The organism is Synechococcus sp. CCAP 1479/9 (assembly GCF_019038535.1).
Classification (GTDB): Bacteria; Cyanobacteriota; Cyanobacteriia; order PCC-6307; family Cyanobiaceae; genus Cyanobium.
The window spans coordinates 221,853-331,888 of the sequence record NZ_JAFKRK010000024.1 but is presented as its reverse complement, the minus strand read 5'-3'; the positions used below and the strand labels follow the sequence as shown (position 1 = coordinate 331,888).

At 70.2% G+C, this 110,036-nt stretch carries 108 protein-coding genes, 2 tRNA genes, 1 other RNA gene and 1 pseudogene (2 of these 112 cut by a window edge); 53 read left to right on the top strand and 59 right to left on the bottom strand.

Annotated features, from left to right (window positions below):
* A pseudogene (locus tag KUG38_RS17155) lies at window positions 1–98 on the bottom strand (hypothetical protein); its annotated part reaches 301 nt to the left of the window's first position; the annotation flags it as partial.
* Between the two features lie 203 nt (window positions 99–301).
* Between KUG38_RS17155 and KUG38_RS11235 the strand changes: the two are divergent.
* From KUG38_RS11235 to KUG38_RS11185, 11 genes are all read left to right on the top strand, one after another.
* On the top strand, window positions 302–643 hold the full coding sequence (locus KUG38_RS11235; RefSeq protein WP_216921474.1) for a TMEM165/GDT1 family protein: 342 nt from the start codon (window positions 302–304) through the stop codon (window positions 641–643).
* A gap of 19 nt (window positions 644–662) precedes the next feature.
* Window positions 663–1,004 (top strand): TMEM165/GDT1 family protein, encoded by a 342-nt coding sequence (locus KUG38_RS11230; protein ID WP_216921472.1) that lies wholly within the window; start codon window positions 663–665, stop codon window positions 1,002–1,004.
* Between the two features lie 143 nt (window positions 1,005–1,147).
* A complete protein-coding gene (locus tag KUG38_RS11225) occupies window positions 1,148–3,454 on the top strand; it encodes an RNB domain-containing ribonuclease (protein ID WP_216921777.1) in 2,307 nt (768 codons plus the stop codon).
* 7 nt (window positions 3,455–3,461) lie between these two features.
* Complete coding sequence (locus KUG38_RS11220; RefSeq protein ID WP_216921470.1) at window positions 3,462–4,112, top strand: flavin prenyltransferase UbiX; 651 nt, start codon at window positions 3,462–3,464, stop codon at window positions 4,110–4,112.
* A gap of 11 nt (window positions 4,113–4,123) precedes the next feature.
* Window positions 4,124–4,666 (top strand): hypothetical protein, encoded by a 543-nt coding sequence (locus KUG38_RS11215; RefSeq protein ID WP_216921468.1) that lies wholly within the window; start codon window positions 4,124–4,126, stop codon window positions 4,664–4,666.
* Between the two features lie 77 nt (window positions 4,667–4,743).
* Entirely contained in the window at window positions 4,744–5,187 is a 444-nt protein-coding gene (locus KUG38_RS11210) for a DUF2996 domain-containing protein (protein WP_216921466.1), read from the top strand.
* 100 nt (window positions 5,188–5,287) lie between these two features.
* Window positions 5,288–6,379 carry a magnesium-protoporphyrin IX monomethyl ester (oxidative) cyclase gene (gene acsF / locus KUG38_RS11205; protein WP_216921463.1) on the top strand — a complete coding sequence of 364 codons (1,092 nt, stop codon included), beginning with the start codon at window positions 5,288–5,290 and terminating at the stop codon, window positions 6,377–6,379.
* An 87-nt stretch (window positions 6,380–6,466) separates the two neighbouring features.
* Complete coding sequence (locus tag KUG38_RS11200; RefSeq protein ID WP_216921775.1) at window positions 6,467–7,864, top strand: TldD/PmbA family protein; 1,398 nt, start codon at window positions 6,467–6,469, stop codon at window positions 7,862–7,864.
* A 2-nt stretch (window positions 7,865–7,866) separates the two neighbouring features.
* Window positions 7,867–9,261 carry a TldD/PmbA family protein gene (locus KUG38_RS11195; protein ID WP_216921460.1) on the top strand — a complete coding sequence of 465 codons (1,395 nt, stop codon included), beginning with the start codon at window positions 7,867–7,869 and terminating at the stop codon, window positions 9,259–9,261.
* On the top strand, window positions 9,258–10,331 hold the full coding sequence (gene fmt, locus KUG38_RS11190) for a methionyl-tRNA formyltransferase (RefSeq protein WP_216921457.1): 1,074 nt from the start codon (window positions 9,258–9,260) through the stop codon (window positions 10,329–10,331). The genes KUG38_RS11195 and fmt overlap by 4 nt, the downstream gene beginning before the upstream one ends.
* Window positions 10,332–10,439: 108 nt before the next feature.
* Window positions 10,440–10,637 (top strand): hypothetical protein, encoded by a 198-nt coding sequence (locus KUG38_RS11185; protein WP_216921455.1) that lies wholly within the window; start codon window positions 10,440–10,442, stop codon window positions 10,635–10,637.
* Between the two features lie 31 nt (window positions 10,638–10,668).
* On the opposite strand, the gene KUG38_RS11180 is transcribed toward KUG38_RS11185, so the two are convergent.
* The 4 genes from KUG38_RS11180 to KUG38_RS11165 form a co-directional block, all read right to left on the bottom strand.
* Window positions 10,669–10,866: a hypothetical protein gene (locus tag KUG38_RS11180; protein WP_216921452.1), complete on the bottom strand. Its 198-nt coding sequence runs from the start codon at window positions 10,864–10,866 to the stop codon at window positions 10,669–10,671.
* Window positions 10,867–10,951: 85 nt separating this feature from the next.
* A complete protein-coding gene (locus tag KUG38_RS11175) occupies window positions 10,952–12,214 on the bottom strand; it encodes a DEAD/DEAH box helicase (protein ID WP_216921773.1) in 1,263 nt (420 codons plus the stop codon).
* Window positions 12,215–12,431: 217 nt separating this feature from the next.
* On the bottom strand, window positions 12,432–12,779 hold the full coding sequence (locus KUG38_RS11170; RefSeq protein WP_216921449.1) for a DUF6464 family protein: 348 nt from the start codon (window positions 12,777–12,779) through the stop codon (window positions 12,432–12,434).
* A gap of 13 nt (window positions 12,780–12,792) precedes the next feature.
* A complete protein-coding gene (locus KUG38_RS11165; protein ID WP_216921446.1) occupies window positions 12,793–13,596 on the bottom strand; it encodes a TerC family protein in 804 nt (267 codons plus the stop codon).
* A 72-nt stretch (window positions 13,597–13,668) separates the two neighbouring features.
* Between KUG38_RS11165 and KUG38_RS11160 the strand changes: the two genes are divergently transcribed.
* Window positions 13,669–14,532: a hypothetical protein gene (locus KUG38_RS11160; RefSeq protein WP_216921444.1), complete on the top strand. Its 864-nt coding sequence runs from the start codon at window positions 13,669–13,671 to the stop codon at window positions 14,530–14,532.
* 6 nt (window positions 14,533–14,538) lie between these two features.
* On the opposite strand, the gene KUG38_RS11155 is transcribed toward KUG38_RS11160, so the two are convergent.
* The gene (locus KUG38_RS11155; protein WP_216921440.1) at window positions 14,539–15,405 is read right to left on the bottom strand and encodes a hypothetical protein; all 867 of its coding nucleotides are present in this window, start codon (window positions 15,403–15,405) and stop codon (window positions 14,539–14,541) included.
* 315 nt (window positions 15,406–15,720) lie between these two features.
* Here KUG38_RS11155 and KUG38_RS11150 point away from each other — a divergent pair, with 315 nt between their 5' ends.
* A complete protein-coding gene (locus KUG38_RS11150; protein WP_216921437.1) occupies window positions 15,721–16,878 on the top strand; it encodes a hypothetical protein in 1,158 nt (385 codons plus the stop codon).
* 30 nt (window positions 16,879–16,908) lie between these two features.
* On the top strand, window positions 16,909–17,904 hold the full coding sequence (gap, locus tag KUG38_RS11145; RefSeq protein ID WP_216921435.1) for a type I glyceraldehyde-3-phosphate dehydrogenase: 996 nt from the start codon (window positions 16,909–16,911) through the stop codon (window positions 17,902–17,904).
* Window positions 17,905–17,938: 34 nt separating this feature from the next.
* Here the strand turns inward: gap and KUG38_RS11140 are convergent, their stop codons facing one another.
* The gene (locus tag KUG38_RS11140) at window positions 17,939–18,820 is read right to left on the bottom strand and encodes a hypothetical protein (protein ID WP_216921431.1); all 882 of its coding nucleotides are present in this window, start codon (window positions 18,818–18,820) and stop codon (window positions 17,939–17,941) included.
* A 102-nt stretch (window positions 18,821–18,922) separates the two neighbouring features.
* Between KUG38_RS11140 and mfd the strand changes: the two genes are divergently transcribed.
* From mfd to KUG38_RS11120, 4 genes are all read left to right on the top strand, one after another.
* Window positions 18,923–22,510, top strand: coding sequence for a transcription-repair coupling factor (gene mfd / locus KUG38_RS11135; protein ID WP_216921428.1), 3,588 nt, complete (start codon window positions 18,923–18,925; stop codon window positions 22,508–22,510).
* On the top strand, window positions 22,507–23,853 hold the full coding sequence (locus tag KUG38_RS11130) for a glycosyltransferase family 2 protein (RefSeq protein WP_216921425.1): 1,347 nt from the start codon (window positions 22,507–22,509) through the stop codon (window positions 23,851–23,853). Before mfd ends, KUG38_RS11130 begins: the two co-directional genes overlap by 4 nt.
* A 1,097-nt stretch (window positions 23,854–24,950) precedes the next feature.
* Window positions 24,951–26,192: a hypothetical protein gene (locus KUG38_RS11125; RefSeq protein ID WP_216921422.1), complete on the top strand. Its 1,242-nt coding sequence runs from the start codon at window positions 24,951–24,953 to the stop codon at window positions 26,190–26,192.
* A gap of 58 nt (window positions 26,193–26,250) precedes the next feature.
* The gene (locus KUG38_RS11120; RefSeq protein WP_190609555.1) at window positions 26,251–26,418 is read left to right on the top strand and encodes a hypothetical protein; all 168 of its coding nucleotides are present in this window, start codon (window positions 26,251–26,253) and stop codon (window positions 26,416–26,418) included.
* Window positions 26,419–26,442: 24 nt separating this feature from the next.
* Here the strand turns inward: KUG38_RS11120 and KUG38_RS11115 are convergent, their stop codons facing one another.
* The 4 genes from KUG38_RS11115 to KUG38_RS11100 all read right to left on the bottom strand — a co-directional run bounded on the left by KUG38_RS11115 (window position 26,443) and on the right by KUG38_RS11100 (window position 30,040).
* Window positions 26,443–26,655 (bottom strand): DUF6737 family protein, encoded by a 213-nt coding sequence (locus KUG38_RS11115; protein ID WP_216921419.1) that lies wholly within the window; start codon window positions 26,653–26,655, stop codon window positions 26,443–26,445.
* Between the two features lie 22 nt (window positions 26,656–26,677).
* Entirely contained in the window at window positions 26,678–28,009 is a 1,332-nt protein-coding gene (locus KUG38_RS11110; RefSeq protein ID WP_216921416.1) for a S41 family peptidase, read from the bottom strand.
* 69 nt (window positions 28,010–28,078) lie between these two features.
* On the bottom strand, window positions 28,079–29,332 hold the full coding sequence (gene ispG, locus KUG38_RS11105; RefSeq protein WP_286195891.1) for a (E)-4-hydroxy-3-methylbut-2-enyl-diphosphate synthase: 1,254 nt from the start codon (window positions 29,330–29,332) through the stop codon (window positions 28,079–28,081).
* A gap of 30 nt (window positions 29,333–29,362) precedes the next feature.
* Window positions 29,363–30,040 (bottom strand): uracil-DNA glycosylase, encoded by a 678-nt coding sequence (locus KUG38_RS11100; protein ID WP_286195890.1) that lies wholly within the window; start codon window positions 30,038–30,040, stop codon window positions 29,363–29,365.
* Between the two features lie 83 nt (window positions 30,041–30,123).
* Here KUG38_RS11100 and KUG38_RS11095 point away from each other — a divergent pair, with 83 nt between their 5' ends.
* The 3 genes from KUG38_RS11095 to KUG38_RS11085 all read left to right on the top strand — a co-directional run bounded on the left by KUG38_RS11095 (window position 30,124) and on the right by KUG38_RS11085 (window position 33,151).
* Window positions 30,124–31,302, top strand: coding sequence for a pyridoxal phosphate-dependent aminotransferase (locus KUG38_RS11095; protein ID WP_216921410.1), 1,179 nt, complete (start codon window positions 30,124–30,126; stop codon window positions 31,300–31,302).
* An 11-nt stretch (window positions 31,303–31,313) separates the two neighbouring features.
* The gene (locus KUG38_RS11090; protein ID WP_216921407.1) at window positions 31,314–31,985 is read left to right on the top strand and encodes a GDSL-type esterase/lipase family protein; all 672 of its coding nucleotides are present in this window, start codon (window positions 31,314–31,316) and stop codon (window positions 31,983–31,985) included.
* A 170-nt stretch (window positions 31,986–32,155) separates the two neighbouring features.
* Complete coding sequence (locus tag KUG38_RS11085) at window positions 32,156–33,151, top strand: sigma-70 family RNA polymerase sigma factor (RefSeq protein WP_216921405.1); 996 nt, start codon at window positions 32,156–32,158, stop codon at window positions 33,149–33,151.
* Here the strand turns inward: KUG38_RS11085 and KUG38_RS11080 are convergent.
* Window positions 33,075–33,836 (bottom strand): DUF92 domain-containing protein, encoded by a 762-nt coding sequence (locus tag KUG38_RS11080; RefSeq protein WP_216921401.1) that lies wholly within the window; start codon window positions 33,834–33,836, stop codon window positions 33,075–33,077. The genes KUG38_RS11085 and KUG38_RS11080 overlap by 77 nt on opposite strands.
* Window positions 33,837–33,927: 91 nt before the next feature.
* Here KUG38_RS11080 and KUG38_RS11075 point away from each other — a divergent pair, with 91 nt between their 5' ends.
* Entirely contained in the window at window positions 33,928–34,308 is a 381-nt protein-coding gene (locus tag KUG38_RS11075) for a hypothetical protein (RefSeq protein WP_216921398.1), read from the top strand.
* Here the strand turns inward: KUG38_RS11075 and KUG38_RS11070 are convergent.
* Both KUG38_RS11070 and KUG38_RS11065 read right to left on the bottom strand, forming a co-directional pair.
* The gene (locus tag KUG38_RS11070; RefSeq protein ID WP_216921396.1) at window positions 34,274–35,089 is read right to left on the bottom strand and encodes a 16S rRNA (uracil(1498)-N(3))-methyltransferase; all 816 of its coding nucleotides are present in this window, start codon (window positions 35,087–35,089) and stop codon (window positions 34,274–34,276) included. The genes KUG38_RS11075 and KUG38_RS11070 overlap by 35 nt on opposite strands.
* Window positions 35,089–35,535, bottom strand: a complete 447-nt coding sequence (locus tag KUG38_RS11065) for a DUF3531 family protein (RefSeq protein ID WP_190609543.1) — start codon at window positions 35,533–35,535, stop codon at window positions 35,089–35,091. Before KUG38_RS11065 ends, KUG38_RS11070 begins: the two co-directional genes overlap by 1 nt.
* A gap of 85 nt (window positions 35,536–35,620) precedes the next feature.
* Here KUG38_RS11065 and KUG38_RS11060 point away from each other — a divergent pair, with 85 nt between their 5' ends.
* Window positions 35,621–36,274 (top strand): ABC transporter ATP-binding protein, encoded by a 654-nt coding sequence (locus KUG38_RS11060; RefSeq protein WP_216921392.1) that lies wholly within the window; start codon window positions 35,621–35,623, stop codon window positions 36,272–36,274.
* 55 nt (window positions 36,275–36,329) lie between these two features.
* On the top strand, window positions 36,330–37,247 hold the full coding sequence (gene hslO / locus KUG38_RS11055) for an Hsp33 family molecular chaperone HslO (RefSeq protein WP_216921769.1): 918 nt from the start codon (window positions 36,330–36,332) through the stop codon (window positions 37,245–37,247).
* 16 nt (window positions 37,248–37,263) lie between these two features.
* Here hslO and KUG38_RS11050 read toward each other — a convergent pair whose 3' ends face one another.
* The 4 genes from KUG38_RS11050 to KUG38_RS11035 all read right to left on the bottom strand — a co-directional run bounded on the left by KUG38_RS11050 (window position 37,264) and on the right by KUG38_RS11035 (window position 40,703).
* Window positions 37,264–37,950, bottom strand: a complete 687-nt coding sequence (locus KUG38_RS11050; protein WP_216921389.1) for a CPP1-like family protein — start codon at window positions 37,948–37,950, stop codon at window positions 37,264–37,266.
* A 24-nt stretch (window positions 37,951–37,974) separates the two neighbouring features.
* The gene (locus tag KUG38_RS11045) at window positions 37,975–38,214 is read right to left on the bottom strand and encodes a hypothetical protein (RefSeq protein ID WP_094584680.1); all 240 of its coding nucleotides are present in this window, start codon (window positions 38,212–38,214) and stop codon (window positions 37,975–37,977) included.
* Window positions 38,215–38,325: 111 nt separating this feature from the next.
* Window positions 38,326–39,978 (bottom strand): peptide chain release factor 3, encoded by a 1,653-nt coding sequence (locus KUG38_RS11040; RefSeq protein WP_216921387.1) that lies wholly within the window; start codon window positions 39,976–39,978, stop codon window positions 38,326–38,328.
* Window positions 39,975–40,703: a class I SAM-dependent methyltransferase gene (locus KUG38_RS11035; protein WP_353617786.1), complete on the bottom strand. Its 729-nt coding sequence runs from the start codon at window positions 40,701–40,703 to the stop codon at window positions 39,975–39,977. Before KUG38_RS11035 ends, KUG38_RS11040 begins: the two co-directional genes overlap by 4 nt.
* A gap of 77 nt (window positions 40,704–40,780) precedes the next feature.
* On the opposite strand from KUG38_RS11035, the gene nrdJ reads away from it, so the two are divergent.
* Window positions 40,781–43,138 (top strand): ribonucleoside-triphosphate reductase, adenosylcobalamin-dependent, encoded by a 2,358-nt coding sequence (gene nrdJ / locus KUG38_RS11030; protein ID WP_216921384.1) that lies wholly within the window; start codon window positions 40,781–40,783, stop codon window positions 43,136–43,138.
* Window positions 43,139–43,273: 135 nt separating this feature from the next.
* On the opposite strand, the gene siaD is transcribed toward nrdJ, so the two are convergent.
* From siaD to KUG38_RS11010, 4 genes are all read right to left on the bottom strand, one after another.
* Window positions 43,274–44,131, bottom strand: coding sequence for a biofilm regulation diguanylate cyclase SiaD (gene siaD / locus KUG38_RS11025; RefSeq protein ID WP_286195887.1), 858 nt, complete (start codon window positions 44,129–44,131; stop codon window positions 43,274–43,276).
* A 1-nt stretch (window position 44,132) separates the two neighbouring features.
* The gene (gene siaC / locus KUG38_RS11020) at window positions 44,133–44,528 is read right to left on the bottom strand and encodes a biofilm regulation phosphoprotein SiaC (RefSeq protein ID WP_198960068.1); all 396 of its coding nucleotides are present in this window, start codon (window positions 44,526–44,528) and stop codon (window positions 44,133–44,135) included.
* A gap of 4 nt (window positions 44,529–44,532) precedes the next feature.
* A complete protein-coding gene (gene siaB, locus KUG38_RS11015; protein WP_094584675.1) occupies window positions 44,533–45,081 on the bottom strand; it encodes a biofilm regulation protein kinase SiaB in 549 nt (182 codons plus the stop codon).
* A 91-nt stretch (window positions 45,082–45,172) separates the two neighbouring features.
* Window positions 45,173–46,417, bottom strand: coding sequence for a SpoIIE family protein phosphatase (locus KUG38_RS11010; RefSeq protein ID WP_286195886.1), 1,245 nt, complete (start codon window positions 46,415–46,417; stop codon window positions 45,173–45,175).
* Between the two features lie 224 nt (window positions 46,418–46,641).
* Here KUG38_RS11010 and cax point away from each other — a divergent pair, with 224 nt between their 5' ends.
* The 3 genes from cax (at window position 46,642) to KUG38_RS10995 (ending at window position 49,087) form a co-directional block, all read left to right on the top strand.
* Window positions 46,642–47,754, top strand: coding sequence for a calcium/proton exchanger (cax, locus tag KUG38_RS11005; protein ID WP_216921375.1), 1,113 nt, complete (start codon window positions 46,642–46,644; stop codon window positions 47,752–47,754).
* Window positions 47,751–48,941, top strand: a complete 1,191-nt coding sequence (locus KUG38_RS11000) for a pentapeptide repeat-containing protein (protein WP_216921372.1) — start codon at window positions 47,751–47,753, stop codon at window positions 48,939–48,941. Before cax ends, KUG38_RS11000 begins: the two co-directional genes overlap by 4 nt.
* A 61-nt stretch (window positions 48,942–49,002) precedes the next feature.
* Window positions 49,003–49,087, top strand: a tRNA-Ser gene (locus KUG38_RS10995).
* Between the two features lie 35 nt (window positions 49,088–49,122).
* Here KUG38_RS10995 and KUG38_RS10990 read toward each other — a convergent pair.
* On the bottom strand, window positions 49,123–51,633 hold the full coding sequence (locus KUG38_RS10990; RefSeq protein ID WP_216921370.1) for a ligase-associated DNA damage response DEXH box helicase: 2,511 nt from the start codon (window positions 51,631–51,633) through the stop codon (window positions 49,123–49,125).
* A gap of 22 nt (window positions 51,634–51,655) precedes the next feature.
* Complete coding sequence (locus KUG38_RS10985; protein WP_094584670.1) at window positions 51,656–51,865, bottom strand: DUF350 domain-containing protein; 210 nt, start codon at window positions 51,863–51,865, stop codon at window positions 51,656–51,658.
* 54 nt (window positions 51,866–51,919) lie between these two features.
* Here KUG38_RS10985 and KUG38_RS10980 point away from each other — a divergent pair, with 54 nt between their 5' ends.
* The 4 genes from KUG38_RS10980 to KUG38_RS10965 all read left to right on the top strand — a co-directional run bounded on the left by KUG38_RS10980 (window position 51,920) and on the right by KUG38_RS10965 (window position 55,408).
* Complete coding sequence (locus KUG38_RS10980) at window positions 51,920–52,954, top strand: hypothetical protein (protein WP_216921367.1); 1,035 nt, start codon at window positions 51,920–51,922, stop codon at window positions 52,952–52,954.
* A 1-nt stretch (window position 52,955) separates the two neighbouring features.
* Window positions 52,956–53,189: a hypothetical protein gene (locus tag KUG38_RS10975; protein ID WP_094584667.1), complete on the top strand. Its 234-nt coding sequence runs from the start codon at window positions 52,956–52,958 to the stop codon at window positions 53,187–53,189.
* Window positions 53,186–54,733, top strand: coding sequence for a polyamine aminopropyltransferase (locus tag KUG38_RS10970; RefSeq protein WP_216921364.1), 1,548 nt, complete (start codon window positions 53,186–53,188; stop codon window positions 54,731–54,733). The genes KUG38_RS10975 and KUG38_RS10970 overlap by 4 nt, the downstream gene beginning before the upstream one ends.
* Window positions 54,734–54,814: 81 nt before the next feature.
* Window positions 54,815–55,408, top strand: coding sequence for a DUF4178 domain-containing protein (locus KUG38_RS10965; protein WP_216921361.1), 594 nt, complete (start codon window positions 54,815–54,817; stop codon window positions 55,406–55,408).
* On the opposite strand, the gene KUG38_RS10960 is transcribed toward KUG38_RS10965, so the two are convergent.
* From KUG38_RS10960 to KUG38_RS10950, 3 genes are all read right to left on the bottom strand, one after another.
* A complete protein-coding gene (locus KUG38_RS10960) occupies window positions 55,399–57,060 on the bottom strand; it encodes an ATP-dependent DNA ligase (protein WP_216921358.1) in 1,662 nt (553 codons plus the stop codon). The two genes, KUG38_RS10965 and KUG38_RS10960, sit on opposite strands and share 10 nt — an antisense overlap.
* 16 nt (window positions 57,061–57,076) lie before the next feature.
* Window positions 57,077–60,616, bottom strand: a complete 3,540-nt coding sequence (locus tag KUG38_RS10955) for a bifunctional diguanylate cyclase/phosphodiesterase (RefSeq protein WP_216921355.1) — start codon at window positions 60,614–60,616, stop codon at window positions 57,077–57,079.
* A gap of 154 nt (window positions 60,617–60,770) precedes the next feature.
* On the bottom strand, window positions 60,771–61,811 hold the full coding sequence (locus tag KUG38_RS10950) for a ligase-associated DNA damage response exonuclease (RefSeq protein WP_216921336.1): 1,041 nt from the start codon (window positions 61,809–61,811) through the stop codon (window positions 60,771–60,773).
* 107 nt (window positions 61,812–61,918) lie between these two features.
* Here KUG38_RS10950 and KUG38_RS10945 point away from each other — a divergent pair, with 107 nt between their 5' ends.
* Window positions 61,919–63,004 (top strand): class I fructose-bisphosphate aldolase, encoded by a 1,086-nt coding sequence (locus KUG38_RS10945; protein ID WP_216921332.1) that lies wholly within the window; start codon window positions 61,919–61,921, stop codon window positions 63,002–63,004.
* A 34-nt stretch (window positions 63,005–63,038) separates the two neighbouring features.
* Here KUG38_RS10945 and nadA read toward each other — a convergent pair whose 3' ends face one another.
* Window positions 63,039–64,004 carry a quinolinate synthase NadA gene (gene nadA, locus KUG38_RS10940; protein ID WP_216921764.1) on the bottom strand — a complete coding sequence of 322 codons (966 nt, stop codon included), beginning with the start codon at window positions 64,002–64,004 and terminating at the stop codon, window positions 63,039–63,041.
* A gap of 68 nt (window positions 64,005–64,072) precedes the next feature.
* Between nadA and KUG38_RS10935 the strand changes: the two genes are divergently transcribed.
* The 3 genes from KUG38_RS10935 to KUG38_RS10925 all read left to right on the top strand — a co-directional run bounded on the left by KUG38_RS10935 (window position 64,073) and on the right by KUG38_RS10925 (window position 67,098).
* The gene (locus KUG38_RS10935) at window positions 64,073–64,948 is read left to right on the top strand and encodes a TIGR04168 family protein (protein ID WP_216921330.1); all 876 of its coding nucleotides are present in this window, start codon (window positions 64,073–64,075) and stop codon (window positions 64,946–64,948) included.
* Window positions 64,942–66,027, top strand: coding sequence for a hypothetical protein (locus KUG38_RS10930; RefSeq protein WP_216921328.1), 1,086 nt, complete (start codon window positions 64,942–64,944; stop codon window positions 66,025–66,027). Before KUG38_RS10935 ends, KUG38_RS10930 begins: the two co-directional genes overlap by 7 nt.
* Window positions 66,028–66,342: 315 nt before the next feature.
* Window positions 66,343–67,098 carry a glycoside hydrolase family 24 protein gene (locus tag KUG38_RS10925; RefSeq protein ID WP_216921326.1) on the top strand — a complete coding sequence of 252 codons (756 nt, stop codon included), beginning with the start codon at window positions 66,343–66,345 and terminating at the stop codon, window positions 67,096–67,098.
* A 4-nt stretch (window positions 67,099–67,102) separates the two neighbouring features.
* Here the strand turns inward: KUG38_RS10925 and KUG38_RS10920 are convergent, their stop codons facing one another.
* Window positions 67,103–68,029 carry a TPM domain-containing protein gene (locus tag KUG38_RS10920; protein ID WP_286195885.1) on the bottom strand — a complete coding sequence of 309 codons (927 nt, stop codon included), beginning with the start codon at window positions 68,027–68,029 and terminating at the stop codon, window positions 67,103–67,105.
* Between the two features lie 34 nt (window positions 68,030–68,063).
* On the opposite strand from KUG38_RS10920, the gene KUG38_RS10915 reads away from it, so the two are divergent.
* Together KUG38_RS10915 and KUG38_RS10910 are read left to right on the top strand one after the other, a co-directional pair.
* Window positions 68,064–69,242 carry a class I SAM-dependent methyltransferase gene (locus KUG38_RS10915; protein ID WP_216921324.1) on the top strand — a complete coding sequence of 393 codons (1,179 nt, stop codon included), beginning with the start codon at window positions 68,064–68,066 and terminating at the stop codon, window positions 69,240–69,242.
* A 180-nt stretch (window positions 69,243–69,422) separates the two neighbouring features.
* On the top strand, window positions 69,423–69,608 hold the full coding sequence (locus KUG38_RS10910) for a DUF8642 family protein (RefSeq protein WP_216921803.1): 186 nt from the start codon (window positions 69,423–69,425) through the stop codon (window positions 69,606–69,608).
* A gap of 6 nt (window positions 69,609–69,614) precedes the next feature.
* Here KUG38_RS10910 and KUG38_RS10905 read toward each other — a convergent pair whose 3' ends face one another.
* From KUG38_RS10905 to recQ, 3 genes are all read right to left on the bottom strand, one after another.
* Window positions 69,615–70,703: a DUF4912 domain-containing protein gene (locus tag KUG38_RS10905; protein WP_216921322.1), complete on the bottom strand. Its 1,089-nt coding sequence runs from the start codon at window positions 70,701–70,703 to the stop codon at window positions 69,615–69,617.
* A gap of 138 nt (window positions 70,704–70,841) precedes the next feature.
* Window positions 70,842–71,981: a 3-dehydroquinate synthase gene (aroB, locus tag KUG38_RS10900; RefSeq protein ID WP_216921320.1), complete on the bottom strand. Its 1,140-nt coding sequence runs from the start codon at window positions 71,979–71,981 to the stop codon at window positions 70,842–70,844.
* 27 nt (window positions 71,982–72,008) lie between these two features.
* The gene (recQ, locus tag KUG38_RS10895; protein WP_216921318.1) at window positions 72,009–73,838 is read right to left on the bottom strand and encodes a DNA helicase RecQ; all 1,830 of its coding nucleotides are present in this window, start codon (window positions 73,836–73,838) and stop codon (window positions 72,009–72,011) included.
* Window positions 73,839–73,920: 82 nt separating this feature from the next.
* Here recQ and KUG38_RS10890 point away from each other — a divergent pair, with 82 nt between their 5' ends.
* The 4 genes from KUG38_RS10890 (at window position 73,921) to KUG38_RS10875 (ending at window position 76,884) form a co-directional block, all read left to right on the top strand.
* Complete coding sequence (locus tag KUG38_RS10890) at window positions 73,921–74,817, top strand: carbohydrate ABC transporter permease (protein WP_216921315.1); 897 nt, start codon at window positions 73,921–73,923, stop codon at window positions 74,815–74,817.
* Window positions 74,818–74,860: 43 nt separating this feature from the next.
* Window positions 74,861–76,183 (top strand): ATP-grasp domain-containing protein, encoded by a 1,323-nt coding sequence (locus tag KUG38_RS10885; protein WP_216921312.1) that lies wholly within the window; start codon window positions 74,861–74,863, stop codon window positions 76,181–76,183.
* Window positions 76,184–76,189: 6 nt separating this feature from the next.
* Window positions 76,190–76,372, top strand: a non-coding RNA gene (gene ssrS / locus KUG38_RS10880) — 6S RNA.
* Window positions 76,373–76,434: 62 nt separating this feature from the next.
* Window positions 76,435–76,884, top strand: a complete 450-nt coding sequence (locus tag KUG38_RS10875) for a hypothetical protein (protein WP_216921309.1) — start codon at window positions 76,435–76,437, stop codon at window positions 76,882–76,884.
* Here the strand turns inward: KUG38_RS10875 and KUG38_RS10870 are convergent.
* Window positions 76,829–77,104, bottom strand: a complete 276-nt coding sequence (locus KUG38_RS10870; RefSeq protein ID WP_216921306.1) for a DUF2103 domain-containing protein — start codon at window positions 77,102–77,104, stop codon at window positions 76,829–76,831. The genes KUG38_RS10875 and KUG38_RS10870 overlap by 56 nt on opposite strands.
* A 9-nt stretch (window positions 77,105–77,113) precedes the next feature.
* Window positions 77,114–77,407: an ATP-dependent Clp protease adapter ClpS gene (gene clpS / locus KUG38_RS10865; RefSeq protein WP_094584641.1), complete on the bottom strand. Its 294-nt coding sequence runs from the start codon at window positions 77,405–77,407 to the stop codon at window positions 77,114–77,116.
* 63 nt (window positions 77,408–77,470) lie between these two features.
* Between clpS and petN the strand changes: the two genes are divergently transcribed.
* From petN to KUG38_RS10850, 3 genes are all read left to right on the top strand, one after another.
* Window positions 77,471–77,572, top strand: coding sequence for a cytochrome b6-f complex subunit PetN (gene petN / locus KUG38_RS10860; protein ID WP_094584640.1), 102 nt, complete (start codon window positions 77,471–77,473; stop codon window positions 77,570–77,572).
* Complete coding sequence (locus tag KUG38_RS10855) at window positions 77,550–77,714, top strand: hypothetical protein (RefSeq protein ID WP_015108282.1); 165 nt, start codon at window positions 77,550–77,552, stop codon at window positions 77,712–77,714. Before petN ends, KUG38_RS10855 begins: the two co-directional genes overlap by 23 nt.
* Before the next feature lie 126 nt (window positions 77,715–77,840).
* Window positions 77,841–79,241 carry a hypothetical protein gene (locus KUG38_RS10850; RefSeq protein ID WP_216921303.1) on the top strand — a complete coding sequence of 467 codons (1,401 nt, stop codon included), beginning with the start codon at window positions 77,841–77,843 and terminating at the stop codon, window positions 79,239–79,241.
* Here the strand turns inward: KUG38_RS10850 and psb29 are convergent.
* Window positions 79,204–79,899: a photosystem II biogenesis protein Psp29 gene (gene psb29, locus KUG38_RS10845; protein WP_216921300.1), complete on the bottom strand. Its 696-nt coding sequence runs from the start codon at window positions 79,897–79,899 to the stop codon at window positions 79,204–79,206. The two genes, KUG38_RS10850 and psb29, sit on opposite strands and share 38 nt — an antisense overlap.
* 95 nt (window positions 79,900–79,994) lie before the next feature.
* On the opposite strand from psb29, the gene clpP reads away from it, so the two are divergent.
* Window positions 79,995–80,585, top strand: a complete 591-nt coding sequence (gene clpP, locus KUG38_RS10840; RefSeq protein ID WP_094584637.1) for an ATP-dependent Clp endopeptidase proteolytic subunit ClpP — start codon at window positions 79,995–79,997, stop codon at window positions 80,583–80,585.
* Window positions 80,586–80,650: 65 nt separating this feature from the next.
* On the opposite strand, the gene ftsH is transcribed toward clpP, so the two are convergent.
* From ftsH to pyk, 4 genes are all read right to left on the bottom strand, one after another.
* A complete protein-coding gene (gene ftsH, locus KUG38_RS10835) occupies window positions 80,651–82,630 on the bottom strand; it encodes an ATP-dependent zinc metalloprotease FtsH (RefSeq protein ID WP_216921296.1) in 1,980 nt (659 codons plus the stop codon).
* A 75-nt stretch (window positions 82,631–82,705) separates the two neighbouring features.
* Window positions 82,706–83,014 (bottom strand): DUF1830 domain-containing protein, encoded by a 309-nt coding sequence (locus tag KUG38_RS10830; RefSeq protein WP_216921271.1) that lies wholly within the window; start codon window positions 83,012–83,014, stop codon window positions 82,706–82,708.
* Window positions 83,015–83,203: 189 nt separating this feature from the next.
* Window positions 83,204–84,433 (bottom strand): ABC transporter permease, encoded by a 1,230-nt coding sequence (locus KUG38_RS10825; protein ID WP_216921268.1) that lies wholly within the window; start codon window positions 84,431–84,433, stop codon window positions 83,204–83,206.
* Between the two features lie 27 nt (window positions 84,434–84,460).
* Entirely contained in the window at window positions 84,461–86,245 is a 1,785-nt protein-coding gene (gene pyk, locus KUG38_RS10820; protein WP_216921265.1) for a pyruvate kinase, read from the bottom strand.
* A 59-nt stretch (window positions 86,246–86,304) separates the two neighbouring features.
* On the opposite strand from pyk, the gene KUG38_RS10815 reads away from it, so the two are divergent.
* Window positions 86,305–86,634, top strand: a complete 330-nt coding sequence (locus tag KUG38_RS10815; RefSeq protein ID WP_216921262.1) for a nucleoside triphosphate pyrophosphohydrolase family protein — start codon at window positions 86,305–86,307, stop codon at window positions 86,632–86,634.
* 98 nt (window positions 86,635–86,732) lie between these two features.
* Window positions 86,733–87,206, top strand: a complete 474-nt coding sequence (locus tag KUG38_RS10810) for a hypothetical protein (RefSeq protein WP_216921258.1) — start codon at window positions 86,733–86,735, stop codon at window positions 87,204–87,206.
* Here KUG38_RS10810 and KUG38_RS10805 read toward each other — a convergent pair.
* The 3 genes from KUG38_RS10805 to ilvA are packed head-to-tail and all read right to left on the bottom strand — an operon-like array spanning window position 87,200 to window position 89,818.
* Window positions 87,200–87,487 carry a YggT family protein gene (locus KUG38_RS10805; RefSeq protein ID WP_190609500.1) on the bottom strand — a complete coding sequence of 96 codons (288 nt, stop codon included), beginning with the start codon at window positions 87,485–87,487 and terminating at the stop codon, window positions 87,200–87,202. The genes KUG38_RS10810 and KUG38_RS10805 overlap by 7 nt on opposite strands.
* A gap of 52 nt (window positions 87,488–87,539) precedes the next feature.
* Window positions 87,540–88,169: an SMC-Scp complex subunit ScpB gene (gene scpB / locus KUG38_RS10800; RefSeq protein WP_216921255.1), complete on the bottom strand. Its 630-nt coding sequence runs from the start codon at window positions 88,167–88,169 to the stop codon at window positions 87,540–87,542.
* A 41-nt stretch (window positions 88,170–88,210) separates the two neighbouring features.
* Complete coding sequence (gene ilvA, locus KUG38_RS10795) at window positions 88,211–89,818, bottom strand: threonine ammonia-lyase, biosynthetic (protein WP_216921253.1); 1,608 nt, start codon at window positions 89,816–89,818, stop codon at window positions 88,211–88,213.
* 96 nt (window positions 89,819–89,914) lie between these two features.
* Between ilvA and dxs the strand changes: the two genes are divergently transcribed.
* Window positions 89,915–91,834, top strand: coding sequence for a 1-deoxy-D-xylulose-5-phosphate synthase (gene dxs / locus KUG38_RS10790; RefSeq protein WP_216921250.1), 1,920 nt, complete (start codon window positions 89,915–89,917; stop codon window positions 91,832–91,834).
* Window positions 91,824–93,059 carry an NAD(P)/FAD-dependent oxidoreductase gene (locus tag KUG38_RS10785; protein ID WP_216921247.1) on the top strand — a complete coding sequence of 412 codons (1,236 nt, stop codon included), beginning with the start codon at window positions 91,824–91,826 and terminating at the stop codon, window positions 93,057–93,059. Before dxs ends, KUG38_RS10785 begins: the two co-directional genes overlap by 11 nt.
* Before the next feature lie 4 nt (window positions 93,060–93,063).
* On the opposite strand, the gene psaK is transcribed toward KUG38_RS10785, so the two are convergent.
* The 3 genes from psaK to KUG38_RS10770 are packed head-to-tail and all read right to left on the bottom strand — an operon-like array spanning window position 93,064 to window position 94,050.
* Complete coding sequence (gene psaK, locus KUG38_RS10780) at window positions 93,064–93,321, bottom strand: photosystem I reaction center subunit PsaK (RefSeq protein ID WP_015108267.1); 258 nt, start codon at window positions 93,319–93,321, stop codon at window positions 93,064–93,066.
* A gap of 55 nt (window positions 93,322–93,376) precedes the next feature.
* Window positions 93,377–93,736, bottom strand: coding sequence for a DUF3593 domain-containing protein (locus KUG38_RS10775; protein WP_216921245.1), 360 nt, complete (start codon window positions 93,734–93,736; stop codon window positions 93,377–93,379).
* The gene (locus KUG38_RS10770) at window positions 93,733–94,050 is read right to left on the bottom strand and encodes a DUF2499 domain-containing protein (protein ID WP_216921242.1); all 318 of its coding nucleotides are present in this window, start codon (window positions 94,048–94,050) and stop codon (window positions 93,733–93,735) included. The genes KUG38_RS10775 and KUG38_RS10770 overlap by 4 nt, the downstream gene beginning before the upstream one ends.
* Before the next feature lie 55 nt (window positions 94,051–94,105).
* Between KUG38_RS10770 and csaB the strand changes: the two genes are divergently transcribed.
* Window positions 94,106–95,137: a polysaccharide pyruvyl transferase CsaB gene (gene csaB / locus KUG38_RS10765; protein ID WP_216921239.1), complete on the top strand. Its 1,032-nt coding sequence runs from the start codon at window positions 94,106–94,108 to the stop codon at window positions 95,135–95,137.
* A gap of 4 nt (window positions 95,138–95,141) precedes the next feature.
* On the opposite strand, the gene KUG38_RS10760 is transcribed toward csaB, so the two are convergent.
* The 11 genes from KUG38_RS10760 to KUG38_RS10710 all read right to left on the bottom strand — a co-directional run bounded on the left by KUG38_RS10760 (window position 95,142) and on the right by KUG38_RS10710 (window position 104,961).
* Complete coding sequence (locus tag KUG38_RS10760) at window positions 95,142–95,711, bottom strand: peroxiredoxin (protein ID WP_216921236.1); 570 nt, start codon at window positions 95,709–95,711, stop codon at window positions 95,142–95,144.
* A gap of 46 nt (window positions 95,712–95,757) precedes the next feature.
* Window positions 95,758–95,994, bottom strand: a complete 237-nt coding sequence (rpmB, locus tag KUG38_RS10755) for a 50S ribosomal protein L28 (protein ID WP_015108262.1) — start codon at window positions 95,992–95,994, stop codon at window positions 95,758–95,760.
* Window positions 95,995–96,042: 48 nt separating this feature from the next.
* Window positions 96,043–97,053: an ABC transporter ATP-binding protein gene (locus KUG38_RS10750; protein WP_216921233.1), complete on the bottom strand. Its 1,011-nt coding sequence runs from the start codon at window positions 97,051–97,053 to the stop codon at window positions 96,043–96,045.
* Complete coding sequence (locus tag KUG38_RS10745) at window positions 97,050–97,844, bottom strand: carbohydrate ABC transporter permease (protein WP_216921230.1); 795 nt, start codon at window positions 97,842–97,844, stop codon at window positions 97,050–97,052. Before KUG38_RS10745 ends, KUG38_RS10750 begins: the two co-directional genes overlap by 4 nt.
* The gene (locus tag KUG38_RS10740) at window positions 97,841–98,728 is read right to left on the bottom strand and encodes a carbohydrate ABC transporter permease (RefSeq protein WP_216921227.1); all 888 of its coding nucleotides are present in this window, start codon (window positions 98,726–98,728) and stop codon (window positions 97,841–97,843) included. The genes KUG38_RS10745 and KUG38_RS10740 overlap by 4 nt, the downstream gene beginning before the upstream one ends.
* On the bottom strand, window positions 98,725–100,107 hold the full coding sequence (locus KUG38_RS10735; RefSeq protein WP_216921224.1) for an extracellular solute-binding protein: 1,383 nt from the start codon (window positions 100,105–100,107) through the stop codon (window positions 98,725–98,727). Before KUG38_RS10735 ends, KUG38_RS10740 begins: the two co-directional genes overlap by 4 nt.
* 83 nt (window positions 100,108–100,190) lie before the next feature.
* Window positions 100,191–102,110, bottom strand: coding sequence for a molecular chaperone HtpG (htpG, locus tag KUG38_RS10730; protein WP_216921223.1), 1,920 nt, complete (start codon window positions 102,108–102,110; stop codon window positions 100,191–100,193).
* A gap of 88 nt (window positions 102,111–102,198) precedes the next feature.
* Complete coding sequence (locus KUG38_RS10725; RefSeq protein ID WP_015108256.1) at window positions 102,199–102,426, bottom strand: ferredoxin family protein; 228 nt, start codon at window positions 102,424–102,426, stop codon at window positions 102,199–102,201.
* A 27-nt stretch (window positions 102,427–102,453) separates the two neighbouring features.
* Entirely contained in the window at window positions 102,454–103,641 is a 1,188-nt protein-coding gene (locus KUG38_RS10720) for an ATP phosphoribosyltransferase regulatory subunit (protein ID WP_216921221.1), read from the bottom strand.
* A gap of 40 nt (window positions 103,642–103,681) precedes the next feature.
* On the bottom strand, window positions 103,682–104,596 hold the full coding sequence (locus tag KUG38_RS10715; protein ID WP_216921219.1) for an inositol monophosphatase family protein: 915 nt from the start codon (window positions 104,594–104,596) through the stop codon (window positions 103,682–103,684).
* Window positions 104,593–104,961, bottom strand: coding sequence for a 2Fe-2S iron-sulfur cluster-binding protein (locus tag KUG38_RS10710; RefSeq protein WP_216921217.1), 369 nt, complete (start codon window positions 104,959–104,961; stop codon window positions 104,593–104,595). Before KUG38_RS10710 ends, KUG38_RS10715 begins: the two co-directional genes overlap by 4 nt.
* A gap of 95 nt (window positions 104,962–105,056) precedes the next feature.
* Here KUG38_RS10710 and KUG38_RS10705 point away from each other — a divergent pair.
* Window positions 105,057–105,143 (top strand) — tRNA-Ser (locus tag KUG38_RS10705).
* 136 nt (window positions 105,144–105,279) lie between these two features.
* Here the strand turns inward: KUG38_RS10705 and pstB are convergent.
* Genes pstB through pstC form a run of 3 tightly spaced genes read right to left on the bottom strand, consistent with a single transcriptional unit; the run spans window position 105,280 to window position 108,052 of the window.
* The gene (gene pstB, locus KUG38_RS10700; protein ID WP_216921216.1) at window positions 105,280–106,089 is read right to left on the bottom strand and encodes a phosphate ABC transporter ATP-binding protein PstB; all 810 of its coding nucleotides are present in this window, start codon (window positions 106,087–106,089) and stop codon (window positions 105,280–105,282) included.
* Between the two features lie 50 nt (window positions 106,090–106,139).
* Window positions 106,140–107,048 carry a phosphate ABC transporter permease PstA gene (gene pstA / locus KUG38_RS10695; protein ID WP_216921214.1) on the bottom strand — a complete coding sequence of 303 codons (909 nt, stop codon included), beginning with the start codon at window positions 107,046–107,048 and terminating at the stop codon, window positions 106,140–106,142.
* A gap of 50 nt (window positions 107,049–107,098) precedes the next feature.
* The gene (pstC, locus tag KUG38_RS10690; protein ID WP_216921212.1) at window positions 107,099–108,052 is read right to left on the bottom strand and encodes a phosphate ABC transporter permease subunit PstC; all 954 of its coding nucleotides are present in this window, start codon (window positions 108,050–108,052) and stop codon (window positions 107,099–107,101) included.
* A 124-nt stretch (window positions 108,053–108,176) separates the two neighbouring features.
* Between pstC and dnaK the strand changes: the two genes are divergently transcribed.
* Window positions 108,177–110,036, top strand: the 5' portion of a protein-coding gene (dnaK, locus tag KUG38_RS10685; RefSeq protein WP_216921210.1) for a molecular chaperone DnaK. The gene runs 282 nt beyond the window's last position; 1,860 of the gene's 2,142 nt are visible here — the first part of the coding sequence; its start codon is at window positions 108,177–108,179; the stop codon falls past the right edge of the window.

Below are 110,036 nucleotides of genomic sequence, written 5' to 3'. Positions count from 1 at the left end.
TTGACCCGGCCCTGCGGGGCGACGCGATCGAGGCCCTCGATCCCGACCAGCAGGAGCTGTACTTCTCGATGGTGGGGGAGGACGGCTGGTGCCGCCATTTCGACACCGGCTCACGCCGCTGCCGCATTTATGCGGAGCGCCCCGATTTCTGCCGGGTGGATCAGCTCGTCGCGCTGTTCGGCCAGCCCGGTGACGATCCCGATGCCCTGGCCATCGCCTCCTGCCGGCAGCAGATCCGAGCCGAGCTGGGCGGCCGCCACCCGGTGATGCGCCGTTTCCTGCGGACGATCCGCCAGCCCTCATGAGCAGCACGACCCCGGAATCCCCGGCCCCCCCGAGCTGGATCACGGTGTTCCTGAGCACCGCCACCACCGTCTTCCTGGCCGAACTTGGTGACAAGACCCAGCTGGCTGCCCTGCTGCTGTCTGCCCAGTCGGGCCGGCCGGTCGTCGTGTTCGTGGGCGCTTCGCTCGCCCTGATCTGCTCCAGCCTGGTGGGGGTCCTGCTGGGGCGCTGGCTGTCCACCGTCATGCCCCCCCACCAGCTGGAGCGGGCGGCGGGGATCCTGATGGTTGCCCTGGGGCTGTGGCTGGGCCGCCAGGCGGTGCTGCACCTGGCGCCGCTCCATCTCCTCAACGCCTGAGTCCGTCGCCCGCCGCGCCATGCCGTTCGCCCTGCTCGCCTCCACCTTCGCCACCGTCTTCCTGGCGGAGCTCGGCGACAAGACCCAGCTGGCCATCGTCAGCATCAGCGGCACCTCCAACCGGCCCGGAGCGGTGTTCGCCGGCAGCGCCTGCGCCCTGGTGCTGGCCAGCCTGGTGGGGGCGGCGGCGGGCGGTTCCCTCTCCAGCGTGATCCCCACCGATGGCCTGCAGCTGGCGGCCTCCGCCGGCTTCCTGATCATCGGCACCCGCCTGATCCTGCGCTCCGGCGCGGACGGCGGCGAGGCCCCCGCCCCGACCACCGAGGCCGCTGGCGAGGATGGCGATACCCCCGCTCCTTAGAGTCCCCGGGTGACGTTCGCCGTGACGGCGGGCGCTGCCGGGCCATCCCCCGTCCAAGGAGGCCGACGACCCCCCTGGCGCTCCGGACCACCCTGGTCACCGCGCTGCTCCGGCAGTGCCATCCTCCGCGTATGTCCCCTCCGATGAAGTTCACGGTCGCCGATCTGCTCGACCACCTCTCCACGACCGATGCGGTGGCCCTGGCCAAGCTGGAGAAGTCGCTGGGCCTGACCACCAAGACCTGCAAGCAGCAGCTGCGCATCGGTCTGGATGCCCTGCTGCGGCTGGGGCTGGTCGAGGAGGACGGGGAAGGGCTCCGCGCCCGCGAGACCCCCGAGCTGATCCCGGCCCGGCTGCGCTGCTCGAGCAAGGGCTTCTGCTTTGCCCTGCGGGAGGACGGCGGTGAGGACATCTACATCCGTGACCACCAGCTCAACCATGCCTGGAACGGCGATCGGGTGCTGGTGAAGATCACCCGCGAAGGCGGCCGCCGCCGCTCGCCGGAGGGGGGTGTCCAGTGCATCCTCGAGCGCCAGACCCCCAGCCTGCTGGCCCAGGTCGAGCGGCAGGACGGCCAGCTCGTCGCCGTCCCCCTCGACGACAGGCTGCTCACCTCCGTCGCCCTGCCCGAGGAGGACGCGGTCCATCTCGACCCCGCCGAGGAGGCGGTGGTGGAGGTGAAGATCGATCGCTTCCCCGTGGCCCAGTTCGGTCCGGCCGGCCATGTCGCCCGCAGCCTGCCGGTGCACGGCGGAGAGGCGGCCGACACCGACCTGCTGCTGGCCAAGCACCGTCTGCAGGAGCGTCCGGCCTCCCCCCGCGCCACCCTCAAGCAGCCCGTCGCCAAGGGCCGCGCCGACCTGACGGCCCTGCCCACCCTGATCCTGGAGGCCTGGGAGGGCGGCGAGGCCCCCGTGCTGCCCGCCATCTCCCTGGAGGAACGTGAGGGCGGCTGGCGGCTGTGGGTGCACAGTCCCGCCGTGGCCGAACGCATCGGCATGGGCAACAGCCTCGACACCTGGCTGCGGGACCAGGGCGAGGCGATCTGCCTGGGACGGCGCTGGCTGCCCCTGCTGCCCTCCGCCCTCAGCAAGGCCTGCGGCTTCCGCCCGGGCGACAGCCAGGCGGCGGTCTCGGTCGCCCTGGAGCTGGACGCCGAGGGGGCCCTCGAGCACTTCCGCTTCAGCCTGAGCCAGATCACCCCCGATGCCCGGGTGGACCGGGCCGCGATGCAGGCCCTGGCCGACCGCAAACCCAAGGCCCGCACCGTGCCCGCCGCCCTCAAGGCCCTCAAGGACCACCTGCCCCTGCTGGAGCAGCTGGTCCAGCTGAGCGGCCTGCTGCGCCAGCGCCGTCTCGGGGCCGGGTCGATCGATCTCGACCTGCCGATGCCCGCCATCGACAGCCTCGGCGACCTGCGGGTGCCCGCCCCGGATGCGGCCCTGCAGGGCTGGCTGGTGGAGCTGCCGGCCGAGGATCCGGTGGCGATCCTGCGGGAGGCGGTGCTGGTGGCCCACCGGGCCCTGGGCCGTCACCTGCTGGCCCTGGAGCTGCCCGCCCTGTTCGCCCTCAACCCGGCGGCAGAGGCCAGCGACACCAATGACGTGGCCAAGGCAGCCCTGGCCCTCGACATCCCGATGGAGCTCAGTGCCGACGGCAACGCCAGCGCCGCCGAGCTCGCCGCCGTCTTCGCCGCCACCGATCGCGGCCGGCCCCTGCAGCAGCAGCTGCGTGACGCCCTGCGGCCGGTGCAGCTGGCGGCCGAAGCCGGCCCCCATGCGGTGGCGGGCGAGGAGACCGCCGTGGCGCCCTGGTGCTGCCCGGCCCTCCATTACGCCGACATCTGGAACCAGCAGCTCCTGGTCAGCCTGCTGGTGGACGGCAAGGACCGCCCCAGCGTGCGCCACAAGGTCAGCACCGACCTGGCCAGCGACGCCTGCCACGGCAGCACCGACTGGCCCCTGCTGACCCCCGGCCAGCTGGCCCCCTACCAGCAGGGCCTGGAGCACGGTCTGGCCCAGCGCCTCAACGGCCGCTGCCGCTTCCTGCAGGAGCTGCAGGCCGATGTGCTGGCCCTGGCCCAGGCCCGCCACACTGAGCCCCTGGTCGGCCAGACCCTGCCCGGGGTGATCAGCGGCGTGCAGAGCTACGGCTTCTTCGTCGAGGTTCCCCCCTCCCAGGTGGAGGGGCTGGTGCACGTCAGCTCCCTCAAGGACGACTGGTACGAGTACCGCTCCCGCCAGAATCGCCTGGTGGGGCGCAAGTTCCGTCGCACCTACATGGTCGGCGACGGGGTCGATGTCGAGATCCAGAAGGTGGACGCGCTGCGCCACCAGATCGACCTGGCGGTGCTCCAGCCCGAGGACTTCGAGCGGGTGGAGGAGGGTGCCGCCGATGGCACCCCGGACGACGATGGCGATGACGCCCCCGGCGCCGCGGACGAGGGCTGAGCCGCCGATGGCGCCCTCCTCGCTTCCCGTCGTCCTGGCGGTGTCCGGCGCCTCCGCCCAGCCCCTGGCCGAGAGGGCGCTCCAGCTGCTGCTCGAGGAGGACCTGCCGGTCGAGATGGTCACCAGCCGCGGGGCGATCGGCGTCTGGCAGGCGGAGATGGGCCTGCGGGTGCCATCGGAGCCCGACGCCCAGGAGCGCTTCTGGCGGGAACGCACCGGCTGCAGCTCCGGCCGGCTGCACTGCCATCGCTGGAACGACCAGGCTGCCGCCATCGCCAGCGGCAGCTACCTGACCCGCGGCATGGTCATCCTGCCGGCCAGCATGGGCACCGTCGGCCGGATCGCCTCCGGCGTGGCCCTGGATCTGATCGAACGGGCCGCCGATGTCCACCTCAAGGAGGGACGGCCCCTGGTGATCGCGCCGCGGGAGCTGCCCTGGAACCTGGTGCACCTGCGCAACCTCACCCGTCTGGCCGAGGCCGGGGCCCGCATCGCCCCCCCGGTTCCGGCCTGGTACCACCAGCCCACCACGATCAGTGAGATGGTGGACTTCCTGGTGATCCGCGTCTTCGACACCCTTGGCCTCCAGCTGGGCTCCCTGCAGCGCTGGCAGGGGCCCGTGGGCCGGCCCGCCCCGGACGAAGTCTCCACCCCCTGACGCTCCGGACCGTGCTGCACCGCCTGCTGCTGCTGCCCCTGCTCTCGCCGCTGCTGGTGACCCTGCTGGTGGCGGCCCTCAACCCCAGCCCCCCCCTGGCCCTGCGGCTGCTGACCTGGCAGACCCCGTCGCTGCCGATCGGCCTGTGGATGGCGGCCGCCGCCGGCGGCGGGGCGGCCCTCAGTGCCGGCGCCACCGCCCTCGCCCTGCGCCAGGGGGGGCGGCCGCCGCTGCGGCGCACCGTGCGTCGCCCGGATCGGCTGGAGGACGACACCTGGACCGCCCCCTGGGGTGGCCGCTCCGAGGGGCGTGCCGCTGCCGCGGCTCCAGCCACCTCCGCTCCATCCGCCGCTCCATCGCCCGCTGCTGCCGGCCCCAGCCGCGCCCCCGGCGAACCGGCGCCGACGGTCTCGGTGCCCTACCGGGTGCTGCACCGTCCCGAGGCCGCCGAACAGCGCCCGTTCCGACCCGAGCCGGCGGTGGCGTCGCGCCCGACGGCCCCGGCCCCGGCCAGCGCCGATGACTGGGGCAACGACGACGGCGAGGAGTGGTGATTCCGGTCGCCGCGACCACCTGGGGCTCCGGGACGCTGCCTAAAGTTCCAGCACCTCCGCGCCCAGGGACCGCACCGGTGACCGAGACCCCCAGCAACACCCCCGACCCTGTCGCCACCTCGCCGGAGGCGAAGACCGCTGCCCCGAAGGCCAAGCCGCCCGCCCCGGAGGACAAGCCGTTCGAGGTCTTCGTGCCGGAGCTGCTGCTGCCGGCCCTGGTCAAGGAAATCGAGGCCTACGGCGGCCCGGCCCCTGAGCTGGTGTTTGAGCAGGGCCCCATGCCCGTGGTTGGGGCCGACTGCTGGATGGTCCGGGGGCGGCTGCCGGGCGAGCGCCGCTTCTGGCTCTGCTTCACCCGGCCCGACATCAGCTCGGCCAAGACCATCGCCCTCACCGAGGGCGCCGGCAGCCCCAGCCTGCTGGAGTCGTTCCTGATCGACGAGAAGAAGATGACCCTCTCGCTGCTGGTGTCGCGGGTGGTGCAGCGGCTCAACGGCCAGAAGTGGCTGGGCCCCAACTGATCCACCACCCTCTGCCGGCTTACATCCGCGGCTTCACATCCGGACCGATGGCGGGGATCGATGCCTACGATGGCGGCCGAGCTCTCTGAACGCCCGCGCGATGGTGCCTCCCGCCACCCAAGCCCCCACCGCCCCCCGGGTGGGCACCCCGGATGCCCCGGCCATCAAGGACCCGGTGAAGGACACGATCCTCACCCCGCGCTTCTACACCACGGACTTCGACGCCATGGCGGCGATGGATCTGCGGCCCAACGAAGTGGAGCTGGAGGCCATCTGCGAGGAGTTCCGCAAGGACTACAACCGCCACCACTTCGTCCGCGACGACCAGTTCGAAGGCGCCGCCGACAAGCTGGATCCCGAGACCCGTCGGGTGTTCGTCGAGTTTCTCGAGCAGAGCTGCACCTCGGAGTTCTCGGGCTTCCTTCTCTACAAGGAACTCAGTCGCCGCATCAAGGAGCGCAACCCGCTGCTGGCGGAATGCTTCGCCCACATGGCCCGCGATGAGGCCCGCCATGCCGGCTTCCTCAACAAGGCCATGGCCGATTTCGGCCTCCAGCTCGACCTGGGCTTCCTGACGGCCACCAAGGCCTACACCCACTTCCAGCCCAAGTTCATCTTCTACGCCACCTACCTCTCCGAGAAGATCGGTTACTGGCGCTACATCGCCATCTACCGGCACCTGGAGCAGCACCCCGAAAGCAAGATCTTCCCGATCTTCAACTTCTTCGAAAACTGGTGCCAGGACGAAAACCGCCACGGCGACTTCTTCGACGCCCTGATGAAGGCCCAACCCGACACCGTGCGCGGCTTCACCGCCCGCCTCTGGTGCCGCTTCTTCCTGCTGGCCGTGTTCGCCACCATGTACGTGCGTGACGTGGCCCGCAAGGAGTTCTATGAGGCCCTCGGGCTTGATGCCCGCACCTACGACAAGTACGTGATCGCCAAGACCAACGAAACCTCCGCCCGGGTGTTCCCCGTGGTGCTCAACGTCGAGCACCCCGAGTTCTACGAGCGGCTGGAGAAGCTGGTGCAGAACAACGCCGCCCTCGATCGGGCCGACCGTTCCGGCGCCCCGGCGCCGGTGCGTGCCCTGCGCAAACTGCCCCACTGGGTCGGCAACGGTGTCCAGATGGCGCGCCTGTTCCTGATGGCGCCGATCCGCAGTGAGCGCTTCCAGCCCGCCGTGCGCTGAGCCGACCCGCCAGAATCGGCCCAGTTCTCCCCTCGCCGCTTGGTCGTCTCCCCTCCCACCGGCGCACCGGCCGGCACCGCGCTCACCCTGTCCCCGGCGGCCCTCGGCGATCCGGCCTGGCGTTCCGTCCTTGAGCCGCTCCTGGCCTCCGGACGCTCGGCCGGTGCCGACCTGGTGGAGGTGTTCCTGGAGCGCTCCGACCACCTCGGCCTGCTGGCCGAGCAGGATTCGATCACCAGCGTCAGCCCGGCTTTCGGCGCCGGGGCAGGGCTGCGGGTGTTCCTGGGGGATCGGGACGGTTTCGTCTCCACCAATGACCTGAGCGCCGCCGGCCTGCGGGCCGCCCTTGAGCAGGCCCTGGGCATGCTGGGGCTCGTGCTCCCCGCCCACACCGGCGGGGGCTTTGACGGCCTGCCCGAGCTGCGCGACTTCGCCGCCACCAAGGACGGCTGGCTGCCGTCCTGTCCGACCCTGGCGGAGGCCACCAGCCGTCTGCTGGAGGGCACCGACCGGCTCCAGGCCCATGGCCAGCACCTGCAGGTGCGTCGGGGCAGCTATGCCCGGGACTGGCAGGAGGTGCTGGTGGCCGCCAGCGACGGCACCTTCGCCCGGGACGTGCGTCTGCACCAGTCGGTGGGCCTGAATGTGCTGGCGGCCGACGGCGACCACCGGGCCAGCCTGGGCCGCCGCTACGGCACTTCCGACAGCCCCGACGACCTGCGTCGCTGGGATGTGGAGGCCGCGGCGGCGGAGGTCTGCAGCAGCGCCGGCACCATGCTCTACGCCGATTACGTCGAGGCCGGCCAGTTCCCCGTCGTGCTGGCCAATCGCTTCGGTGGTGTGATCTTCCATGAGGCCTGCGGCCACCTGCTGGAGACCACCCAGGTGGAGCGGGCCACCACCCCCTTCGCCGACATGGTCGGCCAGGCCATCGCCCACGCCTCCCTCACCGCCATCGACGAGGGCCTCACCGCCGGGGCCTTCGGTTCCCTGGCCATGGACGACGAGGGCATGGAGCCCCAACGCACCGTGCTGATCGAGAACGGCATCCTGCAGCGCTTCCTCAGCGACCGGGCCGGGGAGCGCCGCACCGGCAGCGGCCGGCGCCAGAGCCACGCCTTCGCCGCCGCCAGCCGCATGCGCAACACCTACATCGCCGCCGGCCCCCACAGCCCGGAGGATCTGATCGCCTCCGTCGACAAGGGCCTCTACTGCAAGTCAATGGGGGGCGGCAGCGTCGGCCCCACGGGCCAGTTCAACTTCGCCGTCGAGGAGGGCTATTTGATCGAGAACGGAACCCTCACCAAGCCGGTGAAGGGGGCCACCCTGATCGGTGACGCCAAGGAGGTGATGCCCCGGATCTCGATGTGCGCCAACGACCTGGAGCTGGCCGCCGGCTTCTGCGGCTCGGTCAGCGGCAGCATCTTCGTCACCGTGGGCCAGCCCCACATCAAGGTCGACACCATCACCGTGGGGGGACGCTGATCATGGGAATCACCGAATCAGCGGCCGCCAGCCTTGATGCCGAAGTGCTGCGCCAGCGCCTCGGCCAGCTGGCCCAGCGTGAGGGCGTCCGGCGCTGGGATCTGGGCGCCTCCTGCAGCACCGACACCTCCGTGCAGGTCGACCGGGGCGAAGCCAAGCAGATGAAGGGCGCCCAGCGCAGCGCCATCACCCTGAGGGTCTGGAACGACGACGGTCTGGTGGGCATCACCAGCACCTCCGACCTCTCCGACGCCGGCCTGGCCCGGGCCCTGGCCGGGGCCCGTGACGCCAGCGCCTACGGCAACGTCGATGAGGTCCCCGACTTCTCCCCCCTGGCCACCGCGCCGCTGCCGGTCCTTGAGCAGCCGCTCCGCCCGGCCGTCAGCATCCTCAGCCTGCTGGACACCCTCAAGGAGGCCGAGCGCGACCTGCTCGGACGCCACCCGGCCATCGGCACGGTCCCCTACAACGGCCTGGCCCAGCGCAGCAGCGACCGGCTCTACATCAACAGTGCCGGCGCCTGCCGCCAGCAGCGCCTCACCACCGCCTCCCTCTACCTCTATGCCCGGGCCGAGGAGGCGGGCCGCAAGCCCCGCAGCAGCGGCGCCGTGCGTCTGGCCTACGGCGCTTCCGACCTCGATGTGGCCGGCTGCGTGCAGGAGGCGGCGGAGCGCACCATCGCCCACCTCGATTACGCCCCCATCGCCACCGGCCGCTACACCTGCGTCTTCAGCCCCGAGGCCTTCCTCGACCTGATCGGCGCCTTCAGCAGCCTGTTCAATGCCCGCGCCGTGCTCGATGGCGTCAGCCTCAGCCGGCGTGAGTCCCTGGGCGAGCAGCTGGCCGTCCCCTTCTTCTCCCTGCACGACAACGGCCTGAATCCGGCCAATGTGGGCGCGGCCGCCTTCGACGGGGAAGGCACCCCCACCGGTCGCCTGTCCCTGGTGGAGGGCGGGGTGCTGCGCCATTTCCTCCACTCGGAGGCCACGGCCCGGGCCTTCGGGGTCGCCCCCACGGGCCATGCGGGCCTGGGGGCCAAGGTGTCGGTGGGCCCCGACTGGTTCGAGATCGGCCCCACCCCCGGCAGTGACGGCGGCGCCCAGGGCCTGGACCGCTTCGCCTCCGCTGCCGGCGGAAGCGATGGCCTGGTGGTGATCGATTCCCTCTCGGCCCTCCATGCCGGCGTCAAGGCCAGCCAGGGCTCCTTCTCCCTCCCCTTCGACGGCTGGCTGGTGGAGGGCGGCACCGCGCGCTCCATTGAGGCCGCCACCGTGGCCGGCGACATCCGCACCCTGCTCAAGGCCATCGTCGGCTTCGAGGGTCCGGCCAAGGTGACCCCCGACGGTCTCTGCCCCCACGTGTGGGTGGAGGGTCTCTCGATCACCGGCGACGCTTGAGGATTCTGTTCTGGGGCACCCCGGCCTACGCCGTGGTCAGTCTCGAGGCCCTGCGACAGGCCGGCCACAGCATCGTTGCTGTGGTGAGCCAGCCCGACCGGCGCCGGGGCCGGGGCAAGGCCCTGGTCCCCTCCCCTGTGAAGCAGCGTGCCCTGGAGCTGGGGCTGCCGGTGTTCACCCCCGAGCGGATCCGCCGCGACCTGGCCTGCCAGCAGGAGCTGGCCGCCCTCGGGGCGGACCTGTCGGTGGTGGTGGCCTTCGGCCAGATCCTGCCGCCGGCGGTGCTGGCCCAGCCGCCCCTCGGCTGCTGGAACGGCCACGGCTCCCTGTTGCCCCGCTGGCGGGGGGCCGCGCCGATCCAGTGGGCCCTGCTGGAGGGGGATGGCGAAACCGGCGTCGGCATCATGGCCATGGAGGAGGGACTCGACACCGGCCCGGTGCTGCTGGAGCGGCGCCTTTCCATTCCCCTGCTGCAGAACGCCGGCCAGCTGTCGGAGCGGCTGGCGCGCCTCACCGGGGAGCTGCTGGTGGAGGCCCTGCCGCTCATCGAAGCGGCGGGTGCCGGGCCTGAGCCGGAGCGGCTCGCCCGCCTCGGGGTGCGTGCCCAGGCGGCCGATGGGGTCAGCCACGCCCGCCAGCTCACCAAGGAGGACACCCTGGTGGACTGGAGCGGCTCCGCCCTGGCCATCCACCGCCGGGTGATGGGCCTCCACCCCAACGCCTCCTGCCCCTGGGGGGCCGAGCGGCTGAAGCTGCTGGCCACCGAACCGCTGGTGGCCCGCCTGAAGGACCAGCTCACCCCGGGGGCTGCCGCCCTGGTTGGCGGCTGGGGCAGCCCCAGCCAGGACGGGGCTGCGGCGGGTGTCTCGTCAGCGGATGGCTCGCCGGGGGCGGTGCCTGGCACCGTGCTCGCGGTGCTGGAGGGGGAGGGGCTGGTGGTGGCCACTGGTGGCTGCCCGGTGCTGCTGCGCCAGGCCCAGCTGCCGGGACGGCGTCCGAGCGAGGGACAGGCCCTGATCCAGCAGCTGGGGCTGGTGGTCGGCGACCGGATCGGTGCAAATACCCCCTGATCCGCTCTTTCGGCAAGGGGTGTTGACGTTTTGTTCCCTTAGCGGCGTCTCAGGTTTGGACCGCCGACGCAGGCAGTAGACCGAAGTCAGTCAATGGGTGGGGATGCGATGGCCAGCGACCTTTCCTTCGTCAACAGCACCGGCTCCGGCTGCCGGATCTTCCGGGACACACTGGGCTGCTACGTGGCGAGCCATGAGCGCATCCCGGGCCAGCGGGTGATGAGCCCCACCCTGGCCGGTGCCTATGCGGCCTGCCAGGGCTGGGACCACCGTGCCCGGGAGGAGGAGACGATCGGGCCGGAATGAACCGGCCCTGGGGCCGATCCCAGCCTCCTGATCAGCCGCCGGAGGCGAGCTCCTCCGGCTGGCGCCGGTGCAGTTCGTGCAGCCCTTCCAGCTGGTTATGCACGGCCACCAGCTGATCACGGATGTGGCGGCTGTTGTCGATGCGCTCCAGCGCGAGAAGCATGCCTTCGATCTGGGCCTTGCAGTCGATGAGCACGCGGCACTGGGTGGATCCGGGTTCGTAGGGCATGTCGGAAGGAGGCAGATCCTCACTTCACCCTAGGGAGGCGGCGCAGGCTGTCACAACCACTGCCATTCCCCCGCTGGGCCCTGGCTCAGCGGGATCCGCTGCGGCGCCGGCCGCGGTCGTGGCCCTGTCCCTGCCCATGGCGGGGGCCCTGGCTGCGGCGTCCCCGGCCACCACTGAGATCCAGGGGCGGTGCGGAGAGCACGGTGGGCTCGAAGCCCGACACCTCCTGGCGGGGCAGGGGGGAGCCGACCAGGCGTTCGATGGCCCGCAGCAGCTCATGCTCTTCGGCCGCCACCAGGGAAATGGCATGGCCGTTCTGGCCCGCACGGCCGGTGCGGCCGATGCGGTGCACGTAGTCCTCGGCCACGTTGGGCAGGTCGAGGTTGACCACGTGGGGCAGCTGGTGGATGTCGATGCCGCGGGCGGCGATGTCGGTGGCCACCAGCACCCGCACCTCGCCGCTCTTGAACTCCGCCAGGGCCCGGGTGCGGGCCCCCTGGCTCTTGTTGCCGTGGATGGCCGCCGCTCCGAGGCCCTCCTTCTCGAGCCGTTCCGCCAGCCGGTTGGCGCCGTGCTTCGTGCGGGAGAACACCAGCACCTGACGCCAGTCATTGCTGCGGATCAGATGGCTGAGCAGATCCCCCTTGCGATCCATGTCGCAGGGATGGATCACCTGCTCCACCAGGGGCGCCGCCTGGTTCTCGGGGGTGGCCTGGAGCTGCACCGGGTTGTGCAGCAGGCCGGTGGCCAGCCGCCGGATCTCGGTGGAGAAGGTGGCCGAGAAGAGCAGGTTCTGGCGCTTCGCCGGCAGCAGGGAGAGGATCCGGCGGATGTCGCGGATGAAGCCCATGTCGAGCATCCGGTCGGCCTCATCCAGCACCAGGATCTCGACCCGGTCGAGCCGCAGGGCGTTCTGCTGGTGCAGGTCCATCAGCCGGCCGGGGGTGGCCACCAGCACGTCGGCACCGCGGCGGAGCCGCTGCATCTGGGGGTTGGCGCTCACGCCGCCGAAGACGACGTCGGAGCGCAGATCCAGGTAGCGGCCGTAGGCGGTGACGCTGTCCGCCACCTGGGCCGCCAGCTCGCGGGTGGGCGTCAGCACCAGGGCCCGCACCACACCAGCCCTGGCGTGGGGACCGTGGCGCAGCCGTTCCAGCATCGGCAGGGTGAAGCCCGCCGTCTTGCCGGTGCCCGTCTGGGCGGCCGCCATCACGTCGTGGCCGGCCAGCACCGCCGGGATGCACTGCAGCTGGATCGGCGAGGGGCTGCTGTAGCCCTTGGCGGCCACGGCCTTGAGGATCGGCTCCGAGAGACCCAGCACGGCAAAATCCGTCGCCAGTCCGGCCACCGGTGGGTTCAGCCCGGTGGCGGTGTGGCTGGGGGTGAGGGGATCGGCGGGCAGGGAAGCAGCGACGGGCGCGGCCCCAGGGGCAGCGACCGGCGCGGGGGTGGAGCCGTTGCCGCTGCGTCGGGTCCGGCTGGCCTGGGGCCTGGAATTAGGGGCGGTGATCGGGCGCGAACACGGAGTGGACATCAGCCTAGGACCGGCCGGCGGCGCCATCGCCTCAACGGGGCGTGCGGTGGCTGCAGCGCTCGCAGGGTCCCTCCGGGAGCACGGCGCAGCGCAGCAGGGGGCTGCGGGCGTTGAAGCGGCAGTGGGGGTCACCGATCACCCAGCGCCCGTCCCACCAGAAGGCATCCGCCGGCCGCCGCTGGGGCTTCACCTGCAGCGCCACCGTCGCCAGCTCGTAGCGGCCCTGCCGCAGCCGGTAGCGGTGGCGGCGCTGCAGCACCAGGAAGCTGCCCTCGCCGACGGTCAGCCAGCGGCCCGGGTGGGGGACGTCGCCGAGGTCGTCGATCTCGATCGTGGTGATCAGCCGGTCCGAGTCGATCTGGCGCAGCTCGATCCGCATCGTTCCGCGGGCGTCAGGCGTCGCCGCTGCCCTGCTCGGGCAGGGTCGACGCTTCGGTACGCAGGGAGAAGCCCCAGGCGAACAGGGCGGCCACCACCAGCAGCAGGGCCCATTCCGGCACTTCCACGGCCGGCAGCACCAGGCGCAGCAACAGCTTCAGGCCCACCAGCCCCACGGCCAGGTAGCCGGCGGTTTCCAGATGGGGAAAGATCTCCAGCCAGCGCAGGAACAGCTCGGCGGTGAGCCGCAGGGCGAGGATGCCGATCACCCCGCCGGCCATCACCAGCGGCACCCGGTCGGTCACCGCCACCGCCGCGGAAACGCTGTCGAGGGAGAAGGCCAGGTCGGTGAGGGCCAGGGTGGCCACGATCGAGCCCAGGGAGGCGCCGTGGTGGGGATGGCCGGTGTCGTGGGGGGAGCCGTGGGTGGCGTGGTCGGTTGCCGTCGGGTCCTGGCCCGCTCCGTCGTCGTCTGCGCCATCGTCCTTGCCCAGCAGGTGCCGGCCGCAGAGCCAGAGCAGGTAGGCGGAGGCCAGCAGCTGCAGGGGCCAGAAGGCGAGCACCTGGCTGGCCAGGGCGATCAGGGCCAGCCGGAACACCAGGGCCAGCACCAGGCCGAGGTTCAGGGCCATGCGCTGCCGCGCCGGATCGTGCAGCCGCCGGGAGATGGCGGCCAGGGCGATGGCGTTGTCGGCGGAGAGCACCGCCTCCAGCCCCACCAGCAGGACCAGCAGCAGCAGCACCTCACCCCACTGGTCCGCTTCCTGCAGCAGGGGCTGCAGCAGGGGGGTCAGGCTCTCCACCGATTCCACTTCCATTCCTGGCGTTCGCTCGGCCGTGGAGGCTGCAAAGAAGCACTCTAGAAAGACCGTCGGTCCCTCCCCGCCCCCATGCACGTTCAGGTCCGACTGCTCCACTGCGACGGCGGCCGCCGCGTCGTGCTGGTCTCGGCCCGGGATGGGGAGCGCTTCCTGGGCAGCGCCCTGGGGGAAGCGGGGGATGCGGAGGAGGCCGAAGATCGCGCCAGGGCCAGGCTCCTGGCCCGTCTCCAGAATCCCGGGCCGGCCGCCGCAGCGCCGGAGCGGGCGCCTTCGGTGCCGGAGCGGGCCTCCGCCTCCCTGACCCCTGCCCCGGAGAAGGAACGTCCGGCTCCCCCTCCGACGCGAACGGTGGCCGCCTCTGAGCCAGGGCTGCCCGTGCCGCCCCAAGCGCCGCCCCCAGCTGCGCCGCCCCCAGCGCCGCCATCGGCTGCAGCGGCTTCTGCGCCGCCGGAGCCTGCACCCCTTCCGGCCACACCCGCGCCCCCAGCGCCCCCGAGTCCCGTCGAGGACCCCCAGGACTGGAGCGCCGAACTCACCCACCTGGATCTGCAGCTGCGCCGCCTCGGCTGGGACCGGGAGCGGGAGGCGGCCTATCTGCAGCGCTGCTTCGGTCACCCCAGCCGCGATCGCATCACCGTGTACGCCGATCTGATCGCCTATCTGCAGGCGATCGAGACCCTCGAGCCCGGCTGCGATCCCGCCACGGCGGCGGTGCCGCTGCGTCGGGCCGACCTGCTCGAGCAGTGCAACCTGCTCCTGCAGCAGCTCGGCTGGGACGGGAGCATGGGCCGCAGCTTCCTCGAGAAGCACCTGGGCGTGAGCAGCCGCCAGCAGCTGAAGGACGCCGACCTGCTGCGCTTCAACATGCTGCTGGAGGAGGAAACCCTGCTGGCCGCCGACGGCGGGCCTGCAGCTCCGGGCCTGGAGGGCTGATCCCGGTCAGGGGAGCGGGCCGCTGACCTGGGGCTCCCTCGCCACACTCAGCCCGTGGAAATAGGCCATGTCGGCGGGAAGCGCCCGCCGGGTTGGGGAGCGGGCCTCCAGGCGCCGCCGCAGACCCCTGGCCCGCAGGCGATTCCAGCCGGCCAGGAACTCCCGGAGCAGGGACGCCTCGCGGCCCCGCCGCTGGCTGCCGGCGGCAAAGGCCAGGGCGTACACCAGGGCCAGGAGCAGCACCCGGAGCGTCCGCTGGACGATCGCCCAGAGCTCCGGCCTCCAGGGGGAGTGGATGACGCCCCGTGAGCTACTGAGGGACTCCTGCAGCCGTTCGTTCAGGGTGCGCTTCAGGTCAGGCAGGGACTGGGGGCCCTCGCCCAGCCGCAGCCCGGGGCCCTGCAGGGCCGCGATCCTCTGTTGCAGATCCTCCACCGACGTGGCGGCTCCGATGGCGCGCTGGAACTCCCCGGCGCGTTCGGTAGCCACCGCCATGGCGCTGCTCTGGCTGCGGGCCACCAGGCCGTAGCCCTGGACGGCGGAAACGGCCTGAAGGGGAATCAGCAGCAGGAATCCGATCACCGCTCCGGTCGCCCAGCGGGCCACCGCCCGGCGACGGGCCTGGAGACGGAGCTGGCCGGGTTCGAGATAGGCAAGCAGATGGACCATCCCCAGTCCCACCAGGGCCAGGGGGGCGCCATCCAGCAGGGCGCTGATCAGGTTCGAGAGCCAGGCCGGTTGCCCGACCGCCATGGGGGGAATCGCGTTCAGCAGCGTCACGACATAGGTGACGAAAAGGGCCAGGGAGATCAGGGACAGGACATCGGAGACGGTCTGGCGGGACAGGTGCTGATCCGGATCGTTCAGTGACATCGGGAGGGGCAGGGCCCTGGGCAGGCCAATGGCCAACATTGTGGCCGTGACTGAAGCCTCTGTGGTGAAATCCTGCTGTGGATCTCTGGTCAGTCTCCGGCCCTGGGTATCGCAGATTTCCGAGAGATGCTGCTGAGCGAAGGCCGACACCTGCTTGGGACCGGTGTTAGATTCCCGTCGAACATCCATTGACTTGATGTCTGCAGAGTATCGCCTGAAAAAGAAGGAAACATGCCTTCTTCTCGCCTGAAGAATTCTCACCGGCATGAGATCAGCAGACCCAAGTCAGCCAGGTTGATGATGTCAGTGAGCCAGGTGGCCCCTCCCGTCAGCGAGCCGGCTCTGCCGTGGCACCGGGCCCTGGGGGGCCGCCAGGCGCTCATCTGGGGCCTCGGGGTCGGTCTGGCGCTGGCCCTCGGCCACGAGCGGCCGGTCCACGCCAATGGCGTCCAGGCGGACGGCTTCCACCTGGGATGTGCCGCCGGGTTCGGGCTGGTGAACATCACCGCCAGCAACGTCGCCTCCAGCCTCGGCACCAGCACCGGTTCCCCCAACCAGCTCAACGGCGGCGCCACGGTCTCGGTCCCGGCAAGCTGCAGCGTCGCCCCACCGGCCCCAGCCCAGCCGGGCAACGGCCATGCGCTGGTGGGCGGCCAAGCCCGGCTCAATGCCGGATCGATCGCCGCCACCCGGATCTTCCGATCCCAGTCCGCCACCGTCACCAACGGCCCCGGCACCACGGTGGTCAGCAATGCCTGGACCGTCCAGGCCGAGGCAGATGCCCTGGCCGTGGCCAGCTACATCGGCGGCATCAACGCCTCAAACTGCACCGTGGCGTTGAGCTCCTGCCGCTACAACGATGCGGTCAACCTGTCCGGCAGCCTCACCCTCACCGGATCGCTGCCCACCACGGGGGGGATCAACTACTACAACGTCCAGACCGTCGGCAGAAACGTCGATCTCAACGTCGTCGGCTCGGGCCGTGAGTATTTCGTCTTCAACATGCCCGCCAGTCTCACCACCAACCAGGACTGGACGCTGCAGGGGAATGTGGATCCCTCGAAGATCATCTTCAGCTTCGCCCGGCCCGGCTCCAACCTCTCCCTGACGGGCTCCGATGTTTTCGGCACCTTCCTGCTGACCGGCGGTGGCACGGCGACCCTGAATCGCTCCGGCAATGGCAACCCCTCCAGCATCACCGGCTCCCTGATCGTCATCAACAACCGATCCGCCCTCGGGTTCGGATCGACGACCGGCGCCAATCGTGTCAACGCGGTGATCAACGGCCGGCCCTTCAACCCCACCGCTTTGCGTAGCGTTCCCGTGCCGGGTCCCCTGCCGCTGCTCGGCGGTGCCGTGGCGTTCGGCTGGAGCCGTCGTCTGCGGCGGCGGTTGCGGCAGGCGAGCCCGTTTCATCTGGCGACAATGGCCGGGACGGCGGCGCCGATGGCCGCTGGCTGCGTGCGACGCTGAATCCCCTGTATTGCCTTGGGAGATCCACGGGTGACCATCAGGATCGGCATCAACGGGTTCGGACGCATCGGCCGCCTCGTCTTCCGCATCGCCTGCGGGCGCGATGACATCGAGGTGGTGGGCATCAACGACCTGATTGATGTCGATTACATCGCCTACATGCTCCGCTACGACTCCACCCATGGCCGCTTCGTCGGTGAGGTGGCCGTCGACGATGGCGCCCTGGTGGTGAACGGCCGCCGCATCCGGATCAGTTCGGAGCGCGATCCCGCCGCCCTCCGCTGGGGCGATGTCGGTGCCGATGTGGTGCTGGAGTCCACCGGTCTGTTCCTGAGTGACGAGCGGGCCCGGGCCCACATCACGGCCGGGGCGTCCAAGGTGGTGATGTCGGCCCCCTCCAAGGACGACACGCCGATGTTCGTGATGGGGGTGAACCACACCACCTACGCGGGCCAGGACATCGTCTCCAACGCCTCCTGCACCACCAACTGCCTGGCGCCGATGGCCAAGGTGCTGCACGACAGCTTCGGCATCCGCGATGGCCTGATGACCACCGTCCACGCCACCACCGCCACCCAGAAGACGGTCGACGGGCCGTCGGTCAAGGACTGGCGCGGCGGCCGTGGGGCCGGCCAGAACATCATCCCCTCCTCCACCGGCGCGGCCAAGGCGGTGGGCAAGGTGATCCCGGCCCTCAGCGGCAAGCTCACCGGCATGGCCTTCCGGGTGCCCACCCCCAACGTGTCGGTGGTGGACCTGACGGTGAACCTCGAGCGGGGAGCCAGCTACGAGGCCATCAAGGCCGCCATGCGGGAGGCCGCCGCCGGTCCGATGGCCGGGATCCTCGGCTACACCGAGGACGCCGTGGTCTCGACCGATTTCCTCGGCGAAACCTGCACCTCGATCTTCGATGCCTCCGCCGGCATCGCCCTCACCGACACTTTCGTGAAGGTGGTGGCCTGGTACGACAACGAGTGGGGCTACTCCAGCAAGTGCCTCGATCTGATCGCCCACATCTCAGGCTGATCGCTCCGGCCCCGCCGCCAGCACCGCCCGCTGCTCAGCCCGTGGCGCGAATGCGGCAGTGGGTGCGGATCAGGGTGGCGCCCAGCTCCAGCTGGCGCTGGTTGGCGTAGGCCTCGCGCTCCAGGGCCTTCTCCCAGTCGGAGGCCCCGGCATAGAGGGGATCGTCAAGGTGGAGCTTCAGTTCCGGCGGCACCTCCTGGCTCAGCCCCAGGGTCCTGGGGACGGAGCGGAGGCCGCCCGCGGCACAGCTCTGGGCCACGTGGATCGCCTCGTGGTTGAGCACCTGGGCGAAATCCACGGTGCCCTTGTCCACCACCGCAGGCTTGATCCTCAGGGTGCGGCTGGCGTGGTCCCATTCCCCGGCGGCCCCCGTCTTTTTCGGTGCCGCCAGCTGCACCTGCACACCGGCCTCCTCCAGGACGCCGAGCAGTTCGGCGATGGCCTGGCGCTTCTCGCCGTGGTCCGGTGGAGCGTCGATCAGGGCCTGCAGCTCATCCACCGAGAGTTCGGGTTCACCGGCCCGGCGGCGGTAGAGGAAGCGGATGCCACCGCCGGCCAGGGGTTCGGCGGTGGGAATCCATTGGCGATCGGCCTCCTTGAGGCTCTCGAGCAGGCCGCCCTCGACCAGCGCCATCGGCCGCAGCTGCGGATCGGGGGCGGGATCAAAGCGCTCCAGCAGCCGGGTGGTGACGTCGGGGGCCTGCTGGGGCAGGCTGCCCACCTGCTCCAGCAGGCCCGAGAAGGCGGCCCCCCCCAGCACCAGGGCGGTCACCCCGACGGCCAGGCCCCAGGCACGGCCATGGCGGGGCTTGGGCTCGAGCAGGTCCCCGCAGCGCCCGCAGCGGGGAAGGCCCGTGAAGGCTTGCTGCAGCCGCAGGGGACGACCGCGGCAGGTGGGACAACGGAAGCGGGCCATCGCTCGTCAGACCGTCCTCCAGCATGACGGCAAAGGGGCCGGGATGTCGCGGCGGCTTGCGGTGGTTGCGAGGATCGCCACCGGTTCGATCCCATCGTTGCGATGCCCCTCCACGCCCTCGTGCGCCAGCTGCAGGCAGCGCCACTCACCGCCGAGGTGAGGGCACGCTGCGGGCGGCCCGAGCGCCTGCGGCTGAGCGGGGCGGGCCGGGCGGCCAGGGCCCTGGTGGCCAGCGCCCTGGCGGGCAGCGGCGAGGCCCCCCTGCTGGTGATCGTGCCGACGCTGGAGGAGGCGGGTCGCTGGGCCTCCCTGCTGGAGCTGATGGGCTGGCCCCTGTGCCAGCTCTATCCCACCAGCGAGGGTTCCCCCTACGAGCCCTTCGACCCCACCAGTGAGATCACCTGGGGCCAGCTGCAGGTGCTGGCCGAACTGGTGGGCGACGGGGACGGGGCTTCGGGTGCCGGCGGCGGCCGCTTCGCCGTTGTGGCCACCGAGCGGGCCCTGCAGCCCCACCTGCCGCCGCCGCCCCAGCTGGCGGCCCGCTGCCTCACCCTGCGCCGGGGCGACCGGCTGGATCTGGAGCAGCTGGCCCACTCCCTGGCCGGCCTGGGCTACGAGAAGGTGCCGACGATCGAGCAGGAGGGGACCTGGAGCCGCCGCGGCGACATCGTCGATGTGTTTCCGGTCAGCGCCGAGCTGCCGGTGCGACTGGAGCTCTTCGGGGAAGACCTCGAGAAGCTGCGGGAGTTCGATCCGGCCACCCAGCGTTCCCTGGATGTGATCGAGCGGGTGCGCCTCACCCCCACCAGCTATGCGCCGCTGGTCGCCGAGGCCCTGCGGGAGCGGATGCCGGACGGCCTGGAGCGGCTGCTGGCGCCCGCCGCCCTCGACCAGCTGCTGGAGGGCGGTACGCCGGAGGGGATGCGGCGGCTGATGGGCCTGGCCTGGGAGAGACCGGCCTCCCTGCTCGACTACCTGCCCGCCGGCACGCTGGTGGCGATCGATGAGCGGCGCCAGTGCCTGGCCCACGGCCAGCAGTGGTTCGACCATGCCGTCGAGCACCACGGCGAGGTGGTCGCCGCCGCCGACGGTGAGCCGCCCCTGCCCCTGCCGGGCCTGCTGCACCGGCCGATCCGGGCGGCCCTGGCGGAGGCGGAGGCGTTCACCGGCTTCGACCTGGCGGAGCTGCACGAAAGCGACCGCCACCCGAACGATCTCGACCTTTCGAGCCGGCCGGTGCCGGCCCACCCCAACCAGTTCGGGCGCCTGGCGGAGCAGATCAAGGGACACCTGCGGGACAAGGCCCGGCCCTGGATCGTCTCCGCCCAGCCGTCACGGGCCGTGGCCCTGCTGGAGGAGCACGACTGCGTCACCCGCTTCGTGCCCAACGCCCGCGACTTTCCAGCCATCGGACGGCTGGCGGAGCAGGGGACCCCGGTGGCGCTCAAGCTGCGCGGCACGGCTGAGCTGGAGGGGTTCCAGCTGCCGGCCTGGAGGCTGGTGCTGTTCACCGACCGGGAGATCTTCGGCCAGCACAGCCTGGCCAGCGGCGGCTACGTGCGCCGGCGCCGCAAGGCGGCCAGCCGCACGGTGGATCCCAACAAGATGCTCCCCGGCGACTTCGTGGTGCACCGCAACCACGGCATCGGCCGCTTCCTGAAGCTGGAGAAGCTGGCCATCGGCGGCGAGGCCCGCGACTACCTGGTGGTGCAGTACGCCGACGGGCTGCTGCGGGTGGCCGCCGACCAGCTGGGCAGCCTGGGCCGCTACCGGGCCAGCAGCGACAGCCCGCCGGAACTCAACCGCATGGGCGGCACGGCCTGGACCAAGGCCAAGGAGCGGGCCCGCAAGGCGGTGGCCAAGGTGGCGATGGACCTGGTGAAGCTCTACGCCGAGCGCCACCAGGCGCCGGGCTTCGCCTTCCCCCCCGACGGCCCCTGGCAGGGCGAACTGGAGGATTCCTTCCCCTACGACCCCACCCCCGACCAGCTCAAGGCGATGGTGGACGTCAAGCGCGACATGGAACGGGACCAGCCGATGGACCGGCTGGTGTGCGGCGATGTGGGCTTCGGCAAGACAGAAGTGGCGATCCGGGCCATCTTCAAGGCGGTCACCGCCGGCAAGCAGTGCGCCCTGCTCGCCCCCACCACCGTGCTGGCCCAGCAGCACTGGCGCACCCTCAGTGAGCGCTTCGCCCCCTACCCGCTCAAGGTGGCCCTGCTCAACCGTTTCCGCACCGCCTCTGAGCGCAAGACGATCCTCGATGACCTGGCCAAGGGCAACACCGACGTGGTGGTGGGCACCCACCAGCTGCTGGGCAAGGGCACGGCCTTCCGCCAGCTGGGCCTGCTGGTGGTGGATGAGGAGCAGCGCTTCGGGGTGAATCAGAAGGAGAAGATCAAGGCGCTCCGAAAGGATGTGGACGTGCTCACGCTGAGCGCCACACCGATCCCGCGCACCCTGTACATGAGCCTCTCGGGGGTGCGGGAGATGAGCCTGATCACCACGCCGCCGCCGCTGCGGCGCCCGATCAAGACCCACCTGGCCAGCCTCGATGAGGAGGCGGTGCGCAGCGCCATCCGCCAGGAGCTCGACCGCGGCGGACAGGTGTTCTACGTGGTGCCGCGGGTGGAGGGCATCGAGGAGGTGGCCGGCCAGCTGCGGGCGATGCTGCCGGGGCTGCGGCTGCAGGTGGCCCACGGCCAGATGCCGGAGGGGGAGCTGGAGAGTGCCATGGTGGCCTTCAACGCCGGCGAGGCCGACGTGATGCTCTGCACCACGATCATCGAGAGCGGCCTCGACATCCCCCGGGTGAACACGATCCTGGTGGAGGACGCCCACAAGTTCGGCCTGGCCCAGCTGTACCAGCTGCGGGGCCGGGTGGGCCGCAGCGGCATCCAGGCCCACGCCTGGCTCTTCTATCCGGGCGATGCCTCCCTGAGTGAGGCGGCCCGCCAGCGGCTGCGCGCGATCCAGGAGTTCGCCCAGCTGGGCTCCGGCTACCAGCTGGCCATGCGCGACATGGAGATCCGTGGGGTGGGCAACCTGCTGGGGTTGGAGCAGAGCGGCCAGATGGAGGCGATCGGCTTCGACCTCTACATGGAGATGCTGCAGGACTGCCTGGCCGAGATCCAGGGCCAGGACATCCCGGCGGTGGACGAGACCCAGATCGACCTGCCGGTGACGGCCTTCATCCCCGCCGACTGGATCACCGAGGCCGACGAGAAGATGGCCGCCTACCGGGCCGCCGCCGAATGCGGCGGCAAGGCGGCCCTGGTGGAGCTGGCCGCCGGTTGGGCCGACCGCTACGGCCCGATCCCGGCGCCGGTGCAGAGCCTGCTGCAGCTGATGGAACTGAAGCTGCTGGCCCGCCGTTGCGGCTTCTCCCGCATCAAGCCGGAAAAACCCAACATCGCCCTGGAGACGCCGATGGAGGAACCCGCCTTCCGCCGCCTGCGCCAGGCCCTGCCCCAGCACCTGCACGGCAGGCTGGTCTACCAGGGCGGCGCCGGCAGCACCGCCAAGGTGCTGGCCCGGGGCCTGGGGGCCCTCTCCCCCGCCCAGCAGGTGGAGCAGCTGATGGCGTGGCTGACCGCCATGGCCGGCCAGATCCCCGAGGCCGACGGGCGCACGCCGGAGCAGCGGGCCGAGGAGCAGGCGGCGACGAACGCGGCGGTGCTGGTGGTGTGAGCGGCCCCGTCGCCATGGCGGGCCCCTGCGCCGTGACGGGCCCCAACGGAACCGCGGCGGACATCGCTGTCGTCATCCCGCTGTTCAACGGGGCGGCCTGGATCCGCCAGACGCTGGCGTCGGTGCTGGCCCAGACCCTGCCGGCCCGGGAGATCATCGTCGTCGACGACGGCTCCAGCGACGACTCGCCGGCCATCGTCCGCTCCTTTCCCCAGGTGACCCTGCACCGCCATCCCGGCAAGGGCACCCACCAGACCCGGCAGTTCGGCTTTGAGCGCAGCACGGCGGCCTTGGTCACCTTTCTGGACCAGGACGACCTCTGGCATCCCCGCCACCTCGAGCTGCTCAGCACGGTGCTGCGCGACGATCCGGCGGCCTGCGCGGCGGTGTCCCGCACCCTCACCTACGAAGACGAGCGGGAGCTCCACTTTCCGGCACCCTTTCTGGGGCCGGAACGGTTCGACCCCTGGGACAGCTTTCCGTTCCACCGGATCGACACCCCCTCCTTCGTACTGATCCGGCGCAGCGCCCTGGAGGCCATCGGCGGCTGGCCGGCCCGGAACGCCTGGAGCAGTGATGTGCAGGCCTGGTTCCAGCTGGCCTCCGTCGCCCCGATGGTGCGGAATGCCAGTGCCACCGCCGCCTATCGCGTGCAGCACCGGCAGGCCACCAGCACCCGCTGGCGCCTGGAGCGGGCCCACGAGTACTTCCTCAACATCCGCTCCAGCTGCGAGGCCCTCGCCCGCGAGCGCGGCCTCAGCCATCCGCAGGACGGGGACCTGCGCCTGCGCCAGTGCCGGATTCTCGAGCCCATGGCGCAGCTGATCGAGGCACTGGAACGGGCCGATCCGGTGCTGATGCGCTTCGCCCTGACGCAGCTCGAAGCCGAGCTGACCCGATCGGAACCGCCTGGATCCCAGACCTCTGGATCCCTGACCCCTGGATCGACCACCCTTGCCGATCTCGTCATCGGCACCCTGAGCTGGTACATGCGCCCGACCCTCACCTCCAGCAACGCCCGGCAGTGGCGACCCCTGGTGCGGACGCTCCACAGGGGCCAGCCCCACACCATCCGGCACCTGGGCCGACTGGTGCCCTTCCACCCGGAGAATGCCTACCCGACGTCCGTCTTGGTGGGCTATCTGCTGGCGGACCCCTGGCAGCCTCGCGCCTGGTGGCAGCTGACGCGCTACCGGGGGGTTCCGATTGCCCTCAACGGGATCGGTCGCCTGATGGGTGTCCTGAGGCGCTCCCCCGCAGGATCGCCATGGCTTCGGCGGGGGTGGAGAACACGAACCTGGAGCGCTCGGGGTGGTCCATCAGGGCCTGCAGGCAGCGCTTGATTCTCGGCAGCGAATCAGGCTCGACGGGCGCGTTGGAGTGAATGGCGAAGGCGAGATAGGGGTGGCGCTGTTCGGCAATCGCCCGATCGAGCATGCGGCTGAAATCGTTGGGTGGGCTCCAGTCCCGCCACATGGAAAGGGGGGTGTCCTGTTGCCGGTGCCGGAATCCGTTGTTGCGCAGGCGCCTGAATCTCTGCCTCAGGCTTCTCGGGCCCCAGCCGTAGCGGAGGTGGGCGGAGGTGAGGGGCAGGAGCGTGATGTCACGTTCGCCGGGTCTGGCTTTGCGGCGAAAGTCGCTGCGGGATGGGGCATAGGGCTCGCGGGGCACCCGGTAGTAGTCCGGCAGGTCGCCCGAATGGGGCGGTTTGCGTGCGTCCAGGGAGTTCGGAGGCAGGCCTGGCTCGATGGTCAGATCGAAGCGGAATCCCAGGGCTTCCGCCCGATTGATGGCCTCCGTTCCCGACCAGTAGTTGCCGAAGCGCAGGGAACGGCAGGTTCTGCCGAAGCTGGATCGATAGCCCTCCACGGCGGTGTCCAGACATTCGGCCACCCAGTCGTCGTTGCCGTGGTCATCCAGCCAGTCGCCGGAGTCCGCACACCAGCGATAGGTGTGGACGTGGGCGCCCAGCTCATCGCCGGCTTCGATGGCTTGCTGGAACAATTCCGGGTAGTGCTCCACGGCCCAGGAGGCACGGCCATGGGCCAGGGCCACCTGGGGATCCATGCGGATGAACCAGCTGACATGCACGGCGTCGCCCGTGAGCTGCTGCAGGGCCGATCGCCATGTCCCGACGTAGGCATGGGTGAGCTCGTAGCCCCTCCATGGTTCGGGGTTCTGACGCGAGACGAAGAACACGTCCGGCTCCACATCGATGCAGATCAGGACGGGGATCTTCGAGGTCACCACCGATAGGAAGGGGGCAGGGACGTCAGCGGTTGGTGCTGCCCTGTCTGATTTTATTCCGACCTCCTTCACCTGGCCGGGCCAGGTCATGGCCTGGCAGGGGGGTGGGCCAAGGCCTGCTCCTTGCCGGTGGCTGATCCTTGAATTCAGGGGCTGCGGCGGCACCATGGGTGCCGGGCCCGTATCCCCGCCGATGATCGATCTCGCCAGCTACCGGCCCAGGGGCGACAAGCGCAACACCGCCTTCTTCGAGGACTATCTGCCCCGCGTCTATGCCCGTCGGGCCGGTTCAGGGCTGGAGCGGGTGGTGGGCCCGATGGCGGCCGTCGTGATCCAGGTGGACCACGGCAACGGCCTGCCCTACCTGGCGGAACTCACCCTCACCACCCCCTATCGCTACCAGGAGTGCTGGATCAACGCCACCCACCGCATTTACCTGCTCAAGGGGGGTGAGGCCTTTCCGCGCTTGATCGTGCTGGAGCCGCTCTTTGACGACTTCGAAGATGAGGTCACGCGCTGGAACGCGATGTATCCCCTCTCGATCGACAAGCCCAACGCCCGCTACATCGGCGAGATCTTCCAGGTGTCCTCCTGCCACGATCTGCGCGCCATTCTCGAACCCCAGAACATCCGCTTCGCCTATCCGGGGGAGACCGTCAACCCCTTCTATGCCTCGAAGCATCTCTGCTTCACCTTCCTCTCCGACTACACCTACAACCGGGTCGGCTATGTGGACCGGCCCCTCGATGGGCTGGCGGCGCTGGATCTGGGTGATCGGGTGCTGCTCGATGACGAGGCGCTCGAACCCCTCACCGAAGCCGCCCGCCGCCACCGGGAGCATGGACTGGAGGGCAAGATCCTGGGCATCGATCATTTGGCCACCCGGGTGCTGGCCGGCGAACGGGAGGACGCCATCCTCGAATATCTGACGATGGTTCCCTACTACTACTGGGGTTCCTACGACATCGCCGAGATGAATTCCTCCACCAACGTCACCCGCCATCCGACGCTGGCGGACGACAAACTCTCTCCCGCCCGCGTCTTCACCGCCAACGACACCCCCTCCTATCTCAATTCCCTGGCCAACCTGCCCATGCCCACCGAGGACTTCGTCCGCAATTTCGGCCGGCGCATGCATCACATCGCCTATGAGGTCGTCGATGGCGACAGCAACGGGGAAAAGAACGTTGACGTGGTGGTGCGCACCCTGCGCGAGCTGGGCATCCCCTTCCTCGCCGACATGGTGGGGGAATGCGGCGACCAGCCCAACCTGCGCCAGATCTTCTCGCGCAGCTCGGCCTATTCCCTGCTGATCACCGAGTACGTGGAGCGCTGCCTGGGCTACGACGGCTTCTTCACCCGCGAGAACGTGGCGGCCCTCACCGAGGCCGCCGGCCACGCGGAGCGCTACGAGCACGGCCATGTTTTCGACTGAAGCGCCCAGCCGATGAGAATGTCCGTTAAGCTGGCGTCATCTTTCGTTACGCGCCGACATGGGTGAGCTGATCGAGGTCGCAGGCGCCACCCAGAACCCGCTGATGCTGCCGGCCTTTCTGGGGGTGCTCGGCCTCGGCTTCTTTGCCCTGCTCCAGTCGTCCGCCGGCAACAACGACGACGACGACTCCTCGCCCGGTGGCGGCCTGATGCAGCCCGTGGCCTGAGTCCTGCGCTTCAGCTTCCGCTCTTCAGCCGCTGCTGCCGGCCTGCTCCTGCTTCCAGGCGACCGGCATCAGCACCAGGAACAGCAGCCACCAGGCGGCGATCACCACCGACACCCCGGCGGTCAGCCACCACAGGTGCAGCACCATCCAGCTGGCCGTCACGATGGCCAGGCCGGTGAGCAGGATGCTCCACGGCTGACACCACCACGGCTTCAGGTCCCAGACCGAGCCGGGCATGGTGCCCGGCTCGTGGTGTGGCTCAGGGTTTGGCAAGGGCCGCGGGCAGGTTGGCGCTGCCGGGCTCGAAGGCCTTCTGCAGAGCGGCCCCGGCCTGCAGTTGCTTGCGCAGGGTGGACTCGGCCACCCGGTACTGGCTGTCGCGGTTGGTGCCGATGTCCTCCAGCCTGAGGCGCTGGACCTCCTGCTCGGTCATCTTCACCGGCACGTCCGGGTTGATGCCGTGCTTGTGGATGTCCCGGTTGCGGGGCGTCAGGTACTTGGCGATGGTCACCGTCATGCCCGAGCCATCCGAGAGCCCGCGCACGGACTGCACCAGACCCTTGCCGAAGGTCTTCTGACCCACCAGCACGGCGCGGTTGTTGTCCTGCAGGGCGCCGGAGAGGATCTCGCTGGCGCTCGCCGAACCCTCGTTGACCAGCACCACCATGGGCTTGGTGGTCAGGGCTTGGCCCGTGGCCCGCTTGACGTCCTGGATGCCGTCGCGGGTCTTGGTGGAGACGATGATCCCTTCGTTGATCCACTGGCGGGCGATCTCGACGCTCGCCACCAGCAGCCCGCCGGGGTTGCTGCGCAGGTCGAGCACGTAGCCCTGAACCCCCTGGGACTCCAGGTCCCGCAGTGCCGCCCGCATGTCCTTGGTGGCGGTGGCACTGAACTGCTTGAGGCGGATGTACCCGATCCGGGTGCCATCGGGTGCCGTGTTCACCTGATGGGTGACCGCATGGATCTCGATCAGCTCCCGGGTCAGGGGCGTGTCGATGTTCTGGCCCTTGCGGCGCAACACCAGGTTCACGGTGGTGCCCGCCTTGCCGCGGATCAGCTTCACCGCGTCCTCGGTGCTCATCCCCTTGGTGCTCTTGCCGTCGATCGAGACGATCACGTCCTTGGGCTGCACCCCGGCCCTCGAGGCCGGCGAACCCTCGATCGGCGAGATGACGACCAGCTCCTTGGTCTCCTTGTCGACGCTCAGCTGGATGCCCACCCCGGAGAGCTCCCCGGAAGTGTCGATCTGCATCTCCTTGAACTCCCGCGGGTCCAGGAAACGGGTGTAGGGGTCGTCCAGGGTGCTGAGCATGCCCCGGATGCCCTCGTAGGCATCCTTGGGGGTGCTGTAGCTCTTGGAGAGCACGCTCCGGCGCAGCTTGCGCCACTGCTCAGGCGTGTACTTGCCCGTGGTGTCGAGGTAGTCGCGGAAGACGATCTGCCACGCCTGGTCCATCACCTCCTTGGGGCTGTCGCTGATCGACACGGTTCCGGTGGGGGTCAGCACCATCTCCCGGGCCATCACCGCCGTGGCGGCGCAGGCTCCGAGACCAACCAGCACCACGACGGTGGCGCGAGCTCTGCCCATGGTGGGGATCCTCAAGGAGTCTGAAACGTGGTTCCAACGTAGCGCCGATGCCTGGGGTGAGCTCCCCGTTCAGGGGTCGACCCAGCGACCGTCCTCCTTGATCAGGGCGATCAGCGCCTCCACCCCTTCGGCCTCGGGAACCCGGCGGATCTCCTCCCGCCCCCGGTAGAGGGAAATCGTGCCGGGCGTCTTGCCGACGTAGCCGTAGTCAGCGTCGGCCATCTCGCCCGGGCCGTTGACGATGCAGCCCATCACGGCGATGTCCAGCCCGGTGAGGTGGGCGGTGGCGTTGCGCACCGTGTGCAGCACCTCCTCCAGGTTGAACAGGGTGCGGCCGCAGCTGGGGCAGGCCACGTATTCCACCATCGTCTTGCGCAGCCCCATGGCCTGCAGGATCGAATAGCAGACGGGGATCTCCTTCTCCGGCGCCTCGGTGAGCGACACCCGGATCGTGTCGCCGAGGCCCTCGGCCAGCAGGGTGGCGATGCCGGCGGTGCTCTTGATGCGGCCGTAGTCGCCGTCGCCCGCCTCGGTGACCCCCAGGTGCAGGGGGTAGTGGAAGCCCTCGGCGTCCATGCGGAAGGCCATCATCCGGTAGGCCGCCAGCATCACCGGGGCCCGCGAGGCCTTCATCGACACAACGATGTTGTGGAAATCGAGGCGATCGCAGATGTGGATGAACTCCATGGCGCTCTCCACCATCCCCAGCGGCGTGTCGCCGTAGGTGAAGAGCATCCGCTCCGCCAGGGAGCCGTGGTTCACGCCGATCCGCAGCCCCTTGTCCTGTTCCTTGAGCAGGCTCACCAGGGGTTCGAGGGTCGCCTGGATGCGCTCGCCGATCGCCGCCACCTCCTCCGGGGTGAACTCGGTGCGGTTGGGGTCGGGCTTGTCGAAGACGTAGAGGCCCGGATTGATCCGCACCTTGTCGACGTGCTGGGCCACCTCCAGGGCGATCTTCATGCCGTTGTGGTGCACGTCCGCCACCAGCGGCACCGGCCGGTAGGTGTCCTCCAGCCGCTGGCGGATCTCCTTCACCGCCTTGGCATGGGCCAGGCTCGGCACCGTCAGCCGCACGATCTCGCAGCCCGCCTCGTGCAGGCGGCGGATGCCGGCGGTGGCCCCCTCGATGTCGAGGGTGTCCTCGTTGATCATCGACTGCACCACCACGGGGTGCTCGCTGCCCACCCACACGTCCCCGACCCGGACGCTGCGGGTCCGGCGGCGGCGGATCACCGTGTCGAAGCGGGGGTCACTGGCCCAGTCGGCCGGCAGGGGGGAGGTCCCCGCAGCGGTGGTGGTGGGTGTGGCCAGGGTGCCGGTCATCTCGTGTGGGCCGGTGATGGCCAAAGCCTGTCACAAAGAGGGTGGCGACGGTTGATCCTGGTCCAGGCGACGGCGCACCTCCTGGAGGTCCTGCCAGGTGAGCCACTTGGGGGAGCCCTGCTCCCGCGAGGGATTCCGGAGCAAATAGGAGGGATGGAACACGGGCATCACCCAGCGGTCCTGCCAGGGATGCCAGCGGCCCCGCAGCCGGGAGATCCCCCCCTTGATCCCCAGCACCCCCTCCAGGGCCGTGGCGCCGGCCAGCAGCACCACCGAGGGATTGACGGCGGCGATCTGGGCGGCCAGCCAGGGGGCGCAGGCGGCGATCTCCTGGGGGGTCGGCCGGCGGTTGTCCGGCGGACGGCACTTCACCACGTTGCAGACGTAGGCGTCGCGCTCGCTGTCCAGCCCCACGCTGGCGAGCATCTGGTCGAGCAGCTGGCCGGCCCGGCCCACGAACGGCCGGCCGCTGGCATCCTCCTGGGCGCCGGGACCCTCGCCGATCACCATCAGCCTGGCCGCCGGATCCCCGCGGCTCACCACCACCATCTGGCGGCCCTCCGCCAGTCCGCAGCGGCGGCACTCGCGGCAGTCCCGCTCCAGTGCCGCGAGGTCGGGCGTCCCCGCAGTGGCAGGCTCCGCGGTGGCGGGGACCTCACCCAGAAGGGACGGTTGCAGGGGAGATGGTTGCAGTGGATCGGGGGCCATCGCCCCATTCTTCGGCATGGCGCAGGGCGTAGGGCAAGATGGCGGGATTGCCGAATCGCGCCCTCCAGACGGCGCGCGCTGCCATGCCGGCCCCGTTGACGCTCTCCGCCCGGGCGCAGGCGTTGCAGCCATCGCTCACCCTCGCCATCACCGCCAAGGCGCGCGAGCTGCGCGGCGAGGGCAAAGACATCTGCAGCCTCAGCGCCGGGGAGCCCGACTTCGACACCCCGGCCTTCATCCGCCAGGCGGCCGCCGAGGCCCTGGAGGCCGGCCACACCCGCTACGGGCCCGTGGCGGGCGAACCGGAATTGCGCCAGGCGATCGCCACCAAGCTGAGCCAGGAGAACGGGGTTCCCACCCGTCCCGACCAGGTGCTGGTGACCAATGGGGGCAAACAGGCCCTCTACAACCTCTTCCAGGTTCTGCTCGACCCCGGTGACGAGGTGCTGCTGCCGGCGCCGTACTGGTTGAGCTACCCGGAGATGGCCCACCTGGCCGGGGCCAGCGTGTGCTGCCTCACCACCGATGCCAGCGGCGGGTTCCGTTTCAGCCCCGAGCAGCTCGAGGCCGCGATCACCCCGGCCAGCCGGCTGCTGGTCCTCAACAGCCCCTCCAATCCCACCGGCATGGTGCTCAGCCGCTCCGAGCTGGAGGGGATCGCCGCCGTGCTGCGCCGCCACCCGGCCGTGGCGGTGGTCTGCGACGAGATCTACGAGCTGCTGCTCTCCCCCGGCCATGTGCACCACAGCCTGGCGGCGGTGGCGCCCGACCTCGCTGAGCGGATCTTCATTGTCAATGGCTTCGCCAAGGGCTGGGCGATGACCGGCTGGCGCATCGGCTGGCTGGCGGGCTCCCGCCACGTGGTGGCCGCCGCCAGCGCCCTGCAGAGCCAGAGCACCAGCAATGTCTGCAGCTTCGCCCAGTTCGGTGCCCTGGCGGCCGTCAGCGGCTCGCGCGACTGCGTCAGCGAGATGGCGGCCGAATTCAGCCGTCGGCGCTCCCGCCTCAGCGACGGGCTGATGGCGATCAGCGGCCTCGAATTGCTGCCCCCCGAGGGGGCCTTCTACGCCTTCCCCGACGTCAGCGCCTGGGGGCTGGATTCGATGACCCTCTGCGGCCGGCTGCTCGACGAGGTGGGGCTGGCGGTGGTGCCCGGGGCCGCCTTCGGCGATGACCGCTGCATCCGTCTGTCCTGCGCGGCGTCTCCGGCCACCATCGACGATGGCCTGGAGCGGCTGCGCCGCTTCGGAGCCAGCCTCTGATCGCCCCGCCGGTGCAGGTGCCCAAGAAGCTGGTGGTGCTCGGTGACAGCGGTGTCTACGGCTGGGGCGATCCGGAGCAGGGCGGCTGGTGCGAGCGGCTGCGGCGCCACTGGATGGACCTGCCCCAGGGCCCGGTGCTCTATGGCCTGGGGGTGCGGGGGGATGGGCTGGAGCGGCTGGCGGCCCGTGCCGAGGCGGAGGTGAGCCACCGGGGTGAACTGCGCCGCCAGCGTCCCCAGGGGATCCTGCTGTCGATCGGCCTCAACGACACGGCCAGGGTGGGCCGGCCCGACGGCCGCCACCAGCTGGCCCCCGAAGCCTTCCTGTTCGGCCTGAAGCAGCTGCTCCCCCGGCTGGCGTCGATCGCCCCGCTGTTCGTCCTGGGCCTCACCCCGGTGGATGAGGTCGTGATGCCCTTCGCCGAGATGCTCTGGTACGACCTGGCCACGGTGCGCCATTACGAGGGCCTGCTGGAGGAGGCCTGCATGGAGGCCGACGTGCCCTTCCTGCCGCTGCTCGATGGCCTGCTGGCCGACCCCCACTGGCTGCAGTGGCTGTGCAGCGACGGCCTGCACCTCAACAGCGACGGCCACGGCCAGCTCTACCGGCGCCTGCGTTCCTGGAGGGCATTGCTGGACTGGGCAGGGCTGGATCCCCACAGCAGCGTGACGGCCGGCTTCTGAACCGCCGGCCCGGCCGTCAGTGTTCCCGGGGCGAACCCAGCCGCCATTCTTCCCCGGGCCGCTGCCGCTGGCATCACCCGATCGGATGAGAGCCGCTCCCCCCGTGGGGTGAACCGTCGCCCGTGGCCGACGGCGACCCTGAAGGGACGGCCCCCGCTGGACCCACCGCCATGGATCGCCCCCCGCCCCCCTCGCCCCCGCCACCGGCAGCGCTGGTGCAGAGCACCCGCCGGGTGCCGGCCCCGGATCTGTGTCCGGGGTGCCGTGAGATCCCGGAGGCCATCGTCGATCGCCGCAGCCGCAACCGCCGCCGGCTCAAGGCGTTCGCCGAGGCCACCGATCCGGTCGTCCGGCTGCGCTGGCGCAACCTGCTGGTGGAGGACAACCTGCCGCTGGTGTACAGCATCGCCGGGCGCCAGGGCACCGACGCGGGGATGGCCTTCGAGGACCTCGCCCAGGTGGGCAGCCTCGGCCTGATCCGGGCGGTGGAGGCCTTCGATCCCGACCGCAACGTCAGCCTCAGCAGCTTTGCGGTGCCCTATATCCAGGGGGCGATGCGCCGCGAACGGCGGGATCGCCAGCCCCTGGTGCGTCCGCCCCGGCCCCTGTGGGATCTGCATCAGCAGGTGCTGGGCCTGCAGGAGGCCCGCCGGCGCCAGGGTCTCGATCCCCTGCCGCCCGCCGCCCTCGCCGACCGGCTGGCCTGTGATCCGGCCCGGCTCGAGGAGGCCCTGGGGATCCGCCGGGCCGCCCGGGTGCGCAGCCTGGATGCCCCCCTCGGCGCAGGAGGCGGCGAGGCCGAGGCGGCCAGCTGCCTGCTGGATCTGCTGGCCGCCCCCGCCGGTCCCTGCGGCGATGAGGCGGCGGCCGAGAGCGAAGCCCGTGGCGCCGAGCGCCAGTGGCTGCGCCAGCAGCTGGCCGATCTCGATCCCCGGGAGCGGGAGCTGCTGGTGGGCCGCCTTGATGGCGGCTGCACCTGGGTGGAGCTGGGCCGGCAGCTGGGCATCCCGGCCCGCCAGGCCCAGCGCCGCCACGACGCCGCCCTCGACCGCCTCAGGCGCGCCGCCCTTTCCTGGCGCCAGGAGGCCCTCAGCCCACCGGCGGCGACAGCCATGGCACCAGCGCCATCGCCAGCAGGGCCGCCAGCAGGGTCTGGAGCCCGTTGACCAGCTCGTTGCTCAGCCAACGCCAGTGACGCTGCAGGCTGGCGCCCACCACGCTCTCGGCCAGGGTGGCCACCAGCCCGACACCGCCCACCAGGGCCGCCAGCGGCCAGCCGCGGATCACCCCCAGGGCCACCATCGCCAGGGTCATCAGGGCGCTGCCCAGCAGGCTGGCGGCGGTGCCCTCCAGGCTGATGGCCCCCTCGGTACCGGGCGGCACCGGCCGCAGGCTGGTGATCAGCACGGTGTGCCGGCCCCAGCGCTTGCCGATCTCGCTGCCGAAGGTGTCGGCGAGCTTGGCGGCGAAGCTGGCAGCGAATCCGGCCAGCAGCAGGGGCACCGCCGCCGCCGGTGCCCGGCAGGCCAGCAGGGCCAGCACCGTCCCCACCAGGGCGGAGCCCCAGACGTTCTCCGGACCCCGGCGCCCCTCCCGGCCCTCGGCCAGCCCCAGTTCCCGCTTGCGCCGGAACCCCAGCTTCGTCACCCCGCTCCCCAGCGCCAGATACACCACCACCGCCAGCCAGCCTCGCCAGCCCAGGCTTCCCCACAGCAGGGTGCCGAGCACCCCGGCATGCACCCAGCCCGCCGGGGTGAGCAGGGGCAGGCGCTGGGCCAGGCCGATCAGCAGCCCGTTGAGCGCCAGGGCCGCCAACCAGTGGAGGAGGTCCTGGGGCGGCAGCGGCAGCATGGCGGGGGCCCGGTTGTGTTGCACAGATCTAAGCCAGGCGCTGCGCGGCGCCGGCTTCGGCGGATAATCGCTGCATCCGGCGGTGCTCCGAATGGTCTTCAAACGACCCAAGTTCTTCCTCGATCTGGGTGGCGGCGAAGGCAATCAGCCCCCGGCCGTGGTGGCCCCCCCCAAAGCCGAAGCCAAGCCAGCCCCCAAGGCCGCCCCCCAAGGGGCCGAGGCCAAGGGCGAAACGTCCGCCGCCGCACCGGCGGCTGCTGAAGGCACCCCTCCGCCCGTTTCGGGTCTGACCACCGCCGAGGCGATCGCCGCCGAACTGGCCGCCGCCGAGGCCCTGCGGCCGGCACCCTCCTTGGCCACCTTCGCCCCCGACTGCGTCACCGCCGGCGGCGCCACCCCCATGAAGCGCCGCACCCCCGGGGCGAACCTGGGCGTGTTCAAGGAGATGGCGGCCGGCATGATGCGCTCCTGAGCGCCCGCCAGTCGGCCAGCAGGGCCAGGCCGGCCACCGCGGCCGTGGCCGTGCGCAGGATGGTTGGCCCCAGGCTCACCGGCTCCCAGCCGGCCGCTTCGGCCCGTTCCTCCTCCTGGGGGCTCCAGCCCCCTTCCGGACCGATCGCCAGCCGGAGGCCGGCCGCCGGTTCCGTGTCGCTCGCGCCCTCGCCTGCCCCGTCCAGCAGCTCCCGCAGCCGCTGGCTGCAGAGGGGCAGCCCCTCCCGCCGGGTGGTGGCCAGCAGGGCGATCCCGGGGGAGGGCCTGCTCAGCCACGCCCCGGCCGGCTGGGGCGTGGCCAGCACCGGATGCCACAGCCGTTCGCACTGCTCGGTGGCCTCCCGCACGATCCCCTGCCAGCGCTCGAGGGGACAGCGCTCGCCAGGGGCGCCACGCTCGGCCAGCAGGGGCTGAAGCCGGTCGGCCCCCAGTTCGGTGGCCATGCGCCAGACCAGATCCGCCTCCCGCCGTGGCACGGCCATGGCGAGCTCCAGGGGTGGCCAAGGCGGCTCCTCCCGCAGCAGCGGTTCAGCGGGGGCCTGCTCCAGCCGCAGGCTCCGCTCCGGGTCGAGCACCGCCGTCCAGAGTCCGCCGACACCGTCGACCAGCGCCAGCCGGTCGCCGGGGCGGTAGCGCAGCACCCGTTCCAGGTAGTGGCGTTCCTGGGGCTCCAGGGCCAGCAGAGCCTGGCCCGGGTCCCCGGCCGCCAGGGCGGCGATCCGCTCCGGGGTGATCAGCAGCCGGCGCAGCTCCCGCCCCATCAGTCCCCGGTGAAGGGGCTCTCGGGCTCCTCGTCAATCGGCCAGTCCTCGTTCAGACCGCCGATCACCAGTTCGGTGATCTCGAGAACGTCGTTGTCCAGCTGGCGCAGAGCGTTGATCAGCACATCGAGGGCCAGGGCATCGCTGGTGCCCAGGTCGACCCAGCAGCGGGCCCAGTCGTCCTGGTACTCCATCGGCCCCATGTTGTGCATCAGGGCGGGCAGACAGCGTTCGGCGGATTCGGTGTCGTAGGGGAGCCAGCCCAGGTCCACACCCCCCTCGTGGGTCTGCAGGTTCTCGGCATTGAAGCCGCCCAGCTTGCCGAGGAAGAACCAGCTGTCGAAGGCCGTTTCGACGTAGCCCCGCTCGGATCCGCCGGGCTGGTCGGCGAAGCGCAGCCAGATCCAGCAGTTGAACGGATCCACCTCGCGAAATCGGACATCCATGGAGAAGGGGAGACGGGGCGCGTGTCTCCCCATCCAACACGTTCCCGGGCGCCAGCGCCGCAGCGCCGGACGGCATGCTGGTGGGATGCTCGACGTCATCGGTCTGCGCTATCACCCGGCCACGGCGGCCGCGCCGGTGCTGCGTGACGTGTCCCTGCAGCTGGCGGTGGGAGCCCCGGCCCTGGTGGCCGGCCGCAGCGGCAGCGGCAAGACCACCCTGCTGGAGGTGCTCTGCGGCCTGGCCGAAGCCGATGCCGGCCGCATCCTCTGGCAGGGGGAGGCCCTCAACAGCCGCCAGCGCCGCTGGCTGTGCGGCCTGGTGTTCCAGTTCCCGGAACGCCATTTCCTCGGCCTGACGGTGGGCCAGGAGCTGAAGCTGGGTCAGCGGCGGCTCACCGCCGAGAAGGCCGAGGCGGTTCTGCAGCAGGTGGGACTCGGCCACCTCTCCCTGCAGCAGGCTCCCGAGCGGCTCAGCGGCGGCCAGCAGCGGCGCCTGGCGCTGGCGGTGCAGCTGGTGCGGGATGCCCGGGTGCTGCTGCTGGATGAACCCACCGCCGGCCTCGACTGGACCGTGCGGGAGGAGGTGTTGCAGCTGCTGGCCGACCTGGCCAGGGAGCGGGCCCTGCTGGTGGTGACCCACGAACCCGAGCTGTTCCGGGGTGTGATCGACCACGGCTGGCGGCTGGAGGCCGGCGCCCTGGGGCCCCTGGAGGCGCCCCGATCCGCCTCCTTACGATGACCTGCTGATGGTGGGGGACGGCTGGATGGGGGATCGGTTCATGGGGGCTCAGTTCATGGGGGACAGCCTGCTGAGGGCCACCGGCGCCGGCGGCGGCATCCGCATGGTGGCGGTCACCACCACCGCGGCCAGCCGCGTGGCCCGGGAACGCCACGGGCTCTCCTTTCTCACCACCGCCCTGCTGGGCCGCGCCATGACGGCGGCCCTGCTGCTGGCCAGCTCGATGAAGGTGGCCCATGGGCGTGTGAACCTGCGCATCCAGTCCGACGGACCCCTGCGGGGCCTGATGGTGGATGCGGGCCGGGACGGCACCGTGCGGGGCTACGTGGGCCGGCCTGACCTGGAGCTCGACCTGCTGCCCGACGTGGCCGGCGGGCACCGCTTCGATTTCCGCCGCGCCACCGGCACCGGCTACCTGCACGTGGTGCGGGACCGGGGCCAGGGCGAACCCTTCAGCAGCACCGTGGAGCTGGTGAGCGGCGGGATCGGCGAGGACGTGGCCTCCTACCTGCTCCACTCCGAGCAGACCCCCTCGGCCCTGTTCGTCGGGGAGACGATCGACAGTTCCGGGGTGCGCTGCGCCGGTGGGGTGCTGGTGCAGGTGCTGCCGAAGGCGGCGCGGGAGCCGGCCCTGGTGGCCCTGCTGGAGGAGCGCTGCCGGGAGATCACCGGTTTCAGCGAGCGGCTCGCCGCCAATGCGGACCAGCTCCATGCCCTGTTCGAGGACATCTTTCCGGATCTCGATCCCCAGCCCCTGGAGGCGGCTCCGATCGAGCAGCCGGTGCGCTTCCACTGCCCCTGCAGCCGCCACCGCAGCGTCAGCGCCCTGCGGCTCCTGGGCCGCGATGAACTGAGCGCCATGCTCAGCGAGGACGGCCAGGCGGAACTGACCTGCCATTTCTGCAGCGAGGTCTACCGGGTGGGGGCCGAGGAACTGCAGGAGCTGATCGACGAGCTGGCCGCTGTGGCCTGACCTGAAGCCCCGGGGCTCAGGCGATCAGCAGGGCTCCCAGGAGCAGCAGCAGGATGGCGGGGATGCTCTGCAGCTGCAGGGTGGAGACCGGCAGGGCCGAGCTGAGGGAGGGTCCCAGCCCACCGGCCAGCAGGCCGCCGAGGACAAGACCCACGCAGAGCAGGGCGAAGGACCAGCCCACCGCCGCCAGAAAGCGTCCGTTGCGCCGCTGCAGGTTGAGCAGGGTGACGCCCGTGGCCAGGGCCGTGAGCAGCTCGGGAGCGGCGCCGGGCATCAGCACCAGCAGCACCAGCAGCACGCCGTCGGCCGCCAGGGGAAGCCAGAGATCCCGGCCGCTGGCCAGCTGCAGGCGGGGCAGGGAGAAGCTCGGGCGCGGCAGTCGCGAGGGGGGAAGCTGGGGCAGGCTCGGCAGGGCCGATAGGGCGGGCCGGCTCGGGGGAGGTGAGGCCTGCTCCCTCTGGGAGGCGGAACGGGCGGCGCTGCTGACACGGCCCTGCTGACGCTCCTTGAGCCGATCCATCAGCACGGCGTCGTAGGCGGCCTCGATGCGGGAACGCACCATCGGATCATCGCCGGCCTCCTGGAGCCGAGCCAGCTTGGCCTCCTGGACCGTGTCGAAGGAGGCATCCGGGGCGACACCCAGCCGCTCGTACGGATCGGAGGCGTCAGGGGCCGGCTGGGGCAGGTCGGATCCTTGGTTCATACCAACGAGCGTATCGAGCCAAGGCTAAAAAAGCGGTTCACTGCGGTGATATCCGGCTTCCTGTTGCAGACGGCGACGGCAGGCCTCGGCCTCCTCGATGGCCAGCGACCGGCGCCGCTTGAGCAGGGGCATCTGGGGGGGCAGGTGGCTGCCTTCACGCATCTCCACGGCCCCCTGCGAGGGCTGGAAGCTGACGTAATCACTGCCCCCGTCGCTGCGGGGACGCACAAGCCAGAGCGGGAATGGCGTCACGGATCGAGGCATCGCAGTGACCGTCCGTTGCGGCGTGACGATTTGTTGCTTCATTCTGCCCCCTCCGCCGGGGTTGCGCGAGGGAGGGGTTTCCCCCGCACCGGCCCCAACGGCGCCGCGGGTTCAGAGGGCGATCGGCTCCACCCCGCTCACCACCGGCGCCACCCCGTGCAGCTCCAGCTCGGGATGGTCCTCCTGCAGCTGGTGCAGGTTCCAGTCGTTGCGGAACAGCAGCACCGGCCGGTCCCAGGCGTCGCGGACCGTCTTGCAGTTGAACAGGCGGCCGACCCGTTCCAGGGCCGGCCAGCCGCCGCTCACCCAGCGGGCGACGCTGAATTCCAGCGGTTCCAACCGGCTGGTGACGCCGTACTCGTTCTCCAGCCGGTACTGCACCACCTCCAGCTGGAGCTGGCCCACCGCCGCCAGGATCGGATCCCGCTTGCTGGGGTCAGTGTCATAGAGCACCTGGACGGCCCCCTCCTCCCGCAACTCGTTCACCCCCTTGCGGAAACTCTTGAAGGCCGAGGGGTTGGGGTTGCGCAGCCAGGCGAAGATCTCCGGGCTGAAGCAGGGAATCCCCTCGTACTCCACCCGCGAACCGGTGTAGAGGGTGTCGCCGATGGCGAACATGCCGGGGTTGTTGAGGCCGATCACATCGCCGGGGTAGGCGTCCTCCACCACCTCCCGGTCCTGGCCGAACAGCTTCTGCGGCCGGGACAGGCGGATGGTGCGTCCGCTGCGGGCATGGCGCACGCTCATGTCCTTCTCGAAGCGACCGCTGCACACCCGCACGAAGGCGACGCGATCGCGGTGGCGGGGATCCATGTTGGCCTGGAGCTTGAACACGAAGCCGCTGAACTCCGGTCGCAGCGGATCCACCGGTCCCTGGTCGCTCTCCCGGGCCACCGGCGGCTGGGCCAGCTCCAGGAAGGCATCGAGGAAGGGGCGCACTCCGAAATTGGTCATCGCCGAGCCGAAGAACACCGGGCTCAGCTCACCGGCGTGCACCCGCTCCAGATCCAGCGCCGCCCCGGCCCCCTCCACCAGCTCCAGTTCCTCCTGCGCCAGCTCCAGCAGCTCCGCCTCCACGAGCCCGGCCCGCTCGGTATCGCCAGGTGCCAGGCGCCGCTCCAGGCTCTGGCGGCCCCGCTCGGCCCGCTCGAACAGCAGCAGATCCTGGGAGCGCCGGTCGATGACGCCGCGGAAGCGGTCGCCGCTGCCGATCGGCCAGTTCACCGGCCAGCAGGCCAGCCCCAGCTCCTGCTCGATCTCGTCGATCAGCTCCAGGGGTTCGCGTCCCGGCCGATCCATCTTGTTGATGAAGGTGAAAATCGGGATCTGCCGCATCCGGCAGACCTCGAACAGCTTGCGGGTCTGGGGTTCCAGACCCTTGGCCGCATCCACCAGCATCACGGCGTTGTCGGCGGCGGCCAGGGTCCGGTAGGTGTCCTCCGAGAAGTCCTGGTGGCCGGGGGTGTCGAGCAGGTTGATCGTGCTGCCGGCGTAGTCGAACTGGAGCACGGTGGAGGTGATCGAGATGCCGCGCTGCTTCTCCAGCTCCATCCAGTCGGAGGTCACCTTGCGCTGCTCCCCCTTGGCCTTCACCGCCCCGGCCTGCTGAATGGCCCCGCCGTAGAGCAGCAGCTTCTCGGTGAGGGTCGTCTTGCCCGCATCGGGGTGGGAAATGATCGCGAAATTGCGGCGCCGGCTCACCGCCGCTGCCAGTGCCGCGGCGTCGGTGTCCGGAACGGGGACGGAGGGGGGTCGGCTGGTCATGGGGCCAGCCTGCCAGGCAGGCCGTGGCCCTGGATCTCCAGGTAGCGGTCGTCGACCTCCCGCACCTCAAGCCCCCCCAGCCCGGCGGCCTCCAGCTGCTCAATCACCTCGACGGGGGTGAAGGCCGCCCGCAGGGAATGGGCGTAGTCCCGCCGCAGCACCTCCGGGGCGGCGCCGGCGTGGCGGGCCACCAGGGCCTCCAGCTCCGCGGCGTTCGCCGGCCGGCGCAGATCCCTCATGTAGAGGCTGGTGTCCGGACCCGCGAGCTGCTTGACAGTCCGCCAGAACACGCCGGGATCATGGAGATGGTGCAGCAGGCTGTTGCTGACCACGGCGCTGCAGGGGCCCGCCAGCTGCGGGCTGGGCAGCACCAGCCGCTGGAAGCGCACCTGGCGGTGGGCGGTCGGCTCCGCCAGCCGCCGCCGCTCGGCGATGGAAAGCATCGCGGCCGATCCGTCGATGCCCAGCACCCGGGCCCCGGGCCAGCGCCGCGCCACCAGAAAGGTGATGTTCCCCGGTCCGCAGCCCAGATCCACCACGTTCAGCCCCGCCCCGTCGCCGCTCCCCCGCAGGGCGGGGAGGGCCGCGATCCTTTCCAGCACCGCAAGGTCACCGCTGGAGAAATCCGCCGCCGCGTAGGCCTCGGCCTGCAGCGGCGCGTCCATCAGCTCCGGTTCGCAGATCCGCTCCATCGCTCCAGCATCGCGTTCCAGCACCACAGGCACCGTGGCTGGTGGGTTCGGGGCGTTGCAGACCCTACAGGTGGCGTTATGGTGCGCAACACGATCCGGCCGTACCCCCCGTGACCATCTCCGCCGCCCGTCCAGCCACCCCCGACACGGCGGCGACCTCTGCCGGCAGCGACGCGATCCCAGCGCCGGCGGCGGATTTCCCGGTCACCGCTCCGGCGGCCTATCCGGTCTTCTATCGCACCTACAGCCGCAAGACCGCGAGCGGTGGTCGGGAGAGCTGGCACGAGGTGGCGGAGCGCAACCTGGAGGGCCTGCGGGTACTGGGCTCCCTCGACGCCTCCGAGGTGGAGCTGATCCGGCGCATGCAGCGCCACCAGATGGCCCTGCCCTCCGGCCGCTGGCTGTGGATCGGCGGCACCGAATGGATCGAGCAATCCGAGAATTTCTCCGGGGCCTACAACTGCACCTCCACCAACCTGGTGGACTGGGAAGCCTTCGCCCTGATGATGGATCTGGCGATGATGGGCTGCGGCACCGGCGCCATCATCGAGCCCCATCTGATCAGCCGGCTGCCGAAGATCCGCAACACCCTCGTCATCGATGGCGTCACCGACATCGGCCTGACGCCGATCGGCTCCCGCCAGCAGCAGACCAGCCACGTGATCGATGGCCATCACGTCAGCGTCCGCGTCGGCGACACCCGGGCCGGCTGGGTGGAGAGCTACCGGCTGCTGCTCAACCTCTGCAGCGACGAGCGCTTCGACGGTCCCGTCCACGTCTCGGTGGACCTGTCGGACGTGCGGCCGGTGGGGGAAACCCTCAAGGGCTTCGGCGGCATGGCCAATCCGGTCAAGTTGAAGGACCTCTACGGCCGCGTCGCCCAGATCCTCAACAAGGCCAGGGGGCGCCAGCTCACCTCGGTGGAGTGCTGCCTGCTGATTGATGAGGCGGCGGTCACGATCGTGGCCGGCAACATCCGCCGCAGTGCCGGCATGCGCCAGTTCTGCGCCGATGACGATTCCGCCCTCGGTGCCAAGGAGAACCTGTGGCAGCAGGACGACCAGGGCAACTGGCGCATCGACCCCGAAAGGGACGCCCTGCGCATGGCCAACCACACGCGCGTGTTTCACGTGCGTCCCAGCCGCGAGGTGGTGCTGGAAGCGGTCACCAAGCAGTTCCAGTCGGGCGAGGGGGCCATCCAGTTCGCCCCCGAGGCCATCGCCCGTTCCAACGCCGACCTGCTGACCACCCCGGAGCTGCGCACCGAGTTCATCGGCATCTACTGCGACCAGGGACGGGAGGAAGCCGGCCGCTGGCTGCAGCTGCATCACCCCGAGATCGGCGCCGACGAGCTCGAACACCGGCTCTGTCGTTACGGCCTCAACCCCTGCGGCGAGATTCTCGGAGCCGATTTCCACTGCAACCTGGCGGAAATCCATCTCAACCGGATCGACCCCTCCGACCACCAGGCCCAGGAGGATGCCTTCAAGGCCGGCGGTCTGGCGGTGGCCTGCCTGCTGAACCACCGCTTCGAGGTCGAGCGCTATCGCCGCAGCCGGGCCTGGGATCCGATCGTGGGGGTCAGCTTCACGGGCCTGTTCGACTTCTTCGTCCACGCCTTCGGCACCCCCTGGCTGCAGTGGTGGGAGGCGGGCCGTCCCGACAGCGAGGAAGGCCGGGCGTTCCGCCAGCAGGAGGGGGCCTACCTGTCCCGCTGGAAGGACTGGGTGCACGAGGCGGTGTGGGACTACTGCGACCGCCATGGCATGCGCCGTCCCAATCGCTGCACCACTGTCCAGCCGGCCGGCACCAAGAGCCTGCTCACCGGCGCCAGCCCCGGCTGGCATCCCCCCAAGGCCCAGCGCTTCATCCGCCGCATCACCTTCCGCAAGAACGATCCGGTGGCCCTGGCCTGCATGGAGTACGGCTACGCGATCGTTCCCTCCCAGTCCGACAAGGACGAGCAGGGGCGGCTCCTGAATGATCCCTTCGATCCGCGCTGCACCGAATGGCTGGTGGAGATCCCCACCGAGGTGAGCTGGGCCAACCTGCCCGGGGCCGACCGGGTGGAAATCAACAACTTCTCCGCCCTGGCCCAGTTCGATTTCTACATGCAGGTGCAGCGCTTCTACACCACCCACAACACCTCGGCGACGGTGGAATTCCGTGAGCATGAGATCGAGCCCCTGGCCGCCGCGATCCACCACGCCATCGAGAACGGGGAGGGCTACATCTCGGCCGCACTCCTGGCCCGCTTCGATGCCAACGCCACCTTCCCGCGCTTGCCTTTCGAGCCGATCGATCAGGCCACCTACACCCGGATGGTGGGCGAGGTCGAACAGCGGCGGGTGTGCGGCGATTTCTTCCTGGCCCTGCAGAAGTACGACGGCGGCGAGCTGATCGAAGCCGGCCCGGCCGGGTGCGATTCCGACAAGTGTCTGCTGCCGCTCGCCAAGCCTGAGGCCTGAGCTGCTGGTGGGATCTGTTCAGGGCGGCCGCTGGCTGCCCCTGATCGTGTTCAGTGATGCATCCCCGTGACGCATCACTGGACGCCTACCGGAGGGGGTCCTTCGTTTGTGGAGAGATGGTGCTCAGTTCTCCCCCTACTCGGCAGCGGTTGTCAGGGTGCTGATTTCCCGATGGCCGAGGGGGTCGCCGGGATCAATCACGACGAGGCGATCGCGCCCACTGTTCTTGGCCATCAGCAGGGCCTTGTCGGCGCGGCGGAAGGTGGCGTCGTAGTTCTCATCGGCCTTGTGCTCGGTCAGCCCCATGCTGGCGGTGAGCTTCAGCTCCATGTCGTCGATGGACACGCGCATGCTGCGGATGTTGGCCAGCATCCGCTTGGCCACCCCTTCGGCCGTGGCGAGATCGGCATCGATCAGCAGGGCCAGGAACTCCTCCCCACCCCAGCGGGCGATGATGTCGTAGTGGCGGAGGCTGCCGGAAAGCGCCTTGACGAAATCCACCAGCATCAGATCACCGGTGGCATGGCCATAGTCGTCGTTGATCAGTTTGAAGTGGTCAACATCCAGGATGATCATCGAATAGGTGGAACCATGCCTTGTGGCGCGCTGATCCTCCTCCAGGCAGCGCTCCGCCATGAAGCGACGGTTGGAGATCCCCGTCAGGGGGTCGTGGGTCGAAGCCTCGAACAGGGTGAGATTCACCTCCTTCAGAGAGGCCTGATAGAGGTCGGAAATACGCACCACCCGCTTGATCTGGCGCAGCTGCTTCTCATAGCGATTCGTGAGGCTGCGGTTGCTCTCCAGAACGTGGGATTGGTAGAGGTCGGAGATATCGGCAACCCGCTCCAGACGGTCCACCTGCTCTTCGATGCGATGCCATAATCTGGCCAGCAGGTTCCGGACCGGATCATTGTCGTAACGCTGATCTGCCAGGACGGCCATGACTTCCTGTTCCAGCTGATCGTCAGATTTGGGACCGGAAGTCTCGGGCATGTCAGGCGTTGATGGAAAGGATCAGAAAAGGAAAGGTGTAGTCTTCCTTGAATTCGGAGCCCAGCTCGGCGGACCGGGGATTTCTGTCATCGAACATCCATTGCACCAGCACTTCCTTGCCCTCATCAAACGCCGTCTGCAGCAGATCAAAGATATCGATCATGAAGCGAATGCTGCTGGTGTTCAGATAGTTGAGATGCAGCTCGAGGGTCAGTGAGTGGTTGGCGGTGGTGAGATAGGACTCAATCCACTGGATCAGCTGATCGTAGAGCTCAAAGGAATTCTCAGGATAGGACTCACCGCTCATCACCACGACACCGGCTTTCCAGTCGGCACGGATCGAAGGGCTGGACTGGGAGCCCGGTACGGACAGGTTCAGTTCTTCGCTGCTGGTCATGGGATCAGATGATGGCCCGAAGGCTGAAGAAGGCGCGACCGGGCTCAAGGGGGTCAAGGGAGGCCTCCATGGGTTGGCTGGAGCGCCTGGCAATCTCAATGAGACCCAGGCCGGCGCCTTGGCCCGGGGTCTGGGAGTGGGGCTGGCGCAACTGCTGTTTGTAGAGCGCCTTCAGCTGGGGCTTGTCACAGGCAGCGAGTTCGTGGATCCGCTTCAGCAGGGCCTTTCCATCCTCCATCTCAACGAGGTTACCTGCACAGACGGCGTAATGGCCAGCCTCGGCGGCCGCGATCACGACCGTGGCGGAGGACTCGGCATCGCTGAAGCCATGGCTGGTGGCGTAATTCCTGATATTCTGACTCATTTCGATATACACACTGAACACATCCATCACTTCCAGCTCAGGCGCGTGATTGGACTCAATGTGTTCCTTGAGTGCGGATCCAATCTCGCCGATCAGCGTGGTGGAGATGGGGCCATTGAAGCAGATCAGAATCCGATAGTCACTGAAGAACTCCCTCAGAGACATCAGACTGGTGGTGGTGATCGTCATCGCTTCAACTCCGAGATGCGCTCTTGCGCGGCGATGGCGAGCCAGGAGAAGGGTTCGCTGAGCATGGTCGCATAGGACATCAGTCGGTCCCCTAGGAGAAACGGAAGGAAAGGATCGTGATGTCATCCCGCTGGGGATGACTGCCGCGGAACTGTTCAAGGGCATCGGCCAGGGCCTGACGCTGCTGCTCCAGTGGCAGGCGGGCCAGCCCGATCAGCCATTCCTTGAATTGCTGGGTGCCGAGGGAAAAGCCGTTGTCACCGCCTGACTGGTCCAGCAGGCCGTCGGTGGTGAGGTAGTAGGTGCAGTCCGGCTGCAACGGAATGTCGTGGTCCGTGTAGGAGCCGACCCGTTGGTCGCAGATGGCCCGATGGTCTCCCCTGAGCATGTGCATGGTTTGCCCATCACTCCAATAGAGACTGATCTTTGCACCCGAGAATCTAAGTGTCCTGGCTTCGAAGTCAAGGCGAACCAGCCCGATGTCCATGCTGGTGGCGATCGACTTGCTCATCCTGGCGCCATGCAGCAGGGTGCGCATCGCGGTGTCGGTGCAGCTCAGGATGGCCGCCGGTGAGGTGATGCCCACCTCCATGATCGAACGATCGATCCCTGCCCTGGCCAGCATGGTCATCATCGCCCCGGAAACGCCGTGGCCGGCGCAGTCGGCCACCCCGGCCAGGCAGTGCCCGCCTTCCGAGTGGAAGATGTAGTAGTCGCCACCAACCGTGTCGCGCGGCAGCCAGAGGATGAAATAGTCGTTGCCGAAGGTTTCCTGCAGCTGGCGGTCCGGCAGGATCGAGCGCTGCAGCAGGCCCGCATAGTTGATGGAGGCTTCGATCTGGCGGTTCGCCTCCAGCAGTTGCTGGTTGCTGGCTTCACCGGCGATCAGGGCCTGCCGCATCTTGGTGAGCACCAGGTTGAAGGCCTGCGCCAGCCGGGAGATCTCGTCGTTGCTCCGGATCGTCAGCAGACTGCTCATGTCGTCGCTCTCGATCGCACTGGCTTCCCTGACCAGTCGGGCGATGGGCAGGATGATGCGTCTGGCGATGATCTGATATGAGATGACCGCCAGGATGACCAGCAGCAGGGTCAGAATCAGGGAGACGTAGATCTCTGCTGACCGGCTGCCAGGAACCTTCAGCACCTGGATGGCGGCGATCACCAGGTACAGGAGCACAAGTCCATTGACGATCGCGATCAGCGTGAAGACCTGCTGAATCGATGCCACCGGTTGTCGTGCCGGATGCTGTCCTCCTCGTGATTTCCGGGGCCCGAAGCGCAGCCCGAAGCGCTGCCCCGGCCGGCCGCCATCGGGCCGCTGAACAGGGACGGTCATGGGCTGAGGGTTCTTCGGACCCACGCTGGCCTGCAGGGTGTCGGGCAATCCGGAGCATGCTGCTGCGGCCATTCTGAGCCGAACATCCCTGGCGCGCCGTCTTCATCACGACCCCGCTGCGCGTGGACCCCGGCCCACCCCGATGCCATGGCGATTTCACCACGTCCGGCCATGGCCCCGGGGATCAACAGTCGGTCACAATGGGTCACCGTCTTTCCCCTTTCATGCCCCCTCGCCTGCGCATCGCCACCGGCCTGCTGGCGATGTTGCCGGTGGCTGCGGTGGCGGACCGGCTCCACTGGGGAGATGGGATCGTCTTCGTCACCTCGATCCTCTCGATCATTCCGCTGGCGATCCTGCTCAGCACCGCCACCGAGGAGCTCTCCCTCACCCTCGGGCCTTCGCTCGGGGCCCTGCTCAATGCCCTGTTCGGCAACGCCACCGAACTGATCATCGCCCTGGCGGCCCTGCGGGCGGGCCTGGTGGACATCGTCAAGGCGAGCATCACGGGCACGGTCATGGCCAATCTGCTGCTTGCCCTCGGCCTGTCGATGCTGGTCGGTGGGATCGGCCGCAGCGAACAGCGATTCCAGCCGGTGGTGGCCCGGGTGAACGGCTCGGCCATGACCCTGGCCGTTCTGGCGATCCTCATCCCCAGCCTGCGGGGCATGGTGGGCGACGGCGCCGGGGGCCTCGATGCGGGCGCCGCCGAATCCTTCTCCCTGTTCGTGGCCTGGGTGCTGCTGGCCGTCTACGCCCTCACCCTCCTGTTCTCCCTGAAAACCCACCGCACCCTCTACGCCGTGGCCGAGGCTGACCTGGGCGTGGAGGGAGAGGAGGCCCACGGCGAAGCCGGCGGCACCAAGCCGCCCCTGCTCCCCTGGGTCGCCGTGTTGCTGGCGGCGACCGTCGGCCTGGCCTACGCCTCCGAGCTGTTCGTCGGCGTGGTGGAGACCGTCACCGAATCCCTCGGCCTCTCGGCCCTGTTCACCGGCGTGGTGCTGCTTCCCCTGCTGGGGGGCGCGGCGGAATATCTCACCGCGGTGTCCATGGCCCGCAAGGACAAGATGGATCTGGCGGTGTCGGTGGCCCTGGGCTCCACCCTGCTGGTGGGGCTGCTGGTGGTGCCGGTGCTGCTGCTGGTCGCGCCCCTGCTCGGTCACCCCCTCGACCTCAGCTTCAACGTCTATGAAGTGGTGGCCGTGGCGACCGCGGTGCTGGTGAGCAACCTGGTCAGCCTCGACGGACGCTCGGACTGGCTGGAGGGGGTGCTGCTGCTGGCGGCCTACGCCATCCTGGCGGCCGGGTTCTTCTTCCAGGGCAGCCCCGTCCCATGAGCACGAAGCCGGACGACCGTCCGCTGTCCACCCCTGCCGCCTTCTCCGCCCCGCCCCCCGCCCTGCGCTCGGGTGGCGCCTGGACCCGGCTGCGCCATGGAGCCGGCCTGCAGCTGCTGCTCACGCTCCTGGTGCTCCAGGTGGCCCTCATCCTGGGTCTGGCCTGGCTGGCGCTGCCGGCGGCCCTGCTGGTCGTCGCCTTGGCCCTGCGGCAGTTGCTGCCGCCCCTCTGGCAGCTCCTGGCCCGCCAGCTGGAGGAACCCCCCACCGTTCGCCTGCTGGCGCTGCTGTCCCTGGTGCTCGCCCTGCTGTCGATCCCCCTGGCCCTGGGCTGGCTCGACCCGCTGCTGGCGATCTACCGCAACGGCGACTGGGAGGCGATCGGCGCCTTCGGGGAGGGGGTGATCGGGGCCATTGGCCAGATCCTCGTGGCCCTGGTGGCCCTGATGATCGCCTGGCGCCAGGTGATGGTGGATCAGCGGCTCACCACCCAGCAGAACCGCATCACCCAGGCCCAGACCATCGACAGCTTCATCCACGGCATCTCCGAGCTGATCAGCGACGAGGAGGGGCTGCTGGAGGACTGGCCCCTGGAGCGGATGCTGGCGGAGGGTCGCCTGGCCGCCGTGCTGAGCAGCATCGACGGCGACGGCAAGGCCCGCATCCTGCGGTTTCTCTCCCACGCCCGGCTGCTGACGCCCCTGCGCCGCGACCAGCGGCTGGGGCGCGCCATCCTTGACGGCGAGGGCAGCTACGAGGAGGACCGACCGCGGGGCGTCCCGGTGATCCGCCTGCAGAGCATGCTGCGGGGGGCCGACCTCGCCGGCACCGACCTGCGGGCCATCGATTTCAACGGGGCCGACCTCTCCGGCGCCGATCTCTCCGGCGCCGATCTGGCCGAGGCGAACCTCGCGGGCGTCAATCTGGCGGGCGCCAACCTGCAGGGGGCCTGCCTGCAGGGCACCCGCTTCTTCTACGGCGACCCCCTGGAGGCCACCCCGCCCCAGGCCCAGCAGCCCCCGGACCACGTCGGCGGTGCCGGCACCGGTGCCCTGGTGGAGAACGTCAATCTCTCGGGGGTGCGCCAGCTGGATCCGTCCACCCGGACCTACCTGGCGGCCTGGAGCGGTGTCCGCTCCAGGCAGACCATCCCCGGTGGCTGCAAGGGGCTGCCCAGTCGGCTGTAGGCGCCGCCCCTTCATGGGAGCATGGCGGGGCTTCCGACCTGGTCGGCAGGCCGTCCAGCCTGGAGGGGTGGTCGAGTGGTTGATGGCTCCGGTCTTGAAAACCGGCGAATCGCAAGATTCCGTGGGTTCGAATCCCACCCCCTCCGTCTTTCCCTCCCCGCCCTGGCCCGCATCCGGCTGCTCAGAGCCCCTCGGCCCGACAGGCCTGCTGGCGCAGCCTCCCCAGGCGCTCCAGCAGCGATTCGTTGCTCATCCGGTTGTTGAGCCGCTCCGCCAGCAGCGGGAAGGCCATGGGACCGGGGCGGGGCGGGTGCCGCTCCAGCCACTCGCTCCCCCGCAGCCGCTCCAGGGTGCCGATCAACCGACCGAGATCAAGCTGTTCCTCCAGCACTTCGCCCCGGGCCTGGGCAAGCAGCAGATTGCCGGGCTCATGGCGCTGGAAGACATCGAAGAGCAGGGCGGCGCTGATCTGCAGCTGGCCGCCGGAGCGGGCCTGGCCGGGGTAGCCGTTGAGCACCAGGCCGCTCACCTGGGCGATGGAGCGGAAGCGGCGGCGGCACAGCTCCGAGAGGTTCACGGCCCGCTCCAGGTCCTCCAGCAGATCGGCGGGATCCAGGAGGCTGCCGGCGTGCTCCCCAAGCAGCTCCTCGAAGGGGTAGCCGCGGGGGGCGAGCAGCTCGAAGCCGTAGTCGTTCACCGACACCGTGAAGGTGCCGCTCTGGTGCCGGGCCAGCCGCCACGACCACAGGAAACCGAGGCCCTCGTGTACGAAGCGGCCCTCGAAGGGATAGGCGTAGAGATGGCTGCCCTCCCGGGTGTGGCACAGCTCCACCAGGAACTGGTGCGTCCGGGGCAGGGCGGAGAGCTGCACCTGGCGCTCCAAAAGCGGTTCCAGGGCCCGCAGCTCCGCGGTGTCGAGGCTGAAACCAGCCTCGCCGTCGAGGGCGCGGGCGCAGCGGTCGACCTCCCGGCGCAGATGGGCGCTGAGCAGGTCGGAGAGGGCCATCTGGCCGCCGCCCCAGGCGGGCACCGTGGCGCTGCGTCGCGTCGTGGCCTTCACCATCGCCGTCATCTCCCGCAGCCGCACGAACTCCAGCTGGCGGCCGGCGAAGAAGAAGACGTCCCCCGGCTTGAGCCGGCCGATGAAAGCTTCCTCCACATGGCCCAGCACGGCGCCGCGGACGAAGCGCACGGTCACGGCGCGGTCGGCGCTGATGGTGCCGATGTTGAGGCGGTGCAGGCGGGCGACGGCCGCTTCCCGCACCACGTAGCGCCAGGTGCCGTCCGCGTCCGCCCCGGCCGGCTCCCGCTCCAGCTTGCGGTAGCGCGGGTAGGCCCCCAGGCAGTCGCCCCCCTCCTCCAGGAAGCGCAGACACCAGTCCCAGCGGCTGCGCTCCAGCTGGCGGTAGCTCCAGGTGCGGCGCACCGCCGCGAGGGTGGCCTCGGGCTCGAAGCCCGGTCCGCAGGCCAGGCTCACCAGGTGCTGGAGCAGCACATCAAGCGGCTCCTGCGGCGGGCGTCGGTGCTCCACCAGCCCCTCCCCCAGCCCCCGGCGCATCGCCGACACCTCCAGCAGCTCCAGGGCGTTGGTGGGCATGAACAGCACCTGGGCCGTGCCGCCGGGCTGGTGGGCCGAGCGGCCTGCCCGCTGCAGCAGCCGGGCCAGGTTCTTGGCGCTGCCGATCTGCACCACCCGTTCCACCGGCTGGAAGTCGACCCCCAGATCCAGGGAGCTGGTGCACACCACCCAGCGGATCGCCGCGGCCTTCACCCCCGCCTCGATGGCCTCACGCTCGGCCCGGTCGATGGCGCTGTGGTGCAGGGCCAAAGCCCCGTCCATCTCCGGGCAGGCGAAGCGCAGGCACTGGTGCCAGCGTTCGGCCTGGTTGCGGGTGTTGGTGAACAGCAGGGTGGAGACGGCCGGCTCCAGGGCGGCCACCAGCTCCTCGTACATGCGCAGCCCCAGGTGGCCGGCCCAGGGGAAGCCGTCGATCGTGTCGGGCAGCAGGCTGCGGATCTGGGTGTCCCGCCGGATCCGGGCGGTGATGATCCGCGGCTCGCCGTCCACCCCCACCGCGGCCCGGGCCGCCTCCGCCAGATTGCCGATGGTGGCGCTGATCGCCCAGGTGCGCAGGGAGGGTCGCCGGCCCCGCAGCCAGCTGAGGCAGAGCTCGGTCTGGGAGCCGCGCTTGCTGCCCATCAGCTCGTGCCACTCGTCGATCACCACCGCCTCCAGATCGGCGAACACGGCTTCGGCCCGGGGCCCGGCCAGCAGCAGGGAGAGGGATTCCGGGGTGGTGATCAGGATCTGGGGCGGCGCCTTGAGCTGCTTGCCCCGTTCATGGCTGCTGGTGTCGCCGTTGCGCAGCCCCACCCGCAGCGGCCAGCCCATGGCCTCGATGGGCTCCCGGATCGCCAGCAGCAGATCCCGGCTCAGGGCCCGCAAGGGCGTCAGCACCAGCAGCCGCAGACCGCCCTCCGGTCCGGTGCCCCCGTTCTCCGCGAGCATGGCGGCGATCGGCCCCATCACGGCGGCGTAGGTCTTGCCGGAGCCGGTGGGCACCTGGATCAGGCCGCTGGCCCCCTCCAGGTAGGCCCGCCAGCACTGGCGCTGGAAGGGCATCGGCCGCCAGCCGCGGCTGGTGAACCAGGCCTCGATCGGCCGCAGCGCCGCCGCGGGGGAAGGGGTCAAGGGTTGGCGGGGCGGGGACGGATCAGGTGGAGAGCACCGCCACCACAACGGCGGCGATGGCCAGGATCACGGCCCCCAGCACCACCCCGGCGGCGATGTTGCCCCGGCGGATCTCGGCCCGGTAATCAATCGGAGAGAGCCGATCGAAGAGCAGGAGCCCGACATAGATGAGGATGATGCCCAGAAAGGTCCAGCCGACCATCAGCAGCATCTGGAGCAGTGGTTTGACCATCCCCGCGTCGCGAAGCCGGCCCCACCGTAGGGACAGCCCGGAGGCCGCCCGCTGATGGGGCTGTCTTCCCCGGGCGGACGGCGGGATCCGGCGCTGCTGCTCTGGCCGCTGGCCAGCCTGCTGCTGCCGCTGTTGCCTTTGCTGGTGCTGGCGCTCTCGGCGCTGGAGTGGCCCCGGCGGCTGGTGATGGTGGTGCCTGAAGGCCAACGGGTGCTCAGTGCCCCCTTCGAGCTGCGGGACGGCTGGCTGGGCAGCCCGCGGCTGTCGTTGATGGCCGAGATCCCCCCCAACAGCAGCGTCGAGCTGGATGTGGCCCTCCTCGATGCCCGTGGCCGCACCGTGCTCAGCCTCACCAAGGACGGCTGGCGGGCCAGGGGCACCTGGGCGGAGGAGGGGGAGAGCGGCACCTGGGAGGAGGGCGACGCAGGCCTGGCTCTGGCGATGCGCCCGGGCCAGACCGGACGCTTCCAGCTGGCGCTGCAGCTTCAGGATCTGCTCGATGAAGCGGGCCGCCCCCTGCCGAATCCGGTCGTGGTGCGCGGCAGCGTCCGCAACCACAGCGTCGACGGCCCCCTGCTCCTGTTCACCACCCTGGTGACGCTGGCGACGGCGCTGGTGCTGCTGAAGGCCTGCTACGGCATCGCCCGGGGCCGGTGGGTCCGGCGCAGCGATGAGGGCGTCGCCGCGATCCGCTGTGATGCCGGTGGCCCGGGCCTGGTGCGGGTGGGGGTGGTGGCCCGCTGGGAGCTGCCCCATGACGATCCCCCCCTGGGCCAGCCCCCGCCGACCGCCGCCCTGGAGCTGCGGGTGTGCGATGCCCTGGGGCGCCCCTGCCTTCGGCACCGGCAGACGGTGACCGTGGCCCACCGCTCCAGCGATGGGGACCACTGGCTCTCGGCCCGCCAGGTGATCCATCTGCGGCTGCCGGAGCCGGGCAGCCATCGCTTCAGCGTGCAGCTGCCCGCGACCTTCCGCGCCGACGGCGACCTCTGGGAGATCGAATGGCTGCGGCTCACTGTGGAGGACGGCCTCATGACGCCGCGCCCGGTGCCGGTGGTGTGCCTGGACGGGGCGACGGAGGGCCGCTGAGATGGTCGACGAGCGCGCGGTGGTGATGGTGCTGGCCGTGACGGTGGTCACCGCCGGCACCCTGGCGGCCATCACCCGCCCCGGCCTCTGGCGCCTCGGCCAGGAGGGCACCCCCGCCGCCTCCAGCGGCGTCCGCTACGGCGGCAGCTACCGCTCCGGCCGCTGGGTGACGGCGACCCCCCGCCGGCAGGACTGGTCGGGCTTCCAGGGGCGCGGACCCGGCGCGGCCAAGTGACAGCCCGTAGCCTGCCGGCCCTCAGCCCCGTGCAGGTGCGGGTGCTGCTGGCGGCGGCGGCTCTCTCCTCCAGCGTCAGCCTGGTGCTGGAGCTGATGCTGATCACCCAGGCCAGCTATCTGCTGGGCGATCACGCCCTGGCCACCGGCGTCGTGGTGGGCACCTTCCTGGCCGCCATGGGTCTGGGTGCCTGGGTGAGCCAGTTCCTGGCCACCGGCCCCGACCCCGGTATGCCCCTGCTGCAGTGGTTCCTGGCGGTCGAGCTGGCCCTGGCGCCCCTGTGCCTGCTGGCGCCCCTGGGCCTGTTTGCCCTGTTCCGGCTGGGGGGGCCGGTGTGGCTGGGCCTGGTGGTGTTCACCGTGCTGGTGGGGGCGCTCGGTGGCATGGAGGTGCCGCTGCTGACCCGGCTGCTGGAGTGCGGCCAGCAGCTGCGCGTCGCCCTGGCCCGGGTGCTGGCCCTCGATTACCTGGGCGCCCTGGTGGGGGCCCTGCTGTTCCCCCTGGTGCTGCTCCCCTGGCTGGGGCTGCTGCCCACCGCCGGCCTGCTGGCCCTGATGCCCCTGGTCAGTTGCGTGGTGATCGCCGCCGTGTTCCCGGTGGGGCGGCTCTGGCGCCGCTCGATCGCCGTCGCTGTTCCCGTGGTCGCCCTGGCCGGCCTGGGGCTGGTTCCCCTCGGAGACCGGATCGAGGACGGGCTTTACGAGGATCCGGTGGTGAGCCGCATCCAGAGCCGGCACCAGCGCATCGTTCTCACCCGCCGCCGGGACGACCTGCGCCTGTTCCTTGACGGCCAGCTGCAGTTCTCCAGCCTCGACGAGTACCGCTACCACGAGGCCCTGGTGCATCCGGCGATGGCCTGGCACGGCCGGCCGGTCCGGGTGCTGCTGCTGGGGGCGGGCGATGGCCTGGCCCTGCGGGAGGTGCTGCGCTGGCCCGCGGTGCGGCAGGTGGATGTGCTGGAGCTCGACCCGGCCATGGTGCGCCTGGCCCGGGAGCAGCCGTTCCTGCGGCGCCTCAACGGCGCCAGCCTGGAGGACGCTCGGGTGCGGCTGGTGATCGGCGACGCCTTCGAGCGGGTGCGCCAGCTGCGGGGCCGCTACGACGTGATCATTGCCGATTTCCCCGACCCGGCCACGCCGGCCCTGGCGCGTCTCTACAGCGTCACCTTCTACGGCCGCCTGCTGCGGCGGCTCGCCCCCGACGGCCTGCTGGTCACCCAGGCCTCGACGCCGTTCTTCAGCCCCAGGGTGCTGGCCTCGATCCAGGCCACCCTGGCTGAGCTGCGGCTGACCACCCGCCCCTACGGTGTGGATGTGCCCAGCTTCGGGCCCTGGGGTTTCGTCATGGCCCACCGCGGCCCGCCGCGGCCGGCGCCGGCCGTCCTCCCCTTCCAGGGCCGCTGGATCGACCAGGGCCAGCTGCAGCGCCTCTTTCCCCTCAGCCGCGACCTGGCCCTGCCGCCGGGGGAGCGGGTGCTGCCGAACCGGCTGCACCGGCCGGTGCTGGCCGACTACCAGCGCCAGGGCCGCTGGCGGGAGAACTGATCGTCACCGCCACCGGCACCGGGCGACGGCATCCATAAGCTGGGCCCGCCGGCCTGGATGGTCCGGCCCCCGAGCGCTCCGATGGCCGTCTGGCTTCTTCTGCTGCTGCTGCTGCTCGCCGCCGTCGCCCTGGTGCTGGCGCGGAGGGCCCGCCTGCGGCGCCGCGCCCCGAAGCTGCAGGCCCGCACCCTGTTCAACCTCACCACCGGCGACATCGTCCAGCACGACGGCCGCGACTGGGTGGTGGAAGACCGGCTGCTCTACGACGACGACGGCTTCCAGTGGCTGGAGTACCTGCTCCGGGACGGGACCGAAGGCCGCTGGCTCAGCGTCTGTGAGGACGACTGGCTGGAGGTGAGCTGGCTGGAGGACGTTCCGGCCGCCGAGCTGGAGGGTCTGACGGCCGACTTCCCCGAGCACGTGCGCTGCCGCGGCCAGCTCTATCACCTCAAGGAGACGGGCCGGGCCTCGGTGACCGCCGCCGCCCGGGTGATGAACCGGCGCCTGACGGGCTGCCGTTACGGCGATTACGAGGGGGCCGAGGGCCGGCTGCTCTCCCTGGAGCGCTGGGAGGAAGGCGGTGATCCCGGGCCGCCGGAGCTCAGCCTGGGCCTGCGCATTGACCCGGCCGCGCCGCTGCTGCTGCCAGGGGATGGCCGCTCGGTCTATCGCTGAACGGCTGATGGTGTAGCCGGGTTCTCCAGCAAGGCCAGGGCGCTGGTGAGGGTATCGGCAGATTCGGGGGTGCGGTCGCGGCGCCAGCGCAGGATGCGGGGAAAGCGCACGGCCAGGCCGCTGCGGTGGCGGGAGGAGCGCTGCAGGCCCTCGAAGCCCAGGGTGAAGACCTGCAGCGGTTCGACGGCCCGCACCGGACCGAAGCGCTCGGTGGTGTGGCGGCGGATCCAGCGGTCCAGCTCGGTGATCTCGCCGTCGTCGAGTCCCGAATAGGCCTTGGCGAAGGTCACCAGGCGGCCTTCGCCGTCCCAGAGGCCGAAGGTGTAGTCGGTGTAGAGGTTGGCGCGGCGGCCGCTGCCGGCCTGGGCATAGAGCAGCACCGCATCGAGCTCCATCGGCTCCAGCTTGTGCTTCCACCACAGCCCGCGGCGCCGGCCGACGCCGTAGGCCGAATCGAGGGCCTTCAGCATCAGCCCCTCGGCGCCCACCGAGCGGGCCTGCTGCCGCAGGATGTCCAGCTCCTCCCAGCTCCCCAGCGGCAGCACCGGGGAGAGGCGCAGGAGCCCGGCGGCGGGGGTGGAGGCCGTCTCCGGCAGCCCGCGCACCAGGGCCTCCAGGGCGGCGCGGCGCCGGCCCAGGGGCTCGGGGCGCAGGTCCCGGCCCCCCTGCTCCAGCAGGTCGTAGGCCACGAAGGCCGCCGGATACTCCCGCAGCAGGGCTCCGCCGGGCTTCTGCCGCCCCAGCCGCCGCTGCAGGGGGCCGAAGCCGGCGGGCTGGCTCGCCCCGGCCGGCCAGACGGTCAGCTCCCCATCCAGCACCGTGCCCTGCCCCAGCAACGCGGCGACCCCCTCCAGTTCGGGGAAGCTGCCGTTGATCAGCTCCTCCCCCCGGCTCCAGAGAAAGGTCTGGCTGTCGCGGCGGATCAGCTGGGCCCGGATCCCGTCCCACTTCCACTCCACCTGCCAGCCGCCGGGGTCGGTGGCGGCGAGGCGCTCCGGCTCCAAAGGGGAAGCCAGGCAGAAGGGATAGGGCCGGCTGATCGGGGTGGCCGCGCCGGCCTCCAGGGGCGCCAGCAGGGCCTCCATCGCCTCTAGGGAGGGTTCGAAGCCGCCCATCAGCCGGTGGGCCACCTCCGCCTCCTCCAGCCCTGCCACCTCCGCCAGGGCCCGGGTGACCAGGCCGGCCGCCACCCCCACCCGGAAGCCGCCGGTGAGCAGCTTGTTGAACAGGAAGACCTCCCCCTCGGGCAGCGCCGCCCAGACCGCCAGCACCGCCTCGGCCTGCGCCTCGCCCTCCAGGGCGGCCAGCTCCGGCAGCCGCGTGCCCATCCACGCGGCCAGGGACAGCTCCAGGGGCGGGGCCGGCGGCAGGGCCAGTCGGGGGAGCAGCAGGGCGATGGTCTCGGCCGAATCCCCCACCTGGGCGTGGCAGGAATCGAACAACCACTCGGGCAGACCGGAGCCCTCCAGGCAGATCTGACGCAGCCGCCGGCCGGTGATCAGCCGCCGGCGCCGCTTGCCCAGCAGCAGGGCCAGGGCCCAGGCGCCATCGGCCGGATCGGCCACCCGGAAGAAGCCGGCCAGGGCAGCCACCCGGGCCCGGGTGCCGCTGCTGTGCTCCAGGGTCTCGATCAGCTCGGCGAACAGCTGCATGGCCTCAGCCCCAGGTTCAGAGGGCGACCACCCGGTGGCGGCCGGCGGCCTTGGCTGTGTACATGTTGCGGTCGGCCCGCCGGAGGAACAGATCCGCATCCTCTCCGGCCCCGTGCAGGGCGATGCCGATCGAGAACGAGGGCTCGAGGGTGGCGTCACTCCAGGTGATCGGCTCGCTGATGCTGGTCTGGAGGTCTTCGGCGAAGGCGATCGCATCCTCGAGATGATCGATCCCCTCCAGCAGCAGCAGAAACTCATCGCCGCCGATCCGGCCGGCATGGTCGCCACGGCGGGTCCGGGCCTGGATCCTGCGGGCCACGGTTCTCAGCACCGCATCACCGCAGGCGTGGCCATAGCGGTCGTTGATGCCCTTGAAGCCGTCGCAGTCGCAGAAGAGCAGGGCCAGGGGCTGGGCGCTGTGGGCCCGTTCATCCAGGAGCAGCCGCTCCAGCCGCTCCAGGATGGCGGCGCGGCTGCAGAGGCCCGTGAGGGGATCGGTGTTGGCGCGCTGCAGCAGCAGGCGCTCCTCCAGGACCTGCTCATCCACCGGCTGGAGCGTGATCACATAGCCATGGTCCAGGCTCAGGGGGGGTCCGACCGGATCCACCTCGCCACTGGTGTCGAATCCCTGGGTGTCGAGGCTGCGGAGCTGGTCGCTGTCGAGCCTGCGGACGCTCAGCTGCACCCAGCTCCAGCCTCCGCCTGGATCGGCCAGCCGCAGACGGCCCTGGCGGATCGGGCCCGACTCCGCCAGCCACTGGTCGAGATCCACCGGCCCGGGCGGCTCCTCGGCGGAGGCGAACAGATCCCGGAACCTCCGCCCGTGCCACTGCTTCTGCTGCCAGCCCGTCATCGGCTGCAGCGACGGCGACACCCACACCACCTGCTGGTGGTGGTTGAGCAGCAGCATCACATCGACGATGTTGTCGGCGAGCAGCCGGTAGAGGGCCGCCACATCCGCCAGGCTGCGGGCGGCCTGGTCCTGCTCGGTCACATCCCGCCAGGTGACCGCGAGGATCCCGCGGTCCGGGGTGATCTCGATGTCGAACAGGCGACGACCCGTGGCCATGGGCCCATCGTTGGCGGCAAAGCCACTGACGGCGGTGGGGACGTTGCGCATGGCGGCATCGCCATACAGATCGATCAGGCCCTTCTGGCCCATCGACGGGCTGATCGCCAGCAGGGTCTGGCCCAGGATCGCCTCGCGGTCCTGCTGCAGGTAGGAGCAGACGGCTCTGTTGACATCCAGAACCCGGAAGTCTTCGATGCGGCCGTCATGGCGATGGACGGACTGCAGCAGCAGAAAGAAATCGCGGCTGGCGTCCACGGCCGTTCGCAGCAGCGTCAGCTGCTCGAACGTGCCGGGCAGATGGGCCCCATCCGCCGGCTGGGTGGACGGGGCTTCGCTGCCCTGCGGCCCCCGCGACCAGCGCTCCGGGGGAGGCATCGCAGCGGCGTCCGGATTCAGAAGCAGGGCCTCGAAGGCCTCCGCTTCCAGTGGAGGGCCGCACAGGAAGCCCTGGAAGCAGTCGCAGCCAAGATCCTGCAGCATCCGGCGCTGCTCCTCGGACTCCACCCCCTCGGCGGTGCATTCCATCCCCAGGCCATGGGCCAGGGCGATGGTGGTGGCCACGATGGTCTGATCGACGGGGGAGGTCGTCAGCGACTGCACGAAGGTGCGATCGATCTTGAGGCGATGGACCGGCAGGGTCCGCAGCAGTTCCAGGGAGGAATAGCCGGTTCCAAAGTTGTCGATCGCGATCCGGAACCCCTGATCGGCCAGCACCCGCAGCTGTTCACGGGCCAGCAGGGGATTGCGGATCAACGCCGTTTCCGTGATCTCGAGTTCCAGCTGTTCGGGCCGCAGCTGGAACTCCGCCAGGGTCTCCAGCATGGCGCCGATGAAGCGCCCGTCCGGCAGCTCCAGCTCCCGCGGGGAGACGTTCAGGGCCAGCCGCGGGGGGCGGAGGCCCGCCGCCTGCCAGTCGCTGATCCGCTGGGCGGTCTGACGCAGGACCCAGGGGGAGAGCTGCAGGATCAGACCACTCTCCTCGGCCAGCGGCAGGAAATGGCTGGGCGGTACCGAAAGGCTCAGATGGTTGGTCCAGCGCAGCAGGATCTCTCCGCCGGCGAGCGCGTTGGATGGGGTTCGCTGCGGTTGAATCAGCAGTTGGAACTGTTCGCGATCCAGCGCCTGGGACAGCTGAATGCTCAGCTCCATGCGCTCCTGAATCTGGCGGCTGATCGTGCTGGAGTACGCACACACCTGAAGGCTTCCCTGGGCCTTCGCCTTCATCAGTGCCGTGTTGGCGCACTGGATCAGCGTCCGGCTCTCCTGGGCGTGCTCGGGATAGGTGGCGATGCCCACGGAAAAGGTCGGGTCGAGGGGCAGGTCCTTCAGCAAGGGCTGCTGCTGGCCCCACGCCTGCTGCAGACGACGGGCGGCGCCCATCGCATCACCGATGGAGCGGACTCCCTCCTCCATGAGGATCAGAAACTGGTCGCTGCCCAGCCGCGCCAGCCAGTCGCCCGGGCCGAGCAGATCGCGCAGCCGGCCGGCCATGGCGCGAAGCACCCGATCGCCGACATCGGATCCGAAGTGGTCGTTGATGTCCCCGAAACCATCCACATCCAGGCTCAGGACAGCCATCGAAGCGTTGTAGCGGCGACCGCTCAGGCGCCGGTTCAGCTCCTCCAGGGTGGCGAGCTTGTTGGGAAGTCCGGTGAGGGGGTCGCAGGAGCGCTCGCCCGCCACAACCTGCATCAGGGCCTGCTCGCCGGTGACATCCCTGAGGGTCCCCACCATGCGCGCCGGCGCACCGCTGTGGTCGTAGCTGAGGTGACCCACGGCCTCCACCATCACCTCCGTGCCGTCGTCGAAGCAGAGCCGATGGCAGCTGCGGAACACGTCGCCCCGGGTCACGGCCCGCCGCACATCCATGTGCCAGCGGAGCCGGTCGTCGGGATGCACCAGGGCGCCGTAGTCCCGGAGTGATGTGTGCTCACCGCCGTGCTGGTTTCTGCAGAGGCGCCGGGTCTGCTCCGACCAGCGCATGCGGCCATCACTGAAGCGCAGATCCCAGACACCGATGCCGCTGATCGAGGATCCCTCCTCCAGCAGGGAGAGGGTGTCGGCGAGCTGGAGTTCCCGATGGCGCTGCTGGGTTTCGTCGCTGACGCAGCTCACGATCAGTTGCCGCCCGTCGATCTCCAGGACACGACTGCGGACGATGACGTCGCGGATGGAGTCATCGCTGCAGCGATGACGGGTGTGCATGGTCCCGCCGCTGGCGGCGATCAACTCGCGGCGACGCTCGGCCACCCAGGCAGCGTCGTGATCGGGATCGGCCTGAATCGCTTCCGGGGACAGGGCCAGCAGTTCCGGGATGCTGTACCCCAGATGGGTGTGGGCTGAATGATTGCAGGCGAGAAAATGGCCGCTCAGCGCATCGGAGGCGAGCAGGTCGGTGTCGGTGAGGTCGGCGATCAGGCAGAAATCGGCCAGGCGATCGTGGAGGGTCGCAACGTGGTCTGCCGATCCCCCACGTTCAACCATGACGCCACCTTCCCTTCCTGAAGAACGCTAGAGGCGAGCTGCCCCGTCACCCCGGACCTTCAACAGTTATTGATTCCCTCGCCGCCCATACTGCGCTTTCATCGCGAACATTCAGCGGGCCTTTATCTCTGGATGGCTTCGGGCCGGCAACGCTTCAGCCTGGCAAGGCTGGGGCCACCTCCCCCTCCTCGTTGCGCTGCCCCTCGAAGGCCCGCCCCAGGGGCTCGGCCGCCAGTCCCAGCTCCTCGCGCAGGTAGCGGGCCAGTCCGTCGCTGTTGCCGTGGGTGACGTAGATCTGCCGGGCGCCGCAGTCGCGCACCGTGGCCAGCAGCCCGTCCCAGTCGGCGTGGTCGCTGAGGGCAAAGCCCCGCTCGAAGCCGCGCCGCCGCCGCGCCCCCCGCACCGCCATCCAGCCGCAGACGAAGGCGGTCTGGGGGGTCGTGAACCACCGCATCCAGGGCGAGCGGTGGGCCGAGGGTGGCGCCAGCACCAGGCGCCCCGCCAGTGAGGTGTGGCGGGGGAGTTCGCTCAGCGGTCGCGTCGGCGGCAGCACCACGCCCTGGCTCCGGTAGGGCTCCATCAGCGCCTGCACCGCCCCGTGCAGCAGCACCTCCTCCTGCACCCCCAGCGCCGCCAGCTCCGCCAGCAGTCGCTGGGCCTTGCCGAAGGCGTAGGCGAACAGCACAGAGGGGCGCTGGGGTGCCCCGCGCCACCAGGCCAGGATCTCGGCGGCCACCCGGTGGCCGGGCCGCCAGCGGTAGATCGGCAGACCGAAGGTGGCCTCGGTGATCAGCACGTCGGCACTCACCGGCTCGAAGGGGGCGCAGCTGGGGTCGGCATCACGCTTGTAGTCCCCGCTGACCAGCCAAGTCTCACCGCCGGCGGTGATCCGGATCTGGGCCGAGCCCAGCACATGGCCGGCCGGATGGAATGACACCAGGGCCTCGCCGATGCGGCACTCCTGGCCATAGGTCACCCCCGTCAGTTCGATGCTGGCCCCCAGCCGCTGGCGCAGCACGCCCTCACCCGGGGTCGCTGCCCAGTAGGCGGCGCTGCCGGGCCGGGCGTGGTCGGCGTGGCCATGGGTGATCAGGGCCCGGCTCACCGGACGCCAGGGGTCGATCCAGGCCGCCGCCGCCGGGCAGTAGAGGCCCTGGGGGGTGAGCTGGAGCAGGCCGTCGGGCGGCAGGGCCATGGCGCGCTGGTGCCGCTGCAGGGGAATGACCGCATCCTGGCCGCCCCGTTCCGTTGACGGTCGGCGAGCCCGCCACTAGCCATGGGGCAGCCATCGCCCCTGGCCCGATGTCACTCGACACCCATCGCGAGGAGCTGGAGGCCACCGCGGCCGCCCTGGCGCGGCTGGGCACCGGCCTGCTGGCGGCGGACGAATCCACCGGCACGATCGGCAAGCGTTTCGCGGCGATCGGGGTCGAGAACAGCGAGGAGAACCGCCGCGCCTACCGCACCCTGCTGGCCACCACCCCTGGACTCGGCGAGACGATCAGCGGCGTGATCCTCTACGAGGAAACCCTCTACCAGGAGGCGGCCCCGATCCCGGGCCGGCCGGCCGGATCGCTCGTCGATCTGTTCAAGGAGCAGGGGCTGGTGGTCGGGATCAAGCTGGATCTCGGCGTCGAGCCCCTGGCCGGCGGCCTGGCCGGCGAGACCTGGTGCACGGGCCTCCGCGGACTGCAGGAGCGGGCGGCCCGGGCCTACGCCCGCGGTGCCCGCTTCGCCAAATGGCGGGCCGTGCTGCGCATCAGCGCCGACGGCTGCCCCTCGGAGCTGTGCGTGCGCGAGAACGCCTGGGGGCTGGCTCGCTACGCCCGCACGGCCCAGGAGGAGGGCCTGGTGCCGATCGTGGAGCCGGAGATCCTGATGGACGGCGACCACGACATCCTCACCACCGCGGCGGTGCAGGAATGGGTGCTGCGCAGCGTCTACGAGGCCCTCGGCCGGAACGGCGTGTTCCTGGAGGGCACCTTGCTCAAACCCTCGATGACCCTGCCCGGCGCCGAAGGCTCCGACCGTCCCGGCGCTGCCCAGGTGGCGGCTTACACCGTGCGCACCCTGCGCCGCAGCGTGCCACCGGCCGTGCCGGCGATCCTGTTCCTCTCGGGGGGCCTGGGGGAGGAGGAGGCCAGTGTCCTGCTCTCGGCCATCCATGCCGCCGACCCGGAGGCCCCCTGGCACCTGGGGTTCTCCTACGGCCGGGCCCTGCAGCACTCGTGCCTCAGCCAATGGAAGGGGAGCGACACGGCGGCGGGCCAGGCGGCCCTGCTGGCCCGCGCCCGGGCCAACGGCGCCGCGGCCCGCGGCGCCTATGTGGCCGGCTCCGAACCCTCCGGCGATGCCGGCTCGCTGTTCGTGGCCAACTACAGCTACTGACCGGCTCCCGATCCCTGGTGTCCGGGCCGGCCCCTCAGGCGCTCATCGCCAGCATGCGTTCGATCGGCACCAGGGCCCGCTGGCGGATCTCCTCATCGAGCTCGATCGCCGGCCCCATGCTGTGCAGGCACTGCCACAGCTTCTCGAGGGTGTTCAGCCGCATGTAGGGGCAGGCATTGCAGCTGCAGCCATCGGCCCCTGGCACCTCATGGAAGGTCTTCTCCGGTGCCCGTCGCCGCATCTGATGGAGGATGCCCGGCTCGGTGAGCACGATGAAGGAGGGGGCCGGGCTGGTCTGGGTGCGCTGCAGCAGCTTGCTGGTGGAGCCGATGAAGTCGGCCAGATCGAGCAGGTGCTGCTGACACTCCGGATGGGCGATCACCTCGGCCTCGGGGTGTTCCTGGCGCAGGCGCAGCATGGCCTGCTCGCTGAAGGTCTCGTGGACGATGCAGCTGCCGGGCCAGAGGGTGAGCTCCCGGCCGCTCTGGCGGGCCACCCAGCGCCCCAGGTTCTGGTCGGGGGCGAACAGGATCGGGCGATCGGCCGGCAGCTGCTGCACCAGGTGGACCGCGTTGCTGCTGGTGCAGATCAGGTCGCTCTGGGCCTTCACAGCCGCGGAGCAGTTGATGTAGCTCACCACGAAGTGGTCCGGGTGGCGCTGGCGGAAGTCGGCGAAGGCGTCGGCGGGGCAGGCGTCGGCGAGGCTGCAGCCGGCTTCCAGGTCCGGCAGCAGCACCGTGCGGCCAGGATTGAGGATCTTGGCGGTCTCCGCCATGAAGTGGACGCCGCAGAAGACGATCACCTCGGCGTCGGTGCTGGCGGCGCGGCGGGAGAGCTCGAGGGAGTCACCGATGAAATCGGCGCAGTCCTGGATGGCGTCGTCCTGGTAGTAGTGGGCCAGGATGACGGCGTTGCGCTCGTTCTTGAGCGTTTCGATCGCGGCTGCCAGCTCAGCACGGGGCGGGCAGGCCTCAAGGCTGGGTTGGGGCGTGTGGGTCAGCGTCTGCGTGAAGACCAACCGTTGCCCCTTCTCATGCACGATGATCCCACTCTAGGAAGCGGTCGGTATTGGCTGAGCTGAACATCGCCATTGCGGGGGATCTGCACGACCAGTGGGATCGCAGTGACCACGACGTGCTGGATCGGATCCGCCCGGATGCCCTGCTGCTGGTGGGTGACCTCAGCGACGGCAAGTGCCGCATTCCCGAACTGCTCGCCACCCTGGAGCTGCCCGTCGCCTGCGTGCTCGGCAACCACGATTCCGGCAAGGACGGCAGCGGCCGCACCCTGCGCCGCCAGCTGGAGCTGCTCGGCGAGCGGCACTGCGGCTGGGGTCTGAGGGAGCTGCGTCCTCCCGGGCTGGCGGTGGTGGGCGCCCGTCCTGGCACCGCCGGCGGCGGCTTCCACCTCTCGAAGGCGGTGCGATCGGTCTACGGACCGGTGGGCCTGCAGGAGTCCGCCCAGCGCATCAGCCGGGCGGCCCTGGCCGCCGATCCCCAGCTGCCACTGATCCTCCTGGCCCATTCCGGTCCCAGCGGCCTGGGCACCCAGGTGGACGACCTCTGCGGCCGGGACTGGAAGACGCCCGCCTGCGACTGGGGGGATCAGGATCTGGCCTTGGCGGTGGACCAGATCCGCCGCCGCCGCCCGTTGCCCCTGGTGGTGTTCGGCCACATGCATCACGCCCTTTGCCATCACCAGGGGGAACGGCTCAGCTTCCGCCGCGACGCCCAGGGCACCGCCTTTCTCAACACCGCCTGTGTGCCCCGCCACGGCGTGGACCAGCAGGGACGGGCCCTGCGTCACTTCAGCTGGGTCGTCTTCTCAGACGGCGATCTGCGCCACATCAGCCACCGCTGGTACGGCATCGACGCCGCCCTCCACTACGAGCAGACCCTCTGGACGGCGTCCCTGCCGGCGGCGGGGGTGCTGAGTCCTTGCTGATCCACGCCTGCGTCAGCAGCCATGGCTTCGGCCACGGATCCCGCACGGTCTCGGTGCTCTGTGAACTGGCCGCCCTGAGGCCCGACTGGCGGCTGGTGATCTCCACCGGACTGCCCCAGGGCTTCCTGGAGCTGTCCTTCGGTCCGGTGCCCTTCGAGCTGCGCCCCTGCCGCTGGGACGTGGGGGTGATCCAGGCCGATGCCCTCGGCGCCGATGCCGACGCCACCCTGGCCGCCCTTGAGCGGCTGGAGGAGGAACTGCCGGCGCTGGTGGAGCGCGAGGCCCGCTGGCTGGAGGACCAGCGTCAGCCGGTCCTGGTGCTGGGGGACGTGCCTCCGGCGGCGGCCCTGCTGGCCCGGCGACTGCGGGTGCCGCTCGTGTGGCTGGCCAGCTTCGGCTGGGACGTGATCCACGCCCCCATGGGCCCGGCCTTCCGTCCCTGGGCCGAACGCCACCGGCAGCTCTACGGGCAGGGGGATCTGCTACTCCATTGCCCCCTGTCCCTGCCGATGGACTGGGGGGTTCCGGACGTGCGGCTGGGCCTGACCAGCTCCCGGCCCCGGCTCGATGGCGCACGGCTGGCCCGGGAGCTGGACCTGCCGGCGGATCGGGAGCGGGTGGTGCTGGTCAGCTTCGGGGGGCTCGGCATGGCGATCGACCCGGCGTTGCTGGCCCGCTGGCCCGAACATGTGTTCATCGGGCCGGAACCGCTGCTGGCCACGGTGGCCAATGGCCGTTGCCTGCCCCAGGGGGTGCGCCCCCTCGACCTGATGCCCCTGGCGGGACGGCTGATCACCAAGCCCGGCTACAGCAGCTTCTGTGAGGCCTTCAGCCAGGGGGTGGGCATCCATCTGGTGCACCGCAGCGGCTTCGCGGAAGCGCCGGTGCTGGAGGAGGACCTGCGCAACCACGGCTGGCATCGGCTGCTGAGCCAGGAGGCCTTCCACCGCGGCGACTGGGAGCTGGACCAGCCCCTGATGCCCCCCCGGCGCGGTCCCCTCGCAGACGACGGCGCGTCCACCGCCGCACGGACGCTCGTGTCCTGGCTGGAAGGACGATCAGCACTGCCTATGGCGTAGGCCTTCAGGATTTGATCATCTGTTCATCGAATCCGGGAGATATCAGTCCCTGGCTGTAACCGGAATGCAAAACGTCATTCTTGATACAAGTAGACAGTTGTTCGACCGTCACAAATAGGGAATCGATTCTGCGGATTCATCGGCAAATTACCGCCAAGTCTCGGCGGCATGAATTCAATTTCTCTGCCACGGGATCACTGGTTCTTCCTGTTGTCGTTCTCCAGAAGACCTGGTCACACCAAGCGCATCAAGCCGGATTGACTCTGTTGTTACTGCAACGGGTCTTCCCCCACTTGTCCTTCACGACCTCTCCTCTTGCCGAACCTTCAGCGCACCCCCCTGCTTCTCGCCCTCGCCGGACTGGGTCTGAGCCTGGCCGGGCCAGTCAGGGCCGCCGAGGGCTCCCAGGCCTGGGGGGCCAGCACCGCCGCTTCCGCCGGCCCCACGCGGGTCGCGATGCTGTCGCCGCTGCCGGCCGCGCCCCGGGTGTTCGCCATCACCCCCGAGCGGCGGGCCCTGCTCAACACGATCCGCTACGCCGAGGGCACCTGGGCCAACGGCCATGAAATCGGCTACCGGATCCTCTTCGGCGGCAGCCTGTTCGACTCCCTCGAGCGCCATCCCAACCGCGTCATGCGCACGGCCCGGTACGCCAGTGCCGCCGCCGGCGCCTACCAGTTCATGCCCTTCACCTGGGACATGGTCACCCGGGCCCTCGGCGTCGACGACTTCGGGCCTGAGTCCCAGGACCAGGCCGCCCTGTTCCTGGTCCAGCGTCGCGGGGCCCTGCACCTGGCCGACCGCGGCGAGCTGACCCCCGATCTGGCGGCCCGTCTGGCTCCGGAGTGGGCCTCCTTCCCCACCCTCACCGGCCGCAGCTTCTACGGGCAGCCGGTGAAGCGCCTGAACGACCTGCGCCGCTTCTACGAGCAGAACCTGGCCCAGCTCCGCCGGGAAGCCGCTTCCGTCTGGGAGGACGTGGCGATCCGCCAGGTGCCCCCGGCCTGCAGCGACGAGAGCCTCTCCTGTCAGCTGGAACGCGTCAGCACCCCGGCCAGCACAGCACCCTGAGCGCTCAGCCTTCCCCCTTGCCCTCCAGCCGGACCCCTCCGAGGGTCTTCTGGGCGATCAGGTAGGCCAGCACCGCAGCTCCAAGGAAGCCCAGCACGTTGCGCAGCAGCGGCAGCACGTCGTGGGTGCGCGTGATGATCGGTCCCATGCCCAGGGCGACGAACAGGATCACCCACAGGGGCGAGAGCAGCAGCACCCAGGTCCACTCCACCCGGCGACCCTCCTGGCGGGGGAAGGCGGCGAACCCCACGATCAGCCCGCCCAGGATCGAGGTGCACAGGGTCAGGATCCACTGCTCCTGGGGCAGGCCGGGCACCACCTGGCAGCCGCCGATCGCCAGGCACCCCTTCACGGCATGGATGGCGGAGAGGATCGAGCCGTCCTCGCCGTGGTCCCGCACGTAGAACTGGTTGCCATAGCGGGTCTGGAGCTCCACCCAGAAGGTGCGTGGCATCAGGGCGAACAGGGCTTCGCCCACGTTGAAGTTCAGCAGGTTGCCGCCGCGGGGATCGGCCACCAGCAGCAGGCTGCGCTCGTCAAGGTCCCAGAAACCCTTGACGGCCAGTCCGGGCGTGCGCTCGTACTGGGTCAGCACCCGCAGCTTCCAGCCGCTGGTGGCTTCGAAATCCTCGAGTTCGCTCTCCAGGGCCCCCCGCTCGCCATCGGTGAGGGCCTTGGCCAGGTCGATCACCGGGGTTGGGTGATCGGGCAGCAGCTGGGGGTTGTCCGCCGCCAGGGCGGGACCACCGGCGCCCGGCAGCACCCAGGTGACGAGCACGAGGCAGACCGTGGCCAGGGCGGCCCCGAGCCGCCGCCCCAGGGGGCCGCTTGGCGCGGGCCTCCACCGCTGCGGTGACTGAACCTTCGCCGCCGTCACCGCCGCTGCTCCCGCTGCCCCATCCGCCGCCATCCGCATCGTTCCGTCGTCCATCGGTCAGCATTCTCACCGAGTCCCCCCACGCCGCGTGACCACGTCCCACCCCGGCTCCCCGGCGGCTCCTGCCTGGCTGGCCCAGCGCCTGCGGGCCGCGGGAGGCTCGGTGCCCTTCCTTGACTACATGGAGTGGGTCCTGCACGACCCGGAGCACGGCGCCTACGGCAGTGGCAGGCTCCAGATCGGCCCGGGAGGCGATTTCGCCACGGCCCCTTCGCTGGGGGAGGAGTTCGCCCGCCTGCTGGCCCCCCAGGTGGCCCAGTGGCTGGCCCAGCTGCCCGCTGACGAATGCCTGGCCCTTGTGGAGACCGGACCGGGGGAGGGGCAGCTGGCCCTGCAGCTGGCCGAAGCGCTCCACAGCGGCTGGCCCTCCCTGGCCAGGCGCACCGAGCTGGTGCTCGTCGAGCCGAATGCCGGCATGGCCGAGCGGCAGCGCCGGCGGCTCGCCGCCTGCCCCCTGCCCGTGCGCTGGGCCGACTTCCGCACCCTGGCGGACGCACCGGTGCGCGGGGTGGTGCTGGCCCACGAGGTGCTCGACGCCCTGACCGTGGAGCGGATCGAGCGCCGGGGTGGGCGCTGGTGCCGCCAGCGGGTCGTCCTGGAAGGCGACGGCCTGCGCCTGGAGGCCGGCGAGCCCCTGTCCGGGGCCCTGCTGGAACCCCTGGCCGACCTCGGGCTGCTGCCCCTCGATGAACGCCGCCCGGAGGGCTGGTGCAGCGAGCTCCATCCCGGTCTGGCCCCCTGGCTGGCCGCCTGTGGTGAAGCACTCACCCAGGGCTGGTTGCTGGTGATCGACTACGCCCACGAGGCCCGCCGCTACTACGCGCCCCAGCGCAGCAACGGCACCCTGATGGCCTACCGGCGCCAGCGGGCCAGCGACGACCCGCTGCAGGAGCCGGGCCACTGGGACCTGACCGCCCACCTCTGCCTGGAGAGCCTGGAGGTGGCCTCCCGGGCCGGAGGCTGGCAGACCCTGGGCGTCTGCCGTCAGGGGGAGGCCCTGCTGGCCCTCGGGCTGGCCCAGCGTCTGCATGGGCTCCAGCAGGAGAGCGGCACGCCGCTGGGGGAGCTGCTGCAGCGCAGGGAAACCCTGCTGCGGCTGGTGGACCCCGCCGGACTGGGTGAATTCCGCTGGATCGCCTTGCGCCGCGACGCTGAGGCGCCGACCCCGGTGACGGCCCCCCTGTTCCTGCGTCCACCCTTGGCTTGAACCAGGGCAGGGTTCCAACGCAACTCAGCGTTACATCTCAACGCAGCGTTACAGCTCAAGCCATCTACACCTCCCCGACCTCCGTTACATCCCCTCACAAAGGATTGAGCATTCCTGCTCAATCCTTCAGGCGCCATCAGGCGATGAGGTTAGGTTGAAAAGACTTCCTGAGGAGCGGCCATGGACAGGGTTCTGGGTGATCGCGTGGCTGATCGGGCTGCCGTTCGGTCGGGGGATCAGCTCGCTGTCGATGGGGTCTGGAACGATGACCCGGTCGAGCGTTACTTCGCCTGCATCACCACCTGCTCCCTGGACGACGGTGAGTGCATCACCATCTGTACCGAGGAGTTGCGGGAGAGCCACTGAGGCTGCTCAGAACCACTCCGACTGGGCCTCTTCGCGGGGATTGACGTTGGCGTGGGGGGTGGTGCGGCGGAACTCCATGGTGATGCTGCGCTTCTGCTCGCCATCGGCCGCCAGGGCCTCGATCGGGTAGAGCTGCTGGCCGTCACGGAAGGGCACCTGCAGGCGGAAGGTGCCATCGGCGGAGAGGGGAACGGCCTCGCCGCCGATGCTGAGGCTCGCCGAGGGGTCGGTGGCGCCGTAGACGATCAGCTCGGCGTCGGCCACCAGCCAGAAGGAGCGCTGGCGGGGGGCCACCCCACCGATGCCGGAACCGCTGCGGCCGGAGGCCCAGGGGCCGGCTCCGGAGGCGGACAAGGCACCGCCTCCGGCGAGACCAGCGGCGGAATCCATCTCGTGGAAGGCCTCCGAGCCACGGCCCAGGCGGCGCCAGGGGCTGGTGGCGCTCTGGTAGAGCCGCTCGTGCAGATCGTTGACGATCTCCCGCCCCGGCATGGCTCCAGGAGCAGGCTCGGCGGCAGGCGGCATGGAGAAGGCGACGAAGGGATCGGGCGCCGTCAGGGCCGGTCCGTCCAGATCCGGCACATGGGCGGTGGCGGAGAAGGCCATGGAGATCCAGCCGCCACTGCCCCCCTTGCGGAAGCCCAGTTCCACCCTGTAATCGCGTCCGGACAGGGGAACCGGGAGGTACCACTCGCTGGCCTGGCTGTCGACGACCACCTCCTGCAGGGTGTGGGGATGGGTGGATCCCCCATCGAGGCCCGTGACGTCGGCGACGCGCAGGCACAGCTGAGTGGCTCCAGCGGCCTGGGCCCGCTGGCGGTCGGCCGGCTCGATGAACCAGCGCACCTGGGACCACTGGGGATCACGGGGCACGAAGGCCACCCAGCTGGCTCCACCGCCGCTCTCCTGGGGTGCAGGGTCAGGGGTGGAGGGCGTCTGGGCCGCCGCCGCCGGGGGCTCCTCCACGGGAGCGGCGGATGGGTCGGGCTCAGCGGTCTCCTCCTGGCCGCCGAGCCCGATGGTTCGGGCCAGGGCACCGAGTCGTCGCAGGGGCTGGCTCAGGAAGTTGTTGAACCGGCTGGGACGACTGCTCATGGGCCGTGGTGAATAAAACCTTCCGGTGATGGTCTCCGATCCGGGGGGATCGCGCCTTCCCTGTCAGCGAAAGACCACGATTGAACCCCTTCCCTGCGGGGCATGGCCGGCAGGAACCCCCAGGATCGGGCCGCCATGTCAGGGGGCCCCGATCGAACTGGCGACCGCCAGGGCGGCCCTGATGGTGGCGGGTTCGACGTCGTCGCGGATCGTGACCGAGCCCACACCGGTGGGCAGCACGAAACGCACCTTCCCCTGGCGCACTTTCTTGTCCGCCTGCAGGGAGGCCAGCACCGCCTCCGGATCGAGGGCTGGCCAGTCCATGGGCAGCCCGGCGGCGGCGATCAGGCGTCGCTGGCGGTGCTGATCCGCCTGGCTCCAGAGACCCATGGCCACGGCGATGTCGCCGGCCGCCAGCATGCCCAGCCCCACGGCTTCGCCGTGCAGCCAGGTGCCGTAGCCGCTGAGGTTCTCCACCGCGTGGCCCAGGGTGTGTCCGTAATTGAGGATCGCCCGCAATCCCCCTTCCCGTTCGTCGGCCGCCACCACGCGGGCCTTGGCGGCCGCCGAGCGCTCCAGCAGCCGCTGCAGGAGCACGGGGCCAAGGGCTTCCCGGCTGGCCAGGCCACCGCGGGGGTCCCGTTCGGCGGCCGTCTCCAGATCCCGGAAGAGAATCCCGTCGCCGATGACGGCGTACTTGATCACCTCCGCCATCCCGGCCCGGAACTCCCGTTCCGGAAGGGTCGCCAGCACCAGGGGGTCGATCAGCACCAGCTTGGGCTGGTGGAAGGCGCCGATCAGGTTCTTGCCGCCGGGATGGTTCACCCCGGTCTTGCCGCCGATGGCCGCATCCACCATCGCCAGCAGGGTGGTGGGCACCTGCACCACGGCGATGCCCCGCAGCCAGGTGGCGGCCGCGAAGCCGGCCATGTCCCCCACCACACCGCCGCCGAGGGCGACGATCAGGGAGCTCCGCTCCAGGCGGTGGGCGAAGGCGGCGTCGTGGATGGCTGCCACCGTGGCGGGGTTCTTCTGTTCCTCCCCGGCCTCGATCACCAGCGTCTGAACCACAAAGCCGCTGGCCTCCAGGCTCTGCCGCGCCAGGGCTCCATGGAAGCCTTCCACGTCGGGGTTGGTCACCATCAGCACCCGGGTGCCGCTCTGGATTCCTCTTTCGAGCAGGAAGGACCCGAGGCCCTCGAGCAGGCCTTCACCGATCAGGATCGGGTAGGGATCGGCAGCGAGGGACACCGTGATGGTGCGGTACTCCTGCGGCACGGAGGAAGGGGCGAGGGTGGCCCGAGGCTAGGACTGGGGCGACAGGCGCCGGACCACCTCCAGCACCGCCTCCCCGTAGCTGGCCAGCTTGGCGTTGCCGATGCCGGTGAGATCGGCGAGCTCGTCCAGGGAGGCGGGACGGCGTTCGGCGATGGCCACCAGCGTGCGGTCGTGAAAGACCACATAGGGAGGCAGGCGCTGCTGCCGGGCCTGCTCCAGCCGCCAGGCCTTCAGGGCCGCCAGGAGTTCCGGATCGGCGGACTCCGCGCTGGCCCCTGGTGTGGCGTTCCCGGAGGGGCGCCCCCCACGCCGCTCCCGGGCCGGAGGCGGCAGCCTGACCTCAAGCCGCGACTCCCCCCGCAGCAGCGGCCGCACCAGGTCATCGGGGCCGAACTGCAGGCCGCCGTGGCCATCGGCGGCCGCCACCAGGTAGCCCCTGGCGGTGAGCTGCCGGAAGAGGCTGCGCCACTGCAGCCGGTCCAGTTCCTTGCCGATTCCGTACACCCCCAGCTGGTCATGGCCGAGGCTGCGGACCCGGGCGGTGTCGCCCCCCAGCAGCACGTCCACCAAATGGGCGGCCCCGAAGCGCCCGCCGGTCCGGTACACGGTCGAGAGGGCCTTGCGGGCCGGCTCGGTCACGTCCACGCCCTGGTTGGGCTCCAGGCAGACGTCGCAGTTGCCGCAGTCGGCGCTGCCCGTTTCGCCCAGATAGTCGAGCAGGATCCGGCGACGGCAGCCGGAGGTCTCGGCGAAGCCGATCAGGGAGTCGAGCCGGCCATGCTCGATCCGCTTCTGGGCCGGTTCGGCGTCGGACTCCTCGATGAAGCGGCGCAGCGGCGGCACGTCGGCGGCGCCGTGCACCATCCAGGCGATGGCGGGCAGCCCATCGCGGCCCGCCCGGCCCGTCTCCTGGTAGTAGGCCTCCAGGCTCTTGGGCAGGTCCACATGGGCGACGAAGCGCACGTCCGGCTTGTCGATGCCCATGCCGAAGGCGATGGTCGCCACCACGATCACGCCGCTGCCATGGCGGAACCGCTCCAGGGCGGCGCTGCGTGTGTCCGCCGCCAGGCCGGCGTGATACGGCAGGGCGTCATGCCCCTCGGCCGCCAGCAGGGTGGCGAACTCCTCCACCCGCTTGCGGGAGCGGGCGTAGACGATGCCGGCGTGGCCCCGCTGGCTGGCGATGAACTCCAGCAGCTGGCGCTTCGGCTCGCTCTTGTCCCGCAGCAGGTAGCGGATGTTGGGCCGATCGAAGCTGGCCAGGAACACCGCCGCCTGCTCCAGGCCCAGGCGCTTCACGATCTCGGTCCGGGTGCGGGGATCGGCGGTGGCGGTGAGGGCGATGCGGGGCACGGTCCCGAAGCGCTCCGCCAGCACCGCCAGCTGCAGGTACTCGGGCCGGAAATCGTGGCCCCATTGGGAGACGCAGTGGGCTTCGTCGATGGCGAACAGGGCCAGGGGCAGATCGGCGAGCCGCTCGATCAGATCACCGTTCAGCAGCCGCTCCGGCGACACGTAGAGCAGGTCCAGCCCGCCGGCCTGCAGCTCCCGCCAGGTGGCCGCCGCCGCCTCGCCGCTCTCGGCCGAATGCAGGGCGGCCGCCCGCACGCCCGCCTGCCGCAGGGCCCCCACCTGGTCCTGCATCAGGGCGATCAGGGGCGACACCACCACGGCCGTGCCTGGCCGGCAGAGGGCCGGGATCTGATAGCAGAGCGACTTGCCGCCACCGGTGGGCATCAGCACCAGGGCCGATCCCCCCGCGCAGACGTGCTCGACGATGGCGGCCTGGGGGCCGCGGAAGGCGTCGTAGCCGAAGACCTCCCGCAGCACCTGCTTCGGCGTCGGCGTTGGGGTCATGGGGAAAGGGGTGGGGCGGCACCAAGGGGGCTCCTGCCTCGGTTCCGATTGTGCATCGCCCCGGCTCCGGCAGGATGCACCCATGGCCCGACCCACCCCCGCCGCACCGGCAGCCACCCGCTCCGCCTGGGCGTTCCTGACCCCCGCCCTGGTGCTGCTCGCCGTGTCGGTGCTGATCCCGGCGGCGATGGCCCTGGTGATCAGCTTCACCCGCACCGGGCTGGATGTGGGTGAGCCGCTCACCTTCGTGGGCCTGGCCAACTTCCGCCGCCTGCTGGCCGATCCGATGCTGCTGCGGGTGACGGGCACCACCTTTCTCTATCTCTTGGGGGTGGTGCCGCCGATCGTGCTCGGATCCCTGGCCCTGGCGGTGCTGGTCAACCGCCAGTTGCCGGGCATCCACTGGTTCCGTGGCGCCTTCTACACCCCGGTGCTGGTGTCGCTGGTGGTGGCGGCGATCGCCTTCCGCTGGCTCTACGCCGAGAACGGGCTGGTCAACGGCTGGCTCGGTGCCCTGCTGGGGGATCGCTTCTCACCGATCGGCTTTCTCACCTCCACCGGCCTGGCCCTGCCCTCGGTGATGCTCGTGACCCTCTGGAAGGGCCTTGGCTATTACATGGTCATCTTTGTGGCCGGCCTGCAGGGGATCTCCGCCGATCTCTACGAGGCGGCGGCCCTCGACGGCAGCGAGGGATGGCGTCGCCATCTGGACATCACCCTGCCCCTGCTGAGGCCCTACATCACCCTGGTGGCGGTGATCTCGGCCATCGGGGCCACCAAGGTGTTCGAGGAGGTCTACCTGATGACCCAGGGGGGCCCGGCCGACAGCACTCGCACGATTGTCTACTACGTGTACGACCAGGCCTTTTCCGAGCTGGAGATCAGCTACGCCTGCACCGTCGGGCTGGCCCTGTTCCTGATCGTGCTGCTGCTCAGCCTGCTCCGCTACGCCTTCGCCGCCGAGAACCCGCTCCAGTGATCCCCCTGCCAGGGATCCCCCTGCAGGGGGCCTCGACGACCTGATGCCAGGCTGGTCCCCGCTTCGAGCCACCAACCCCAGGGTGCAGACCATCGCGGACCCCCTTCCCCAGGCCACGCCGGCACCGCTCGATGCCATCGGCATCGTCGGAGGTGGCCAGCTGGCCTGGATGCTGGCCGAGGCCGCCCAGGATCTCGGTGTCGCCCTTCACGTGCAGACGCCAGGAGCCGAGGATCCGGCCACCCGTGCCGCCGCCAGCGTGGTGCTGGCGGCGGTCGATGACGTGAACGCCACCCGGGAGCTGGCCGGCCGCTGCGGCGCCATCAGTTTCGAGAACGAGTGGATCCCGCTCGAGGACCTGCGGGCCCTGGAGGGGCCCGCCCTACACTTCCTGCCGGGTCTCGACGCCCTCCAGCCCCTGGTCAGCAAGGCGGGCCAGCGACGGCTGCTCGGCGACCTGCACTTGCCCGCCCCCCGCTGGTGCCCCCTGGCCGATGTGCTCCAGCCGGAGCCTCCCCTCCCCCCGGCCGGTGACGCGGCTGGGCTGCCGCTGGTGGCTCCCCTGCGTCCCATGCAGGCGCCGGCGCTGCCGCGTCTCCCCGACGGTTTCGCCTTCCCCCTGATGGCCAAGGCCAGCCGGGGGGGCTACGACGGCCGGGGCACGGTTCCGGTCGCCGACCTGGGGGCCCTCGAGGAGCTGCTCCAGCGCGTCGAGCCGGACGACTGGATCCTCGAGGAACTGGTGGGCTTCGATCAGGAACTGGCCCTCGTGGCCTGCCGTGACCGGCAGGGGCAGGTGGCCTGCTACCCCCTGGTGCAGACCCACCAGCACAGCCGTGTCTGCGACTGGGTGCTGTTCCCGGCACCGGTGGACCACCGGGTCGAGGTGTTCGCCCGCAACGTGGCCGCCTCCCTGCTCACCGCCCTCGACTACGTGGGGGTGCTGTCGATCGAGTTCTTCTATGGGCGCTCGGGCCTGCAGGTCAATGAGCTGGCCCCCCGCACCCACAACTCCGGCCATCTGACGATCGAGGCCTGCCGCACCAGCCAGTTCGCCCAGCAGGTGCGGATCGTTGCCGGTCTGCCGATGGGCTCCACCGATGCCGTGGTGCCCGGGGCACTGATGGTCAACCTGCTGGCGCCGGAGACGGGCGATGACGAGCAGCTCGTGCGCCGGCGGGCGCTGGAGGCGCTTCCGGGCGCCCATCTGCACTGGTACGGCAAGCGGGGCGGTGGGGTGGGCCGCAAGCTGGGCCATCTGACCCTGCTCCTGGATGGCAGCACCGCGGAGGAGCGGGAGCTGCAGCGGCAGCGCCTGCTGGCCGAGGTGAGGGCCATCTGGCCGCTCCCCCCCCAACCCGCCTAGGATGGAGTTGGACTGCTGTGTTGGTGACTGCCTTTCACAGTTTTCTGATCTGACTCCCTTTCGACATGGGGAGTCTTCAGCGACGGCAACGTAGACCGGCTTCATTGCCGGAAACGAAGCCCCGCCCCTGACTCCCCTTCTGGTTCATCCAGGTCGAACACTGGGGCAAGACGGCACGGCGGTCCACCCCTTTTCAGCCCATCCCGATCACACCCGGCCCGGCATGCTGGGGAGACGTCCCCCCTGCCGCCGTGAACAGCGAGCCCTCGAGCTTCCTGCAGGCCTTCGAGCGCCTGCTCGCCCGCGCCCCGGGTCCGGTGTTTCCCAGGGCCCGGGCGCTGTACCTGCAGAAATACCCCCTGGAAGGGGAGTCCGGCGGCGATTTCCGCACCTTCCTGCTGGAGGAGGAGATCCAGGAAAGTCCCGCCGGCGCCTTGCGGATCCGGGCCCTGGCCCTGGCGATCGTGGCCTGGGGCCAGCCCCGCTTCGATGTGGCCGCCGCATCGGCCTACCTTGAGCAGCGCTGGGGACTGCACCCCAGCGACCTGCAGGTGGTGGAAGGGGCGAACTGGTTCCGCGACAGCGGCGCCTACGGCCGCTTCGGCACCCCGGCCGTCTACGAACGGGTGGCCCCCACCAGCCTGCTCAGTTCGTCAACCGATCCAACTCCTCCTGCAGCTGATCCCGGCTCAGTCGGGTGACCACGAACACCTCCTGGGCCGTGCTGCCCCTGCGGGCCAGCAGCTTGTGGCCTCCGGTGATCGGACTCGACACCCGCAGCCGCAGGCCGACGCTGCGGCCCCTGACCCGGGTGATCACCGCCGGGGTGATCGTGTCGATCTCTTTCAGGGTCGCCAGCCTTCGCAGCAGCGGGATCAGGCCCTCCACGTAGGTGCTGTGGGTGATCACCAGCCGGGCCATGGGTGCCGCTCAGCCGTGGCCCAGGGGCGCCATCGTCAGCCCTTCGGCGGAGAGCAGCTGGTGGTAAAGCTCCCCCTGCTCAAGCGGTCCGCTCCAGACCACCGCAGAACCCTCGCCATCGATCCGGTGGGCCAGCTCCCAGGCCCGGTCGGGCTGCATGCCGGGGAGGTGGCGCACGAGCACCGCGACCACGTGCTGGAAGGTGTTGACGTCGTCGTCGAGCACGATCACGTTGACGCTGGGGTAGCCCTCAGACCGGCGCTGGGCGATCGGGGCGGTACTTCTCGAGGGAGCGACGACCATGGGCCCGCAGCGGCTGCCGGTCACCAGCGTAGGTAACATGCGCGCAGTCTTGAACCGGTCCCGATGTTGATCACCCTTGGTTGGTCCGCCCTGGCGGCCATCTTCAGCTTCTCGATCGCCATGGTCGTGTGGGGCCGCAACGGTGACAACAGCATCGGTTTCTGATCTGGCCTTCCCCACCACCACCCTGCTGGCGGGCCTCGCCTCCGCCCTGCTGCTCTTCGTGAGCGTGGGCGTGATCTATCTCTCCACCGTCGAATGGCGGGACAAGCGTCGGCGCCGCTCCAGCGAGGGCCGCAATCGCTGAGGGGGCCCGCCATGGCGGCTCCAGTGTTCTGAGGGGCGTGGGCCGGGTTGGGCCACCGATGACGGAACGAACGCGGGACCGGACCCCGGTCCCCACCCTCCCAGGCTCCACCCAGCCGGCGTTTCCATGAGCCGCCCGTTCGAGACACTGCGCCGCTCACTGGTGGCACCGGCCCTGCCGCGTCTGCCCCGCAGGCTGCCGCTGCCGCCCCTGCCGCTCACCACGGTCACGCTGCTGCTCCTGCTGCTGCTGCCGGGCCTCGCCCTGTGGCGCTGGCCCCGGCCCCGGGCCCAGGGGCTCGAGCAGCTGATGGCGGTGAGCAGCCTGCTGCAGAGCTTCCCCGCCAGTCCCGGGCGGCCGGTCCCGGCCCTGTGGAGCGAACGCCTCGGCGAGGCCCCGGCCACCCGCCTGTGGCGCGACCAGCGCCGCACCTGGTGGCAGTTCTGGGGACCCCACACCGATGGGGGTGCGTACCTGGTGGTGCAGGAGATCGCCGGCGCTGGAGCCGGGCGGCCCCTGCCTGCCGATGCCCTGCGGGTGGGCAACCTGCTGGTGGTGGCACCCGATCCCCTCTCCCGCCGCCTCCTGCAGGACCAGCTGCGACCGGACCAGCGTGCCGGTCGCGGACTGTTCAGTGCCTGCCTCCCCCGGCTGGAGACCGGCCAGGGGGTCTTCTGGAACGCTTCCGGCCTCGGGGCGCTGGTGGGTCCCCTCGCCCCCCTGCTGGAGGCCTATCAGGAGGGCTGTCTGTCCCTGTCGCTGGAGTCCTCCGAGGTGCGCTGGCGCGGCGAAGCCTCCGACCGGCCCGCCGCCGTCGGCCCGGCCGGCAGCCTGAGATCCCCGGATCTGCCCGCCCCATCCAGGCCGCCCCTGCCGGCTGATCAGCTTCTGGAACTCCAGGGCTCCTCCCTTGAGCAGCTGTTCCGCGGGCTGCTGGCCCGCCAGCTGATCCGCGATCCCCTGGCGGCCCGCTACGGCATCGACACCAAGGGGCTGGCCCTGCTGCGGCGTTCCCCGTTCCGCCTGCGGCTCCAGCCCCAGGCCACCGGTCCCTTCCAGGCCTCGCTCGAGCTCCAGGTGGCGGTGGGATCCGATCGCCAGGGCTGGCGTCAGCTGCTGCTGGGCCTGGCCAAGGCCCTGCAGGCCCAGGGGCTGGAGGATGGCCCCGGCAGCACCACGACCTCCCAGGCGCAGGCCGCCACCTGGAGCCGGCAGGACGGCGTGGTGCTGGGAGGATGGCGCTGGATCGGCGAGAGCGGGCCCACGCCCCAGCTGCTGCTGTTCCTCGGTCCGGTGCCAGGCCGGTGGCAGACCATGGCGATCGCGGGGACGAGTGCCCCCGCCAGCGGCGAGCTCTGGTTGCGGGTCCGGCCCCGGGGCCTCGACCAGCTGGGCCTGCTCCCCGAGCCCCTGCCGGAGCTGGTGCGCCGGGCTGACCAGCTGTGGATGGAGGCCGTACCCGGGGAATCCGCCAGCGGCGGCGCTGGGCTCAGCTGGCTGAAGGGACGCCTTCAGGTGAGCCGCTGACGGCCTGACGCTCACGCCGCCGCCGTTCGGCGGCCACGGTCTCCTCCATGAGCTCCACGGCCATGGTCATCTTCTCGAGGTTGCTGGCGTACAGGGCGAGATCCTTGTCGAGCCGGTCGCGCAGCAGCCCCATCGACGCGCCGATCTCGTGGGCCAGCTGCCGCAGGGCCTGGGGCTCCATGGCGTCGTCGGCCAGGGCCTGCTCCAGCAGGGCCAGCAGGCCGACGGCCATCAGGCGGGAATAGTGGAAGTCAGGCCGGCGGATGCCGGCCAGAGCGGTGGCCACCGGCGGCGGTGCCCCCTCCCCCTGTGACTCGATCCACTGGCGCACCTCGGCCTGGCTGTGGCGCCCCATGGCGGCCAGGGCGTCGTTGCACTGGCGACGCAGGTCGGGCCCGTCGAAGCCGGAGGAGGCGCACAGGGCCTCGAAGAGGGGGCCCTTCTGGGCCTCGGGGCGGTAGCCCCGGGCAAAGCCATCGAAAACCTGGACGACCCCGACGGCGAACAGGGGATCGCTCTGGAAACCCTTCTGACGGCTCAACAGGTGGAGCTCCACCAGCAATTCGTCGACCATGCGTCGGTAGAGGGGACCGATGACATGGGGGAAGGCGCCATGGAAGGCGCGCTTGCTGTCGGCGACGGTGAGAGCAGCGCTCACGCGAATGGATTCTTCGTTGCAGCGACCTTAGCGCTGCAGGCACTCGACCCGATCGGCGGCTGGGTAGGATCGTCTCAATCGCCTGTCTGGAGCCCATGATCCCGATCGTCATCGAGGAGTCGGGTCGCGGTGAAAGAGCCTTCGACATCTATTCCCGCCTGCTGCGCGAGAGGATCATCTTCCTCGGCGAACCGGTGACGGCGGAGTCCGCCAACCGCGTCGTGGCCCAGCTGCTGTTTCTGGAGGCTGAAGATCCTGAGAAGGATATCTTCCTCTATGTCAATTCCCCGGGCGGTTCGGTTTACGACGGCCTCGGCATCTTTGACACGATGCAGCACATCAAACCTGACGTCCAGACTGTCTGTGTGGGACTGGCGGCCAGCATGGGCGCTTTCCTGCTCTGCGCCGGCGCCAAGGGCAAGCGCAGCAGCCTGAGCCACTCCCGGATCATGATCCACCAGCCCCTCGGCGGCGCCCGGGGCCAGGCCAGCGACATCCGCATACAGGCCGATGAGATCCTCTATCTCAAGGACAAGCTGAACCGCGAACTGGCCGGCCGTACCGGTCAGGATCTTGAGCGGATCCAGATCGACACCGACCGGGATTTCTTCATGTCCCCGGCCGAAGCGATGGCCTATGGCCTGATCGACAAGGTGATCGAAAAGCGGCCCGTTCGCCCCGTCTGAGCCGACAGCGGACACAAAAAAAGGGCCTGCCGGAGCAGGCCTTTTTCATGGCGAAGGACCGGCCTTCAGGGTGCTTCGGTGGTCTCGGCCACGGCGGCAGCCTGAGGGGGGGCGGCGGCCAGGTCGGCGGCCGTGAGCAGGGGGGAGAAGCGATCCTTGTCGGGAATCGAGGCGAACTCGGAGACGATCAGGCGGAACTCATCGCCATCCAGGCTCTCCTTCTCGATCAGCAGTTCCACCAGACGGTCCATGCAGGCACGGTGTTCCGCCACCAGCTTGACGGTGTCGGTGTAGCAGCTCTGGACGATCTGCCGAACGGCCTCGTCGATCTTGTGGGCGATGGCATCGGAGACATCGCTGCGGGTCATCAGGTCGCGACCCAGGAACACCTCCTGATTGCCGGCTTCCAGGGACATCGGACCCAGGTCGCTCATGCCGAAGCGCGTCACCATCTGGCGGGCCATGGAGGCCACCTGCTGGATGTCGCCGCCGGCACCGGTGGTCACCTCGGAGTGGCCGAACACCACGTCCTCGGCGGCACGGCCCCCCAGGGCGCCCATGATCCGGGCCCGCAGCTGGGCGCGGCTGACGAGCATCTGTTCCTCGTCGGGGGCGAACCAGGTGAGGCCCTGGGCCTGACCGCGGGGGATCAGGGTGACCTTCTGCACCGGATCGTGCTGCTTCACCAGGGTGCCCACCAGGGCATGGCCCACTTCGTGGTAGGCGATCAGACGCTTGCTGCGGCCATCGGTGAGGGGTTTGCCCTCCATGCCGGCGATGATCCGGTCGACGGCGTCGTCGATCTCGGCCAGGCCGGTGGCCTCCTTGCGCCGGCGTGCGGTGAGAATCGCCGCCTCGTTGAGCAGGTTGGCCAGGTCGGCGCCGGTGAAGCCGGGGGTGCGACGGGCGATCATCTCCAGGGAGACATCGTCGGCCAGCTTCTTGTTGCGGCTGTGGACCTTGAGGATCGAGAGGCGCCCCTTGATGTCGGGGGCGTCGACCTGCACCTGGCGGTCGAAGCGACCGGGCCTCATCAGGGCCGAGTCCAGGACGTCGGGGCGGTTGGTGGCGGCGATGATGATGATGCCGCTGTTGCCCTCGAAGCCATCCATCTCGGTGAGCAGCTGGTTGAGGGTCTGCTCCCGCTCGTCGTTGCCGCCGCCGATGCCGGCGCCGCGCTGACGGCCGACGGCGTCGATCTCATCGATGAAGATCAGGCAGGGGCTGTTCTCCTTGGCCCGCTTGAACAGGTCGCGCACGCGGCTGGCGCCCACACCGACGAACATCTCCACGAACTCCGAACCGGAGAGGGAGAAGAAGGGCACACCGGCCTCGCCGGCGATCGCCTTGGCCAGCAGGGTCTTGCCGGTGCCGGGGGGGCCCACCAGCAGCACGCCGCGGGGAATCTTGGCCCCCACGGAGGTGAAGCGCTCGGGGGTCTTGAGGAAGGTGACCACCTCCTGGAGATCCTGCTTGGCCTCCTCCACCCCGGCCACGTCGTCGAACTTGACGCCGGTTTCGGCCTCCATGGCGAACCGTGCCTTGGATTTGCCGAACTGCATGGCCTGGCCCGGCCCGCCCGGCATGCCGGAGGAGCGCCGGGCCAGGAAGATCAGCGAGCCGATCAGCAGCAGCGGGAACAGCAGGTTGCCCAGCAGGCCGAGGGCCGGAGGGGTGGACTTGGGCGGATGGACATCGAAGCTGATGCCCTGGTCCTTGAGCTTGTTGATCAGCTCCGGCGCCACGCCGGGGAGATCGACCCGCAGGCGCTGGACGCGGTTGTCGAGATCGGGATCCACCGCCTCGATCACGGCGGTGCGACCGCCGTCAAAGATGTCGACGGCGGTGACGCGTCCGGCTTCCACGTAATCCAGGAAGCGGCCGTAGCTCATGCGGGCCACCGCTGCATTGCGGGGCGCCGTGGTGTCTCCGCCGCTGCCGGCGGGGGCCAGACGCCCCCCGGAACTCAGCAGTTGCCAGCCCAGGAACAGGGCCACGACGACCGGCAACAGCCACAGGGCAAGGACACGCCAGCGCTGATTCATGGTTGTGAAGCTTTTGGACAACCTTAAGAGCGCAGAGCCCGGTACCGGGAGCTCGGCGGTCCCGCTGCGGACGGCTCAGCCGGCCTGGAGCCAGGGGTTGAGCTCGACGCCACCGGCGGCGGCCTCCGGCACCGGCGCCGATTCCATGATCAGTTCGCGGGCCTCGATCGATTCGAGCAGCTCCGGACCGCCCAGGCCGTGTGTCCAGATCTCCACCTCGCTCCGCTCCGGACACTGAAAGGTCAGGAGTTCGAAAGGAAAGACGACCCGTTCGAGGAAGAACTGCTCCGGCCCGATGCAGCGCAGGATGACCATGCGGTCGGAGCCGTTCCGGTAGCCGCAATCCACCTGTTCCGTCCTGGCCAGTTGATCCAACACCTTCATGCGGCGACGTCCATACCATCAAGCCACCGTGGCTGTGGGGATTCGGTGACGAAGGCGACGGATTGCCAGTCTTAATCTTTTCTTCTGTTCTCTCCGGGGCGTGGGCGGGCTACGGCCCGGAACCGGCCAGGCCACGCTGGCCCGCTGGCTCGTCCCCGCAGTCTGGACGCTCCCCGAGCCCCACCCCCTTCAGAGACTCCGGAGGGCCGCGATCGGATCCAGCCGGGCGGCCCGGCGCGCCGGCACGACCCCGAAGAACAGACCGATCGAGCCGGACAGCCCCACCGTCAGCAGCACCGTGCTGGCCTCGATGGTGGCCGGCAGGGGGGTGAACGCCGCCACCAGGCCGACGGTGCCCAGGCCCAGGGCACTGCCGATCACCCCGCCGAGGCTGGCCAGCACCAGGGATTCCACCAGGAACTGGAGCAGGACGTCGCTGCTGCGGGCACCGAGGGCCTTGCGCAGGCCGATTTCCTCGGTGCGTTCACTCACCGACACCAGCATGATGTTCATGATGCCGATCCCGCCCACCAGCAGGGACACGGCACCGATGGCGCCGAGCATCAGGGTGAGCCCGCCCGTGATCGTGCCGACGATGGTGAGGGCATCCTTCTGGGAGCGCACGGCGAAGTCGTCCTCCCGCAGGATGCGGTGGCGCTGGCGCAGCAGGTTGGTGATCTGGAAGGCGGCGGCGCCCGTGCTGGCTTCATCCTTCGCCTCCACGCTGATGAAGGTGAGGCTGATGCCGAAGGTGGGATCCCGCCCGCTCAGCTGGCTCACCATGGTGGTGAGGGGGATGTAGGCGTTCTCGTCCTGGTTGGAGCCAAACACCGCCCCCTTCGAAGCCAGAACGCCGATCACCTCAAAGGACTTGTCCCGGATGCGCAGCTGGCGGCCCAGGGCCTCGCCGGTGGGCATCAGCTTCTTCTGCAGATCGGGCCCGATCACCACCACGTTGCGGGCCCCCTTGAGGTCCCGCTCGTCGATGAAGCGGCCCCGGGTCACTTCAAAGCTGCGCACGGGCAGGAATTCCGGCGTCACCCCGGAGACCGAGACCGATGAGCTGAAGCCACCGGCCTGGGCGACTTCATTGAGGGTGATCTGGGGGGCGACGCGACGGACGCTCGGCACCTGCTCGGCGATCGCCTTGGCGTCCTCCAGCACCAGGGTCCGCGGCATCTCGATCCCCTGGCGCCGGGTGTCGTTGTTGCCCGGCACCACGAACAGCACGTTGGCGCCCAGGGTGCTGAGCTGACTCTCGGCCAGGTTCTGGGCCCCTCTCCCGACCCCCACCAGGGTGATGACGGAGGCGTTGCCGATCACGATGCCGAGCATGGTGAGCAGGCTGCGCAGACGGTTGGAGCGCAGCGTCAGCAGCGCCATGGCCACTGTTTCGCTCAGGGGCAGCTTGGAGGCCATGGCGGCGCAAACGGAGTGGCTTCGGTTCTAGAGGAACGAGGGCACCGACGAAGCGTGGGCACTGCGGGGCCCCCGGTGGACCACACCCTCCTGAATCTCGAGGGTGACCACCTCGCCCATGCGCAGTTCGAGGGTGGCGTTGGCCACACCGACGATCACGGGCACGCCCAGACGCTCGGCGATCACGGCGGCGTGGCTCTGGCGGCCCTCCTCCTCGGCGATCACCCCGCGGGCCTTGCGGATCGCCTCCAGGTAGGCGGCGCTGGTCTCGCGGACCACCAGGATCTCGCCGGCCTCCAGGCGGGCCGCATCCTCGGGCGAGCTGGCCAGTCGCACCTTGCCGCTCACGGTGCCGCTGCCGATGCCGACACCGCGACCCATGACGGCCGAGACGATGCCCACTTTGACCAGGTCGGTGGAGCCGCTCACCCCCTCGAGGGTGCCGGCGGTCTGGACCACCAGGTCACCGGCTCCCAGCAGGCCCAGCTGCTGGGCCGTGGCCATGGCGACGCTGAAGGTGCGGCTGCTGCTGGACTCGTCCTGGATCAGCAGCGGATTGACCCCCCACACGAGCTGCAGCTGGCGGGCCACCGTCACGTCGGAGGTGATGGCCAGGATCGGGGTGCTGGGGCGGAACTTGCTGACGTTGCGGGCCGTGGAGCCGGTCTTGGTCAGGGGCAGGATCGCTGCGGCGTTGAGCTGGCGGGCGATGCTGCTGACCGCCTGGCAGATGGCGTTGGGGATGGTGGTGGCCATGTGGCTGTCCAGCACCCGCTGGGGATAGTCGCGCTCGATGCGGCGGGCGATCTGGTCCATGGTGGCCACCGCCTCCACGGGGTAGTCGCCGACGGCCGTCTCGTTGGAGAGCATCACCGCGTCGGTGCCGTCAAGGATGGCGTTGGCCACATCGCTCACCTCGGCGCGGGTGGGCCGGGGGCAGGAGGCCATCGAATCGAGCATCTGGGTGGCCGTGATGATCGGGATGCCGAGGCTGTTGGCCTTGCGGATCAGTTCCTTCTGCAGCAGCGGCACCTCCTCGGCGGGCATCTCCACCCCGAGGTCGCCACGGGCCACCATCACCCCGTCGCAGAGGGGCAGGATCGCGTCGATGGCGTCGATGGCCTCGAACTTCTCGATCTTGGCCACCACGGGCGTGTCGTGGCCGTGGCTGCGGATCAGCTCCCGGATCTCAAGCATGTCGGAGGGGTTGCGCACGAAGCTGAGGGCGACCCAGTCGACCCCCTGCTGCAGGCCGAAGGTCAGGTCGCGGCGGTCCTTGGGGGTCAGGGCCCGGATCGACAGCTGAACATCGGGGAAGTTCACCCCCTTGTTGTTGGAGAGCACCCCGCCGACGGTGACCTTGCACTTGAGGGTCTGCCCGGGGCCATCCACCTCCACCACCACCATCTCGACGCGGCCGTCGTCCAGCAGGATGCGGCTGCCGCTGGTCACCTCGTCCGCCAGCCGGTCGTAGGTGACGGTGGCGATGGTGTTGTCGCAGTTGACGGCCCGGGACGTGAGCGAGAAGGGATCCCCCTTGGCCAGGGTGATGGGACCACCCTGGAAGCGGCCCAGGCGGATCTTCGGTCCCTGCAGATCCTGGAGGATGCCGATGTGAACGCCCATTTCATGGGCCACCTGGCGGATGGTGGCGATCCGATCGGCGTGATCGCTGTGATCGCCGTGGGAAAAGTTGAGACGGAAGGTGGTGGCGCCGGCGGCGATCAGCTCCCGCAGCACCTCGGGTGACTCGGTGGCGGGCCCGATCGTGGCCACGATCTTTGTGCGACGCATGAGATCGTGAGGGGCCATTGGACGACCTTGTACAAGGGCGGAAACTACCATCCGGGCTAGCCAGGAGCGCGCTTGAAATGGACTTTCAGGACTACCAGCAACGCTCCCGTGAGACGGCGCGCTACCCGGACGTGGGCGCCAACATCCTTTACCCGACCCTGGGGCTCTGCGGTGAGGCCGGCGAGGTGGCCGACAAGGTGAAGAAGGTGCTGCGGGACCGGGGCGGCGTGTTCGGCCCCGAGGTCCGCGACGACCTGCGGCTGGAACTGGGCGACGTGCTCTGGTACGTGGCCCAGCTGGCCACGGAGCTGGGGCTCGATCTCGACGATGTGGCCGGCGCCAACCTGGCCAAGCTGGCCGACCGCGCGAACCGTAACGTGATCGCAGGCAGCGGCGACCGGCGGTGACTCAGCAAAGGACCGTCGTTCCAGGGCCAGGAAGCTCGTCCAGGGCCTGGGGCCGGATCGGGCCCGCCAGCCTGGCTGTGGCGGGAGCCCGGCTGCTGGTGCGGCTGTCCTTGGTGCTGCTGGTGCTGGTCGGCGCCCCCGCCCTGGCGGGCGCCACCGACCTGAAGGTGTCGGAGGTGGTGCTGGAGCCCTGCCCGGCCGATGACCTGGGCACCCAGCCGACCCTGGCCCGCCCCAGCGGCGCCACCTGCTGGGCCCTGCGCGGCGTGGTGGTCAACCCGGGGGCGAAGCCCGTGGTGGACACCGATGTGTTCGGCCTGATCCTCGATGCCAGCGGCGAACCGGTGCTGCCGAACCGCACCCGGGTGGGATCCATCGGCGACGTGCCCCCCGGCCGCTCCAGCTTCGCCCTGCGGCTGGCGGTGCCCGCCGGCACCCCCGGCCCCCTGGGCACCCGCAGCGTCAAGGCCCGGGGCTTCAGCGCCCCGGTGCGCACCCGTGCCGGTGTCGACGACGAGCTCCTGCCCCTGGAGGAGGCCCTGGCGGCGTCCCCGGCCGCCGAGCCTCAGTAGAGGCCGCCGGAGAGGGTGGCGATGGAGGCCCCCAGCAGGCTCTGGGCCAGCTGCAGGGCGATGAAGGCCACCAGGGCCGAGAGGTCGATGCCGCCGAGGGGCGGAATCAGGCCTCGGAAGGCGTTGAGATAGGGGTCGGTGATGGCGCTGACGCTGGAGAGCACCGGGTTGCTCCAGTCGAGGTTGGGGAACCAGCTGAGCAGCACCCGGACCAGCAGCACCAGCAGGTAGATGCTCAGGGTCTGGGCCAGCACCTGGAGCAGGAAGACGAGGATGCTCATGGAAGGGGTCGGGGGAAGGGGCTGCAGGCTTGCGCCAACTCGTGGGCCAACTCTATGGATCCGCCTCTTCGTCGGGCGGCGGCGGGGTTCCGGCCGTCTCGGCGGCCGCCAGCCGTGAGCCCAGGGCAGCCAGATCATCGGCCTTCAGGGAGAAGGTGCGGTGGAACTTCTCGCTCAGGCTCAGCCAGTAGGAGCGGCCGTCGCTCTGGCGGCGGCGCTCGATGAAGTCCTGGGCCAGCAGCTCCCTGATGTGGTCGTAGGCCCCTGAGCCCCGCAGCTCCACCAGCTCCGACTGCAGCAGGCGCTTCTTGAGGGCGATGGTGGCCAGGGTCCTCAGGGCGGCGACCGAGAGGTCCACCGGCAGCAGGTTCTGGACCAGGTCCCCCAGGCCGGCGCGCAGCTGCAGGGCGTAGTGCTGGCCCTCCTGGTGGATTTCCAGGGCGGTGTCGCGATGGGCGTAGTCGGCCATCAGGGTGATCAGGGCCAGCTCGGTCTCGTCCCGGTCGATGCCGGCGATGGCGGCCAGCTCAGCCAGTTCCAGGGGCCGACCCTTGAGATAGAGAATCGCCTCAAGCCGGGCCGGCAGGGACAGGCCCGGGGTGGCCGCCGCGGAGGGCGCGCCTTCAGGAGGCTTTCCTTCAGAGGGCTTTCCTTCAGAAGGCAGTGGGTCGGGTTCAGCCATGGGGACGTCCGGCACGGCGTGGCGGCAACGTATCGCAGGCCTCAGACCCCCACCAGCCCGCCCGGACTGGGAAGGGGCCGTCCCACCTCACCCAGGAACAGCCGGTAGGCCGGATTGCCGGTCTCCTCCCAGTGCTGGTAGGGGAGATCAGCGAGGAAGGCCTGCCACGCCTCCAGCTCCTCCGGAGGCACCTGCACCCCGACCACGATGCGGCCCACGTCGGCGCCGTGGTTGCGGTAGTGAAAGATGCTGATGTTCCAGTTGGGGTGCAGGGCGTTCACGAAGGCCATCAGGGCTCCGGGCCGCTCCGGAAACACGAAGCGATACAGCCGCTCCTCTCCCTGGTTCAGGGCCGCCCCCGCACTGGCCGGCAGCCGTCCGCCCACCATGTGGCAGAGGTGGAGCTTGGCCAGCTCGTCGCCGCTCAGGTCGAGACAGGGGAACCCCTGGGACTCCAGGGCGGCCATGAGTTGGCGGGTGTCCTGGTGGCCGCTGATCTGCACCCCCACGAAGATGTGGGCCAGCTGGGGATCGGCGAGGCGGTAGCTGAACTCGGTGAGGCTGCGCTGGCCGAGGACGGCGCAGAAGCGGGCCAGGCTGCCGGGCTTCTCCGGGATCTCGACCGCCAGCAGGGCTTCGCGCTCCTCCCCCAGTTCGGCCCGCTCGGCCACGAAGGCCAGCCGGTCGAAGTTCATGTTGGCGCCGCAGGCCACCGCCACCAGGGTGCGGTCCCGGAGCTGCCGCTGGGCCACGTCCTTCTTCATCCCGGCCACCGACAGGGCGCCGGCCGGTTCCAGGATCGAGCGGGTGTCCTCGAAGACGTCCTTGATGGCGGCGCAGATCTCATCGGTGTCCACCGTGACCATCCGATCGACGCAGCGCTGGGCCAGGGCGAAGGTGTGCTCGCCCACCTGACGCACGGCCACCCCGTCGGCGAACAGGCCCACCTGCTCCAGCCGCACCCGCTCCCCCGCCGCCAGCGAGCGGGTCATGGCGTCGGCATCACTCGGCTCCACCCCGATCACCTCCACCCGGGGCCAGAGGCTCTTGACGTAGGCGCCGATCCCCGCGATCAGGCCGCCGCCGCCCACCGCCACGTAGATGGCATCGGGGGGATCGGAGCACTGGCGCAGGATCTCCAGGGCGATCGTGCCCTGGCCGGCGATCACGTCCGGATCGTCGAAGGGATGGATGAAGGTGAGTCCGCGCTGGCGCTGGAGGCGGTGCGCTTCCTCACAGGCCTCGTCGTAGGTGTCGCCGTGGAGCACCACCTCGGCCCCCCGGGCCGCCACCGACCGCACCTTCATCTCCGGCGTCGTGACCGGCATCACGATCACGGCGGTGCAGCCCAGCCGTTGGGCCGCCAGGGCCACCCCCTGGGCATGGTTGCCGGCGCTGGCGGCGATCACCCCCCGGTCGAGCTCGGCGCGCTCCAGGCCCGCCATCTTGTTGTAGGCGCCGCGCAGCTTGAAGCTGAACACGGGTTGGAGATCCTCCCGTTTCAGCAGCACCTGGTTGTGGAGTCGGCGGGAGAGGTTGGGGGCGGGATCGAGGGGGGACTCGATCGCCACGTCGTACACCCGGGCCCGCAGGATCCGCTGCAGGTAGGCGGTCGCCCCGGGAAAGGCGTCGTCGTCGGCCGTGGTCATCGCACCAGTGTCGCAACCCGACCCCGGAACGGTGGCGTCCGTCGCCGTGCGTCGGGGCGAACCCCGTAGATTGGCCACCTGGAAGCAAGGAAGGGCATGCATCTGAGCGAGCTGAGCCATCCGAATCAGCTGCACGGCCTGAGCACCGCAGAACTCGAGGCCATGGCTCGCCAGATCCGCGAGAAGCACCTGGAGGTGGTGGCCACCAGCGGCGGGCACCTGGGTCCGGGCCTGGGGGTCGTGGAACTCACCCTCGCCCTGTATCAAACCCTCGACCTGGAGCACGACCGGGTGGTTTGGGACGTGGGTCACCAGGCCTATCCCCACAAGCTGGTGACGGGCCGTTACAAGGATTTCCACACCCTCCGCCAGCAGGGCGGCGTGGCGGGTTACCTCAAGCGCAGCGAGAGCCGCTACGACCACTTCGGCGCCGGCCACGCCTCCACCAGCATCTCGGCCGCCCTGGGCATGGCCCTGGCCCGGGATCGTCGCGGTGAGGACTTCAAATGCGTCGCCGTGATCGGTGACGGCGCCCTCACCGGCGGCATGGCCCTGGAGGCGATCAACCATGCGGGCCACCTGCCGCGTACCAAGCTGCTGGTGGTGCTGAACGACAACGACATGTCGATCTCACCGCCGGTGGGGGCCCTCTCCACCCACCTCAACCGCATGCGGCTCAGCAAGCCGGTGCAGTTCCTCTCTGGCAGCGCCGAGGAGGCGGTGAAACACCTGCCCTTCCTGCACGGGGAGCTGCCCACCGAGCTCAAGACCCTCAAAGAGAGCATGAAGCGGCTGGCGGTGCCCAAGGTGGGGGCCGTGTTCGAGGAGCTGGGCTTCACCTACGTGGGCCCGATCGACGGCCACGACATCCCCGAGATGGTGCGCACCTTCCAGGCGGCCCACCGCTGCGAGGGCCCGGTGCTGGTGCACGTGGCTACCACCAAGGGCAAGGGGTACCCCTACGCCGAGGCCGACCAGGTCGGCTACCACGCCCAGTCGGCCTTCGACCTGGCCACCGGCAAGGCCTACCCCTCCAGCAAGCCCAAGCCCCCCAGCTGGAGCAAGGTGTTCGGCCAGACGCTGGTCAAGATCTGCGAGCAGGATTCCCGGGTGGTGGGCATCACCGCCGCCATGGCCACCGGCACGGGTCTGGACCTGCTGGAGAAAGCCCTGCCCCAGCAGTACTTCGACGTCGGCATCGCCGAGCAGCACGCCGTCACCATGGCGGCCGGCATGGCCTGTGAGGGCCTGCGGCCGGTGGTGGCGATCTACAGCACCTTCCTGCAGCGGGCCTACGACCAGCTCATCCACGACGTGGGCATCCAGAAGCTGCCGGTCACCTTCGTGCTCGACCGGGCCGGCATCGTCGGCGCCGACGGCCCCACCCACCAGGGCCAGTACGACATCAGCTACCTGCGGGCCGTGCCCAATTTCACGGTGATGGCCCCGAAGGACGAGGCCGAACTGCAGCGCATGCTCGTCACCTCGATCGCCCACGACGGCCCCTGTGCCATCCGGATTCCCCGCGGCGAAGGGGAAGGGGTGCCGCTGATGGACGAGGGCTGGCAACCCCTGGAGATCGGCCGCGGTGAGCTGCTCACCGACGGCGATGACGTGCTGATCGTGGCCTACGGCGCCATGGTGGCGCCGGCGATGGCCACCGCCGGTCTGCTGCAGGAGAAGGGCCTGCGGGCGGCGGTGGTCAATGCCCGTTTCCTGCGGCCCCTCGACGAGGCCCTGATCCTGCCCCTGGCCCGCCGCATCGGCCGGGTCGTGACGATGGAGGAGGGGGCCCTGCCCGGTGGCTTCGGCGCCGCCGTGGTGGAATCCCTCAACGACCACGATCTGCCCGTCCCGGTGCTGCGCATCGGCATCCCGGACGTCCTGGTGGACCACGCCAGCCCCGACCAGAGCAAGGAGAAGCTGGGGCTGACCCCTTCCCAGATGGCCGATCGCATCCTCGAGCGCTTCGGGCCCGTCTTCCGCGCCACCGTTCCCACCGCCCTTGCCGTCTGAGTCGTCCCTTCGCTGCCAGGTGCTGGTGGTGGGGGCCGGACCGTCCGGCGGTGACCTGGCCCGGCGTCTGGCCCTCCAGGGGGTGGATGTGGTTCTGGTCGACCGGCTCGACGACCTGACCCGCTCGGCCTTCAGCAGCGCCGCCCTGCCGATCGAGACCATGACCAGCCTGGGCCTGCCGGCGGAGGTGGTGGGCAGCCGCTGGCGGCAATGGCAACTGATCGGACCCGGACCCGCCACCCGGAGCTGGGCTTCTCCGCACCCCCTCGGGGTGGTGCTGGATTTCGGTGCCCTGCGCCGCTGGCAGGCCGAGCAGTGCCGTCGCTGGGGCGGGCGGGTGCACCTTGGTGTGCACGCCTGCTCCAGTCGCCAGGAGGGCGAGCGGATGGTGACCCTGCTGCGCCGCTCCGATGGCAGCACGCTTGAGGTCCTCAGTGACTGGACCGTGGATGCCAGCGGCCACGAGCGGGCCCTGCTGGGGGATCCGCCGGTGACGGGCCACCGTCGCGATGGGCTGGTGCGGGCCGCCGGCCTCGAATGGCTGCTGCGGGTGTCCCCCTCCTGCTGGGAGCGCTGGGCCGACCGGCTCAGCTTCTGCCTGGGCAGCGACTGGGTGCCCCAGGGCTACGGCTGGATCTTTCCGATGCAGCCCGGGGTGCTCAAGCTCGGTGTCTGCCGGCTGGTGGATGGCCAGCGGCGCCAGCCGCCCCTGGGCGGTCTGATTGCCGACCTGGGCCGCCGGCTGCTGGCGGAGGGCGAGCCCTTTGAGGTGCTCGACCGCCATGGCGGCCTGGTGCGCAGCACGATCAGGCGCCGGGAGCCCCATCAGCGGGGCCGGCTGGTGGGGCTGGGCGATGCGGTCAGCACCGCCAACCTGCTCGGCGGCGAAGGGATCCGCCACGCCCTCACCAGCAGCGCCGTGCTGGCACCTCTGCTGGAGCGGGCCCTTACGGCCCCGGGGCGTTCTTCGATGCGGGCGGAGCGGGCCCTGCGGGACTACGCGCCCCGGCTGCGACGTGCCCTGGGGTGGCGCTGGTCGCTCAGCGGCCGGCTGGCCCGGCGCACGTGGCTCGGCCTGCACGGCCCCGGGGCCGATGGCCGTCTGGACCAGGTGCTGCGGGGGCTGGAGAGCCGCAGGGCGGAGGATCTCTCAGCCCTGCTGTTCGGCTATCGGTTCGAGCGGTACGGCCTCAGGGCGATGCCGTACCTGCTCGGCTGGCGCTGAAAGCTCAGAGGACGCCGCGGGAGGCCAGACCCAGGATCGCTCCCATGCCCAGGATGTGACCCAGGCTGGTGGTGCCGAGCATGGCGCCGTGGCTGAAGCCGCCGAAGAAGTTGTCGCTGGGCAGCTTGAGGCCGACGTTCTGCTGCTGGATGGTGGCCTTGCCGATGGCGATGGCGATGACGTTGCAGACGATCATGACCAGGGCCACCTTCGGGGACCAGCTGATCGAAGCGGGAGCCATGGCCAGGAGAGGAGCGATCATGATGCACTTGCCGACGCCCCATCTTCCGGGTCAGGGCGACCTGTGCCCCGCCCACTTAAGACTTGTTGACCTGGGTGCCGGCTGAACCCGCCGCCGGGGGTTCCGAAGGGAGCAGCCGGAACCCCAGCAGGACCACCAGGTTGCTGAGGGTCAGGAAGGCTTCGGCACCGCCGTGCAGGGGATCGACGTCCGCCAGCTGCCGGCCGTAGACCTGCTGGGCCACCACCGCGGCGGCGATCGTGACCGCCACGAACAGCAGCGTCAGCTGGAATCCCCGCAGCGCCAGCCTTGGGAAGGCCCGCACCTGGCGGGCCCACCACAGGAAGGCCAGGTAGGGGAGCAGGGAGAGCACGAAGAACGGGGCCGGGTCGATGGCGCCGAGGCCCTGGAACCAGGCGGCCAGTGGCAGGGTCACGAGGCTTCGTCCTCCGGGGAGAGCCGCTGCTGACGCAGCAGGTTCCAGGCGGCCAGGGCCATCGCCCCGTTGCCAACGGCGGTGAGGCCGGCCTGCAGCACCACCAGGCCCTTGAGGGCCTCGCTGTTGTCGAACAGATGCCAGGTGCAGGCGGCCATGGCGCTCACCAGCGCCGGCACCATCGCCAGGGCCAGCCAGCGCCAGCCCCCCTCCCGCCGCCGGCTGCCGAAGGACTGCACGGCCAGGATCGCCAGCATCCACTCCAGCACCGAGGTGATGTGGATCCACCAGGTGGGCAGCGACAGCGCGTGCATGGGCGGGGCCTGGTGCGATCCGTAATGTACGGAGCCGGAACCACCGCTGCGTCGGATGCGTGCTCTGATCTGCGGCTATTACGGAGAGCACAACCTCGGTGACGATGCCCTGCTGGAGGTGCTGCTGGGTCAGCTGCCGGCCGGTTGCCGTCCCCTGGTCACGGCCCATGACCAGGACCTGGTGCGGGAGCGATTCGGGGTCGAGACCACCGACCGTCGCCACCTGAAGGGGGTCCTTGCCGCCCTGGGCCGCTGCGACGCCCTGGTGCTCGGCGGCGGCAGCCTGCTCCAGGACGCCACCAGCTTCCGCAGCCTCCTGTACTACGGCGCCCTGATGCTGGCGGCCCGGACCCGGGGCAAGCCCGTCCTCCTCTGGGGCCAGGGGCTGGGCCCCCTGCGTCGCCGCCGCAGCCGGCTGCTGGTGCGGGGGTTGCTGCCCCTGGCCACGGCGATCAGCTGGCGGGACCCGGCCTCCGCAGCGCAGGCGAGGGAATGGGGCGCGGGGGCCAGTGTCGGCAGTGATCCGGTCTGGGCCCTCTCCGCCAGGGTCTGGAACGGCAGGGGCGGGCCGATCGTGGTCTGCTTCCGGCCGGTGCGCCAGCTCGATGCCGCTGCCTGGCGGCCCTACCTGCAGGCCCTCGAGGGGCTGGCGGTGGCCGCCGACCGGGAGGTGCTCTGGCTGCCCTTCCACCAGGACCAGGACCGGGGTCTGCTGGCCGCTCTCAGCCGGCAGGGTCTGGTGGGGCCGGCCCTCGCCGCCCGCAGCCGGGAGCTGGAGGCCGGGACCCCTCAGGAGGCCATGGACGCGTTCGCCCAGGCGGGCCTGGTGCTGGCCATGCGGCTGCACGGCCTGATCCTGGCGGCGCTGGCGGGCAGCCCCTGCGCTGCCCTCAGCTACGACCCCAAGGTGGCCGCCGCGGCCGCCGGCATCGGCTGCCCCTGCCACGACCTGGAGGCTCCGACCCCCCCAGGCATGCAGCAGAGCTGGGCCGCCGTGCTCGACCAGCCACCGGATCGGGCCGGCATCGCCGCCCTGCGTCAGGAGAGCCAGGTGCACCGGGCGGTGCTGGACACCCTCAAGGGCTGACGGCTCAGGCCGGTGTCTCCCCCTGAAGGCGGACCAGTTCGGCGAGCACCTCCTGGCTGTGGCCGGACGGTCGCACCGCCACCCAGCTGGCCCGCAGCACCCCGTCCGGATCGATCAGAAACGTGTGACGCGCCGAGAACGGCGCCAGCCAGGAGCCGTAGCGACGGCTGGTGGCCCCGCCCGCATCCGACAGCAGCGGGTAGGCCAGACCCTCGCTGCCGCAGAACGACAGGTGCGCCTCCGGGTCATCGGCACTCACCCCTATCACTTCGGCGTTGCGGGCATGGAATCCCTCCAGGTCCCTCTGGAAGCCGCGGGCTTCCAGGGTGCAGCCGCTGGTGAAGTCCTTGGGATAGAAGTACAGGGCCAGCCAGCGGCCCCGGAAGTCCGCCTGGCTCAGGTGCGTCGGCACGACGCTGCCATTGGCGGACGGTGCGACCCCGTCGAGGTCGAAGGCTGGGGCTGGCTGGCCGATCTCCGGCAGGGTGCCGCCCATGGCCCAGGCCCGTGCCGGCCGGATCAGAAGGCTGAGGGCGGCCAGCAGGGATCCCCCCAGAAACGTGCGACGGTCCACAACCAGGCTTCATCAGGGCCGGACCCTAGCGGGGCCGGCCGGGCGATCAGATCTTGGCCAGATTGACGCCGAGCTCCTTGGCATAGGCGCCGAGACCCTTCTTCTGGATCGTCTTGAGGGCGCGGGTGGACACGCGCAGCTTCACGAAGCGGTTGCCCTCGGCCCACCACAGGCGCCGCTCCTGCAGATTCACCTGCTGCAGCTTCTTGGTGCGCACGTGGGAATGGCTGACGGCCATGCCGTTGTTGGCGCGCTTGCCGGTGAGCTGACAGACCCGGGACATGACGATGAGACGACGGTGGACGATGCAGGCCTGAGCCAGCCTCCGAGACTACCAAACGGGCCCCTGACCATGGAGTCTGGCGCCGCTGAGGGGGTCGAACCAGAGTTCGTGCTGCCGCTGCCAGCCCAGGCGCGGTTCCGCCGGCAGCGCCACCTCGGGGTCGCAGAGCACCCGCAGGGGACCCCAGCGGCTGTCGAGCCAGAGAAGCTGCTGGTGGCCCCACCATTCGCGCCGCAGCAGCCGGGCCGCCACCGGCCCATCCTCGGCCAGGTGCAGGTGCTCGGGCCGCAGGCCCAGCTGGCGCCCGGGCGCGATCGCCAGCAGGTTGATCGCCGGCCGCCCCAGGAAGCAGGCCACGAAGCGGTTGGCCGGGTCGGCATAGAGCTCCCGCGGACTGCCCACCTGCTGCAGCCGGCCGGCGTCGAGCAGGGCGATGCGGTCGGCCATGCCCAGGGCCTCCTGCTGGTCATGGGTGACGTAGATCACCGGCTGCTCCCGCCCGCACAGCAGCCGCCGCAGTTCCGGTCGCAGCTCCTCCCGCAGCTGGGCGTCGAGGTTGCTCATCGGCTCATCCAGCAGCATGATCCGCGGCTGGCGCAGCAGGGCCCGGGCCAGGGCCACCCGCTGGCGCTGACCACCGGACAGCTGGGCGGGCCGGCGCTGTCGCAGCTCCTCGAGCTGCAGCATCTCGAGCACGGCCCCGAGGCGCCGCTGGCGCTCGGCGGCGGCCACCCCGCGCACCTTCAGCCCCAGTTCCAGGTTGCCCTCCACGCTCAGGTGGGGGTAGAGGGCATAGCTCTGGAACACCATCGCCACCTGGCGTTCGCCCGGGCTGAGGGCGCCCAGGTCCTGGCCGTCGAGGAGCACCTGGCCCGCACTGGCGGGATCCAGCCCCGCCACCAGGCGCAGGGTGGTGGACTTGCCGCAGCCGCTCGGCCCGAGCAGGGCGAGGCATTCGCCGGGGGCAACGGTCAGGTCGAGGCGGTCCAGCAGCCGGCGCCCCCCCACCTCCCGGCACAGCTGGCGCAGCTCCAGACCGGCTCGGATAGATGTGTTCATCCCTTCACCGCGCCGCGGGTGAGTCCCGACACGATCGGCCGCTGGGCCACCAGCACCAGCAGCAGCAGGGGCAGGCTGCCCAGCACTGTGGCGGCGGCGAAGGCGCCGTAGGGGATGGTGAACACCGAGCCGCCACCGATCCGGGCGATGGCGATCGGCAGGGTGAGCAAGTCGTTGCGGCTGATCCAGGTGAGGGCGATGGCGTACTCGTTCCAGCTGGCCAGGAACACCAGGATGCCCGTGCTGGCCAGGGCCGGCCCCAGCAGGGGCAGCAGCACGTGCCGCAGCCGCTGGCCGAGGTCGAGGCCCTCCAGCCGGGCGGCGTCCTCCAGCTCGACGGGAAGGTCGGCGAAGGCGGCCCGCAGCAGCAGCACCGCCAGCGGCAGCGACAGGCCCGCGTAGGGCAGGCTCAGGGCCAGCAGGTCATTGGCCAGGCCGAAGCTTCGGGCGATCTCCAGCAGTGCCAGGAACAGCAGCACAGTGGGGAACATCGCCGCCCCCACCAGTCCCAGGCCGACGCCCCAGCGCAGCAGGCCGCGCTGCTGCTGCAGCCCATAGGCACAGGGCACCGCCAGCAGCAGGGTGAGCAGGGTGGTGGCCAGGGCCACCAGGGTGCTGTTGCCCAGGTAGCGCCAGAAGGGCGGGTCGCCGGAGAGCACCAGCTGGTAGTTGGCCAGGGTCCAGGGGTTCCCCTCCAGCAGCGGCGCGACCAGGGCCTCAGGGCGCAGCAGGGAGGTGCGCAGCTGCCAGAGCAGCGGCCCCAGGCTCCAGAGCAGCACCAGCAGCCTCATGCGGCCCGCTCCCGGCGGCCCTGGAGATCACCCCGCCGCCACAGCAGCCAGCCGCCGCCGAGCAGCACCAGCAGCAGCAGGAAGGTGGCCAGCATCACCGTGGCGGCATAGCCGAAGTCGAGGAAGCGCATGGCATTGAGGTAGGCGTAAAGGGCCAGGCTCTCGGTGCTGCCGGCCGGCCCGCCGCCGCTGAGCACCTGGATCAGGTCGAACACCCCCAGGGCCTGGGCCAGCCGGAACAGCAGGGCCAGGGTGAGGTAGGGCACCAGCAGCGGCAGGGTCAGGCGGCGCAGGATCTGCAGACGGCCGGCGCCCTCCAGCCGCAGGGCCTCCTCCAGATCCTCGGGAATGGTCTGGAGTCCGGCCAGGAGCAGCAGGGCCACGAACGGCAGGGTCTTCCAGACGTCCGCCAGGACCACGAAGAACCAGGTGGTGGCCGGGGTGGAAAGGAAGCCGTAGCTGCTGCCGCCGAGGGAGCGGATGGCGGCGTTGAGGGGGCCATGGGGATCGTTGAGGATCCAGCGCCAGCCCAGGGCCATCACGGTGGTGGGCAGGGCCCAGGGGAGCAGGGTCAGGGCCCTGAGGGTCCCCCGGCCCCGAAGGGGGCGATGCAGCAGCAGGGCCAGCCCCAGGCCCCCGGCCAGTTCCAGCGCCACCGAGCAGACGGCGAAGCGCAGGGTCTGGAACGCATCCGCCCAGAAGCGGGCGTCATCGAGCAGCCGCCCCCAGTTGGCGCCCCCGTTCGGCACCGGCACCAGCCCGGTGAGCACCGAACTGGCCTGGAAGCTCAGCCAGCCGTAGCGCAGCAGGGGGTAGACGAACACCGCCGCCAGCAGCAGCAGGGCGGGCGCCATCAGCAGCAGGCTGGCCGTGCGGGCTTTCATCGGTCCACGGCAGGGCGGCCGTCTGCAGTGTCGCCCGCCGGTCCCGCCAGCGAGCGCAGCACCTGGAGGCTCTGGCGCTGGGCGGCGGCCATGGTCGGGCTGGGGCCCCCCTGGCCGGTGAGCATGCCGTTCACCTGCCGGGCCAGCAGATCGCTGAGCTGGGCATAGGCCGGTGTGGGTGGCCGCAGCTGGGGATGCTGCAGGGCCTGGCGCTGCACCGTCAGCAGCGGGGCACGGCGCTGCAGGTCGGGATCGTCATAGAGCGTGCTCCAGGTGGGGGCATAGCCCTGCTCGATGGCGAGCTGGCGCTGCACGACCGGACCGGTGAGCCAGCGGATCGCCGCCACCGCCTCCTCCGGATGGGGGCTGCCCTTGATCAGGGAGAGGCCCCAGGTGCCCAGGGTGCCACCCCCCTGCTCACCGGGGGCCCCCACCATCGCCGTGACGCCCACCTTGCCCTTCACCGGCCCCCCGCCCTTCTCGATCTCCCGCCAGGCGTAGGGCCAGTTGCGCAGGAAGGCGGCGTCACCGGCGGCGAAGGACTGCAGGGCGTCGTTCTCGGCGTAGCTGGCCACCGCCTGTGGGCTCACCCCGTCCTGCAGCAGTGCCGCCAGCCACCTTGCCGCCGCCACGGCCTCCGGACTGTCCAGCTCCGTGCGCGCGGTGGAGCCGTTCCACCAGCGGGCACCGAAGCCGTGCAACACCTCCACCATCACGCAGCTCAGCCCCTCGTACTGGCGCCCCTGCCAGAGGTAGCCCCAGCGGACCCTGCCGCGGCGCTGCAGGTCCTGGGAGATCGCCACCAGCTCCTCGGTGTCGCGCGGGGGGCGCTCCATCAGATCGGTGCGCCAGTAGAGCAGGCCGGTGTCGCCGGTGAGGGGCATGCGCCAGAGGTGGCCGTCGAGGCCATTGCCCAGGCGGGCGCCGGGCTCCATCGCCGCCAGCACCTCCGGCCCGAACCAGCGCTCCAGGGGCTCGAACCAGCCGGCGGCCACATAGCGGGCCAGCCAGCTGACATCCACCAGCAGCAGGTCGAAGGGGGCCTCCCCCAGCAGCAGGCTGCCGGTGGCCAGATCGGAGATGGTCTCGGTGTCCAGGGGGCCGCGGATCACCTCCAGGGCCACCCCGGCACCGCTGGCGTTGAACTGGGCCACGGGAGCGGCCACCGCGTCGGCCAGGGGGGCGGGCATCAGCACCCGCACCGTCACGGGTTCGGCCGTCGACACCGGGGGGCTCGAGAGCCCGGTGCTGGAAAGCCCTGAGCCGGGCAGCAGCAGCAGCAGCGCCGTCGCCGACACCAGGGCCAGCAGGCCCGTCGTCAGCAGCCTCGGAAGCGACCGCCACCGCCGCAGGCTGGAGAGGTGGGGGCGGGCGGCCATGGGGGCAGGTTAGGCGGCCTGGGGTGGCCGCTCCGCAGGGGCGGGCACCCGGTGGACCTCCGGTGGCCCCGCCGGCTCCGGCCTCAGAGGCCGCGCTGCATCAGCTGTCCCATCAGGTCGGCACTGCGCTGCTGGAAGCCGGCCAGCTGGTTGGGCTCCAGGCCCCCCACGGCCAGGCGTGCCATCTCGTAGACGTGGCGGCTGAGATCCTCGGCGAGCTGGAGGCTGGGGGAGCTGCCGGCGCCGGTGATCACGGCACCGGAGGACAGCTTCAGCAGGCCCTCCACAAGGGGATGGCGGCGGTTGACCAGCAGCACGTGATGCTCGGGCAGGCCCGGCAGCCGCTGCTCCATCAGGGCGCCCATGTCATTGAGGCGGCGCATCTGCTCCGGCAGCAGGATCAGGGCGGCCGGGGAGCCCTCCCCCTTCAGTGACTGCACCTGGACGGTGACCTTGTCGTTGGCGAGGGCGGCCTTGAACAGGCCCCGCAGCTTCTCGCCGTTGTCGACGCCGTCGGCGTCCGCCAGCTCGCTCTCCGGCTCATGCAGGCTGTCATCGAGTTCGGCGTCGACCCGCTGGAAGCGGAGGTCCCCATGGCGGGCCTCCAGCCAGGGGATGAACTGGGAATCGATCAGGGTGTCGGCCAGCAGCACCTCGGCCCCCTGCCCCTTCCAGAGGGCCAGGGCCCCGGCCTGACCGGCCTCATCGGTGCAATAGAGGATGCGGGTGGCGTTGTCGGCCGGCAGCCGGCCGCGGTAGCCGGCCAGGGTGGTGTAGGTGCGCCCGTCGGTGGCGACGGGATCGGGGGCCACCTCGCCCTCAGCCTCCGCCGGCGGCTCGGCGGCCGCCGCGGTGGTGCCGTACAGGATCAGGTCGGCCACCTGGTCGGCGAACTTGTCGTCCTCCATGGCGCCGATCTTGATGAAGGGGGCCAGGGAATCCCAGATCTCGGCGTAGCGGGCCGGTTCGTCGCGGTGCAGTTCCTTGAGCCGGTCGCCCACCTTCTTGGCCACGAAGCCACCGATCGAGCGCACCCGGCGGTCGGTCTGGAGGGCACTGCGGCTCACGTTGAGCGGGATGTCGGGCGAATCGATCACGCCGCGCAGGGGCAGCAGGTAGCGGGGCACCACCTCCTTGATCGAATCGCTGACGAACACCTGGTTGCAGTAGAGGCGGATCTCCCCCTTCTCCCAGTCGGCCCGGCCGGTGATCCTGGGGAAGTAGAGGATGCCCTGCAGGTTGTAGGGGTAGTCGGTGCTGAGGTGCACCCAGAGCAGGGGATCCCCCTGGAAGGGGTAGAGATAGCGGTAGAGGGCGATGTAGTCGTCGTCGCCCAGATCCCGGGGGCTCTTGCGCCAGGGAGCCTCCCGCTTGTTGACGGTTTCGCCGTCCAGCTGCACCGCCACCGGCAGGAAATCGCAGTAGGTGGTGATGAGGGTGCGGATTCTGGAGGGCTCGATGTACTCCAGCTCCTCCTCCATGAGATGCAGGATCACGTCAGTGCCGGGTTCGGACCGTTCCGCCCCTTCGAGACTGAAGTTGGGCGAGCCGTCACAGCTCCAGCGCACCGCCTCGGCCTCCGGCCTGGCGCTGAGGCTGACCAGCTCCACCCGGGCGGCCACCATGAAGCTGGAATAGAAGCCCAGGCCGAAGTGGCCGATGATGGCGTCGCTTTCGCTCTTGTATTTCTCGAGGAAGTCTTCGGCGCTGGAGAAGGCCACCTGGTTGATGTAGCGCTTCACCTCATCGGCGGTCATGCCGATGCCGTTGTCACTGATGGTGAGGGTCTTCGCCTCCCGGTCGATGCGGATGGAGATCGTTCCTTCGACCCCCTCACTGCAGTCGCCGGCCATGGCGGCCATGCGCCGCTTGCTGATGGCATCGACGCCGTTGCTCACCAGCTCCCGCAGGAACACCTCATGGCCGGAATAGACGGCCTTCTTGATGATCGGGAAGATGTTCTCGGTGTGGATCTGAATCTGGCCCTGTTCCAGCACCGTCATGGCGAAAGAGAAGAATCGCCCTGAACCTAGGTGGGGGTGCCCGGCGGCTCAAGACCGGTGAGGGTGGGGTCCCCGAACCAGGGGGACGTCAGCCGCCGGGCTTCTGCAGGTCGGGCCGCTCCTCGGGCAGGATCGCCCCTGCCACCGGGCACACCTGCAGGCAGATGCCGCAGTCGATGCAGGTGTCGAAGTCGATCCAGTAGAAGGCCGTGCCCTTGCTGTTCGCACCCGCTCCGGGGTGGATGCAGGCCACCGGGCAGGCGTCGACGCAGTCGGCCACGCCCTCACAGACGTTGGTGACGATCGAATGGGCCATCGACGCGAAAGAGCGAGCGGCCGGATCCTAGGCAGCCAGCCACTGGGCACCGCGGCAGCCCCGTTCCGCCGCCAGCTGGTCCGCCGCCGCCTGGTCGGCGCAGGGCTGGGTGCAGAGTTCGGCGGCTTCGCCGGCGCCGTGCAGTTCCGCCATGCGACGCAGCGCCGCCCCGAGCCCGGCGGCACTGGCGCTGGCCACCAGCCACGGACCGGGCGCCTCCGCGGCGGCCGCTGAGGTGCTCGCCGAATCGAGCAGGTCACGGATGGCTTCCACGTCGAAGCCGAAGCCGGTGCCGGCCGCCTGGGCGGTGTCGCTGCAGAAGCGGCCCACCAGGCCGTCGTAGCGCCCGCCGCTGGCGATCGCGACAGGGGCGTCGGCGCCCTGGCAGACAAGCTTGAACACCAGCCCGTCGTAGAGATCGAAGTGGGGCTGGAAGGTGGGATCCAGCTGCACCCGCACCCCCAGGGCGGCCGCCGGCTCCTGGACGCTGGCCAGGGTGGCGGCGAGGGACTCCAGCAGCGGCACCGGTCCGAGCCACTGCTCCAGCTGGTAGAGCACCCGCACCGGCTCACCCCGCAGGCCGATCAGGGCCATCAGCCGCTGGCGCTGGCTGTCGGGCAGGGAGAGGGCGGCGAGGGCGAGGGGATCGAAGTCGGTGAGGGCATGGCGCGCCGCGGAGCGCTGCTGCGCCGGCACCTGGCTCAGCAGGGCGCTGAGCAGGCCGTGGTGGCCCACCAGCAGGGTGGGGCGGTGCTCGGAGGCAAGCCCCAGGGTCGCCACGGCGGCCAGCAGCAGATGCAGCAGTTCCGTGTCGGCGGCGGGGGAGGGCTCGCCGAGCAGTTCAACACCGCTCTGCAGCTGTTCGCTGATCCGCTGGCCACCGCCGTCGCCGATGAAGCTGCGGAAGGTGGTGCCGCTGGCCCAGAGCCGCAGGGGGCGGGGGCGGCCGAGCATGCGGGTGCTGGCGGCCCGGGCGATCGGAGCGGTCAGCTCCGGCCGCAGGCCGAGGGGCTCATCGGCCGCCAGCCGCACGAGTTCCCGTTCGGCGATCGCGCCGCCGGCTTCGAGGGTGTCGAGCCGCTCGATCGTGGGCGGTGCCACCTCCTGGTACCCCCAGAGGCGGTACACCGTGGCCAGCAGGTCGCAGAGTCGCCGGTTGCTGTCAACCTGACCCGGGTTGAGGTCCCGGGCGCCGGCGGCAGGTTGGAGGGCCATGGAGGGGAAGGCTCGGGCGGTGGGTGAGTGAGGGCGGATCCTATGGAGCGTCGGCTGCGCCGCCGGCCGGGTCTCCGGCGGTGGCATCCAGTTCCGGGGCACCGAAGCTGGCCCCGGTGAGGGGACGGCACTGGGCCAGCCCCTCGATCAGGGGCTGACGCAGGGCGGGGGTGCAGGCGATCACCCGGCCGTCGGCCAGGTCGAGCGGACCGCCGTCATAGGCGCAGACCTTCCCGCCGGCCTCCTCCACCAGCACCACGCCGGCCACCAGGTCCCAGGGGGAGAGGCCCCGCTCCCAGTAGCCATCGACCCGGCCGGCGGCGACGAAGGCCAGATCGACCGCCGCCGCCCCCGCCCGTCGCACCCCATGGCTGCGGTGGGTGAACCAGGCGAATTCGGCGTAGTTGTTGTCGAGGCGCCGCACCCGGTCGTACGAGAACCCGGTGGCGAGCAGGGAGTCGGCCAGGGCGCCGCAGTCACTGACGCTCAGCCGGCGGCCGTTGCACCAGGCCCCCCGGCCCGGGGCGGCCCAGTAGTGCTCCTCCAGCACCGGCACCTCCAGGGCACCGAGCAGGGGCAGGCCCCGCCAGCTCAGCCCCACGGAGGTGCCGAAGAACGGGAAGCCGTGGGCGTAGTTGGTGGTGCCGTCGAGGGGGTCGACGCACCAGAGCAGGTCGCCCTGGCCCGCGAGCTGGCCACTTTCCTCCGCCAGCACGGCCACGGTGGGGCTTCCGGCCGCCAGCACCGCCAGGACGGCCGCCTCGGCCGCCAGATCCGCCTCGGTGACCAGGTTGCCCGCCATGCCCTTCTCCTTCACCTGCTCCAGCCGGCCGAAGTGGCGCCGGAGTTCACGGCCCCCGGCTTCGGCGGCCTCGCGGGCCACCTCAAGCAGCCGCTCCAGCTCGGGAGCATCCAGGCCCGACCCCTCCAGGGCCCGTTGGCAGAGGGAGCTCATTCGTCGTCCAGGGGCAGGCCGGGACGCACCAGACCGCGGCCGAAGAAACGGCCGAACTGGCGGTCGTAGACCTCGTCCTCGTCCTGGGTCTCCACCTCCAGTGGGCCGGTGGCCCGGGCCACACACAGCAGGCCGTAACCCTCCTCACGCAGCTGCTTGGAGAGGCCGAGGGCCTCCCGCTGGTCGATGCGTCCATCCAGCACCCGCACGGCGCAGGCGGTGCAGCAGCCGTTGCGGCAGCTGAAGGGCAGCGGCTCCCCCTGGGCCTCGAAGCTGCGCAGGATGTACTCCCCTTCCGGGACGTCGAGGCGGATGACACGGTTGGCCTGTCGCCAGTGGACCGTGATCGGGTGGGTGCGGGTCATGGGGCGCTGGACGGAGGGACGGGGCGCGGCGGAAGGGAGGGCGAGGAGGCCAGGTGGAGCCCCTGCTACATTGCCATCTGCCCCATTTCGCCGCTGGAGAGGTGGCCGAGTGGTCGAAGGCGCAGCACTGGAAATGCTGTATAGGGGCAACTCTATCGAGGGTTCGAATCCCTCCCTCTCCGTTTGATGAAGCCGGTCCCCAGGACCGGCTTTTTTTTCGCCGTTCGCTACAGGAGTTGACACAGAACAATCCCGCCAGCTCTGTCAGTGAGCGGGATGTCTGGGTTGGATTGCTGATGACGCCGCCCCGGATGGGGTTCAGCCGAAGCGTCCGCTGACGTAGTCGAGGGTCGACTGCTGGCTGGGGGAGTTGAAGATGTTCTCGGTTTCGTTGAATTCCACCAGATAGCCCACCTTGCCGGTACCACCTTCGACGGCCTCGGCATTGAAAAAGGCGGTCATGTCGGCGACACGCACCGCCTGCTGCATGTTGTGGGTGACGATCATGATCGTGTAGCTGCGCTTCAGTTCGTGCATCGTCTCCTCGATCTTGAGGGTCGAGATCGGATCGAGGGCCGAACAGGGCTCATCCATCAGGATCACCTCCGGTTCGGTGGCGATGGCCCGGGCGATGCAGAGGCGTTGCTGCTGGCCGCCGGAGAGGGAGAAACCGCTTTCCTTGAGTTTGTCCTTGCACTCGTCCCAGACGGCCGCCTTGCGCAGGGAACGCTCCACCAGTTCGTCCATGTCGCCTTTGTAGCCGTTGATCCGGGCACCGAAGGCGATGTTCTCGTAGATCGACTTGGGGAAGGGATTGGGCTTCTGGAAGACCATGCCGATGCGCCGTCTCACTTCCACCGGATCCACCCGCCTGTCGTAGAGATCGTGCTGATCGAAGATCACCCGGCCCTTGAGGGTGCAGCCTGGAATCAGGTCATTCATGCGGTTGAGGGCCCGCAGCACCGTGCTCTTGCCGCAGCCCGACGGGCCGATGAAGGCGGTCACCTTGCCCTTGGGCAGATCCATGTAGACGTTCTTGACCGCCTCGAAGCTGCCGTAGGAGATGGTGACGTCCTGCAGGGACATGCAGACGTCGCTGGCCACGGTGGAGGAAGGGGAAGCAGTCATGTCAGGGGTGGGGTGAGACGGAGCCGGAGGGGATGGGGAAAGGGAGGACGTCAGGTGCGCGAGACCCGGCTGATCCAGCGGGCCAGCAGGTTGGCACCGAGAATCATGATCACCAGCACGAAGGAGGCGGCCCAGGCCAGCTCGTTCTGGGCCTCATAGGGCATGATCGCGAAGTTGAAGATCAGCACCGACATGGTGGCGATCGGATTGAACAGCCCCTCGGGCCAGAAGGGCGAGAAGAGGGCGGTGAAGATCAGCGGAGCCGTTTCGCCGGCGGCCCGGGCGATCCCCAGCACCACCCCGGTGGCGATGGGGGTGAAGGCAGCCGGCAGGGTGATCCTGGTGATGGTCACGAAGCGGGAGGCGCCGACGCCGTAGGCCCCCCAGCGCAGTTCCTGCGGCACCAGCAGCAGGCCCTCGTAGGTGGTCTTGATCACGGTGGGAAGCATCAGCACCGAGAGGGCGATGCCGCCGGCCATGGCGCTGAAGCTCTGGTCGAAGAAGATCCGGGTGGCGACGATCAGGGAATAGATGAACACGCCGCAGATGATCGAGGGCACCCCGGCCAGCACGTCGTTGCCGAAGCGAACGAAGCGGGAAAACCAGCCGTTCTGGGCGTACTCGGAGAGGTAGACACCGCCCCCCACCCCCACCGGAATGGCGATCAGGGAGGCGATCAGGGTCACCACGATGGTGCCGAGGATGGCGTTGCCGATGCCACCGCCTTCAAGGCCGGGGGCCGGGGGCAGTTCGGTCAGCAGCCGCAGGCTGAGCAGCCGCCCCCCCTGAAACAGCACATAGAAGATCACCAGGAACAGGGGGATCACCGCGACCACCGCGAAGAACCCGGCGATGGCGGTGGCGATCTGGTTGAAGCGGTTGCGCTTCAGGGACGGGTCGTAGTGGAGGGTGAGCCGTTCCGTGAAGTGACGGGTCGTCGGCGGAGTCGAGACGGACATGGCCAGGGAACGTCGTGAACGGGGGTGGGTGGGATCGGAAGGGTTTCGGCTCAGTAGCGCAGGCTGAGGCGCCGCACGATCCACTGGGCCATCACGTTGACGACGAAGGTGAGGATCATCAGCACGACGGCGGCGTACATCAGGGCCGAAACCTGGATGCCATCCGCCTCACCGAACTGGTTCGCCAGCATCGAGGAAATGGTGTTCCCCGGAGCCAGGAGGGAAACGCTGAAGTTGAGGGAGTTGCCGATGATCATCGTCACCGCCATGGTCTCGCCCATGGCCCGGCCGAGGGAGAGCATCACACCGCCCATGATCGAAGAGACGGCGGCCGGCAGGATGACGTTGAAGATGGCCCCCCAGCGGGTGGTGCCCACCCCGTAGGCCCCCTGGCGCAGCTCGATCGGCACCTGGTTGAGGGCATCACGGGAGATGGCCGTGATGATCGGCAGCACCATCACCACCAGGATCAGGATCGCCGGAGCCGTGCCGGGACCCTGGGGTGCGGTGGCGAAGAACGGCATCCAGCCGAGCTTGCTGTGCAGGAGGGAGAGAAACGGGCGGATCGCCGGCTCCATCACGAAGATCGCCCACAGACCGAGCACCACCGAGGGAATGGCGGCGAGCAGTTCCACCATGAGGCCGATCAGATCCCTGAGGCTGCGGGGGAGCAGGTCCTCGGTGATGAAAATCGCCGTTCCCAGGCCGATGGGCACGGCGATGAGCAGGGAGAGGATCGAGGTGACGAGGGTGCCGTAGATGGCGATCAGGGCCCCGTAGTCCTCGTTGACCGGGTCCCAGGCGGAGGTGGTCAGGAACTTGAGGCCGAAGGTGGCCATGGCCTCCCTGGCGCCGCTGAACACCGTCACGAAGATCGCCACAAGGACGATCCCCACCGAAGCGGCCAGCACCAGGGTGAGCTGGCGGAAGCCGATGTCGACCAGCTTCTCCTGGGGTGGCCGCCGTCTGAGGGTGAACGCGTCGGTGGAGGGGGTGCTCCTCATGCAGCAATGATGCCGGTCGGCATGGACGTTGCACCTGATCTCAGCACGAGTTTCAGTCGGCCCGTTTAAGCTCGGTTTAACGGTCGACAGGCTCCGGTAGCGTTGGGCCGCCATCAGGACTTCCATGGGGCGCATCGTCGGTATCGATCTGGGCACCACCAATTCGGTGGTGGCCGTGCTCGAAGGCGGCAGGCCCCAGGTCATTGCCAATGCGGAAGGGGGGCGCACCACCCCTTCGGTGGTGGGGTTCAGCCGTGACCAGGAGCTGCTGGTGGGCCAGCTGGCCCGGCGCCAGCTGGTGCTCAATCCCCGCAACACCTTCGCCAACCTCAAGCGCTTCGTCGGCCGCAGCTGGGACGAACTCGACGAGGGCAGTCTGGGGGTCCCCTACAGCGTGCGGGCCAACGACCAGGGCAACGTCCGCGTGATCTGCCCGGCCACGGAGCGGGAGTACGCCCCCGAGGAGCTGGTGGCCTCGATCCTGCGCAAGCTGGTCGATGACGCCACCACCTACCTGGGCGAGGCCGTGGAGGCGGCGGTGATCACGGTGCCGGCCTACTTCAACGATGCCCAGCGCCAGGCCACCCGCGACGCCGGTCGCCTGGCGGGCATCACGGTGGAGCGGATCCTCAACGAACCCACCGCCGCCGCGCTGGCCTATGGCTTCGATCGCAGCACGGTCAAGCGGGTGCTGGTGTTCGACCTTGGCGGCGGCACCTTCGACGTCTCCGTGCTGCGCATCGCCAACGGCGTCTTCGACGTGATGGCCACCAGCGGCGACACCCAGCTGGGCGGCAATGACTGGGACCGCCGCATCGTCGACTGGGTGGCCGAGGCCTTCCTTGCCGAGCACAGCATCGACCTGCGCCGCGACCGCCAGGCCCTGCAGCGGCTCACCGAGGCTGCCGAGAAGGCCAAACAGGAGCTCTCAGGCGTGCAGAGCACGCCGCTGTCGTTGCCCTTCATCGCCACCGGACCCGACGGCCCCCTCCACATCGAGACCACCCTGGAGCGGGGCACGTTCGAAGGCCTCTGCCCCGACCTGCTCGACCGGCTACTGCGCCCGGTCCAGCGGGCCCTGCGGGATTCGGGCCTGAGTGCTGACGCCATCGACGATGTCGTGCTGGTGGGCGGTTCCACCCGCATGCCGATGGTGCAGGAGATGGTGCGCACCCTGATTCCGCGGGAGCCCTGCCAGTCGGTCAACCCCGACGAGGTGGTGGCGATCGGCGCGGCGGTGCAGGCCGGCATCCTCACCGGCGAACTGCGCGACCTGATGCTCAACGACGTCACCCCCCTCTCCCTCGGCCTGGAGACGATCGGCGGGGTGATGAAGGTGCTGATTCCCCGCAACACCCCGATTCCGGTGCGCAAGTCGGATCTGTTCAGCACCTCCGAGGCCAATCAGTCGTCGGTGGAGATCCATGTGCTGCAGGGGGAGCGGCAGATGGCCGCCGACAACAAGTCCCTCGGCCGCTTCCGCCTCTCCGGCATCCCGCCGGCCCCCCGCGGCGTACCCCAGGTGCAGGTGTCCTTCGACATTGATGCCAACGGCCTGCTGCAGGTGTCCGCCACCGACCGCACCACCGGGCGCCAGCAGAGCGTCTCGATCCAGGGGGGCTCGAACCTCAGCGAGGAGGAGATCAACAAGCTGCTAGAGGAGGCGGAACGCAAGTCGGTGGAGGATCGCCGCAAGCGGGCCGTCGTCGACCGCCGCAACCGCGCCCAGACCCTGGTGGCCCAGGCCGAGCGGCGGCTGCGGGATGCCGCTCTGGAGCTGGGCCCCGCCGGTGCCGACCGCCAGCAGCGCGCCGTGGAGCTGTCCCTGCGCGATGTGCAGGATGTGCTGGCCCAGGAGGACCCCGCCGACCTCGAGCTGGCCGTGAGCCAGCTGCAGGAGGCCCTGTTCGGCCTCAACAGGCGCCTGCTGGGGGAACGGCGGGCGGAGAGCGGCCCGCTCCAGGGGCTCAAGAACACCCTGGGG

Excerpts from the sequence above, each read along its gene's own strand:
- KUG38_RS11155 (WP_216921440.1), bottom strand. The coding sequence starts at position 15,405 with ATGTCACTGAACGATCCGGATCAGCACCTGTCCCGCCAGACCGTCTCC.
- KUG38_RS10890 (WP_216921315.1), top strand. The coding sequence starts at position 73,921 with ATGGCCCGACCCACCCCCGCCGCACCGGCAGCCACCCGCTCCGCCTGG.
- KUG38_RS11080 (WP_216921401.1), bottom strand. The coding sequence starts at position 33,836 with ATGCTGCCGCTGCCGCCCCAGGACCTCCTCCACTGGTTGGCGGCCCTG.
- KUG38_RS10885 (WP_216921312.1), top strand. The coding sequence starts at position 74,861 with ATGCCAGGCTGGTCCCCGCTTCGAGCCACCAACCCCAGGGTGCAGACC.
- KUG38_RS10975 (WP_094584667.1), top strand. The coding sequence starts at position 52,956 with ATGGTCGACGAGCGCGCGGTGGTGATGGTGCTGGCCGTGACGGTGGTC.
- KUG38_RS10740 (WP_216921227.1), bottom strand. The coding sequence starts at position 98,728 with ATGAAAGCCCGCACGGCCAGCCTGCTGCTGATGGCGCCCGCCCTGCTG.
- KUG38_RS10710 (WP_216921217.1), bottom strand. The coding sequence starts at position 104,961 with ATGACCCGCACCCACCCGATCACGGTCCACTGGCGACAGGCCAACCGT.
- KUG38_RS11230 (WP_216921472.1), top strand. The coding sequence starts at position 663 with ATGCCGTTCGCCCTGCTCGCCTCCACCTTCGCCACCGTCTTCCTGGCG.
- KUG38_RS11070 (WP_216921396.1), bottom strand. The coding sequence starts at position 35,089 with ATGGGGCGGGAGCTGCGCCGGCTGCTGATCACCCCGGAGCGGATCGCC.
- KUG38_RS11085 (WP_216921405.1), top strand. The coding sequence starts at position 32,156 with ATGGATCGCCCCCCGCCCCCCTCGCCCCCGCCACCGGCAGCGCTGGTG.
- htpG (WP_216921223.1), bottom strand. The coding sequence starts at position 102,110 with ATGACGGTGCTGGAACAGGGCCAGATTCAGATCCACACCGAGAACATC.
- KUG38_RS10720 (WP_216921221.1), bottom strand. The coding sequence starts at position 103,641 with ATGGCCCTCCAACCTGCCGCCGGCGCCCGGGACCTCAACCCGGGTCAG.
- KUG38_RS11115 (WP_216921419.1), bottom strand. The coding sequence starts at position 26,655 with ATGCCCGGCTCGGTCTGGGACCTGAAGCCGTGGTGGTGTCAGCCGTGG.
- KUG38_RS10955 (WP_216921355.1), bottom strand. The coding sequence starts at position 60,616 with ATGGTTGAACGTGGGGGATCGGCAGACCACGTTGCGACCCTCCACGAT.
- KUG38_RS11100 (WP_286195890.1), bottom strand. The coding sequence starts at position 30,040 with ATGGCCCCCGATCCACTGCAACCATCTCCCCTGCAACCGTCCCTTCTG.
- KUG38_RS11195 (WP_216921460.1), top strand. The coding sequence starts at position 7,867 with ATGGGAATCACCGAATCAGCGGCCGCCAGCCTTGATGCCGAAGTGCTG.
- KUG38_RS11095 (WP_216921410.1), top strand. The coding sequence starts at position 30,124 with ATGCCGGCCCCGTTGACGCTCTCCGCCCGGGCGCAGGCGTTGCAGCCA.
- recQ (WP_216921318.1), bottom strand. The coding sequence starts at position 73,838 with ATGACCCCAACGCCGACGCCGAAGCAGGTGCTGCGGGAGGTCTTCGGC.
- KUG38_RS11180 (WP_216921452.1), bottom strand. The coding sequence starts at position 10,866 with ATGCCCTACGAACCCGGATCCACCCAGTGCCGCGTGCTCATCGACTGC.
- ftsH (WP_216921296.1), bottom strand. The coding sequence starts at position 82,630 with ATGAATCAGCGCTGGCGTGTCCTTGCCCTGTGGCTGTTGCCGGTCGTC.
- KUG38_RS10750 (WP_216921233.1), bottom strand. The coding sequence starts at position 97,053 with ATGAACACATCTATCCGAGCCGGTCTGGAGCTGCGCCAGCTGTGCCGG.
- KUG38_RS11050 (WP_216921389.1), bottom strand. The coding sequence starts at position 37,950 with ATGAACCAAGGATCCGACCTGCCCCAGCCGGCCCCTGACGCCTCCGAT.
- siaB (WP_094584675.1), bottom strand. The coding sequence starts at position 45,081 with ATGACGATCACCACCACCAGTCTGATGTCTCTGAGGGAGTTCTTCAGT.
- KUG38_RS10745 (WP_216921230.1), bottom strand. The coding sequence starts at position 97,844 with ATGAGGCTGCTGGTGCTGCTCTGGAGCCTGGGGCCGCTGCTCTGGCAG.
- KUG38_RS10965 (WP_216921361.1), top strand. The coding sequence starts at position 54,815 with ATGGCCGTCTGGCTTCTTCTGCTGCTGCTGCTGCTCGCCGCCGTCGCC.
- ilvA (WP_216921253.1), bottom strand. The coding sequence starts at position 89,818 with ATGACCACGGCCGACGACGACGCCTTTCCCGGGGCGACCGCCTACCTG.
- KUG38_RS10815 (WP_216921262.1), top strand. The coding sequence starts at position 86,305 with ATGGACTTTCAGGACTACCAGCAACGCTCCCGTGAGACGGCGCGCTAC.
- KUG38_RS11160 (WP_216921444.1), top strand. The coding sequence starts at position 13,669 with ATGCACGTTCAGGTCCGACTGCTCCACTGCGACGGCGGCCGCCGCGTC.
- acsF (WP_216921463.1), top strand. The coding sequence starts at position 5,288 with ATGGTGCCTCCCGCCACCCAAGCCCCCACCGCCCCCCGGGTGGGCACC.
- KUG38_RS11040 (WP_216921387.1), bottom strand. The coding sequence starts at position 39,978 with ATGACCAGCCGACCCCCCTCCGTCCCCGTTCCGGACACCGACGCCGCG.
- rpmB (WP_015108262.1), bottom strand. The coding sequence starts at position 95,994 with ATGTCCCGGGTCTGTCAGCTCACCGGCAAGCGCGCCAACAACGGCATG.
- KUG38_RS11060 (WP_216921392.1), top strand. The coding sequence starts at position 35,621 with ATGCTCGACGTCATCGGTCTGCGCTATCACCCGGCCACGGCGGCCGCG.
- siaD (WP_286195887.1), bottom strand. The coding sequence starts at position 44,131 with ATGCCCGAGACTTCCGGTCCCAAATCTGACGATCAGCTGGAACAGGAA.
- clpS (WP_094584641.1), bottom strand. The coding sequence starts at position 77,407 with ATGGTCGTCGCTCCCTCGAGAAGTACCGCCCCGATCGCCCAGCGCCGG.
- KUG38_RS11010 (WP_286195886.1), bottom strand. The coding sequence starts at position 46,417 with ATGACCGTCCCTGTTCAGCGGCCCGATGGCGGCCGGCCGGGGCAGCGC.
- clpP (WP_094584637.1), top strand. The coding sequence starts at position 79,995 with ATGATCCCGATCGTCATCGAGGAGTCGGGTCGCGGTGAAAGAGCCTTC.
- ispG (WP_286195891.1), bottom strand. The coding sequence starts at position 29,332 with ATGACCGGCACCCTGGCCACACCCACCACCACCGCTGCGGGGACCTCC.
- pstC (WP_216921212.1), bottom strand. The coding sequence starts at position 108,052 with ATGAGGAGCACCCCCTCCACCGACGCGTTCACCCTCAGACGGCGGCCA.
- KUG38_RS11140 (WP_216921431.1), bottom strand. The coding sequence starts at position 18,820 with ATGGCCCGCTTCCGTTGTCCCACCTGCCGCGGTCGTCCCCTGCGGCTG.
- KUG38_RS10870 (WP_216921306.1), bottom strand. The coding sequence starts at position 77,104 with ATGGCCCGGCTGGTGATCACCCACAGCACCTACGTGGAGGGCCTGATC.
- mfd (WP_216921428.1), top strand. The coding sequence starts at position 18,923 with ATGCCCCTCCACGCCCTCGTGCGCCAGCTGCAGGCAGCGCCACTCACC.
- cax (WP_216921375.1), top strand. The coding sequence starts at position 46,642 with ATGCCCCCTCGCCTGCGCATCGCCACCGGCCTGCTGGCGATGTTGCCG.
- dxs (WP_216921250.1), top strand. The coding sequence starts at position 89,915 with ATGCATCTGAGCGAGCTGAGCCATCCGAATCAGCTGCACGGCCTGAGC.
- KUG38_RS10770 (WP_216921242.1), bottom strand. The coding sequence starts at position 94,050 with ATGCACGCGCTGTCGCTGCCCACCTGGTGGATCCACATCACCTCGGTG.
- pstB (WP_216921216.1), bottom strand. The coding sequence starts at position 106,089 with ATGACTGCTTCCCCTTCCTCCACCGTGGCCAGCGACGTCTGCATGTCC.
- KUG38_RS11075 (WP_216921398.1), top strand. The coding sequence starts at position 33,928 with ATGGTCTTCAAACGACCCAAGTTCTTCCTCGATCTGGGTGGCGGCGAA.
- KUG38_RS10910 (WP_216921803.1), top strand. The coding sequence starts at position 69,423 with ATGGACAGGGTTCTGGGTGATCGCGTGGCTGATCGGGCTGCCGTTCGG.
- KUG38_RS10905 (WP_216921322.1), bottom strand. The coding sequence starts at position 70,703 with ATGAGCAGTCGTCCCAGCCGGTTCAACAACTTCCTGAGCCAGCCCCTG.
- KUG38_RS10985 (WP_094584670.1), bottom strand. The coding sequence starts at position 51,865 with ATGGTCAAACCACTGCTCCAGATGCTGCTGATGGTCGGCTGGACCTTT.
- KUG38_RS10735 (WP_216921224.1), bottom strand. The coding sequence starts at position 100,107 with ATGGCCGCCCGCCCCCACCTCTCCAGCCTGCGGCGGTGGCGGTCGCTT.
- KUG38_RS11120 (WP_190609555.1), top strand. The coding sequence starts at position 26,251 with ATGGGTGAGCTGATCGAGGTCGCAGGCGCCACCCAGAACCCGCTGATG.
- KUG38_RS10960 (WP_216921358.1), bottom strand. The coding sequence starts at position 57,060 with ATGCAGCTGTTCGCCGAGCTGATCGAGACCCTGGAGCACAGCAGCGGC.
- petN (WP_094584640.1), top strand. The coding sequence starts at position 77,471 with ATGTTGATCACCCTTGGTTGGTCCGCCCTGGCGGCCATCTTCAGCTTC.
- KUG38_RS11045 (WP_094584680.1), bottom strand. The coding sequence starts at position 38,214 with ATGCCTCGATCCGTGACGCCATTCCCGCTCTGGCTTGTGCGTCCCCGC.
- KUG38_RS11225 (WP_216921777.1), top strand. The coding sequence starts at position 1,148 with ATGAAGTTCACGGTCGCCGATCTGCTCGACCACCTCTCCACGACCGAT.
- hslO (WP_216921769.1), top strand. The coding sequence starts at position 36,330 with ATGGGGGACAGCCTGCTGAGGGCCACCGGCGCCGGCGGCGGCATCCGC.
- KUG38_RS10980 (WP_216921367.1), top strand. The coding sequence starts at position 51,920 with ATGGGGCTGTCTTCCCCGGGCGGACGGCGGGATCCGGCGCTGCTGCTC.
- KUG38_RS10850 (WP_216921303.1), top strand. The coding sequence starts at position 77,841 with ATGAGCCGCCCGTTCGAGACACTGCGCCGCTCACTGGTGGCACCGGCC.
- KUG38_RS11170 (WP_216921449.1), bottom strand. The coding sequence starts at position 12,779 with ATGCGGATCGAGCTGCGCCAGATCGACTCGGACCGGCTGATCACCACG.
- KUG38_RS10715 (WP_216921219.1), bottom strand. The coding sequence starts at position 104,596 with ATGAGCTCCCTCTGCCAACGGGCCCTGGAGGGGTCGGGCCTGGATGCT.
- KUG38_RS11110 (WP_216921416.1), bottom strand. The coding sequence starts at position 28,009 with ATGGGCAGAGCTCGCGCCACCGTCGTGGTGCTGGTTGGTCTCGGAGCC.
- siaC (WP_198960068.1), bottom strand. The coding sequence starts at position 44,528 with ATGACCAGCAGCGAAGAACTGAACCTGTCCGTACCGGGCTCCCAGTCC.
- KUG38_RS11165 (WP_216921446.1), bottom strand. The coding sequence starts at position 13,596 with ATGGAAGTGGAATCGGTGGAGAGCCTGACCCCCCTGCTGCAGCCCCTG.
- KUG38_RS11065 (WP_190609543.1), bottom strand. The coding sequence starts at position 35,535 with ATGGATGTCCGATTTCGCGAGGTGGATCCGTTCAACTGCTGGATCTGG.
- pstA (WP_216921214.1), bottom strand. The coding sequence starts at position 107,048 with ATGTCCGTCTCGACTCCGCCGACGACCCGTCACTTCACGGAACGGCTC.
- csaB (WP_216921239.1), top strand. The coding sequence starts at position 94,106 with ATGCGTGCTCTGATCTGCGGCTATTACGGAGAGCACAACCTCGGTGAC.
- KUG38_RS10825 (WP_216921268.1), bottom strand. The coding sequence starts at position 84,433 with ATGGCCTCCAAGCTGCCCCTGAGCGAAACAGTGGCCATGGCGCTGCTG.
- KUG38_RS10950 (WP_216921336.1), bottom strand. The coding sequence starts at position 61,811 with ATGGCCCTGCCGCCCGACGGCCTGCTCCAGCTCACCCCCCAGGGCCTC.
- KUG38_RS11220 (WP_216921470.1), top strand. The coding sequence starts at position 3,462 with ATGGCGCCCTCCTCGCTTCCCGTCGTCCTGGCGGTGTCCGGCGCCTCC.
- KUG38_RS10830 (WP_216921271.1), bottom strand. The coding sequence starts at position 83,014 with ATGAAGGTGTTGGATCAACTGGCCAGGACGGAACAGGTGGATTGCGGC.
- KUG38_RS11185 (WP_216921455.1), top strand. The coding sequence starts at position 10,440 with ATGGCCAGCGACCTTTCCTTCGTCAACAGCACCGGCTCCGGCTGCCGG.
- KUG38_RS10805 (WP_190609500.1), bottom strand. The coding sequence starts at position 87,487 with ATGAGCATCCTCGTCTTCCTGCTCCAGGTGCTGGCCCAGACCCTGAGC.
- KUG38_RS10920 (WP_286195885.1), bottom strand. The coding sequence starts at position 68,029 with ATGGACGACGGAACGATGCGGATGGCGGCGGATGGGGCAGCGGGAGCA.
- KUG38_RS11235 (WP_216921474.1), top strand. The coding sequence starts at position 302 with ATGAGCAGCACGACCCCGGAATCCCCGGCCCCCCCGAGCTGGATCACG.
- KUG38_RS10725 (WP_015108256.1), bottom strand. The coding sequence starts at position 102,426 with ATGGCCCATTCGATCGTCACCAACGTCTGTGAGGGCGTGGCCGACTGC.
- scpB (WP_216921255.1), bottom strand. The coding sequence starts at position 88,169 with ATGGCTGAACCCGACCCACTGCCTTCTGAAGGAAAGCCCTCTGAAGGA.
- pyk (WP_216921265.1), bottom strand. The coding sequence starts at position 86,245 with ATGGCCCCTCACGATCTCATGCGTCGCACAAAGATCGTGGCCACGATC.
- KUG38_RS11000 (WP_216921372.1), top strand. The coding sequence starts at position 47,751 with ATGAGCACGAAGCCGGACGACCGTCCGCTGTCCACCCCTGCCGCCTTC.
- KUG38_RS10945 (WP_216921332.1), top strand. The coding sequence starts at position 61,919 with ATGTCACTCGACACCCATCGCGAGGAGCTGGAGGCCACCGCGGCCGCC.
- psaK (WP_015108267.1), bottom strand. The coding sequence starts at position 93,321 with ATGATCGCTCCTCTCCTGGCCATGGCTCCCGCTTCGATCAGCTGGTCC.
- KUG38_RS11125 (WP_216921422.1), top strand. The coding sequence starts at position 24,951 with ATGATCGATCTCGCCAGCTACCGGCCCAGGGGCGACAAGCGCAACACC.